This is a genomic window from Paludibaculum fermentans, assembly GCF_051172195.1.
Classification (GTDB): Bacteria; Acidobacteriota; Terriglobia; order Bryobacterales; family Bryobacteraceae; genus Paludibaculum; species Paludibaculum fermentans_A.
Genome location: NZ_JBPJAQ010000003.1, coordinates 402,741 through 518,083, shown reverse-complemented (window position 1 = coordinate 518,083; position 115,343 = coordinate 402,741). Strand labels below are relative to the sequence as shown.

104 protein-coding genes (2 of these 104 cut by a window edge) are annotated in these 115,343 nt (G+C 62.1%); 47 read left to right on the top strand and 57 right to left on the bottom strand.

The genetic code is table 11. The features are described from left to right. The 5 genes from bamA to ACR9Y2_RS36100 all read right to left on the bottom strand — a co-directional run. Positions 1–457, bottom strand: the start of a protein-coding gene (gene bamA, locus ACR9Y2_RS36120) for an outer membrane protein assembly factor BamA (RefSeq protein ID WP_435046765.1). Its footprint begins 2,543 nt before the window's first position; only the first 457 of its 3,000 coding nucleotides appear in the window; it begins with the start codon at positions 455–457; its stop codon lies off the left edge, out of view. Positions 458–584: 127 nt separating this feature from the next. Further along, complete coding sequence (locus tag ACR9Y2_RS36115; RefSeq protein WP_435046764.1) at positions 585–1,430, bottom strand: hypothetical protein; 846 nt, start codon at positions 1,428–1,430, stop codon at positions 585–587. A gap of 21 nt (positions 1,431–1,451) precedes the next feature. Further along, complete coding sequence (locus tag ACR9Y2_RS36110; protein WP_435046763.1) at positions 1,452–2,297, bottom strand: CpsD/CapB family tyrosine-protein kinase; 846 nt, start codon at positions 2,295–2,297, stop codon at positions 1,452–1,454. A gap of 53 nt (positions 2,298–2,350) precedes the next feature. Further along, a complete protein-coding gene (locus ACR9Y2_RS36105; protein WP_435046762.1) occupies positions 2,351–4,051 on the bottom strand; it encodes a GumC family protein in 1,701 nt (566 codons plus the stop codon). A gap of 24 nt (positions 4,052–4,075) precedes the next feature. Beyond that, positions 4,076–4,726, bottom strand: a complete 651-nt coding sequence (locus ACR9Y2_RS36100; RefSeq protein WP_435046761.1) for a polysaccharide biosynthesis/export family protein — start codon at positions 4,724–4,726, stop codon at positions 4,076–4,078. 270 nt (positions 4,727–4,996) lie between these two features. Between ACR9Y2_RS36100 and ACR9Y2_RS36095 the strand changes: the two genes are divergently transcribed. Further along, positions 4,997–5,407: an EVE domain-containing protein gene (locus tag ACR9Y2_RS36095; protein WP_435046760.1), complete on the top strand. Its 411-nt coding sequence runs from the start codon at positions 4,997–4,999 to the stop codon at positions 5,405–5,407. Here the strand turns inward: ACR9Y2_RS36095 and ACR9Y2_RS36090 are convergent. Further along, a complete protein-coding gene (locus ACR9Y2_RS36090) occupies positions 5,386–5,952 on the bottom strand; it encodes a Maf family protein (protein WP_435046759.1) in 567 nt (188 codons plus the stop codon). The two genes, ACR9Y2_RS36095 and ACR9Y2_RS36090, sit on opposite strands and share 22 nt — an antisense overlap. A gap of 72 nt (positions 5,953–6,024) precedes the next feature. Here ACR9Y2_RS36090 and ACR9Y2_RS36085 point away from each other — a divergent pair, with 72 nt between their 5' ends. The 10 genes from ACR9Y2_RS36085 to ACR9Y2_RS36040 all read left to right on the top strand — a co-directional run bounded on the left by ACR9Y2_RS36085 (position 6,025) and on the right by ACR9Y2_RS36040 (position 13,419). After that, a complete protein-coding gene (locus tag ACR9Y2_RS36085; RefSeq protein ID WP_435046758.1) occupies positions 6,025–6,450 on the top strand; it encodes a DciA family protein in 426 nt (141 codons plus the stop codon). Beyond that, on the top strand, positions 6,447–6,746 hold the full coding sequence (gene gatC, locus ACR9Y2_RS36080) for an Asp-tRNA(Asn)/Glu-tRNA(Gln) amidotransferase subunit GatC (protein WP_435046757.1): 300 nt from the start codon (positions 6,447–6,449) through the stop codon (positions 6,744–6,746). The genes ACR9Y2_RS36085 and gatC overlap by 4 nt, the downstream gene beginning before the upstream one ends. 42 nt (positions 6,747–6,788) lie before the next feature. After that, the gene (gene gatA / locus ACR9Y2_RS36075) at positions 6,789–8,231 is read left to right on the top strand and encodes an Asp-tRNA(Asn)/Glu-tRNA(Gln) amidotransferase subunit GatA (RefSeq protein WP_435046756.1); all 1,443 of its coding nucleotides are present in this window, start codon (positions 6,789–6,791) and stop codon (positions 8,229–8,231) included. Between the two features lie 117 nt (positions 8,232–8,348). After that, positions 8,349–8,954 (top strand): superoxide dismutase, encoded by a 606-nt coding sequence (locus tag ACR9Y2_RS36070; RefSeq protein ID WP_435046755.1) that lies wholly within the window; start codon positions 8,349–8,351, stop codon positions 8,952–8,954. Positions 8,955–8,984: 30 nt separating this feature from the next. Continuing rightward, positions 8,985–9,452, top strand: a complete 468-nt coding sequence (locus tag ACR9Y2_RS36065; protein ID WP_435046754.1) for a nucleoside deaminase — start codon at positions 8,985–8,987, stop codon at positions 9,450–9,452. Positions 9,453–9,461: 9 nt separating this feature from the next. After that, positions 9,462–9,788 carry a heavy metal-binding domain-containing protein gene (locus ACR9Y2_RS36060; RefSeq protein WP_435046907.1) on the top strand — a complete coding sequence of 109 codons (327 nt, stop codon included), beginning with the start codon at positions 9,462–9,464 and terminating at the stop codon, positions 9,786–9,788. Positions 9,789–9,840: 52 nt separating this feature from the next. Further along, on the top strand, positions 9,841–10,809 hold the full coding sequence (locus ACR9Y2_RS36055; RefSeq protein ID WP_435046753.1) for an ABC transporter ATP-binding protein: 969 nt from the start codon (positions 9,841–9,843) through the stop codon (positions 10,807–10,809). Further along, complete coding sequence (locus ACR9Y2_RS36050) at positions 10,806–11,636, top strand: ABC transporter permease (RefSeq protein WP_435046752.1); 831 nt, start codon at positions 10,806–10,808, stop codon at positions 11,634–11,636. Before ACR9Y2_RS36055 ends, ACR9Y2_RS36050 begins: the two co-directional genes overlap by 4 nt. Next, positions 11,633–12,391 (top strand): ABC transporter permease, encoded by a 759-nt coding sequence (locus ACR9Y2_RS36045; RefSeq protein ID WP_435046751.1) that lies wholly within the window; start codon positions 11,633–11,635, stop codon positions 12,389–12,391. Before ACR9Y2_RS36050 ends, ACR9Y2_RS36045 begins: the two co-directional genes overlap by 4 nt. After that, complete coding sequence (locus tag ACR9Y2_RS36040; RefSeq protein ID WP_435046750.1) at positions 12,388–13,419, top strand: ABC transporter substrate-binding protein; 1,032 nt, start codon at positions 12,388–12,390, stop codon at positions 13,417–13,419. Before ACR9Y2_RS36045 ends, ACR9Y2_RS36040 begins: the two co-directional genes overlap by 4 nt. 6 nt (positions 13,420–13,425) lie before the next feature. On the opposite strand, the gene ACR9Y2_RS36035 is transcribed toward ACR9Y2_RS36040, so the two are convergent. Further along, positions 13,426–14,238: a hypothetical protein gene (locus ACR9Y2_RS36035; protein ID WP_435046749.1), complete on the bottom strand. Its 813-nt coding sequence runs from the start codon at positions 14,236–14,238 to the stop codon at positions 13,426–13,428. 141 nt (positions 14,239–14,379) lie between these two features. On the opposite strand from ACR9Y2_RS36035, the gene cdaA reads away from it, so the two are divergent. Genes cdaA through ACR9Y2_RS36010 form a run of 5 tightly spaced genes read left to right on the top strand, consistent with a single transcriptional unit; the run spans position 14,380 to position 18,763 of the window. Then, positions 14,380–15,201 carry a diadenylate cyclase CdaA gene (gene cdaA / locus ACR9Y2_RS36030; RefSeq protein ID WP_435046906.1) on the top strand — a complete coding sequence of 274 codons (822 nt, stop codon included), beginning with the start codon at positions 14,380–14,382 and terminating at the stop codon, positions 15,199–15,201. Continuing rightward, positions 15,201–15,842, top strand: coding sequence for a CdaR family protein (locus tag ACR9Y2_RS36025; RefSeq protein WP_435046748.1), 642 nt, complete (start codon positions 15,201–15,203; stop codon positions 15,840–15,842). The genes cdaA and ACR9Y2_RS36025 overlap by 1 nt, the downstream gene beginning before the upstream one ends. A gap of 19 nt (positions 15,843–15,861) precedes the next feature. Beyond that, complete coding sequence (glmM, locus tag ACR9Y2_RS36020) at positions 15,862–17,178, top strand: phosphoglucosamine mutase (protein ID WP_435046747.1); 1,317 nt, start codon at positions 15,862–15,864, stop codon at positions 17,176–17,178. A 42-nt stretch (positions 17,179–17,220) separates the two neighbouring features. Further along, positions 17,221–17,856, top strand: coding sequence for a 3-keto-disaccharide hydrolase (locus ACR9Y2_RS36015; RefSeq protein ID WP_435046746.1), 636 nt, complete (start codon positions 17,221–17,223; stop codon positions 17,854–17,856). Between the two features lie 4 nt (positions 17,857–17,860). Then, positions 17,861–18,763 (top strand): histone deacetylase family protein, encoded by a 903-nt coding sequence (locus ACR9Y2_RS36010; RefSeq protein ID WP_435046745.1) that lies wholly within the window; start codon positions 17,861–17,863, stop codon positions 18,761–18,763. On the opposite strand, the gene ACR9Y2_RS36005 is transcribed toward ACR9Y2_RS36010, so the two are convergent. The 11 genes from ACR9Y2_RS36005 to ACR9Y2_RS35955 are packed head-to-tail and all read right to left on the bottom strand — an operon-like array spanning position 18,744 to position 29,499. After that, positions 18,744–21,131: a M14 family zinc carboxypeptidase gene (locus tag ACR9Y2_RS36005; protein ID WP_435046744.1), complete on the bottom strand. Its 2,388-nt coding sequence runs from the start codon at positions 21,129–21,131 to the stop codon at positions 18,744–18,746. The two genes, ACR9Y2_RS36010 and ACR9Y2_RS36005, sit on opposite strands and share 20 nt — an antisense overlap. Continuing rightward, complete coding sequence (locus ACR9Y2_RS36000) at positions 21,128–21,889, bottom strand: sugar phosphate isomerase/epimerase family protein (RefSeq protein WP_435046743.1); 762 nt, start codon at positions 21,887–21,889, stop codon at positions 21,128–21,130. The genes ACR9Y2_RS36005 and ACR9Y2_RS36000 overlap by 4 nt, the downstream gene beginning before the upstream one ends. Before the next feature lie 21 nt (positions 21,890–21,910). Then, the gene (locus tag ACR9Y2_RS35995; protein WP_435046742.1) at positions 21,911–23,143 is read right to left on the bottom strand and encodes a dicarboxylate/amino acid:cation symporter; all 1,233 of its coding nucleotides are present in this window, start codon (positions 23,141–23,143) and stop codon (positions 21,911–21,913) included. Beyond that, on the bottom strand, positions 23,140–24,006 hold the full coding sequence (locus ACR9Y2_RS35990; RefSeq protein ID WP_435046741.1) for an NAD(+)/NADH kinase: 867 nt from the start codon (positions 24,004–24,006) through the stop codon (positions 23,140–23,142). The genes ACR9Y2_RS35995 and ACR9Y2_RS35990 overlap by 4 nt, the downstream gene beginning before the upstream one ends. After that, positions 23,966–24,724 carry a TlyA family RNA methyltransferase gene (locus ACR9Y2_RS35985; RefSeq protein WP_435046740.1) on the bottom strand — a complete coding sequence of 253 codons (759 nt, stop codon included), beginning with the start codon at positions 24,722–24,724 and terminating at the stop codon, positions 23,966–23,968. The genes ACR9Y2_RS35990 and ACR9Y2_RS35985 overlap by 41 nt, the downstream gene beginning before the upstream one ends. Next, a complete protein-coding gene (locus ACR9Y2_RS35980; protein ID WP_435046739.1) occupies positions 24,721–25,605 on the bottom strand; it encodes a polyprenyl synthetase family protein in 885 nt (294 codons plus the stop codon). Before ACR9Y2_RS35980 ends, ACR9Y2_RS35985 begins: the two co-directional genes overlap by 4 nt. Beyond that, positions 25,602–25,871, bottom strand: coding sequence for an exodeoxyribonuclease VII small subunit (gene xseB, locus ACR9Y2_RS35975; protein ID WP_435046738.1), 270 nt, complete (start codon positions 25,869–25,871; stop codon positions 25,602–25,604). The genes ACR9Y2_RS35980 and xseB overlap by 4 nt, the downstream gene beginning before the upstream one ends. 4 nt (positions 25,872–25,875) lie before the next feature. After that, entirely contained in the window at positions 25,876–27,345 is a 1,470-nt protein-coding gene (locus ACR9Y2_RS35970; RefSeq protein WP_435046737.1) for a peptide MFS transporter, read from the bottom strand. Positions 27,346–27,354: 9 nt separating this feature from the next. Next, positions 27,355–28,308 carry an ABC transporter substrate-binding protein gene (locus ACR9Y2_RS35965; protein ID WP_435046736.1) on the bottom strand — a complete coding sequence of 318 codons (954 nt, stop codon included), beginning with the start codon at positions 28,306–28,308 and terminating at the stop codon, positions 27,355–27,357. After that, positions 28,305–29,051, bottom strand: coding sequence for an SDR family NAD(P)-dependent oxidoreductase (locus ACR9Y2_RS35960; protein WP_435046735.1), 747 nt, complete (start codon positions 29,049–29,051; stop codon positions 28,305–28,307). Before ACR9Y2_RS35960 ends, ACR9Y2_RS35965 begins: the two co-directional genes overlap by 4 nt. Continuing rightward, positions 29,044–29,499: a PH domain-containing protein gene (locus ACR9Y2_RS35955; RefSeq protein ID WP_435046734.1), complete on the bottom strand. Its 456-nt coding sequence runs from the start codon at positions 29,497–29,499 to the stop codon at positions 29,044–29,046. The genes ACR9Y2_RS35960 and ACR9Y2_RS35955 overlap by 8 nt, the downstream gene beginning before the upstream one ends. Positions 29,500–29,610: 111 nt before the next feature. Between ACR9Y2_RS35955 and ACR9Y2_RS35950 the strand changes: the two genes are divergently transcribed. Next, a complete protein-coding gene (locus tag ACR9Y2_RS35950) occupies positions 29,611–30,684 on the top strand; it encodes a hypothetical protein (RefSeq protein WP_435046733.1) in 1,074 nt (357 codons plus the stop codon). 79 nt (positions 30,685–30,763) lie between these two features. Here the strand turns inward: ACR9Y2_RS35950 and rpsU are convergent, their stop codons facing one another. Together rpsU and ispG are read right to left on the bottom strand one after the other, a co-directional pair. Beyond that, entirely contained in the window at positions 30,764–30,961 is a 198-nt protein-coding gene (rpsU, locus tag ACR9Y2_RS35945) for a 30S ribosomal protein S21 (protein ID WP_194449478.1), read from the bottom strand. Between the two features lie 77 nt (positions 30,962–31,038). After that, positions 31,039–32,277, bottom strand: coding sequence for a flavodoxin-dependent (E)-4-hydroxy-3-methylbut-2-enyl-diphosphate synthase (gene ispG, locus ACR9Y2_RS35940; RefSeq protein ID WP_435046732.1), 1,239 nt, complete (start codon positions 32,275–32,277; stop codon positions 31,039–31,041). A 209-nt stretch (positions 32,278–32,486) separates the two neighbouring features. On the opposite strand from ispG, the gene ACR9Y2_RS35935 reads away from it, so the two are divergent. The 5 genes from ACR9Y2_RS35935 to prmC all read left to right on the top strand — a co-directional run bounded on the left by ACR9Y2_RS35935 (position 32,487) and on the right by prmC (position 36,877). Further along, positions 32,487–32,864 carry a hypothetical protein gene (locus tag ACR9Y2_RS35935; protein WP_435046731.1) on the top strand — a complete coding sequence of 126 codons (378 nt, stop codon included), beginning with the start codon at positions 32,487–32,489 and terminating at the stop codon, positions 32,862–32,864. 182 nt (positions 32,865–33,046) lie between these two features. Further along, positions 33,047–33,814 carry a hypothetical protein gene (locus ACR9Y2_RS35930; RefSeq protein WP_435046730.1) on the top strand — a complete coding sequence of 256 codons (768 nt, stop codon included), beginning with the start codon at positions 33,047–33,049 and terminating at the stop codon, positions 33,812–33,814. Between the two features lie 114 nt (positions 33,815–33,928). Next, positions 33,929–34,942: a DUF1385 domain-containing protein gene (locus ACR9Y2_RS35925; RefSeq protein ID WP_435046729.1), complete on the top strand. Its 1,014-nt coding sequence runs from the start codon at positions 33,929–33,931 to the stop codon at positions 34,940–34,942. Next, positions 34,942–36,081, top strand: a complete 1,140-nt coding sequence (gene prfA, locus ACR9Y2_RS35920) for a peptide chain release factor 1 (RefSeq protein ID WP_435046728.1) — start codon at positions 34,942–34,944, stop codon at positions 36,079–36,081. The genes ACR9Y2_RS35925 and prfA overlap by 1 nt, the downstream gene beginning before the upstream one ends. Continuing rightward, positions 36,047–36,877 (top strand): peptide chain release factor N(5)-glutamine methyltransferase, encoded by an 831-nt coding sequence (gene prmC, locus ACR9Y2_RS35915; protein ID WP_435046727.1) that lies wholly within the window; start codon positions 36,047–36,049, stop codon positions 36,875–36,877. The genes prfA and prmC overlap by 35 nt, the downstream gene beginning before the upstream one ends. Positions 36,878–36,884: 7 nt before the next feature. On the opposite strand, the gene ACR9Y2_RS35910 is transcribed toward prmC, so the two are convergent. Continuing rightward, positions 36,885–37,271, bottom strand: coding sequence for a DUF488 domain-containing protein (locus ACR9Y2_RS35910; protein ID WP_435046726.1), 387 nt, complete (start codon positions 37,269–37,271; stop codon positions 36,885–36,887). 85 nt (positions 37,272–37,356) lie between these two features. Between ACR9Y2_RS35910 and dinB the strand changes: the two genes are divergently transcribed. Further along, positions 37,357–38,598 carry a DNA polymerase IV gene (gene dinB / locus ACR9Y2_RS35905; protein ID WP_435046725.1) on the top strand — a complete coding sequence of 414 codons (1,242 nt, stop codon included), beginning with the start codon at positions 37,357–37,359 and terminating at the stop codon, positions 38,596–38,598. Here dinB and ACR9Y2_RS35900 read toward each other — a convergent pair. From ACR9Y2_RS35900 to ruvX, 6 genes are all read right to left on the bottom strand, one after another. Continuing rightward, on the bottom strand, positions 38,590–39,780 hold the full coding sequence (locus ACR9Y2_RS35900) for an MFS transporter (protein WP_435046724.1): 1,191 nt from the start codon (positions 39,778–39,780) through the stop codon (positions 38,590–38,592). The genes dinB and ACR9Y2_RS35900 overlap by 9 nt on opposite strands. Before the next feature lie 113 nt (positions 39,781–39,893). Further along, complete coding sequence (locus tag ACR9Y2_RS35895; RefSeq protein ID WP_435046723.1) at positions 39,894–41,021, bottom strand: acyltransferase family protein; 1,128 nt, start codon at positions 41,019–41,021, stop codon at positions 39,894–39,896. A gap of 28 nt (positions 41,022–41,049) precedes the next feature. Further along, the gene (locus tag ACR9Y2_RS35890; RefSeq protein ID WP_435046722.1) at positions 41,050–42,180 is read right to left on the bottom strand and encodes a lactonase family protein; all 1,131 of its coding nucleotides are present in this window, start codon (positions 42,178–42,180) and stop codon (positions 41,050–41,052) included. Between the two features lie 27 nt (positions 42,181–42,207). Continuing rightward, positions 42,208–42,594: a hypothetical protein gene (locus ACR9Y2_RS35885; RefSeq protein WP_435046721.1), complete on the bottom strand. Its 387-nt coding sequence runs from the start codon at positions 42,592–42,594 to the stop codon at positions 42,208–42,210. A gap of 7 nt (positions 42,595–42,601) precedes the next feature. Further along, positions 42,602–43,624, bottom strand: coding sequence for an endolytic transglycosylase MltG (gene mltG, locus ACR9Y2_RS35880; RefSeq protein WP_435046720.1), 1,023 nt, complete (start codon positions 43,622–43,624; stop codon positions 42,602–42,604). Positions 43,625–43,636: 12 nt separating this feature from the next. Continuing rightward, entirely contained in the window at positions 43,637–44,083 is a 447-nt protein-coding gene (gene ruvX / locus ACR9Y2_RS35875) for a Holliday junction resolvase RuvX (RefSeq protein ID WP_435046719.1), read from the bottom strand. A gap of 14 nt (positions 44,084–44,097) precedes the next feature. Between ruvX and ACR9Y2_RS35870 the strand changes: the two genes are divergently transcribed. Then, positions 44,098–45,474: a trypsin-like peptidase domain-containing protein gene (locus tag ACR9Y2_RS35870; protein ID WP_435046718.1), complete on the top strand. Its 1,377-nt coding sequence runs from the start codon at positions 44,098–44,100 to the stop codon at positions 45,472–45,474. A 6-nt stretch (positions 45,475–45,480) separates the two neighbouring features. Beyond that, the gene (locus ACR9Y2_RS35865) at positions 45,481–47,649 is read left to right on the top strand and encodes a S9 family peptidase (protein WP_435046717.1); all 2,169 of its coding nucleotides are present in this window, start codon (positions 45,481–45,483) and stop codon (positions 47,647–47,649) included. An 89-nt stretch (positions 47,650–47,738) separates the two neighbouring features. Here the strand turns inward: ACR9Y2_RS35865 and ACR9Y2_RS35860 are convergent, their stop codons facing one another. The 6 genes from ACR9Y2_RS35860 to ACR9Y2_RS35835 all read right to left on the bottom strand — a co-directional run bounded on the left by ACR9Y2_RS35860 (position 47,739) and on the right by ACR9Y2_RS35835 (position 58,014). Continuing rightward, on the bottom strand, positions 47,739–48,830 hold the full coding sequence (locus ACR9Y2_RS35860; RefSeq protein WP_435046716.1) for a hypothetical protein: 1,092 nt from the start codon (positions 48,828–48,830) through the stop codon (positions 47,739–47,741). A gap of 81 nt (positions 48,831–48,911) precedes the next feature. Beyond that, a complete protein-coding gene (locus ACR9Y2_RS35855) occupies positions 48,912–51,464 on the bottom strand; it encodes an InlB B-repeat-containing protein (RefSeq protein WP_435046715.1) in 2,553 nt (850 codons plus the stop codon). 73 nt (positions 51,465–51,537) lie between these two features. Beyond that, positions 51,538–51,837 carry a putative quinol monooxygenase gene (locus ACR9Y2_RS35850; RefSeq protein WP_435046714.1) on the bottom strand — a complete coding sequence of 100 codons (300 nt, stop codon included), beginning with the start codon at positions 51,835–51,837 and terminating at the stop codon, positions 51,538–51,540. A gap of 70 nt (positions 51,838–51,907) precedes the next feature. Continuing rightward, entirely contained in the window at positions 51,908–53,374 is a 1,467-nt protein-coding gene (locus ACR9Y2_RS35845; protein ID WP_435046713.1) for a sigma-54-dependent transcriptional regulator, read from the bottom strand. Further along, positions 53,367–56,342: an ATP-binding protein gene (locus ACR9Y2_RS35840; RefSeq protein WP_435046712.1), complete on the bottom strand. Its 2,976-nt coding sequence runs from the start codon at positions 56,340–56,342 to the stop codon at positions 53,367–53,369. Before ACR9Y2_RS35840 ends, ACR9Y2_RS35845 begins: the two co-directional genes overlap by 8 nt. A gap of 319 nt (positions 56,343–56,661) precedes the next feature. Continuing rightward, entirely contained in the window at positions 56,662–58,014 is a 1,353-nt protein-coding gene (locus ACR9Y2_RS35835; RefSeq protein WP_435046711.1) for a hypothetical protein, read from the bottom strand. A 118-nt stretch (positions 58,015–58,132) separates the two neighbouring features. Between ACR9Y2_RS35835 and ACR9Y2_RS35830 the strand changes: the two genes are divergently transcribed. The 8 genes from ACR9Y2_RS35830 to ACR9Y2_RS35795 all read left to right on the top strand — a co-directional run bounded on the left by ACR9Y2_RS35830 (position 58,133) and on the right by ACR9Y2_RS35795 (position 69,354). Next, positions 58,133–60,220 (top strand): S46 family peptidase, encoded by a 2,088-nt coding sequence (locus ACR9Y2_RS35830; protein ID WP_435046710.1) that lies wholly within the window; start codon positions 58,133–58,135, stop codon positions 60,218–60,220. A gap of 208 nt (positions 60,221–60,428) precedes the next feature. Further along, positions 60,429–60,641, top strand: a complete 213-nt coding sequence (locus tag ACR9Y2_RS35825) for a hypothetical protein (RefSeq protein WP_435046709.1) — start codon at positions 60,429–60,431, stop codon at positions 60,639–60,641. After that, positions 60,638–61,024, top strand: a complete 387-nt coding sequence (locus ACR9Y2_RS35820; RefSeq protein ID WP_435046708.1) for an ATP synthase subunit I — start codon at positions 60,638–60,640, stop codon at positions 61,022–61,024. Before ACR9Y2_RS35825 ends, ACR9Y2_RS35820 begins: the two co-directional genes overlap by 4 nt. Continuing rightward, entirely contained in the window at positions 61,011–61,751 is a 741-nt protein-coding gene (gene atpB / locus ACR9Y2_RS35815) for a F0F1 ATP synthase subunit A (RefSeq protein WP_435046707.1), read from the top strand. The genes ACR9Y2_RS35820 and atpB overlap by 14 nt, the downstream gene beginning before the upstream one ends. Before the next feature lie 90 nt (positions 61,752–61,841). Further along, entirely contained in the window at positions 61,842–62,126 is a 285-nt protein-coding gene (locus ACR9Y2_RS35810; RefSeq protein WP_435046706.1) for an ATP synthase F0 subunit C, read from the top strand. A 73-nt stretch (positions 62,127–62,199) separates the two neighbouring features. Further along, positions 62,200–63,084, top strand: a complete 885-nt coding sequence (locus ACR9Y2_RS35805; RefSeq protein ID WP_435046705.1) for a dihydrodipicolinate synthase family protein — start codon at positions 62,200–62,202, stop codon at positions 63,082–63,084. Between the two features lie 271 nt (positions 63,085–63,355). Beyond that, positions 63,356–65,203 (top strand): ABC transporter ATP-binding protein, encoded by a 1,848-nt coding sequence (locus ACR9Y2_RS35800; protein ID WP_435046704.1) that lies wholly within the window; start codon positions 63,356–63,358, stop codon positions 65,201–65,203. Positions 65,204–65,211: 8 nt separating this feature from the next. Continuing rightward, entirely contained in the window at positions 65,212–69,354 is a 4,143-nt protein-coding gene (locus ACR9Y2_RS35795; RefSeq protein WP_435046703.1) for a glucoamylase family protein, read from the top strand. A gap of 11 nt (positions 69,355–69,365) precedes the next feature. On the opposite strand, the gene ACR9Y2_RS35790 is transcribed toward ACR9Y2_RS35795, so the two are convergent. Next, the gene (locus tag ACR9Y2_RS35790) at positions 69,366–69,887 is read right to left on the bottom strand and encodes a GNAT family N-acetyltransferase (protein WP_435046702.1); all 522 of its coding nucleotides are present in this window, start codon (positions 69,885–69,887) and stop codon (positions 69,366–69,368) included. A gap of 137 nt (positions 69,888–70,024) precedes the next feature. Here ACR9Y2_RS35790 and ACR9Y2_RS35785 point away from each other — a divergent pair, with 137 nt between their 5' ends. Further along, positions 70,025–70,543 carry a DinB family protein gene (locus ACR9Y2_RS35785; RefSeq protein WP_435046701.1) on the top strand — a complete coding sequence of 173 codons (519 nt, stop codon included), beginning with the start codon at positions 70,025–70,027 and terminating at the stop codon, positions 70,541–70,543. 63 nt (positions 70,544–70,606) lie between these two features. On the opposite strand, the gene ACR9Y2_RS35780 is transcribed toward ACR9Y2_RS35785, so the two are convergent. Further along, the gene (locus tag ACR9Y2_RS35780; RefSeq protein WP_435046700.1) at positions 70,607–71,671 is read right to left on the bottom strand and encodes an alpha/beta hydrolase; all 1,065 of its coding nucleotides are present in this window, start codon (positions 71,669–71,671) and stop codon (positions 70,607–70,609) included. A gap of 826 nt (positions 71,672–72,497) precedes the next feature. On the opposite strand from ACR9Y2_RS35780, the gene ACR9Y2_RS35775 reads away from it, so the two are divergent. Continuing rightward, positions 72,498–76,583: a DNA topoisomerase 3 gene (locus tag ACR9Y2_RS35775; protein WP_435046699.1), complete on the top strand. Its 4,086-nt coding sequence runs from the start codon at positions 72,498–72,500 to the stop codon at positions 76,581–76,583. Between the two features lie 342 nt (positions 76,584–76,925). Here ACR9Y2_RS35775 and ACR9Y2_RS35770 read toward each other — a convergent pair whose 3' ends face one another. After that, positions 76,926–79,925, bottom strand: a complete 3,000-nt coding sequence (locus ACR9Y2_RS35770; protein WP_435046698.1) for a TrlF family AAA-like ATPase — start codon at positions 79,923–79,925, stop codon at positions 76,926–76,928. Between the two features lie 360 nt (positions 79,926–80,285). Next, complete coding sequence (locus ACR9Y2_RS35765; protein WP_435046697.1) at positions 80,286–81,650, bottom strand: IS1182 family transposase; 1,365 nt, start codon at positions 81,648–81,650, stop codon at positions 80,286–80,288. A 390-nt stretch (positions 81,651–82,040) separates the two neighbouring features. On the opposite strand from ACR9Y2_RS35765, the gene ACR9Y2_RS35760 reads away from it, so the two are divergent. Next, a complete protein-coding gene (locus tag ACR9Y2_RS35760) occupies positions 82,041–82,607 on the top strand; it encodes a DUF7674 family protein (RefSeq protein WP_435046696.1) in 567 nt (188 codons plus the stop codon). Positions 82,608–82,758: 151 nt separating this feature from the next. After that, positions 82,759–83,805 (top strand): Fic family protein, encoded by a 1,047-nt coding sequence (locus tag ACR9Y2_RS35755; protein ID WP_435046695.1) that lies wholly within the window; start codon positions 82,759–82,761, stop codon positions 83,803–83,805. Positions 83,806–83,976: 171 nt separating this feature from the next. On the opposite strand, the gene ACR9Y2_RS35750 is transcribed toward ACR9Y2_RS35755, so the two are convergent. Continuing rightward, a complete protein-coding gene (locus tag ACR9Y2_RS35750; RefSeq protein ID WP_435046694.1) occupies positions 83,977–84,297 on the bottom strand; it encodes a transcriptional regulator in 321 nt (106 codons plus the stop codon). Positions 84,298–84,308: 11 nt separating this feature from the next. Next, positions 84,309–84,629, bottom strand: coding sequence for a type II toxin-antitoxin system RelE/ParE family toxin (locus tag ACR9Y2_RS35745; protein WP_435046693.1), 321 nt, complete (start codon positions 84,627–84,629; stop codon positions 84,309–84,311). 205 nt (positions 84,630–84,834) lie between these two features. On the opposite strand from ACR9Y2_RS35745, the gene ACR9Y2_RS35740 reads away from it, so the two are divergent. Next, complete coding sequence (locus tag ACR9Y2_RS35740) at positions 84,835–85,662, top strand: TIGR03435 family protein (protein ID WP_435046692.1); 828 nt, start codon at positions 84,835–84,837, stop codon at positions 85,660–85,662. A 27-nt stretch (positions 85,663–85,689) separates the two neighbouring features. Here ACR9Y2_RS35740 and ACR9Y2_RS35735 read toward each other — a convergent pair whose 3' ends face one another. Continuing rightward, positions 85,690–85,830: a hypothetical protein gene (locus ACR9Y2_RS35735; protein ID WP_435046691.1), complete on the bottom strand. Its 141-nt coding sequence runs from the start codon at positions 85,828–85,830 to the stop codon at positions 85,690–85,692. A gap of 68 nt (positions 85,831–85,898) precedes the next feature. Here ACR9Y2_RS35735 and ACR9Y2_RS35730 point away from each other — a divergent pair, with 68 nt between their 5' ends. Continuing rightward, the gene (locus tag ACR9Y2_RS35730; RefSeq protein ID WP_435046690.1) at positions 85,899–86,516 is read left to right on the top strand and encodes a DUF6088 family protein; all 618 of its coding nucleotides are present in this window, start codon (positions 85,899–85,901) and stop codon (positions 86,514–86,516) included. Further along, entirely contained in the window at positions 86,509–87,516 is a 1,008-nt protein-coding gene (locus ACR9Y2_RS35725) for a nucleotidyl transferase AbiEii/AbiGii toxin family protein (protein ID WP_435046689.1), read from the top strand. Before ACR9Y2_RS35730 ends, ACR9Y2_RS35725 begins: the two co-directional genes overlap by 8 nt. A 316-nt stretch (positions 87,517–87,832) precedes the next feature. Here the strand turns inward: ACR9Y2_RS35725 and ACR9Y2_RS35720 are convergent, their stop codons facing one another. The 3 genes from ACR9Y2_RS35720 to ACR9Y2_RS35710 form a co-directional block, all read right to left on the bottom strand. Continuing rightward, the gene (locus ACR9Y2_RS35720; RefSeq protein WP_435046688.1) at positions 87,833–89,329 is read right to left on the bottom strand and encodes a pyridoxal phosphate-dependent decarboxylase family protein; all 1,497 of its coding nucleotides are present in this window, start codon (positions 89,327–89,329) and stop codon (positions 87,833–87,835) included. An 8-nt stretch (positions 89,330–89,337) separates the two neighbouring features. Continuing rightward, positions 89,338–90,159, bottom strand: coding sequence for a PIG-L deacetylase family protein (locus ACR9Y2_RS35715; protein ID WP_435046687.1), 822 nt, complete (start codon positions 90,157–90,159; stop codon positions 89,338–89,340). Positions 90,160–90,225: 66 nt separating this feature from the next. Further along, complete coding sequence (locus ACR9Y2_RS35710) at positions 90,226–90,747, bottom strand: maleylpyruvate isomerase N-terminal domain-containing protein (protein WP_435046686.1); 522 nt, start codon at positions 90,745–90,747, stop codon at positions 90,226–90,228. Positions 90,748–91,249: 502 nt separating this feature from the next. On the opposite strand from ACR9Y2_RS35710, the gene ACR9Y2_RS35705 reads away from it, so the two are divergent. Beyond that, positions 91,250–91,957 (top strand): hypothetical protein, encoded by a 708-nt coding sequence (locus ACR9Y2_RS35705; protein WP_435046685.1) that lies wholly within the window; start codon positions 91,250–91,252, stop codon positions 91,955–91,957. Positions 91,958–92,380: 423 nt separating this feature from the next. Here the strand turns inward: ACR9Y2_RS35705 and ACR9Y2_RS35700 are convergent, their stop codons facing one another. From ACR9Y2_RS35700 to ACR9Y2_RS35655, 10 genes are all read right to left on the bottom strand, one after another. Continuing rightward, positions 92,381–92,908 carry a Dps family protein gene (locus ACR9Y2_RS35700; protein ID WP_435046684.1) on the bottom strand — a complete coding sequence of 176 codons (528 nt, stop codon included), beginning with the start codon at positions 92,906–92,908 and terminating at the stop codon, positions 92,381–92,383. A gap of 399 nt (positions 92,909–93,307) precedes the next feature. Then, positions 93,308–95,164, bottom strand: a complete 1,857-nt coding sequence (locus ACR9Y2_RS35695) for a right-handed parallel beta-helix repeat-containing protein (RefSeq protein WP_435046683.1) — start codon at positions 95,162–95,164, stop codon at positions 93,308–93,310. A gap of 190 nt (positions 95,165–95,354) precedes the next feature. Beyond that, entirely contained in the window at positions 95,355–95,639 is a 285-nt protein-coding gene (locus ACR9Y2_RS35690) for a hypothetical protein (protein WP_435046682.1), read from the bottom strand. Positions 95,640–95,656: 17 nt separating this feature from the next. Continuing rightward, complete coding sequence (locus ACR9Y2_RS35685; protein WP_435046681.1) at positions 95,657–96,292, bottom strand: hypothetical protein; 636 nt, start codon at positions 96,290–96,292, stop codon at positions 95,657–95,659. A gap of 11 nt (positions 96,293–96,303) precedes the next feature. Continuing rightward, complete coding sequence (locus ACR9Y2_RS35680; RefSeq protein ID WP_435046680.1) at positions 96,304–97,617, bottom strand: hypothetical protein; 1,314 nt, start codon at positions 97,615–97,617, stop codon at positions 96,304–96,306. A gap of 170 nt (positions 97,618–97,787) precedes the next feature. After that, entirely contained in the window at positions 97,788–98,666 is an 879-nt protein-coding gene (locus ACR9Y2_RS35675) for a transglutaminase family protein (RefSeq protein WP_435046679.1), read from the bottom strand. Between the two features lie 13 nt (positions 98,667–98,679). Further along, positions 98,680–101,208 (bottom strand): circularly permuted type 2 ATP-grasp protein, encoded by a 2,529-nt coding sequence (locus ACR9Y2_RS35670; RefSeq protein WP_435046678.1) that lies wholly within the window; start codon positions 101,206–101,208, stop codon positions 98,680–98,682. Positions 101,209–101,276: 68 nt separating this feature from the next. Beyond that, positions 101,277–104,612, bottom strand: coding sequence for a DUF2126 domain-containing protein (locus ACR9Y2_RS35665; protein ID WP_435046677.1), 3,336 nt, complete (start codon positions 104,610–104,612; stop codon positions 101,277–101,279). A gap of 91 nt (positions 104,613–104,703) precedes the next feature. After that, a complete protein-coding gene (locus ACR9Y2_RS35660; protein ID WP_435046676.1) occupies positions 104,704–106,929 on the bottom strand; it encodes a molybdopterin cofactor-binding domain-containing protein in 2,226 nt (741 codons plus the stop codon). Beyond that, complete coding sequence (locus ACR9Y2_RS35655) at positions 106,919–107,413, bottom strand: (2Fe-2S)-binding protein (protein WP_435046675.1); 495 nt, start codon at positions 107,411–107,413, stop codon at positions 106,919–106,921. Before ACR9Y2_RS35655 ends, ACR9Y2_RS35660 begins: the two co-directional genes overlap by 11 nt. Positions 107,414–107,662: 249 nt before the next feature. Here ACR9Y2_RS35655 and ACR9Y2_RS35650 point away from each other — a divergent pair, with 249 nt between their 5' ends. From ACR9Y2_RS35650 to ACR9Y2_RS35640, 3 genes are all read left to right on the top strand, one after another. Then, a complete protein-coding gene (locus tag ACR9Y2_RS35650; protein ID WP_435046674.1) occupies positions 107,663–108,376 on the top strand; it encodes a hypothetical protein in 714 nt (237 codons plus the stop codon). A gap of 85 nt (positions 108,377–108,461) precedes the next feature. Continuing rightward, positions 108,462–108,896, top strand: coding sequence for a DUF6526 family protein (locus ACR9Y2_RS35645; RefSeq protein WP_435046673.1), 435 nt, complete (start codon positions 108,462–108,464; stop codon positions 108,894–108,896). Continuing rightward, complete coding sequence (locus ACR9Y2_RS35640) at positions 108,893–109,882, top strand: glycoside hydrolase family 5 protein (RefSeq protein WP_435046672.1); 990 nt, start codon at positions 108,893–108,895, stop codon at positions 109,880–109,882. The genes ACR9Y2_RS35645 and ACR9Y2_RS35640 overlap by 4 nt, the downstream gene beginning before the upstream one ends. On the opposite strand, the gene msrA is transcribed toward ACR9Y2_RS35640, so the two are convergent. From msrA to ACR9Y2_RS35620, 4 genes are read right to left on the bottom strand one after another with little or no spacing between them, the layout of a single operon-like run. Further along, positions 109,859–110,410: a peptide-methionine (S)-S-oxide reductase MsrA gene (msrA, locus tag ACR9Y2_RS35635; protein WP_435046671.1), complete on the bottom strand. Its 552-nt coding sequence runs from the start codon at positions 110,408–110,410 to the stop codon at positions 109,859–109,861. The genes ACR9Y2_RS35640 and msrA overlap by 24 nt on opposite strands. A 16-nt stretch (positions 110,411–110,426) precedes the next feature. Further along, on the bottom strand, positions 110,427–111,269 hold the full coding sequence (locus ACR9Y2_RS35630) for a 3-keto-disaccharide hydrolase (protein WP_435046670.1): 843 nt from the start codon (positions 111,267–111,269) through the stop codon (positions 110,427–110,429). 39 nt (positions 111,270–111,308) lie between these two features. Next, positions 111,309–112,328: a TolB family protein gene (locus ACR9Y2_RS35625; protein WP_435046669.1), complete on the bottom strand. Its 1,020-nt coding sequence runs from the start codon at positions 112,326–112,328 to the stop codon at positions 111,309–111,311. 3 nt (positions 112,329–112,331) lie between these two features. Continuing rightward, positions 112,332–113,330, bottom strand: a complete 999-nt coding sequence (locus ACR9Y2_RS35620; RefSeq protein WP_435046668.1) for a cobalamin-independent methionine synthase II family protein — start codon at positions 113,328–113,330, stop codon at positions 112,332–112,334. 54 nt (positions 113,331–113,384) lie between these two features. On the opposite strand from ACR9Y2_RS35620, the gene ACR9Y2_RS35615 reads away from it, so the two are divergent. The 3 genes in view from ACR9Y2_RS35615 to ACR9Y2_RS35605 are tightly spaced (at most 6 nt apart) and all read left to right on the top strand, a layout consistent with a single transcriptional unit that may run on beyond the window. Beyond that, a complete protein-coding gene (locus tag ACR9Y2_RS35615; RefSeq protein ID WP_435046667.1) occupies positions 113,385–114,398 on the top strand; it encodes a glycosyltransferase family 2 protein in 1,014 nt (337 codons plus the stop codon). Then, complete coding sequence (locus tag ACR9Y2_RS35610; RefSeq protein ID WP_435046666.1) at positions 114,395–115,120, top strand: glycosyltransferase family 2 protein; 726 nt, start codon at positions 114,395–114,397, stop codon at positions 115,118–115,120. Before ACR9Y2_RS35615 ends, ACR9Y2_RS35610 begins: the two co-directional genes overlap by 4 nt. A gap of 6 nt (positions 115,121–115,126) precedes the next feature. Continuing rightward, a protein-coding gene (locus tag ACR9Y2_RS35605) for a DUF2304 family protein (RefSeq protein WP_435046665.1) crosses the window boundary here: on the top strand, positions 115,127–115,343 show its 5' portion. 146 nt of this gene lie beyond the right edge of the window; only the first 217 of its 363 coding nucleotides appear in the window; the start codon lies at positions 115,127–115,129; its stop codon lies off the right edge, out of view.

The window sequence follows — 115,343 nt, the reverse complement described above, 5'->3', positions numbered from 1 at the left end:
TCCACAACCGCATGAAGTCGCGGTGCAGACCGTCGGCGTCGTAATAGTCACCCTTCTTCGTCATGATCAAAGCCTTCAGGGTGTCCTGCGGCACGCGGCGCGCTCCGCGAAACTCAATGGCTTCAATGACGTCGGGCAGTGCTTGCGGAGCTTTGGCTGGCTCAGCGGTGGGCGGTGTTCCCGCTGGCGGCTTGGCGGGCTCCTCCTTGGGGGCCGGTACTGTCTCGAAAGGAGGGGCCGGTTTTGGTTCAGCGGGCTTCGGGGGTTGAGCCTCCGGCGCTGGGGATACGTTTTCGAAAGGACTTGCCTTCTTGGGCTCAGCCGGTTTTGGCGCCTGCGCCGGTGGTGGCGCGGCTTGGGGTTCTGCCTGCACAGTTCCCGCCGCGCCCGCGATGATCATCGAAAGGACAACGAGGCAAAGCGGTACGGCTTTCAGGCTTCTACGCCTGCGGGTCATCGTGAACAGTCAAGATCCTTTCTTTCTGCGCCTTCGCCTCAGACGCACCGGAGTCCGGCGCCGTTACATGGAAGAAACATCGCTGCACGCAGGCACAAGCCTCCATTCTAGCGGAATCTTGAATCGATCAACAATCGGACTTCAGCGAAGGCGAAGATTCCTCGCCGGCATCGTGCTTGGGCGGCGTGAATGCAACTTCCCCGGTGGCCGGCTCCGCGGGAGTTGAAATGGGTTGGGCGCTATCTTCCGGAGTCTCTTTCGACGGTTCAGGAGGAAGCGTTTGGCCGGATTCTATGGCAGGGACTGGAGGCACGGACGAGGTGCTGTCAGGATGTTCACAGTCGGGAGGAGGCTCCGGTGTGGATAACGGCCCCTGGGGCTCGCCAGATTCGTCTGGATGCGGCTCCACGGCGACCGTGCCGTCTGCCGGCGGATTGACCCGCTCCATCAGCGCCGTGACCCAGGAGGGGTCTCCGAAGCCCAGGGCGAGGCGTTGGAAGCGATTGGCGAATCTCGACAGGCTCAGGCCATAGATCAGGTGAGCCGGCAATGTTGAGAGGGCGGGAAAGTAGGCCGGCCCGAAAGAGTCCAGCCGGCGCCAGAAATAGCGCTGTGAGATGAGATGCCACGACAACGCGATGAGCATGCCAAGCAGCAGATTGCGGGTAAATCCACTGGGGCGCGCCAGTAAGCCGAACAGGGCGCCAATGGCGGAATAGAGAACCAGCAGGAGGGCGGCTCCGGCCAGGGAGGCACGGCCAAACCCCATTGTGAAGACCGGACTGCCATAGAACAGCGCTCCGGCCACATTGAGCTTGGCCCACCAGAACTCACCGGTCAGCCAGGAGTGGAAAAGAAACCAGCCGACGAGTACGACGGCGCCCGCGAATCCGGTATCCAGTCCGGCGAGTAGCCGGCAAGATCTCTCCGTGAGCCCTTTGGGCGGAAAGGAACCGTCTGGTTCTTGGGTCATCAGACAAAGCCCGGGAGGAGGCTAATCCGGCTTCGAGTAGTAATACGAGTGGTAGTACGTATATTTGCTGTACAGTTCACCGCGGTGCGCGCCGTTCACGATAATGCCGAGAATGTTGTTCTGGCAGAGCGAACCCATTGCGCGGGTGACGGCGTCGATCGTCGTGTTTCCGATGCGCACTACCATGACAAGACCGTGGCAAAGGGTGGCCAACAGATTGGCGTCGGCAGCAAACAACAGCGGAGGCGTGTCGAGGATCACCCAGTTGAAGATGGAAGGCAGGAGGTCAAGCATGTTCTTGACTTCCGGGAGATTCAGCAATTCCAACGGGTTCAGGACCGCTTCCCCGGCCGGCATAATGCAGAGGTTGGTGCCTTCGATCCGCTTGACGACCTCTTCCAGCGTGGCTTTGCCCTGGAGGTAATCCGTGATGCCGGGGCTTCTGGGCACCTGAAAGAACGTATGAATAACGGGACGGCGGAAGTCGAAATCAGCGAGAAGGGTCATGTTGCCTTCAAGCTGAGCCTGCGCCAGAGCCAGGTTGGTCGCAGAGAAGGACTTGCCTTCCGCGGGCGAGGCGGAAGTGAGCACGATGTTGTGGATCGGCTGGAGCGACTGAAGGTGGTTCAGGCGCGTACGGAGACTGCGAAACTCCTCGGCGGGCGACTCGCTGGGCCGGCTGGAGTCGAGCAGCGACGCGTCAGGCGATGGAGTGAAAGGGATCGTCTGAATCCTGTCCAGCAAGCCGCGAAACGCGTTGGCCGGCTCAGGGCTGACAATTCTCCCGCTGCCAGCGGACTCCGGCGGTGCGGGGGTACCCATCACGGTGGATTCGACACGCCTTAGGGCATCGTGCACACGGCTCATAGATCTCTCCGATTTCTATCAGTCATCTTCCCTCAGCGAATGGCATCAAGGTGCTATGCCTTCGAGGTGTAATAGTATGCAACAGCGCCGGCCATCAGGAGAACGCCTACCAGGAATGTGGCGGTCCAGGCTAGCCAGCCGATGCGGCGGCGGCGGCGAACGACAAAATCATTTTCCAGCAGGGGAATACTGCCGAGCACCGTCAGGCGCGTGTAGGCACGCACATCCTTCAGGTTCTTCAGCGACGTGTCCTTCAACTCTCTACCACCGGCCAGCGAGAATCCCAAACCGATCCCCAGCAGCACGCCGACGCCCACGATCAAGGGCCGCTTGGGCGCGTAAGGCTCTTCGGGAATTGCCGGCTGTTCCAGCACTTCGAGCAGTTCGCCCTGCTTTCGGGTTTCGATGTCCGTCGCCATGGCGGATTCCTGCATGCTCTTGCTCAGGTTGTCATAGCGCGCCGCAACGAGACTCCGGTCGCGCATGAGCTGGATGTATTCCTGATTGGAGGAAGGGCTTGATTCGAGCCGGGCCTGCGCGCTGCGCAGCTTGCCTCGCGCATCCGCCAACTGGCGATTCAAATCCTCGATCTCCATATCCTTGGCTTGCAGGGAGGTGGAAACCCGGGAGATCAAATTGTTCACATCGCGCAGCTTGGCGGCATTTGCGGGAGGAATGACCATCCGCGTCCGGCTGGTGGAAGTGTCGATTCGGGCGCCTTCGCTCTCACGCAGAATCTGGTCGCGCATTTTCGTTTTGGTCTGGAGGAAGGCGAGCGCCCTCTGGACGTCCGGATGCGTGTCCTTGTACGATTCGCGCAGGGCGGCGATTGTCGCTTCCGTGCGTTCGATATCGCGATTCACTTCGGTCAGGCGCTCGTTCCTGGCCGTTCCAGGCACCGAAGTTTCCGCCACAGGCTGAGACAGCGACTGCGCCTGATCCCTCAGGTCGCGCAATTGGGCTTCCAACTGGAGTTTGTCCTGGTGGGCGCGGCTGATCTCGCTGTTCGTCGACTGAGTGGATGCTTCGAGGGCGGTAATGCGGCCCAAAGCAGCCTGTTCCTGTTCCGGCAGGGTGCCCATATTGCTGCCGCGGAAGGCCGAGATCTTGCTGTCGATCTCCTCCAATTCGCGCTTCGCGGTGTCAAACTGATCCTTGAAGAATTCGGTCGTCATCAGGTTCTGATTGGACCGGGACTTGATGCTCTCATCAATGAACCGGGACATCAGGTCGATGGTGACTTTCTGCGCCAACCGGCGGTCGGAGTAGGAGAAGCTGACGGTAAACGCGCTGACGTTGTTGGACCGCCCGCTGATACCCCTGGACACCGACTGCATCTGACCCAACTGGATGTCCTTCCTCATGTTCTCGATCACATCCTCAGTCGGCAACCGCTTACGGTCGTCCGGATAGAGGTTGTAGGTCTGGATGAGGTTCAGGAGGTTCGGGCGGCTGACGATGTTCTGGTATGTCGACGCGATTTTCGAGGACATCTCCTCCGTGATGTTGGTGCGAACCAACCGCGAGGAGACCTGCGGGGGGACCACTCGAATCATGCCCGTGGCCATATACGAGTTGGGCCATAGGAACGCAGTTACCACGCCCACGACGAGCCCGATAAATGAGGGGCCGAGGATCCAGGAACGATGCCGGCGCAGGATATCGATGTAGTCTTCGATATCAAGTGCGCGGCGGGGAACAGAGATTGGCTGGTCCTGCAGACCCTGTGTCGGTTGCATGGATGCTGTCGTCATTAATCATTCCTCCGGGCTGACAGCCTACGGCACATAGATGTGATCGCCATCCTGGAGGTAGATGTTCTGCTCCAGGTGTTTGCCCTTGATGACATCATCGTAGTTGAACTTGATGCGCTCAGTGCCGCGCATGATGATGATTTTGCCCTTCTTCGCCCACTGGCCAAGGCCAGCGGAACTCAACGCCTGCAGGATGGTGGTGGGCGTAACCAGCGGGGCGGGACCCGAACGTCCGACATTGCCCGAGAGGTAATACCGCTTGCTCATCACGGAGACGACAGAGATGATTACTTCAGGTTTGGTCAGGAACTTGGAAAGAGCCTCGGCCACCCTCGCGGTCAACTGCTCTGGAGTCAGACCGGCCGCCTCCATTTCGCCAGCGAGAGGCACCGTGATCTTCCCATCGGGCCGGACCACGACATTGCCGCTGAGGTCGCCCTCGCGCCACACGCGAATGTTGAGTACATCCTCGGCGCCGATTTTGTAGGTCTTCGGATCCACCGGTGCGGGAACATTCAATTCTTCGCCACCGGGAGCAGGCTTGGCTTGTTCCGCGGGCTTCTTATTGCCCGTGCCCTGGGTTTTCTCCTGTTGGGCGGGGAGCATCCCCCCAGCCGACAACATCAGGAACAATGACAGGAGCCGTCCCAAGGACAGCTTCCAGTTCGACCGCATTCGTCACCCTCCGCTCGACCACGTAACTCTCACTCACCGGGGCCACCTACAGCACTTCCACAAATCCGGGATCATTGACGCGCCCCAGTTTATTGTTCAATCTATTGTACAACAGCAACGTGGGCACACCGGGCTCCGGACATTGGGGAGGTCCTGGCAACTCACTGATACGATGAAGCATACGGGGCTGTCCGAATTTCCACAGGGAGAAGTCCTGGAACTACTGGCCTGTGGAGCAATCCGTCGTTCTTAGCACAAAGGTGGCAAATAATGGCCTACTTCCTCGCCAAAACCGATCCCGACACCTACTCCATCGAGCAGCTCAAACAGGATGGATCCACTACCTGGGATGGGGTGACTAATGCGCAGGCCGTGACGGTGATCCGCTCGATGAAGCCGGGCGATCGCGTGTTCATCTACCACAGCGGGGGACAATCGAAGATTCTTGGACTGGCCAGGATCACTTCCGCGCCCCGGCCCGACCCGGCAAACTCGAAATCCGCCGTAGTCGACCTGGAGTATAGCGGCGAGATCGATCCGCCTGTCACCTTGCCCGAAATCAAAGCCACCGGCCTGTTCGATGACTGGGCGTTAATTCGCCAGGGACGGCTGTCGACGATGGCGGTTCCGCAGACGTTTGTGGACTGGATGAAGAAGCGCTACCCCAAGGCCAAGCTGTAACCGGAGGCCAGGAGCATCTCGTACACCCTGGCAATCGGCAGCCCTACCACGTTGAAAAAGCAGCCATCGACACGCGTGATGTACTTTGAGGCCAAGCCCTGGATGGCGTACCCGCCCGCCTTGTCGAAGGGTTCACCACTCGCAGCATAGGCCTGGATATCGGCCTCCGTCAGCTGACGGAAGGTGACCAGAGTGGATTCCACCCCTGTCAGCAGGCGGTCGCCCCGCCGAATGCAAACGCCGGTGAGAACGACGTGCTGGCGTCCGCTCAAGCGAACGAGCATCCCGGCCGCCGCCGCCTCGGATTCCGGCTTCTCCAGTACGTCGTTGTCCACGACAACAGTAGTGTCAGCGGCGACCACGAACTCATCGGGGGAAGCCTCAACGGCAAGGGCCTTTTCGCGAGCCAGGCGTTCAACGTAGGCATGGGGGCTTTCCCCGGACCGCCGCACCTCTTCCACCCCGGGGACACGCACGACAAAAGGGATGCCCGCCATCCGCAGAATCTCTTTGCGGCGGGGCGATTGCGAAGCCAGAACCACCATGGGAAGTCCAGACTAGCATGGGGGCCCGAGGTCCATCGCATGTTAAAATGACCGTTCCAGGAAAGCACCGGAATGGAACGCGCCGGGCGGATCATCGCCAGAATCAGAACGGCCCAGAAACACTTCACGCAGGAGGAGTTGACCCTGGCTGCCTGGCCGGCGGCGATCGGCAAACGACTGGCCGGGCGCACCCGTGCCGTCGCGGTGCAGGGCAACAATCTCGTGGTGCTGGTCGAGGATGACCAGTGGAAGCGCAATCTTTACGGACTGCGGCAGCAGATTCTGCGGAATCTGAGTGATCTGCTGGAAGGCGCCGCTCCGCAAGGCCTCGAGTTCCGAATTGGCGCTGCCCGGCGACCTCCTCAGCGGGAGGAGACGCCAGCGGGCTTCGCCCTCACGCCTCCGGCCATCCGGCCCAAGGATGACGCCGACGGGATTGCCGATCCCGTTCTGCGCCGCATCTATATGAACTCCCGCAGAAAGGCCCGTGCGTCTTGAAGATTACGGAACAAGAAGTCAAGTATGTGGCCGACCTGGCGAACCTGCAACTCAGCGCGGAAGAGACAGCGCGCATGGCGCACGACCTGGACGGCATCCTGTCCCACATCGACAAGTTGAACGAACTGGATGTGAGTGGTGTCGAGCCGATGTCGCAGGTACTTTACGACTCCGGCGAAACGGACACCTTGCGCGAGGACTTGATCGAGCCTTCCCTGGATAACCAGACGGCGCTCGCCAATGCCCCCCTGTCCGGTGCAGGGCAGTTCAAGGTGCCGAAGATCATCGAAAGATAGCAGCCACGGAAGACCCACCCAGCAGTTGGAATTGCAATCGAAATGGACATCGCCAAACTCACCATCTCCGGGATACAGGAAGGCCTGCGGAACCGTCAATTCAGCGCCGCCGAACTGACAGAGGAAGCCCTGGCGTTCGCCCGCAGCGAGAACCCAAAGACGAACGCCTACCTCACTTTCAGCGAAGACCGGGCGCGGCAGGCGGCCGCGGAGGTGGACGGGCAGTTGTCGCGTGGGGAGACACCCGGCGCACTGGCAGGCGTGCCGATCGCGGTGAAGGATGTCATCGTCACGAAGGGGCTGCGCACAACCTGCGGCTCCAGGATGCTGGAACACTTTATCCCGCCCTATGATGCAACGGCCGTGCGGCGACTGGAAGCCGCTGGCGGGGTAATGGTCGGCAAGGCGAACTGCGACGAGTTCGCGATGGGCTCTTCGAATGAGAATTCCGCTTTTGGTCCGGTACGCAATCCGGTAGCGCTCGACCGGGTGCCTGGCGGCAGTTCGGGCGGTTCGGCCGCGGTCGTCGCCCAAGGCACGGCGGTGGTCTCCCTGGGCTCCGACACGGGCGGGAGCATCCGGCAGCCGGCGAGCTTTTGCGGCGTGGTGGGCGTGACGCCGACCTACGGGCGGGTTTCGCGCTATGGGCTTGTGGCCTTCGCCAGTTCGCTGGATCACATTGGCCCGTTCGCCCGGAACGTGGAAGATGCGGCCGTGCTGCTGCAGACCATTGCAGGGCGCGACCCGAAAGATGCGACCAGTGCCTTTGCTCCGGTGGCGGATTACCGTGCGAGCCTGGGGCAGGATGTGCGCGGGCTGAGAATCGGCCTGCCGAAAGAGTACTTCGCGCATCTGGATAGCGAGAGTGGCGACCAGATCCACAAGGGCATTGAACTGCTGAAACAACAGGGCTGTGAGATTGTGGACATCAGCCTGCCTCATACCGACTATGCCGTGGCCTGCTACTACATCATCTGTACGGCAGAGGCCAGCGCCAACCTGGCGCGGTATGATGGCGTCCGCTACACCGGGCGCTCCGCCAAAGCCAAGACGCTGCAGGACATGTACCGCATGACCCGCGGCGAGGGATTTGGTGCCGAATGCAAGCGTCGCATCATGCTGGGCACTTACGTCCTGAGTTCCGGCTATTACGACGCGTACTACCTGAAGGCGCAGAAGGTTCGGTCTCTCATCGCCCGTGACTTCCAGCAAGCCTTTACCCAGGTGGATGCGCTCGTCACGCCGGTTTCGCCCTTCCCGGCATTCAAACTGGGCGAGAAACTGGACGACCCCATCCAGATGTACTTGTCAGACATTTACACCATTACAGGTGACCTGGCGGGCATCCCATGCATGAGCGTGCCCTGCGGCAGGACTTCCGAGGGGCTGCCGGTGGGCATGCAGCTACTCACGCGGCATTTCGACGAATCCGGCATGTTTCGCTTGGCGTCCGCCTTCGAGCAGGCCGGCGGATTCAGTATCTAACAGCGCTGTTTCGTTCTAAAATTCAGAAGTCGAGGATGCGGGCCGATTCGAGGGAATCGGCCCGCATCCTTTGAGCCTTTTCAATCATCTGGGATAGTTGAAGGAGATTCAAAAACAATGGCGTTTACTTTGCCGACGCTTCCGTATGCCCACGACGCGCTGGAGCCGTACATCGACAAACTGACGATGGAGATCCACCACGGAAAGCATCATCAGGCTTACGTGACCAACCTGAACAAGGCACTGGAATCCGCCCCGGATCTGGCCGGGAAGAGCTTGGAAGAGCTGTTGGCCAATGGCCTCGCCGGCGTGCCGGAAGCAATCCGCACCGCTGTTCGCAACAACGGCGGGGGCCACTGGAATCACACTTTCTTCTGGGAAGTGATGGGACCGGCCAAGGGCGGCGCCCCGGTGGGCAAGCTCGCCGCCGCAATTGATGCGAAGTTCGGCTCTTTTGATGCGTTCAAGGAGAAGTTCGCGGCCGCGGGCGTAGGACGCTTCGGCTCCGGCTGGGCCTGGCTCATCAAGTCGGGCGAGGGTGTCGATATCGTGTCGACCCCAAACCAGGACAATCCGCTGATGGAAGGTAAGACGGCAGTGCTCGGCCTGGACGTCTGGGAGCATGCCTACTATCTCAAGTATCAGAACCGCCGGCCGGAATACATCACCAACTGGTGGGGTGTGGTGAACTGGGAAAAGGCTGAAGAACACTTCACCAAGTAACCCGCGGGCGCAGCAGCGCACGCAAGACATATGCACGAAGACTTCCTCCGCCGCGCCATTCAACTCGCCGTCGAAAACGTCGAGTCGGGGCGCGGCGGCCCTTTTGGGGCCGTGATCGTCAAAGATGACGTGATTGTCGCCGAGGGTGCCAATCACGTCACGACACAAAATGATCCCACCGCGCATGCGGAAGTAGTAGCCATCCGCGAAGCCTGCCGCAAGCTTAACACCTATGAACTGCGGGGTTGCGAGATCTTCGCGTCCTGCGAGCCGTGCCCCATGTGCCTTTCAGCGATCTATTGGGCCAGGCTCGATTCCCTCTACTACGCAGCTTCTAAGCATGACGCCGCCGAAGCCGGCTTCGATGACTCATTCCTGTATGCCCAGATCCCTCTCGCCGAGCAGGACCGCGCCCTGCCGACGCGAAGGCTGCTGCAGGGCGAGGGTAGCCGCCCGTTTGCCATTTGGCGCGCGAGTGTGAACAAAATACCTTACTGAATGTCCAATATGCTTGTGGTCACCACCTCCACGCTCCAGGGCAAGGAGATTCGCCAGTATCTGGGAATCGTCAGCGGCGAGGCTATCCTGGGCGCCAACATCTTCAAAGACTTCTTCGCCGGCATCCGCGACATTGTAGGCGGCCGGTCGGCCTCCTATGAAGCGGAACTGCGGAAGGCGAAAGACATCGCCATCGAGGAGATGTGCGAGCAGGCACGCCAGATGGGCGGCAACGCCGTCATTGCGGTGGATCTGGACTACGAGACCATCTCGACCAGCCACGGCGGCGGCATGCTGATGGTGACGGCCGCGGGCACCGCCGTCATTCTCGCCTAACGGCCCCGCTGGTCACGGACCCGGGCTTTCGCGCTACCATGCTGTGAAAGCAATGGGCCACGTACTGGAGCTGCACGGGCTTTCCAAGCATTTTCCGAATCACATCGCGCTCGACGACCTGACTTTGCAGATCGCCGAAGGTGAATTTTTTTCATTGCTGGGCCCTTCCGGCTGCGGCAAGACAACGACGCTGCGCCTGATCGCCGGCTTCGAGGCCCCGACACGCGGTGAAATCATGTTGCGCGGCGAGCCCCAGGCAGCCCTCCCCCCGCATCAGCGCAGGGTCTCAACCGTCTTCCAGAATTACGCCCTGTTCCCGCATCTTACGGTGCAGCAGAACATTGAATTCGGCCTTCGATACCACCCGCGTGCGGACGCCAGGGAGAGCGTCCGCGAGTGCATTGAGATGATGCGGTTGGATGGCAAGCAGGACCGCAAACCAGCGCAGTTGAGCGGCGGAGAGAAGCAGCGCGTAGCCCTGGCCCGGTCACTCGTATTGAGGCCTGATGTCCTGCTGCTCGACGAGCCGCTGTCCGCGCTGGACCCCAATCTCCGCAAACAGGTGCGGACCGAACTGAAGGCCCTGCAGAGGCGGGTGGGCATTACCTTCATCTTCATCACGCACGACCAGGAGGAGGCGCTCTCTGTCTCAGACCGGATCGCCCTGCTCTACAAAGGGCGCCTGGAACAACTCGGTACTCCGCGCGAGCTTTATCTCACGCCCCGAACCCGGTTCTCCGCCGGATTCCTGGGTCCGGTCAACTGGGTGAACGGCGCGGGCATCCGGCCGGAGTCGACGAGGCTGTCGCTCGATCCGCCTCGGGACGCAGGACTCTGCAGCATTCCCGGCACTATCCAGGAACTCATGTTCCTCGGCAATTGCCTGCATGTGGAGACCGTCTCAGCAGATGGCCAGACGATCGTCGCTGAAGTCGCCCGGGGCGAGTGCATTTTCGAGCGCGGCCAATCCGTGCACGTTTTCTGGGATAAACAGGACCAGATCCACTGCGAGCCGTCATGAGGCGTTTACGGCTGTTGTTCCTGCTACCCACCGCCAGCATCCTGCTGCTGTTGTTTGCGGTGCCTCTCGGCATCCTGCTGGTGTATTCGTGCATGACGCGGGGCGCCTACGGCGGGACGATGCCACCCTTCACCGGAGAGAACTGGCTGCGGGTGCTCGACCCGCTCTACGTCGGCATCGTCGGCCGGTCATTTCTGGTGGCCGGAGTCTCCACGTTGATCTGTATCGTGCTGGGATTTCCGCTGGCCTTGTTCATCTCCAGATCCGGCGCGCGCAAGAATCTGTATTTATCACTGGTGATGCTGCCGTTCTGGACGAGTTTCCTGGTGCGGACCTACGCCTGGATGTTCCTGCTGCGGGACACGGGCCTGATCAATACCACACTGCAGTCAGTCGGCCTGATCCGCGAGCCGCTGCCCCTGCTGTACAACTGGTGGGCTGTGATCCTGGGGCTGGTATACGGCTACCTGCCCTTTATGGTGCTGCCGTTGTTTTCCACCCTGGAACGGCTGGACCCGTCACTGATGGAGGCCGCCGGCGATCTGGGCGCCCGCCCATTCCAGGGGCTGCTCCGCGTCATGCTGCCGCTCGCCGCGCCCGGTATTCGCGCAGGCGCGATCCTGGTTTTCATTCCCTGCCTGGGGGCCTACCTCACCCCGGACCTGTTGGGCGGCGGAAGGACCATCCTAATCGGCACGCTGATCCAGAACCAGTTCTCGAACTCTCGTGATTGGCCCTTTGGCTCCGCCATCTCACTGGGCATGATGGCGCTGGTGATGGTGTTGTTGTGGATCCAGGTGCGTAGAAAGGGAGAGCCCCTGCTATGAAACGGCTGCTCCCCCTGGCCGCCACGGCCATCTACGCCTTCCTGCACCTGCCGTTGCTGGTGCTGGCGGTGTTCAGCGTGAACAGCTCCCGCTTCACACTCTGGGAGGGATTCTCCCTCCGCTGGTATCGGGCTGCATTTCAGGATCAGCAACTCATGGAGGCGACGGTCAACAGCCTGCTGATTGCGGTGGCAGCCACGGCGGCCGCGGCGGTGATCGGGACTCTTTGCGCGCATGCCTTGTGGAAGAAGGACGCCCCCCTCATCACGATGAGCCTTTCGCTGTCATTGGTAACACCGGAGATCGTGGCCGGCATTTCGCTGTTGGCGCTTTTTCAGTGGATCTTCCGGTTTCTCAATGTGCACCTGGGCCTGCACACCGTGATCCTCGCTCATATCTCGTTCTGCATCTCCTTTGTCGTGATTGTCGTCCTGGCAAGGCTCCGCACCTTCGACAACTCACTGGAGGAGGCCGCCGTGGACCTGGGTGCTACAGAGTGGCAGGCGTTCTGCCACGTCACCCTGCCCAACCTGATGCCGGCGATTGTCTCCGCGGCGCTGCTGGCGTTTACGATCTCGTTCGACGACTACGTCATTACCTCGATGGTGGCCGGGGTGGATTCCGAGACCTTGCCGATGGTCCTCTATGCCATCGCGCGCCGCGGAGCCAATCCGGTAGTGAACGCGATCTCAACCATCATCGTGATGGCGCTGGGCGTGATGATTCTCGCCTCGGAGCGGCTCAAAGAGTCATGATCTCCCGCCGCAAAACATTGTTCTTCCTCGGCCTGGCGGGCGTGGCCGGATGCACTCGCGGCAACCGCCTGCGGCTGAATGTCTTCAACTGGTCAAACTACGTTGGGGAGAACACGCTGCCCGCTTTCGAGGCCGAGACCGGCATACGCGTCCGCTACGCCATCTACGAGAGCAATGAGGAGATGCTGGCGCGGGTGATGACCGGCAACTCCGGCTGGGACCTGGTGTTCCCGTCCAACTATTTCGTCGGTCCCATGCGGGAAATGTCGCTGCTCGCTCCCCTGGACCATTCAAGGCTCGGGCAACTGGGCAACCTGGACCGGATCTTCCAGCGGCCGGAATGGGATCCGGAGCTCCGCTGGAGCTTACCCTATATGTGGGGCTCCAGCGGCATCCTCTTCAACACCCGGTCCGGGGCCGCTCCGCAGTCCTGGGCCGAGCTCTGGACAACACGCTATCGCGGTCGAATGACGATGCTCGATGACCCCGCAGAGGTCTTTGGCGCGGCACTCAAGAAGCTGGGACGATCGTTGAATGCGAGTTCGGAGGTCGACCTCCGTTCCGCCCTGCAGGAGGCTCTACACCAGAAGCCGCTGCTCCGCGCGTACTTGAACGCCGAGGTTCGGGATCAGATCGTAGCTGGCGACATCGCGGCCTGCCAGACCTGGGCGACGACGGCCCAACAAGCCATCGACGCGGCACCTCATCTCCGCTATGTATATCCGCTGGAGGGCTACGCGCTGTATGCCGACTGCGCCGTCCTGCTGCGGGAGTCCAACCGCGCCGATCTGGCACATCAGTTTCTGGACTACCTGCTGCGTGCGGACGTAGCGGCCGGCATTGTGACGTACTCCAGGACTGCAACAGCCAACGCCGCGGCACGGTCACGCATTCCTGCCGAGATCAGCAGCCTGAAGACGCTGTATCCAGATCCGGAGACGATGGCCCGCGGCGAGTGGTTCGCACCCCTGGCCGCGCAGGCGCAACGCTTGCGGGATCGTCTTTGGACAGAGTTGAAATCAGCCTAGGCTGTCTCAGTCGCCACGCCAGACCGGACCGGAGTAGGGCTGGTAGCCCTGGTACTGGGTTTCCACATGGCGCCTGACATGTTTAAAGAGGATCCTGGCCGCGTAGTTGATGGTCTGATTCAGTGGCAGCCATACGCCCGAGTCGAGCCTGACCTGATTGAGCTCAACCCTGGAGCCTCGAGATACGCTGGCCAGGAAGATGCCCATCGTCACCTCCCGGAAGGTTTCTGCATTCAGGCTCACCAGTTGGCCGTCTTCCTGATCCACCCGAACGGTGCCTCGGGTGCCCTCATATACGTGCGCTTCCCTCGACTTTGGGGAGTAGCCGGCCCGCGGTTCAAAATCATAGACGAGCGTGACCCGCCCTCCTCGAATCTCCGGAGGCCGGCTGCGGAATTCCAAGGCTTCGGAGAGTTCGTTCAGGAAATCACGCTCCATGCGAGCCTTCCTGTCCCGCTTCTCTTCGATCTCCTTCCGCTCAGCGGGCAGTTTGCCGCGCCACTCACGGGCCGCGCGACGGGCCTCCGCCTCTTCCTTCTGTATTTCCTCCGCAGTCAGGGGGCGATCGTCGCGGGCGATCAACCAGGTGGCCCGGACACCTGCCTCAAAGTCCACTTTGCTCGTGGAGGCGGTCCAGGACTTCCGGTTGCCGTTTGAGTCGAGTTCGGCGCGAGCCACGCGGCGAACAAAGCGGTAGTCCTGCAGGCCGCCGGTGTTGCGGATATACTTCTCCACCACGGACCGAAGAAACGGACGAGTGGCTGGATCCGGCTGTGCGTTCATGACACCAGCGGCGGCAGCCAACGAAATTGCGATCACCCAGCTCCTGACCATGCCTGAGGATACGACGCCATCCATCCGGGGCAGGTTTGTAAAATCGATCTGGAAAGCGATCAGGTAGACTGAAGGGTAAGCGCTGACTGCGGCGCAATTGCACGGAGGATCACTACTTTGCGGGCCATGCTCGACCAGTTCATGGACACGATGCCACGGCTCACGCCGGCGGCTGCGCTGGACATCCTGCTGGTGGCCTTGCTGCTGTACCAGGCAGTGATGCTGATTCGCGGCCGTCGCGCCGCGCATATCCTGTCCGGAATCGGGGTTGTCCTTCTCATCTACGTCGTTTCAGTTTTTGCAGGTTTGACTGTACTTCGGTCAATTCTTGAAACGCTGGCGCCCTATACCGCCTTCGCCCTGATCGTTATGTTCCAGAGTGAGATTCGCAGGTTGCTGGCCCGCATCGGGGAGCGTCGCTGGGTGGGCTTTGGGTCGCGGTTAGAGACTCGAGAGGTCACGGATGAGATCCTGCTGGCCATTGCGCACCTCGCCGCCCATAAGATCGGCGCCCTCATCGTCGTAGAACGCGACATCGGCCTCCGCACGTTTATCGAGAGTGGGGTACCGGTCGACGCCCGAGTCACCAGAGACCTGCTGCTGGCCATTTTTCAGCCCGGCGGCGCGATGCACGACGGAGCTGTCATCGTCCAGGGTGGACGCCTGGCGGCCGGCGCCTGCTTCCTGCCGCTGACAATGAATCCAGAATTGTCGCGTAAGCTGGGCACCCGCCACCGCGCGGCGATCGGCGTCACGGAAGAAGCCGACTGCCTGGCCATCGTCGTCAGCGAAGAACGCGGTACGGTTTCCATTGCCGCCCTCGGCGACCTGGAGATGGATATCCCGATTGAGCGAGTCGCCCAGCGCCTGGGCCGGGCCTCCGGTTCGTCGCCCCGTTATGTTGCCACCGCGGCCGCCGGATCCTCCCGCGAGGTGACCAGACATTGATGAAACCCATCACCCGAAACCTGGGCTGGAAGCTCGCTTCGCTGGGAGCAGCCTTCGTCATCTGGCTTGTGGTCACCGGCGCGCGAGAGCTGACCACGTCAATCACGGTGCCCGTGCAGTATCGCAACATCCCGAAGAATCTCGAAATCAGCTCCGACATCATGGAGCAGGTGCATCTTGTGCTGCGGGGCCCATCCCCGATGCTCTCGCGGCTGTCACCGGCCGCGATGCCCCTGGTCGTGGACCTCAGCGAAGTGCGGACACCGGGCCAGCGGACATTTACACTCGACCGCCGCAACCTGAACCTGCCGGCGGGCGTGACGCTGGAGCGGGCCGTGCCTGCCCAGTTGCAGATTCGCCTGGAGACCCGCATCCAGCGCGATGTCCCGGTGAAACCTCAATTCGAGAACATCCCTGAAGGGATGCAAGTGAAATCAGCCGACGTGAGTCCGGCTAAACTGACAGTTATCGGCCCCCAAAGCAGGGTCCGGCATATTCAGGAAGTATTGACGGACGCCGTGGATCTGCGGATGTTGGATGCAAAGGGCAACGCCTCCACCACCGCCTACTCGGGCGACGCGCAAGTGAACTTCACAAGTTCGCCAGCTGTCACCATCCACGTGACACTGGCACCAAAATAATCGGAGCAAGGGAAAAGTAATGTCCAGAAAACTATTCGGCACGGACGGCATCCGCGGCGTTGCGGGAAAGGCCCCGCTCGACGAGCCCACCGTGTTCGCGTTCGGAGCCGCCCTGGGGGAATGGGTAGCTCATCATGCGACGCCACGCGTGGTCATCGGCATGGATACACGAGAGTCGGGTCCCTGGCTGGCCGAGACTTTGGCTGGCGGCCTGGCCCACGCTGGAGCCCAAGTCTGTTTCGCCGGCCTGACCACGACCCCCGGGGTCGCCTACCTCACCAAGACCGAGGATTTCGTGGCCGGCATCATGATTTCCGCCTCGCACAACCCGTATGAGGACAATGGGCTCAAGGCCTTCGACCATTCGGGCTTCAAGCTGCCCGATGCGGAGGAACGGAAGATGGAAGCGCGCATCTTCGCGATTCTCGCCCAGAACCCCGAACCTAAGCGCCTGGTCCAGACGGTCGATCCGGCCTACGACCGGCACTATGTCGAATATCTCGCCTCGACCTTCCACGCATCCCTGAAGGGCTACCGGATCGTGCTCGACTGCGCCAATGGAGCGGCCAGCTACATCGGTCCGGAATTGTTCCGGATGTTGGGTGCCGACGTGGTCGCCACCGGCTGCACACCGGACGGAAAGAACATCAACAAGGACTGCGGCGCGCTGCACGTGGATGCGCTGCGCGATCGCGTCCTGGCGGAGGGTGCGCACTTCGGAGCTGCCTTCGACGGCGATGCCGACCGCTGCATGCTGGTCTCCGGCACGGGCCGGATTATTGACGGCGACCATGCCCTGCTCATCGCCGCCCGGCAAATGCGGCCGGCCGCCGTGGTGGCCACGGTGATGTCCAACCTCGGCCTGGAACGCGCCCTGGAAAAAGATGGCCTGAAACTCGTCCGCACCGCCGTGGGCGACCGTTATGTCATCGAAGAGATGCTGCGCAGCGACCTCAACCTGGGTGGTGAACAGAGCGGTCATGTCATTTTCCGAGACTACGCCACGACGGGCGACGGGCTGCTTACGGCTTTGCGCATCTTCGAGATCGCGGTCCAACAGCAGCGCGGGCTCGATGAACTCGCGGAAGGCTTCACCGTATACCCGCAGAAGCTCGTCAACGTGCGTTTCAAACACAAGCGCCCGCTGGAAGAATTGCCCTCGGTCCAAGCCGAGATCCAATCCACCGAGGCTGAGTTTGGCGACGCCGGCCGCGTGCTGGTCCGTTTCTCGGGAACCGAGCCATTGGCCCGCGTCATGGTGGAGGGGCCGACCTTGGAACGTGTCTCACACCGCGCGCACAGCATTGCCAACGCAATCGAGGCGGCTCTTTCATAAACCGATTCCCGGCATGGCAGCATCAACGCTATCCTGTCTTCTATGAAGAGTGCGCTTCTCCTGTTAGCCTTTTCCGCGACCACTGTGTTCGCGCAGCTACCCGCCGGCACCAAGCCCCCCGGCGAGGACTGGATTCAGCTCTATAACGGCAAAGACATCTCCAACTGGAATAGTGTTGGCGGGCAGCAGTGGACCTCAGAGGACGGCATCCTTACCGGTAAGGCCGTGAACAAGAGCTACGGCTACCTCGAGACGCCTCGCGACTATAAGGATTTCCAGCTCTCCCTGCGCTTCAAGTGCGTCGGCTCCGGCAATTCCGGCGTCTATTTCCACACCAAGTTCAAGCCCGGCACCGCCGATGTGAGCCAGGGCGCCCAGTTTGAAATCGACTGCCGCATCGGGCAGCACACGGCCGGCGTCTATGGCTTCGGCCGGGCGTGGATCGTATGGCCCTCGCCCCAGAATGAAACCGTGGTTCGCCAGACCGATTGGAACGAGATGCTGGTCACGGTGGAAGGCAACCACTACACCTCGCGGCTGAATGGCGTCCCGATGGTGGACTTCACTGACCCGCGCGCCCCGTTTATCCAGGGCACCATCGCCCTCCAGTTGCATTCGGGAGGAGATGGCCACATGCAGTTCAAGGACATCTGGGTTCGAGACCTGACGAAGAAATAGCTGCTTGCCTCGGCTCTTCTATTGCGATCATTACGCCATTGAACTGCCGCCGGGACACAAGTTCCCGATGCCCAAGTACCGTATGGTCCGCGACCGGCTCGAGCGTACTGGAGTCTTCACCTTCCAATGCGCCGAGCCGGCCACGGCCGAAGTGGTGGCCCTCGCCCACGACGAGTCTTACGTCCAGCAAATCCTCGACGGTTCCCTGCCCCCTGCCGCCATCCGGCGCATCGGTTTCCCCTGGTCCCCTGCCCTCGTTTTGCGCTCCCTGGCCAGCGTTGGCGGTACGCTCGGCGCATCCGTGGATGCCCTGGAACGCGGCTGGGGCGGCAATCTGGCCGGCGGCACCCACCATGCCTTCCGCGCCGAAGGCTCCGGCTACTGCGTCTTCAACGACATGGCCGTCGCAATTCAGTTCCTGCGCAAGGAAGGCCGTCTTCGTCGCGCCGCCATTGTCGACCTCGACGTCCATCAGGGCGACGGAACCGCCCTCATCTTCGAGGACGATGCGGAGGTCCTCACCCTCTCCATCCATGGCGAGAAGAACTTCCCTTTCCGCAAACAACGCAGCAGAATCGACCTCGCACTGCCAGACGGAACGGGAGATGAGGAGTACCTGCGAACCTTGGAGGCCGTACTGCCCAGGGTGCTGGAATTCCATCCGGAGATCATCTTCTACCAATCCGGGGTCGACGCCCTGGATACCGATACACTGGGGCGCCTGAGCTTATCGCTCGCGGGTCTCTCCGCACGCGACACCATGGTGATGCGAGCTGTACGCACAGCCGGCATCCCTTTCTTGATTACCCTCGGCGGCGGCTACTCTTCCCCGCTGGAGCGCACCGCCGAAGCCCACGCCAATACCTTCCTCAACGCGTTCTCCGTCTTCAGTACACCATCGCATTGAAAAGCAGTTTGAGCGTGAGCCAGCTCTGCGCGCGGTATTGCGGACGCATGCCGAACAGGAAGATATGACCCTTGCCCTGCGCTACGTCTACCAGCGCGGGTTTGCCGGCCAGATATTTCTCCCCCAGCAGCCAACCGGACGCCAGGACAGGGGCAGCCGAATACCTCACCACCGCCTTCGCTGAAGTCTCCTCCGGCTCCCACACCGGGCTCTGCTCGTTCCAGATGGTGAACTCCTGGGGCAGTCCCAGACCCAGTGGTGAACCCGGCTCCAGCTTCACATTCAGCAGCGATCCGGGACAGTAGAAGTCGCGGTTCGAGACGCCCTTGAGGGAGTTCTTTGCCTTGACCCCCAACTGCTCCACCGCATAGTCCGTGGAGTCGTTGAGGAACACCAACCGGCCGCCCGCCTCCACAAATTGCTTCAGCGCATCCGCTCCTTCCGAGCCCAGGCCCCCGGTATACTCTTCCGGCATCGAGCCTTGCCGGTAGCCGCTCTGGATCGACCCGGCCGACTGATCGGCGAACAGAATGACGTCGTACTTGTCGTTCAGCTTGCCGCCGCGGATCTCCGAATTGCTGACACTCGAATACTCCCAACCGAATTGCTCCACCAGCCAGCGCGTCCAGCCTTCGTCCATCGACGGCACGAACGACTTGTAGATCCCGACCTTGGGCCGCTTCAGGGAAGTGAATCCGGCGCGCCGGGCACCCAGGGAGAAGTCCCCGGTCTGCAGGTTGCGCCAAACGGGTGTGCCCGCCTTCCACGCCTGGTTCACCTTCCTCCAGGAATCGCTGTCGCCGGCACTCAGCCCCTGGGCCGGGAATCGGAAATCCTTCACTGGCGCGAGGTTGGCCTGGAACTGATCTTCGACGGTGTCGACCTGAACACCCATCAGCAGCGGCAGCGTCTGCGCTGTGACGTCATAGGGCCGTCGCGGAGGGCCGCCTGGGTATACGCGCAGATCCGGATACTTCTGCCGCTCCAGCAGCGCCTTCGCAAAGCCCGACCACGGCTGCTGCATCTTCACCACAAACGTACCCGCCGGATACGACTTGGAACCCACCTGGAACGCCTCGGCCGCCTTTTCGATCTCCACCGAGCCGAAGTCCAGGGTCTCCAGCAGTTTCCTGGCTGCGCCTGGATCCGCCTGAGTCGGCGGCAGCACAAACGAATAGGGGGCTCTCCGCTGCACCGACCGCTGATTGATGGCGTAGAAGTTCCTCAGGAAATCCTCACGCCGCAGCGCGGCGGTATTCAGCAGGCTCTCCATCGCAATCAACTGGTCGTCTATGATGTCGCGCAACTTCCAGTCCCCACCCAGCCAGGGCTCCAGGTAGTTCCACGATCTCTCCCTCGGATTGAACCCTAGCGCCAGATTCGAGATCTGCTCCGCCTTGATGTTGACGGGGGTCGCGATTCTCACACTGGCCGATTCGCTCAGGATGCGCAGCCCGCCGTGGTAGCTCTGATAGTGGCGTGCCGGTGTCCAGAAATCGTACACCGCATTCACGGCCACCCCCTTGCGGCCCGCCGCCGTCAGGTCGGCCGCCATGATCATGCCCACCATGTTGCACTGCTGCGCGATGAGCGGATCAATATTCGGCTCGATGGGGTCGAGCCACGGAGGGACGAACATCCTGGCGCCCGTCGGCCCCATCTGATGGACGTCGTAGACGATCTGCGGATGCCACACATTGTGGAGCTGGCTCACCACCGCCCGCGTCTCCGATTGAGAAAAGATGTACCAGTCGCGGTTGTTGTCATGACCAACGTACTTCTGGTACAGCTCCGGCGGACTGGTGCCCTCAAACGGAGTGTTCAGCGTCTTCCGGTACCAGTTGGTGACGATATCAACACCATCCGGATTGATGGACGGCGCCAGCAGCAGAATGACGTTGTTGAGGATCCCCTGGATCTTCGCATCGTCGGATGTCGCCATCCGGTGGGCGAATTCCATGGCCGCGTGTGTCGAGGCGATCTCGGTGGCGTGCACGCTGCAGGTGATCAACACCACCACCTTGCCTTCCGCCGTCAGCTTGCGCATCTCCTCGGCGGAGGTCACTCGCGGATCAGACAGTTTGTTCTGGATTTCGCGGTAGCGGTCGAGGCGCTTCAAGGTGTCCGGAGCACTGATCACGGCCATTACCATGGGGCGGCCTTCCGTGCTGCGTCCATACTCCCGGAACCTGACACGGTCGCTGCCCTTTTCCAGTGCCTGGAAGTACTCCACCACCTTCGACCAGTCGAGCACGGTCCGGTCAGCGCCCATCCTGTGGCCGAAGAAGGTCTCCGGCGATGGCGGCTCAGCCAGCAGGGTGGAAGCGAGTAAAACCGTCACCCACCACAAACGCACCCAAATCCTCATCCGCGATTCAGCTCCTTCCACAATGCCCGGTAGTAGCGGAGGAACCGCTCGGGCTCTTTGCTTTCGGCCACTTCCATTAGGGTGTAGCGCTCAAACTTCGCCTGGCGCAGAAGCGTAAAGAGCTCGCGCCAAGGGTACTTCTCGTTCACCAGATCGTTGATATGGCAACTCTTGATCCAGGGCTTCAGCAGCTCAAACGACTGCTTCACGCTCCCATCGACCACATCAGTCGGGTTGGAATTCCAGCACAGGCCCACGCTCTCATGCTTCGTGGCGCGCATGATCGCCGCGCACACAGGTGGGACCTGGGTCTGCGAGCCATGCACTTCCAGCCAGATCTCGACACCCTTCCCTGCTCCATACTCGCCAAGTTCGCGCAGGCAGGTCCCGATATTCTGCACTGTCTGCTCGCGCGTCACTTCCTTGGGGAAGCCGTTGGGCCTCACCTTGACGCCCCACGCCCCTGTGTCGTGAGCCAGGTCGATGAAGGCCTTGCCGTCCGCCACATTCTTGCGGCGCACGGCCTCGTCGATGGAGTGAAACTCACAGGTGGTGCCGAAGCTCAGCAGACGTACCTTACTGCGCTCGAAGCGGGCCCGCACCTTCGCGCGCTCGTCCACTGTCAGCGTCGGCTCCACACCGTGCTTGTGCGTGGTGCGGAGTTCGACAGCTTCAAAGCCGGCTTCCTCCAACCGTGTGATCACGGTCTCGAGATCCCAATCTTTCAGGACGTTGTACGTCACCGCTCCGAGCATCATGGCTCCAGCCTCCCTGCCAGCCTAGTGAACGGCCGGCTCCACTTCCAATTCAGCCGGCGGCTGCGACAGGTCGTAGCCTTCCCAGCGCGCCACCACGGCGCTTGCTAAACAGTTGCCCAGCAGGTTCACCGACGTCCGCGCCATATCCATCAGCGTATCCACGCCAAGAATGATGGCGATGCCTTCCACGGGCAGCTTGAACGTAGCCAGCGTGCCGGCCAGCACAATCAGCGAGGCCCGGGGTACCGCGGCCACACCCTTGGAGGTCAGCATGAGGGTCAGCATCATCATGATCTGCTGCGAGAGCGGCATATCCACCCCGGCCGCCTGGGCCACAAACACCGAGGCCAGCGACAGGTAAAGCGTCGATCCGTCGAGGTTAAAGCTATACCCTGTGGGCAGCACAAAGGCCACGATGTGCTTCGGCACGCCGAAACGCTGCATGTTCTCCAGCGCCATGGGCAGGGCAGCCTCGCTCGAAGCCGTCGAGAAGGCCAGGATATAGGGTTCCTTCACCCAGTGCCAGAACCGCCGCGCCGGGATGCGTGTGACCACGATCACCAGGCCCAGGACAACGATCACGAAGAAGGCCAGCGCCCCGTAAAGCGTCAGCACCAGCTTGCCCAGGTTACCCAGGACATTGATGCCCTTGTTGCCGATCGTAGCCGCCATGGCCGCGCCCACGCCGAAGGGCGCCAGGTACATGACGTACTTGGTGTACTCAAACATGATCTCCGCCAGGGATTGCAGGAACTTCACCACAGGCTCTGCCCGTGCTCCCAAGGCGGTGCAGGCGGTGCCGAACAGGAAGCAGAACACTACCATCTGCAGCACTTCACCCTTAGCCATCGAGTCGAAGATCGAATTCGGGAAAGTATGTTCCAGAATCGAGGCGAACGTGAGATGCGTCGTGGGCAGATTCGGGTCCGGGGCGCCGGACTGCAGGGCGACACCTACGCCTGGCTTCAACAGGTTCACGAACATCAGCCCCACCACCAGTGCCGCGGTGGTCACAATCTCGAAATAGATGATCGCCTTGGCTCCGATGCGGCCCATCGCCTTGGCGGAACCAGACCCGGCTATGCCTACCACCAGCGTGGCGAATAGCAATGGCGCAATGATCGACTTGATCATGCGGATGAAGATGTTGGAGACAGGCGTAAGCTGTTTCCCGACATCCGGCAGAAAGTGACCCACGGCGATGCCCAGCGCCATGGCGATAAAGATCCAGCTGGTCAGAGAGAGCTTTTTCAACGTTCACCCCACTTGAGTTTCTGTCGCAGTACATCAAAAAATAGCATCCGCGGCGGCCTGATCAGCGACAGGGCATGTTGGCTGCTACGGCAGATCACTCGGTCCTGTTCTTTAAGCGGCTCTCCTACTTGGCCGTCGATCGTGAGGTAAGCCACGTCGTCGGAAGCCAGGTTCAATATTTGGATCACGCTCGCGTCCGACACCAGGACGGGCCGGTTCGTCAGCGTGTGCGGGCAGATGGGCGTGATACACAGCGCGCCCACTGAGGGGAAAACGATGGGACCGCCGGCGCTCAGCGAATAGGCGGTGGAACCGGTGGGGGTCGAAAGAATCAGCCCGTCGGCTTTATAACGGCAGACAAAGTGGGCGTCCACATTGCACACCAGGTCGATCATGCGGGCGATGTTCACCTTAGTGATCACTACGTCGTTCAACGCTTCGTAATGGGCGACTATGTCGCCGCCGCGCTGCACTTCACACGACAGCATGCGGCGTTTCGCAATCCGGTGCTCATTGCGGAGCGCGCGCTCCAGCTCCGGAAAAAGCTCTTCAGTCGAAATGGCGGTAAGGAATCCGAGCCCGCCCAGGTTGACGGCAAAGAGAGGGATCTCGCGGCCCGCAATCGCCCGCGCCGCGGAAAGCAGCGTGCCATCGCCGCCCAGCACGATCACCAACTGGCAGCCGTCCGGAACCTCTTCGCGCGAAACCGTCGGCAGGTCTTTCGAGGAATACTGCTGCGTCGCCAGGTCCACCCGGTAGCCAACTCCGTGCGAGTCAAGCCAGGCTAGCAAGGCGGGCACGAGTTGCTCGGCCTGTTTGACCTCAGGCTTCGAGATGATGCCGACCGTGCGAATCGGTTCCATACAGCAGGAACTCCTTATTTCCCTCAGCGCCCAGTACGGGACTTTCTATTACTTCAGTCTCGAAGTCCAGCATCGCGGCAGCGGAACGGACCCGCTCCACTGAAGTCTGATGCAGGGCCGGATCGCGCACGATCCCGCCCCGGCCAACCTGATCGCGGCCAACTTCAAACTGCGGCTTCACCAGAACGACAAACTCACGCGGCGCGGCGAGCATGGGCTTCAGGGCCGGAAGGATGAGTGTAACCGATATGAAGCTGACGTCGCACACCGCCAGTCCCGCGGGCTCCCCGGTGAGTGCGGGCTCCAGGAAGCGCGCGTTCACTCCCTCGTGAACCACCACACGCGGGTCGTTCCGCAACTTCCAATCCAGCTGGCCGGCTCCGACATCGACACAGTGCACCCGCAGGGCTCCACGATGCAGCAATACGTCGGTAAAGCCGCCGGTGGAAGAGCCTACATCCAGGCAGACACGGCCCGTCACATCAATCTTCCAATGATCCAGCGCGCCCAGTAGTTTGTAGGCGCCGCGGCTCACCCAGGGCATCCGCGCTATCAGCTCAATCACCGCCCCCGTGGGTACCAGCGCGCCTGCTTTGTCCACCCGTTGCCCGTTCACCATCACGGCGCCGGCCAGCAACATCGCCCGGGCTTTGTCCTGGGATTCGACCAGGCCGCGATCGCATAACAACTGGTCGATGCGCTGCCTGGCCTGTTTCATGAGTTGCGGTCGACGATGAGATCGGCCAGTTCGTGCAGTCGCCGGGCACTGGCGCCGAATTGCTCCAAGGCTGCGTGCGCCAGGCTCCTCTGTTCCTCCGCCATGCGCTGCGACGCCTCCAGGCCGTAAACGGCCGGGAACGTGATCTTGTGCTGCTCAGCGTCCTTGCCTGCCGTCTTCCCCAGTTCTTCACTGGTCTGGGTCACATCCAGGATGTCGTCGACAATCTGGAACGCGAGACCAATGTGCTCTCCGTAGGCGGAGATGGCAGCCAATTGCCCCTCCGTCGCGCCCGCGTGGATGGCGCCCAGGCGCAGCGAGCAGCGCAGCAGTGCTCCCGTTTTGGCTCTGTGGATCTGGTCCAGCAGTTCGGCCGTGGGCGTCTGGTTCTCACCCTCAATATCGTGCACCTGGCCCGCGATCATGCCGCGCACCGTGCCGGAGGCCGCAGCCAGCTCCGCCACCAGCCGCGCGTTGCCCAATCGACCCAGCACCTCGAAAGCGAAGGTCAACAGCGAGTCCCCGGCCAGAATCGCCATCGCTTCCCCAAATACCTTGTGCGAAGTGGGCCGGCCACGGCGCAGGTCGTCGTTGTCCAGGGCCGGCAGGTCGTCGTGAATCAGGGAGTATGTGTGGATCAGTTCCAGGGGGCAAGCAACGGTAATCGCGCCGGCAACATCCTCTCCGGCTACCGCTCTCGCTGCCTCCAGGCACAGAATCGGCCTGATCCGCTTCCCGCCGGCGAATAGCGAATAGCGCATCGCCTTGTGAATCGTCGACGGCGCCACATCTTCCGCGGGCACCAACCGGTCCAGTTCCTGGTCGATCAGCTTCGTCTGCTCGGCCAGATAGTCCTTCAAACTCAGTTCAGCAAGCGTCATTCTTCTTCCGGATCAAAGGGCACTGCCTCAAAATCCTCACCCTTCTTCATGAGGATCTCCACTCGCGTCTCCGCCGCTGTCAGCTGCCTGCGGCAGGAATCGCTCAGTAGCATCCCTTTCTCAAAAAGTCCCAGCGCCTGCTCCAAAGGCAGTTCCGAGCTTTCTAATTGGCGCACCACCGCTTCGAGCTCGCTAATGGCTTGCTCGAACGGTTGCGCGTCGGCAGGCGGCAACATCTCCGTCGCCTTCGGCTTTTTGTCGGCCATCGTTTTATTTTACGTCGCCGATCAGCTTCGACACAGGGCGGGCGATCAGGGTGAGGATCACCGCCGCCACCACCATGATGATGCCCAAGGTCCGGAACAGTTCGAAGGGAGGCAGGTTGCCGTAGATCGAGGCCGTCTTGCCTGCCAGATAGTTGCCCATCGAGATCGAAAGGAACCAGACCCCCATCATCAGGCCCGCGACTCGTTTTGGAGCCAATCGGGTCATCGCGCCCAGGCCCACCGGACTGAGCAGAAGCTCGCCCAGAGTCTGCAGCAGATAGGTCACCACCAGCCACATGGGGCTGACCCGTCCGTCCGTGCCGGCCCGTTGGGCGGCCAGCATCATCACCACAAAAGTACCAGTGGCGAAGAATAACGAGAGTGCGAACTTCATCACGGAAGAGGGCTGCCGGTCACCCATCTTCAGCCACAACCAGGCGAATGCCGCCGCAAAACAGATGATGAAACCCGCATTCAGGGCCTGGAACCAGCTCGCCGGAAAATCGAAGCCGAAGAGCACCCTTTCCGTATTGAGTTTCGCGAAGACATTGAAGGACGAACCCGCCTGTTCAAAGGCCGCCCAATAGAGAGACGAGCCGCAGAACAGGACGATGATCACCATCAGCCGCTTGCGCTCAGCGGGGGTCCAGTCTCCGCCGAAGAACATCCAACCGAACAACCCAAGCGTGATGATCGCCAGCAAAACCCCGGCCGCATTCACCAGCCGTTCCGCATCCAAAGGCATCGTGCCGCTCAAGTGCAGATATGCGAGCAGGGCGGCCGCGGCTACCAGCCCGATGATCGAGAGGTGAAACTGCCGGCGCCACTGCCTTCCGATCTCCGGCGTCGGCGGAGCCACTGGATGCACGCCGGCTTCACCCAAACGGTGCCGGCCCATCCAGAAAGTCAATACTCCACAGAGCATGCCGACACCCGCCAGGCCGAAGCCGTAATGCCAGTTGATCCGTTCACCCACATACCCGCAGATCAACGGCGACACGGTGGCGCCGATATTGATGCCCATATAGAAGATCGAGAATCCCGCATCCGTGCGCGGGTCACCAGGCCGGTAGATCTGCCCGACTATCGTCGAGATGTTTGGTTTCAACAGGCCGGTACCCAACACGATCATGGGCAGGCCCAGGAAGAAGACGGACTCATTCGGTACTGCCAACATGAAGTAGCCGGCCGAGATAATCAGCCCGCCGTACATCACCGCGCGGCGCTGGCCCAGAATGCGGTCGGCCAGCCAGCCGCCCGGCAGGCTGAAACCATACACGCTCGCAGTGTATAGCCCGTAGATGGCGAATGCTGTTGTCGTGTTCATGCCCATTCCGCCCGCTGAGGCGGATGCGGTCATAAACAGGACCAGCAGCGCACGCATGCCATAGTAGCCAAACCGCTCCCATAGCTCCGTGAAAAACAGCGTCGACAAGCCGGCCGGGTGGCCAAAGAAGCGGGTGTCCTGATTCATGCGCCTTCTCTACAGGTATTTCCGGATGTCCGGTTTCAGCAATTGTTGCACTTCCGGCTTATCCAGGTCCGGCGCTGTAATCACTATCGGCTCCAGGTCGATACGCTTGGGCGGCTGTTTGCCGTCCAGCTTGTCCACCAGGGTCTTCACGGTCTGAAATGCCATCCCGAAGGGATCCTGCGCCACCATGGCGCTCAACACTCCGGCCCGCATCTCATCCACCAGGGTGTCGCTGGCATCCACGGTCACCAGCTTCACTTTTTTCTGCAGGTCGCGGCTCTTCAGGGCCAGGATGGTTCCGGTCGCGCTCGGCTCCGTTGACGTGAAGAACCCATCCAGGTCGGGGTGCGCCGCCAGGATGTTCTCCGCCGCGGCGCGCGACTTGGCGCGGTCGGACATGCCAAACTGCTCGGCCACGATCTTGAGTCCGGGAAATTTCTTATCGATCTCGTCCTTGAATCCGGTCTCGCGGTCCATCGTCGACAGGCTGCCGGGCATGTGCAGCACCTGCGCCACTTTGCCCTTGCCGTTGAGGATCTCGGCCAGCTTTCTCGCCGCCAGCCGTCCCGCGAGCACATTGTCCGTGCCGACGTACGACATGTAGCTCTGCGTGTCGACCCCGGAATCGAAGACAGTCACCGGAATGCCCGCCGCCACCGCCCTGTCGATGGGACCCGCCAAGGCCTGTCTTTCGCTCACCGCTACGGCGATACCGTCCACCCTCTGGGCGATCATCGAGTCGATGATCTGGATCTGGCGGTTGAAATCGGTCTCCGTCGCCGGTCCGTTCCAGAGGATCTCCACGTTCAATTGCTTGCCTGCGGCCAGCGCACCAGCCTGCACCGACACCCAGAAGAGATGAGACGTACCCTTTGGAATCACTGCAATCCGGCGTTTCCCGCTGCGCCCGCACGCGGCGGCCAGTCCAGCCGCCCCGGCCGCCAGGAATACGCGCCGCTTCATTGTGCCAGCCAGCCTCCGTCGATCACGATGTCGGTGCCGGTGATGAACCGGGCTTCTGGAGAGCAAAGATATACAGCCAGGGTTCCGATGTCCGCCGGCTCGCCCCACTGCCCCACCGGGATCTTCGCCAGAAACTGCGCATTTGCTTCGGGATTGCTCATCAGCGGAGTGTTCATCTCCGTGGCGAACGGACCCGGGCTAATGCCATTCACCGTCACGCCTTCACCCGCAAGCTCCATCGCCAACGCCCGTGTCAGGCCCAGCAGCCCGGTCTTCGAGGCCGAGTAAGCGCAGCGGCCCGGCAGCGACACATGGCTCATGATCGAAGTCATGTTGATGATGCGGCCGTAGCCAGTCCCCTTCATGTGGGGCACAAAGGCGCGCGCGCACAGGAAGGCGCTGGTGAGATTCGTATCCATCACCCAGTTCCATTCCTGCAAAGTGAACTCGGTCACCGGTTTGCGCAGGTTCACCCCGGCATTGTTGATGAGGATCTGTACCTTTCCCAGCGAGTCGCTCACGCCCTTTTCGAGCTGGGCGATCTCATCCTCTTTGGTGACGTCGCATGGGAAGATCATGGCGCCCTCACCACATTCCGCCGCCGTTTCTTCCAGCTTGGCCGCATCGCGGCCCACCAGCGCCACGCGGACACCCGCGCCGGCCAGCGCGATAGACATAGCGCGGCCCAGGCCGCGGGAGGCGCCCGTAACCAGGGCCATCTTACCCTTCAGACTTTCAGACATTCTGTGTCGAGTTTCCTTCTGTTCGGGAGGCATTCATGATGCGATCAGCCACGCGCTGTGCGCCGTCAATATCGTTCACGGTGATACGTCCCGACTCGTTCGCCGTTTCCAGCACCAGCGTGCCCACACCCCACAACCGCTGCGTGAACGAACGTTCCACTCGAACGTCCTGCAGCTTCTTTAGATCGAGGGCTCGCGTCGTGTGATTCACCAATCCATGGCGGTAACGCACCACTCCGCCCTCCAAAGTGAGCTCAGTCCGGGTCGAATCCAGCCAGCTCAGGAGGGGCGCGAGAAACGGAATCACGCCCACCGTCACTATCCAGGGTGCGGCGTCGGGCGCAAACTTCCTCCACAACCAGATCACGAGGATGAGGAATAGCACGCAGACCGCCGCGGAGAACTTGGCTCGCTTAAGGGTGGGCCGGACAACTAGTTCGGATGGCACAGTGAAGCTCCAGTGAACGCTATTGTATAGCAGCGGGGTTTCTTCTACGCTGTGCAAAGGAGGAATCGAATGCGATTCGTAGGCGTAAGCCTTGCTTTATCGGGTAGTTTGATGCTGTGTCCACTGTGGGCGGATTTCACTTACCAGCAGAAGACGCAGATCACCGGCGGTAGTATGACCCGGATCATGAGGATGGTTCCGGGTGGCGGCAAGGCCCTGGAACCCACGACCAGCACAATCTACCTGAAGGGCAACCGCATGGCGACGGTGGCCCCGCACAACATCCACATCGTCGATCTCGACAAAGAGACGATGACGGATATCAATCTTGACAAGAAGACATTCTCAGTCATGACGTTCGCCGAGTTCGGCCAAGCCATGGAAGCCATGCAGAAGCGCCTCGCCGGTGGGAGCCAACAGGATTCCGGCGCCGAAATGAACTTCAAGATGGACGTCCAAAAGACAGGTCAGGTGAAGGTCGTCAGCGGCTTGAATGCCCAGGAGACGCTCCTGAAACTGACGATGCAGACCAAAGACAAAAAGTCCGGCCAAACCGTCGATATGAACTTCGACTCCGACATGTGGATGGCCAAGGATATCCCCGGCTACGACGAGGTCAAGAAATTCCATACCCTGATGGCGCAGAAGCTCGCCTACAACCTGGACACCATGAAGTACTCGCAGATGGCGATGCAGCCCGGCATGGGCCAGGGCATGGCCAAACTGGCGAAGGAAGCCTCGAAGCTGGAAGGTATTCCTGTCTATCAGGTCATGAAAATGCAGGGCCTTGGCGGCCCCGGCGGAATGCCGCCGCAGTCTGAAGGCCCGCCCCCGCCTACCGCTGGCGAGGTCGCCCAGTCCGCTCAAACCGATGCAGCCGGGGCAGCCGCCGGGCGTGCGACAGGTGGTCGCTTCGGTGGACTGGCCGGCGCCGCCGCGGGCGGCATGCTGGGTGGTTTCGGCCGCAAGAAGAAGCAGGCGGATCCGCCTCCGGCCGAAGACCAGCCCAAACCGGCAGCTCAGCCCCAGGCCCAGGCAGCCGGTTCACAAGCTCTCATGGAACTCACCACCGAATGGACGTCGTTCTCAGCTGGTGCCGTCGACGCCACCAACTTCAGCGTCCCGGCCGGCTTCAAGGAAGTCGAGAGTGACATGAAGAAGATGATTCGCGAGTCCAACAAGTAGCTCGCTGAGCCACCAATCGAAAAAGGGCGCCCCCCCGAGGGAGCGCCCTTTTTCTGTTGCAGAACCCGCGACTGGACCGTTAGTCCATGTCCTTGTTGCGCTTCTTACGGTTGCGCTTGCGCGCCAATGCCGCCTTCACGCGCTTCTTTTCGCCGGGCTTCATGTAGTAGGAGTGTTTCTTGATCTCCTTGATGATGTCTTCCTGCTGCACCTTGCGCTTGAACCGCCGCAATGCGCTTTCCAGAGTTTCACCATCCTGGATGTAAACTTCCGCCATTTCCTACTCACCTCCCTCCGGCTTGAACTTTGCGTTTTCACGCAACTTTCAGGATACCGCAATCAACGGTTTGCCGCTTAGTTGACGGCCGCCGGCTGGTTGGCCCCATACGTCCGCTCGACGTACTGATTCACCATTCCAGTGAAGTCGTCCACGATCCCTTCGCCCTTCAGCGTGGTCACCAGCTTGCCGTCGACATACACCGGCGCCTTCGGATCTTCCGCCGTGCCGGGTAGCGAAATGCCGATGTTCGCGTGCTTCGATTCCCCCGGGCCGTTCACAATGCAGCCCATCACGGCCACTTTCATCTCCTCGACACCCGAGTACTTCTCTTTCCACAACGGCATCTGTTCGCGCAGGTAGGTCTGGATCTGGTCCGCTAACTCCTGGAAGAAAGTGCTTGTGGTGCGTCCGCAGCCGGGGCAGGCCGTCACCTGCGGAGTAAAGCTGCGGATGCCCAACGACTGTAGAATCTGCTGGGATACCAGGACTTCCTCCGTCCGGTCGCCGTTCGGCTGCGGAGTCAGGGAGGCCCGGATGGTATCGCCGATCCCCTCCTGCAGCAGAATCGACAGGGCCGCCGTCGTGGCCACAATCCCCTTGGCGCCCATGCCCGCTTCGGTCAGGCCCAGATGCAGCGGCAGGTCACACTCCGCCGCCAGCATCCGGTAGACATCGATAAGATCCTGTACCGCCGAAACTTTCGCACTGAGGATGATCTTGTCGTGTGGCAGGCCATAGGACTCGGCCATCGCGGCCGACTCAATCGCGCTCACCACGATCGCCCGTTTCGTAACGTCCGCCGCGTTCAAGGGGTTGGCGCTCTTCGCGTTTTCGTCCATCATTCGCGTGAGCAGCGTGCCGTCCAGCGACCCCCAATTCACACCGATTCGTACTGGTTTCCCGTACTCCATCGCACATTCGATCATCGTGCGGTAATTGTCATCGGTCTTTCTGCCGATGTTAACGTTGCCCGGGTTAATCCTGTATTTGGAGAGAGCTTTCGCACACTCCGGATACTTCTTCAGAAGTATGTGGCCGTTGTAGTGGAAGTCTCCAATGATGGGGACCTTCATGCCGAACAAGTTCAGCGTGTCGACGATCCGAGGGACGGCCTTCGCCGCCTCTTCCGTATTCACCGTCACTCTGACCAGTTCAGATCCTGCATTGGCCAGTGCCATCACCTGGTTGACTGTACCGGTCACGTCTGCCGTGTCCGTGTTGGTCATCGATTGCACGACAACCGGATTGCTGCCGCCAACCTTCACACCACCAATGTTCACGACCACCGATTTACGACGCGCGATGATAGCCATTCTGCCTCCGGGAATTCCCATTTTACCAAGCCAACGCCAGGGAAACTGGACCAGGATCGCAACCATAACTTTTTTCAATTGGACCCGCGCCCCACATTCGGCGTATTCTAGCTTCAGAACGGAGCGTTCACGTTGTTACGCGCTACGTTTCTCCCTGCTGAGGTCGAGTACTTCCCTGTGCGAGGACAATGTCTTGCTGGAGGGATCCAATGCTTGACTCAAATAAAACACACAACAACTACAAAGCCTCTTTTTTTGGACTGGAGAAGGTTCTCTCCACCGCCCTTTCTGACGCCCTCACCCTCTGCAACTGCTTGATTTTTAACCAGAATCAGCAACAGGACCGGGATCGTGCCCGGCCCGACATCGTCTTTTGTTCGCCTGCCCCCGACGTGCTGCAGCCCGTGCTGCAACGTTTCAAGCACACCCCGGTGGTCGTCGTCAGCCGTCTGCCGGAAGTAGACGGATGGCTGGATGCACTCGAAGCTGGTGCCGCCGACTACTGTGCCGCCCCGTTTGAACCCACACAACTCCGCTGGTTGCTCGATACCCATGCCCGCGCCCGGAAAGCGCTCGCCGCGGCCTGATCCCGCTGCCCTGAAATCCCCCAGCCAAGTCGGCTGAACAGACTCCTCCGCTTCATACGCGGAGGTTCTGTGTCCCCATTCGCACACATCTTCTGGAGGATTAGCCCTTAGTGTCTCGACTCTTGCTTAGTCTTATGCTGGCAGTGTCTCTCTTCGCTCAGTCTCGGGAAATGCTATATGAATTGAGCGGTAACTTGTTCTCAGAGAATGGAATCCCCGATCGCCTACAGGTCACGGCGGTCGAGTTGACCACCCCACTCTCACAAACCACGACCTTCGTCAGCAGCGATGGCTCGTTTGAATTCCGGTCCTTGCCGGCCGGCAGCTATGAGGTGCGCCTCACCACCCTGCAAGGCGACATCATCTCAAAGCAAATCGTGAATGTGCCGTCCATCATGGCCGTGCGATTCGATCTCACCTCCGTCACAGGCGTCCGGGCTAGCAAAATCGGCCCGGTCAGCTACTACCGCATGTCCCACCACGTGCCAGGCAAGGCCCGGAAACTGTGGGAGAAAGCGGTGAGGGCCGCCAGGGCGGGCCGTCATGACGAATCCTCGGATCTGCTCGACAAGGCGCTCGCCAACGACGGCCAGTTCGCCGATGCCCTCCACATGCGTGGCGTCTATGCATTGCAGGCAAAGGACTTCACCCTGGCCAGTGACCTTCTCGGCCACGCGGCCACGCTCGACGAATCAAACCCGAACTTCCTGGCCGATGCCGCCTTCGGACACTTCGCAGCCGAGTCACAGGCTAAGGCACAGGGCTTCGCCCGGTCTGCATTGCGCCTGGATCCCGGTAACAAGAAGGCCAACTATGTCTTGGCCCTGACCATGCTCAAGCAAGGCAACCAGGGCGAAGAAACAGTGCATGCGCTCCAGCAGGCATCCCCGCTCTTCCCCAGCGCCGCCCGCATCCTCAACCAACTCCACGCTTCCGGCCCTCACCGTTAACAGTCTGTGGCAGAAGTCCCGCTAGCCGCGCGACTTCTGCCACAGGCTGTTTGGGGACCATGGACTACTTACCAGCTACCGCTATACTGGTATTTAAGAGAGGCGTACATAATCTTGAACTGGAAGACCTACCTTCGCCTGGCCGCACATACCCAGATGCTGCCAATTCTCGAAAGCGGCGAAGAGACCCTGGTTGGCGGTCAGGCTGTGATGGAGGGCGTCATGATGCGCGCTCCGCACAGCTACTGCGTGGCCGTGCGCCGCCCCGATGGCGTCATTGTCACCGAAGAGCAACCGCTCGCAAAGGTCTCCGATAAGTACCCCATCTTCAAGTTGCCGATCCTCCGCGGCGTGGGCACCCTCGGCCAGGCAATGTCGCTCGGCGTCAAAGCCCTGCGCTTCTCGGCCGACGTCGCCATGCAGGCGGAAGCCGAAAAGGAAGGCACAGCTACACCACAGCCCAGCGAGAAGAAACCCACCGAGATCCCCGGCTGGGTAATGACCCTGAATCTCCTCTTCTCGTTCGTGTTCTTCATCGCCCTCTACAAGTTCGTCCCGCTGCTGCTTACCACCCAATTGCAGCGCATGTATCCGGGACTCGGCCTCGGCAACCGCATCCTGTTCAACCTGATGGACGGCGTCATCCGGCTGGTCATCTTCCTCGGTTTCCTGTGGCTCATCTCCCGCTGGCGCGACATCCACCGCGTCTTCGAGTATCACGGCGCCGAACATCGCGTCGTCTTCAACTTCGAGTCCGGCAAACCCGTAACCGTGGAAAACGCCCAGGGCTTTGTCACCTTCCACCCCCGTTGCGGCACCAGCTTCCTGCTGGTCGTCATGATGATGTCCATAGCCGTGTATGCGGTGATCCCGGTGGATACGTTCTGGGCAAAAATGCTGGTTCGCATCGTGGCCCTGCCCCTCATCGCCGGGCTCAGCTACGAACTCATCCGCTTCGCCGCGAAGCATCGCAGCGGACTTCTGGCCCTGATGACCGCCCCCGGCCTGTGGCTGCAACGAATCACTACGCAGCCGCCCGCCGACGACCAGACCGCTGTTGCCATTCGAGCCCTTGATGGTGCAATGGAGATTGAGAAACAGCAGGGCGGCGAGTTGGTAATAGCCTAATGGATCTCACGCAGCAATTAGACGACGTCGAAAAACGCTACAACGCGCTCAGCGCGCAAATGGCCGATCCGGAAGTCATCAACGATTCGGATAAATACCGTAAGACCGCTAAGATGCATCGCGACCTGGAAGAGACGGTCGGCGTCTATCGCGAATACAAAAAGGCGGTAGAAGAACTCACCCAGGCCCGCCAGATGATCGAGGACGAAGATCCGGACCTGCGCGCCATGGCCCAGGAAGAGATCACCCGGCTGGAGCCCGAGACCACCAAACTCGCGGCGGAGCTCGAAATCCTCCTCCTGCCCAAGGATCCCAACGACGAGAAGAACGTCCTGCTGGAAATCCGCGCCGGCGCGGGCGGCGACGAAGCCAGTCTCTTCGCGGCCGAGATCTTCCGCCTCTACTCCCGGTACGCCGATTCCAAACGCTGGAAGGTGGAAGTCATCTCCGCCAGCGAATCCGGAGCCGGCGGCTCCAAGGAAGTCATCGCCATGGTTGGCGGCGACCGCGTCTTCTCCAAGCTGAAGTACGAGAGCGGTGTCCATCGCGTACAGCGCGTGCCCGTCACTGAGCAACAGGGCCGCATTCACACCTCCACCATCACCGTGGCCGTGATGCCCGAAGCGGACGATGTCGAAATCAAGCTGGAAGCCAAGGACGTGCGCGTCGATACGTTCTGCTCCTCGGGACCCGGCGGCCAGTCTGTGAATACGACCTACTCCGCCGTCCGCCTCACCCACCTGCCCACCGGCCTCGTCGTGAGTTGCCAGGACGAAAAGTCGCAGATCAAGAACCGCGCCAAAGCGGAACGCGTACTCCGTTCACGCCTCTACGAGCTCGAGATGGAGAAGCAGCAGCAGGCCATCGGAGCCGATCGCCGCAGCCAGGTAGGCACAGGCGACCGTTCTGAAAAGATCCGCACCTACAACTTCAAGGAAAACCGTGTGACCGATCACCGCATCGGCCTCACGCTCCATCAGCTTGACCGCGTCATGGAAGGCGAAATCGAAGAACTGCTCACCGCCTGCGTGAACCACTTCAACGCCCAGAAGCTCAAAGAACAGGCGGAATCGTCACAGGCCGATGTGAACCCGCCCAAAAAGGATGACGGCAAAGACCGCGGTCCAGCAGGGAAGTGACCTCCTTGCTGGCGCCGGTATCCCCGAGCCCAGGCTGACCGCCGAAGTCCTGCTCCTGCATGCGCTCCACAAAGAGCGCATCTACCTTTTCTCTCATCCCGAGCACGAGCTCTCCACCATCGAGTGGATCCACTATGGCCGCTACCTGCACGAGCGCATGCAGGGCAAACCGACCCAGTACATTACACGCATCCAGGAGTTCTACGGCCGCCCCTTCCACGTCTCACCGTCTGTACTGATTCCCCGCCCCGAAACCGAGCACACGGCGGAGCAGGCTCTCCGGGTCGCCCCTCAAACGCGAACCCTGCTGGATATCGGGACCGGCTCGGGCGTCCTGGCCATCACCTTGGCACTGGAACTCAGGGCCCGGGCTGTGGCCACCGACCTCAGCCTCGATGCCCTCCAGGTCGCGCGCCGCAATGCCGTGGAACTACAGGCCCGCGTCGACTTCGTCCAGTGCGACCTCGCCTCCGGTATCCAGGCACGCTTTGACCTGGTCGTCTCCAACCCGCCCTATATCCCCGTGGCGGAGATCCCCGGCCTGCAAAGGGAGGTGCGCGACTTCGAGCCGCACCTCGCACTGGTCGGCGGTGTCGAAGGAACGGAACTCTACCACCGCATCGTTCCACAGGCCGAACGCCTGCTGAAGCCGGGCGGATGGCTCATCTTTGAGATCGGATACTTGGGAGAAACAGGCGTCCGCCAGGCGTTCGCACAGGGCCCCTGGGAGGACGTCACCCTGGTCCACGATCTCGCCGGGCTGCCGAGAGTCCTGCGCGGGCGCTACCAGCCATAGCGCCGCTTCAGGTAACCGCCGCGCCTCGTTCCACCAACAGCTCGCGCAGAACCGACCGGTGGCAACGGCGTTCCTCCACGCAATAGCAGCCCAATGACAGGTTCGTATGGTGCGACAGCGTCGCCAGTACATCCAGCTCCCGGCTGCGGTCAGGCGCGTTCATCTCCTTCCGGAACTTTCGCACAAACTCCGACCACGCCCGTTCATCCTTCGCATGCAGCGCCAGCTGCACCAGTTCAGCGCTGGGCGACAGGTTTGGAAACCAGACATCGTAATAATCGAGCTTGGCGAAATCCGCTTTCGCCACCCCGCGCGGCGGCCGCCGCACTGTTCCAAGCCGCGGCCCCTCCCCTTCCCTCCGCGCCGTACCCAGTCGCACAATGTAGATCGGCATTGGCCCTCTTTCGCCAGTTTGCCACGACCCGCCCGGCTACCGGAAGGCCCGCCATCCCACGCCTTCGGTCTATCCTGGAACAGAAGTGAAAACCATCTTCCATGTCGACATGGACGCCTTCTTCGTCTCCGTGGAAGAACTCTTCGATCCCTCCCTCAAAGGCAAAGCTGTCGTCGTGGGAGGTCCCAAGGACGCTCGCGGCGTCGTCTCCGCCGCCTCCTACGAAGCCCGCAAGTTCGGCGTCCACTCCGCCATGCCGCTCCGCACCGCGGGCAAGCTCTGTCCTCACGCCATCTTCCTCAATGGCCACCCCGACCGCTATCGCGACTATTCCCATAAGGTCCATGCCGTCCTCAACGAGTTCTCCCCAAAGGTCGAGATGGCCTCAGTCGACGAAGCCTATATGGATCTCAGCGGGACCGAACGCCTGCTCGGCCCGCCTCTCCAGGCCGCTCACCTGCTGCACCACCGCATGAAACAGGTCACCGGACTCAACTGCTCCGTCGGCATTGCCACCTCCCGACTGGTGGCCAAGGTCTCTTCTGACCAGGCGAAGCCCAACGGCATCCTCTGGATCCAGCCGGGACTGGAGGCCAACTTCCTCGCCCCCCTGGATGTCCGCCGCATTCCAGGTGTCGGCAAAGTCACAGAACAGAAGCTCAAGGATTACGGCATCCGTAAGGTCGGAGACCTGGCCCGCCTGGAAGAGTCCTTCCTCCGCCGCCGCTTCGGACAGTGGGGCCTTGCCCTCGCCGGGAAATCCCATGGCATGGACGCCGGCTCCTGGTTCGATGGCGACATCGGAGACAATGACGAACCCAAGTCCATCAGCCACGAACACACCTTCGACGTCGACACAGCCGAGCCGCTCGAATTGGAAGCCACGCTCGCCCGCCTCATGGAGAAAGTCGCCCGGCGCCTGCGCGAGCACGAACTCCACGCCAACATCGTCCACCTCAAGCTGCGTTACAAGGACTTCACCACCCTCACCCGCAGCAAAACCCTGCCCCAGTCCACCCAGCTCGATCACGAACTCATCGCCGAGTCACGCCACCTCTTCCGTCAGGCCTGGGACGGCAAGACTCCCATCCGCCTCATCGGTTCGGGTGTCTCCGGCTTCGAAGCGCACGAGGGCCAGCTCGGCCTCCTCGACTCCGAGAAGAATCAACGCGCCCGCCAAGCCCTGGCCGCGGTCGACCGCATTCGCGACAAATATGGGGAGAAGAGCGTCAAGCTCGCGACAGGACTCACGGCCGATCACGCTGAGCGCGTCCACGAGAACCCCGTGGGCCTGCCCGGGAAACACCCCAAAGACAAATCAAAGTGATTCGCGAGTCGAGTGCAGCGACCACACCATCGTCAACCCCGCACAAATCGCGCCCGTCCAATAGGGGGCGCTCTGCCCGATGTGGTCAAATGAGGCGCCGGCCCAAACAGGCCCGATCACGCGCGTAAAGCTGGCCAGCGACTGCATCGTCCCCAGCAGGACACCCTGCTCACGCGGCGTAGCCCTGCGGGAGACCAGGCCGGACAACGACGGACCAGCCAGACCGAAGCCCAGGGCCGTCAGCACCAGGCACAGATAGAGCATCCAAACCGCGCTCGATATGGCGAGCACCACGAAGCCAAGCCCCAGCAGCAACGATCCGCCCACCGCCAGCCGGCCCTCGCCCAGCGTCGGAGCCAACTTCCTCAGCAACAGCCCTTGCGTCAGCGATGCCATAACGCCTAGAAACGCGAATAGCATCGCGTTGTGGCTCGCATCCAACCCGAATCGCGCGTGCGTAAACACAGCGAAATTCGTCTGCAGCCCGGCCATCCCGAAGTTCATAGCAAAGGTGGCCAACATCAGTTCGCGGAAGCCCACTCGTGCGAACGCCGCCCGGATCTGCGAAAACGGATTCACATCGTGCCAGCGTGTCTTGGTCGAAGTGCGATTGGCAGCCGGCAACGACTCCTTCAGCAGCACCGAACCCACGGCGAAAGTCACCAGCGACAGGACACCTGCCGCATACGCCGGAGCCGACAGGCTGATCTTGCTCAACGCACCGCCCATCGCCGGCCCCAGGATGAAGCCCAGCCCAAACGCCGCCCCAATCAGCCCGAAGTTTTTTGCCCTGTCCTTTGGCTCGGAAATGTCGGCAATATACGCCTGCGCCGCTGAGATATTTCCGCCCGTTAATCCATCAATAATGCGAGCCGCAAACAGCACCGCCAGCGACCCGCCATAGCCGAACAGGAAATAGCCCGCCGCACTGCCCAGCACGCTCAACAACAATACGGGGCGGCGTCCAAAGCGGTCCGACAACAACCCCAGCAGGGGGCTGGCCAGAAACTGCGCCGCGGAAAACGCCATCGCCAGGATACCGACAGTCAGGGCGTCCGCGCGGTAGGGCTCTACAATATACGGGATTACCGGAATCAGGATCCCCGCTCCCATCAGGTCGAGGAAGACAATGAGGAAAATGACGCCAAGTGCGCCCTTGGCTGGAGTGGACGGGGAACTCACCCTCTTATGCTCGCACGGCCGATCCCTATCTCAGCGTCCTGCACCGTCCGGCGCCCGCCTTTTCCGGCCGACCCGTGTAAACAACCACGGCTATGCGCCAGTCCAAGACACCATCAGATCTTCAGAAAAACTCGCCTCTGGTACAGCCAGTAGCAGAGATACCAAAGCCCCGCCAGCACACAGATCTTCTGCGGAATCGCACCCAGATCGCCAAGAAACGCGAAGTTTCCAGTGAAGCTCGCCAAGCCACGATTCAGCCAGCCGGAGATCCCGATCTGCCCCAGGGAATAGACAAAGATCGAGTTCATGCCCAATACCAGGAACGGCATCGTCCACCGCTTCACCTGCTTCACCTCGATCACCCAATAGAAGGCCATCAGCATCAGCACCACCCACCCCGTGCTGAACAGCAGAAACGAGCCCGTCCACAACCGCTTCACCATCGGGATGAACGGCTGCAACGCCAGCCCCAATGCCAGGCAGGCTGCCGCGCAACCGCCCAGGATCTTCAATCGGCTCGCGTGGGACCGGTCACTCTGCAGCAGCAGGCCTGCCCAGCAGCCGAAGAGGATCGTCAGCGCATTCCCAACGAAATTGATCGTCGTATAGTAGCCCGAGTAGTTGTAGCCCAACACCTGCAGGTCCAGCACCGCACCAATGTTGCCGGTCTGCGACCACGGCCCCTGGGGACCGGGAAACGCCACGAACAGCCCCCAGTAGCCTGCGAAGATAGCCACAGCCGCCGCCACCTGGCTACGGAACGGCAGCCTCAGGATCAGCGCACACAATACATACCCGAAGGCGATCTGGCACAGCACGTTGATGAATTGCAGTCGCAGTTGCCCGGGCTTTGCACCCCAACTCGAATAGACATTGCTCAGGATGATGAGGACCAACGCCCGCCACACCACATGCCTCATCACCCGCATCCACGGATCGCCCGCCGCTGCGCGCCGCCCCAGGGAGTAAGGCATGGCCATGCCCACCATGAACGTAAATGCCGGTTGGATCAGATCCCAGAACGTGCAGCCTTCCCACGCCGCATGCTCCACTTGCACCGCCAGCCACGACCAGCCCGGATACGCCTGCAACACCCCGAAACCGAAGCCCCCGGAGACCAGCATCAACATGATGAAGCCCCGATACACATCGAGGCTCACCAGCCGCGCACTCTTCCCCTGCTCCGGTCGCATCGGCCCCGGGTGAGCCGCGTTCGTCGCTGGAATTGTCCCGGCCGCCATCTCATTCCTCCGGCGATCGGCCTCGCCATCAGCCCAGAATGCGCAGGCACACAGGCTGCCCGACAATGATCCCCTTACCCGTATTCTGCAACTTGCCCGTCTTCTGGTCGATCGCGAACACAATGATGTTGTCGGTCTTCTGGTTCGCCGCCAGCAGCCATCGGCCCGTAGACTCAATGTAGAAGTTGCGCGGAGTAGCCCCTTGCGTCAGCGTGCGGTCCACCGCGGCCAACTTGCCGGTCGCCGCGTCGATCGCAAACACCGCAATCGAATCTTCGCCCCGGTTCGATGCGTAAAGGAACTTGCCCGTCGGGTGCACCCGCACCTCGGCCGGCCAGTTCTCGTTCTTATAGCCTTCAGGCAGCGTGCTGACGCTTTGGATCTCCTCGAGTTGCCCGTCCGGCGCATACAGGAACACCGTCACCGTTGAATTCAACTCGTTCACCGCATAGCCGAACATCTTCTTCGGATGCCAGGCGAAGTGACGTGGTCCCGAACCGGGCGCGGCGTTCGCCACCTTATGCTTCTCCATCGAACCCTTGCCCGGATCCAGCTTGTAGATGCGGATCTCATCCGTACCCAGGTCGCAGGCCACGGCATACCGATTGTCCGGCGTCGCATTAATGGAGTGCGCGTGCGGACCAGCCTGCCGCCCCGCCATCGGCCCCTTCCCCTCATGCTGGAAAAACGACACCGCCTCGCTCAATTGTCCGTCAGCGAGAATCTTGTACGAGGCGACGCTGCCGCTGCCGTAGTTGGCGATCATCACCATCCGGCCGCTGCGGTCGACGGAGACATGGCAGGGACCCGCGCCTTTGCTGCTCACCTGGTTCAGCAACGTCAGCTTCCCGCTCGCCCGGTCGATGGAATACGCGTCCACCGAGCCTTCCTTCTTGCCCCCGAAGTTACTCACTTCGTTGACGGCGTACAGCCATTTTCCGTTCGGATGCAGCTCCAGGAAGGTGGGATTTAGCGTCTCGGCAGCCGTGCTCATCTCGGCAATGGCGCCTGTGGACTTATCAAATCGCGCCACCGTGATCCCTTTGTTCTTCGCGCTGGTATAGGCGCCAATGAACAGCAGTGCATCGTTGCGCTCGGCCAGGAGAGCCGGAGCCACCACCAGGGGGCTGACAAGTAGGGAACGGCGGGAAATGGTCATGCCGATATCACATCGCATCCGGCGCGCTCAATCAAGCCCGCCGCCCTCATTCATGACCCGCTTACGCAACAGCAGCCACGCCGGAAACAGCGGAGGATTCTCCAGCCACGTCCGCAGCCACAGCACCATCTCGGCCTTCTCGGCGCGGTGAACCTCGCTGCTGTTCGGATTCCGCATCGCCCAGTCCGCATGCTGGCGGGCCGTAATCACCGTGCCCCGAACCTCTTTGCGCCGCGCAGTGTCCCCAAGTTCATATTCCGTACCCAGGGCCAGCAGGGTTCGCTCCAGATGCTCAAACGAATCCTGGCGAACCCCTTCCACCATCGGCGTCAAATCCAGCCCCGCTTCCAGCAGCGCCTGCCGCGCCAGCTTCCTGGAGACTTCGGGCATCTCTTCCGCCATTGCACGCGACACAGTTTCGTCAACGCTTTGGATGCTTCGGCTTTGCAGCCACGCCAGCACCCTCTCCTTTTTCCTCGCTCTGTGTCCTGCCGGACCTCTGCTCGCCATGCCGGTACGCCGCCACAGCCTTCTGGTGGCCTGTCAGATCTTTATTGAATACGTGACCGCCGCTGCGATCGGCCTTGGCCACGAAATACATATCGTCCGTTGCTTCCGGGTGCAGCGCTGCCTTCAAGGAGGCCAGCCCCGGATTGGCGACCGGGCCCGGCGGCAGTCCTGCATGTTGATAGGTATTGTAACTATTGCGGTTGGCCAGGTCGCTCTTGTAGATCGTCCCCCGCCACTGGCCATCCAACATCGCGGCATACGCCACCGTGGGGTCGCACTCCAACCGGACGCCTTTTTCCAGGCGGTTGCGATACACTCCCGCGATCTTGGCCCGTTCCTCCGGCAGTACGGCTTCGGTTTCCACCAGCGACGCCAGAATCACCGTCTCGCGCTTCGCGTCCGCCGGCGCCTTCAGCTCACTCCAAACCTTGTCGAACTGCACGCGCATCGCCCGGCATACCGCCTCCACGCCCGTCTTGCGCTTGAAGCGATATGTCGAAGGGAAGAGGAATCCTTCCTGCGGCAGCGCCACCTTCAGGAACTCCTCCTCCGTGCCCAGGCCTGCCTGCTGCACGATCCTCGCGACATCGAAGACATTGCTGCCTTCCGGCACCCTCACCTCGATCTGATAGATGTCGCCCCGCGCCATTCGTCCGAACACTTCGTTCGGAGTGGCCGCTGTGGAAAACTCATACTCCCCCGCCTGCGGCTTGCCCTTCGGCCGCAACGCCCTCACCAGCGCGAACAATACCTGGTGCCGCACAACGCCAGCCTCCGCCAGCATCTCGCCAATCCGCATCGTCGACGTGCCGCGCGGAATCTCCACGAAGACCGGCTGCTGAAAGCCCCGGTACGGCTCCACCCACGCGAAGTAGTAACCGGCCCCGGCCGCGGCGAACAGGCCCAACACGATCAGCGACAAAACCAGTCTCATCAACCGTCGCATCTACTCTGCCTCGCCTCCCGCTCGAAGATAATCCTCCAGCAGGATGACCGCCGCCAGCCGGTCCACCGCACCCTTCCGCTTCTCCTTGAGCATCCGCTCCAGGCTGAATCCGCGTTCCTGCAGCCGCGATTCCGCCTCCACCGAGGTCAGCCTCTCGTCCTGAAACTGCACCGGCAGGCCCGTGCCCTCTTCCAGCTTCCGCGCAAACGTCCGGACGAACTCGGCCATCTCGCCCTCGTCGCCCCTCATATTCAACGGCAGCCCAACCAGGAACAAAGACACTTTGCGCTCCATGGCGATCTGCCGGAGCCGCGCCACGTCCTCGCGCATCGTTTTACGTAGGAGAGTATCCAATCCCTGTGCCAGCCCCATTGAATCGCTCACCGCGAGCCCAATCCGCTTCCGCCCTACGTCCAACGCCAGAACTCGCCCGTCAACATTCGCCACATCCTGATTGTGCCATGCTAACTCCAATGAGGCTGCTGTCCGCTCTCCTGCTGTTGCAGGCCCTCGCTTTCGCTCAGAAAACTGCCGGCCCGCTCACCGGCCTGAACGAGCAGTTCATCGCGCTTTCCAGCCAGCTTCACCCGGCAATCGTCCTCATCCGTAGCGAATCCTTCGAGCCGGTCAGCCGCGAGAACGCCCTCGCCGTCCGTCAGACGGGCACCGGCTCAGGCGTCATCCTCTCCGAAGACGGCTACATCGTCACCAATGCCCATGTGGTCGGCAAAAGCATGACTGTAGAGGTTTTACTCGCACCGCCCATCGGCGCGCGATCCTCTCCGGAACGCAGCCGCCTGCTGGAGGGCCGTGTGCTTGGCCGCGATACGGAAGCCGATATCGCCCTGGTCAAAGTCGAGGCCCATGGACTTCATTTCCTCCAGTGGGGCGACTCTGAGGCCCTGCAGCAGGGTCAGCTCGTACTCGCCATGGGCAATCCGCGTGGCCTCGAGAACTCAGTCACCATGGGCGTCGTTAGTTCCACCCAGCGCCAGCTCAAACCAGACGACCGGATGGTCTATATCCAGACCGACGCCGCCATCAACCCCGGCAACAGCGGCGGAGCACTGGTCGACCTCAACGGCAAGCTCATCGGCATCAATACCCTCATCCTCTCGGAGTCCGGCGGCAATGAGGGACTCGGCTTCGCGGTCCCCGCCCGCATCGCCAATCCCGTTGTCGAACAGATCCGGAAAGACGGCAAGGTCACCCGCGGCGACATCGGCGTCACCGCCCAGACCCTCACCTACGGCATCGCCCAGGGCCTTGGACTAAAACGGGATACAGGCGTCGTAATCGCCGACGTCGAACCCAAAAGCACCGGCGACATCGCCGGCTTTCAGACCGGCGACATCATCCTCAGCGTCGACGGCCGCCCCATGGAAACCGCCCGCCAGTTCCACGTCTTCATTTACCGCAAACCGGTGGCAGCCCTCATCAACGTCGAGATCCTGCGCGGCGACCAGAACCTGAAGATTCAGCCCGTGGTCGTCGACCGGACCGAGAAAAGCCCCAATTTCGGCCGCCTGGCCCTTTCCGATGAGAATCTCGTGCGGCGCCTGAGAATCCTCGGTGTCCCTCTCGACGACAACCTGCTCAAGGAGATGCCGCCCGTCCGCAAGAGCTATGGCGTCCTCGTCGCCGGGCTCGTCCCCGGCGCCCTCATCCAGGAGGAAGGTCTCCTCCCAGGCGATATCATCCACGCCCTGAACGGCAAACCCATCGCCACTTTGCAGGACCTCAAGTCCTTCATGGCGCCCGTCAAATCGCGCGAGGAGGTCGTCCTCCAGATCGAGCGTGATGGCAAGACCAGATTCCTCGAATACCGATTGGAGTAGTAAAGAATGACCTGGAAGGCAACCGCGGCTCTCTTCGCGCTCAGCGCTCAGCTTGCGCCGGCACTGCAGAAGAAGCCCGTGACCATCGAGAGCCTCTCGACGGGCATGATGCGCATGATGGCCCAGTTCGGCGGCGCCCCCGTCTGGGCCCCCGACGGCAAACGCTTCGCCGTCCGCCGGGGCGACAAGGTGGCTTTGTTCGACATCCCCACCCATACGGAAAAGGAGCTCTTCTCCACCGCGGAACTCGGCAAGACCGCCCATCAGGCGCCAACTCCGAAAGAGATGGAATGGGAGAATCGCCGCGTCTCCGAGGCCCGGCTCCAGTGGTCGGACGACGGCCGCAAAATGCTCGTCATCGTGAACGGCGACCTCTTCCTCTGGTCCACGGAGACCGGCAAAATCGACCAGCTGACCGCCACCGAAACCCCGGAACGGGATCCTAAACTCTCGCCCGACGGGCTGAAGATCAGCTTTCGCCGCGGTTACGACCTCTACGTAATGGAGCTCGACTCCAGGAAGATCACCCAGTTAACCAGCGATAGCTCCCCCACCCGTTGGAACGCCACACTCGACTGGGTCTACCCCGAAGAGCTGGACCTGGGCACCGCCCACTGGTGGTCGCCCGACTCCAAGTCCATCGCCTATATGCAGTTCGACGTCAGCGGTGAGTCCCTCTACCCCCAGGCTGACCATCTGAAAATCGATGCCGTGGCCGAGCCCCAGCGCTACCCCAAGGCGGGCAGTGCCAATGCCGATGTCCGCATCGGTGTCGTCTCGATTGCTGGCGGCCTCACCCGCTGGATGGACTTCGGAGAGAACCGCGACTACCTCCTCGCCCGCGTCCACTGGACTCCGGACTCTGACAAGGTCGTCGTCCACCGCCTCAATCGAACCCAGAATCATCTCTGGATCCTCGCCGCCGACGCCCGCACCGGGAAATCGCAACTTCTGATCGAGGAGTCCGATCCGGCCTGGATCAACATCAGCGACGACTTCGAATTCCTCAGCGACGGCCGCATCCTGCTTTCCTCCGAACGCGACGGCTTCCGCCATCTCTATCTCTACAGCGCCGAAGGCAAGCACGAGCGGCAGCTCACCAAGGGCGATTGGGAAGTCACCGCGGTCTCGTGCATCGACGAAAAAGCGAGGAAGGTCTGGTACACCAGCGGCGAAAACAGCCCCCTGGAGCGCCAGCTCTATGTCGTCGGCTTCAACGGCCGAGACAAACGGCAACTCACCAAGGGCGCCGGAACCCATTCCATCTCCATGGGCCCGGCCTGCCAGTATTACCTCGACACCTACTCCAGCCTGGAATCACCCTCCCGCGCCACGCTGAACAAAGCCGAAGACGGCTCTGAGGTGAAAGTCTGGCGCGAGGCCGACCTCAAGCTCGAGGAGGAGTTCAACATCCTCAAAAGTGAGATCCACACCTTCAAGGGCGCGGATGGAACCGTCTTCTACGGGCGCATGATCAAACCGGCCGGGTTCGATGCCTCAAAGAAGTATCCCGTGCTGGTCTCCGTCTACGGCGGCCCGCACGCCCAAACCGTTCGTAACTCCTACAGCGGCTTGAGCTGGGAGCAGGTCATGGCCCATAAGGGCTTCCTCATCTGGCAGATGGACAACCGCGGGTCCTACGGCCGGGGCCACAAGTTCGAATCGCCCATCAACCGCCGCCTCGGCAAGCAGGAACTGGACGACCAGAAAGAGGGCGTGGACTACCTCGCCAAGCTGGGCTTCGCCGATACCAGCCGCGTCGGGATCTACGGCTGGAGCTACGGCGGCTATATGACCCTCTACGCGCTACTGAATGCCCCGGAGGTGTTTAAGGCAGGCGCGGCCGGTGCCGCCGTCACCGATTGGCGCAACTACGACACCATCTACACCGAGCGCTACCTCGGCCGGCCCCAGGAGAATGAGGATGGCTACAAATCCAGTTCACCGGTCCACTCGGCCGGCAAACTGAAGGGCAAACTGCTGCTCATGCACAACATCGAGGACGATAACGTGCTGTTCGGCAATGCCTTACAGATGATGAACGCCCTGCAGCTGGCCGGTAAGGACTTCGATACGTCTATCTATTCGGGCAAGAGCCATGGGGTCATGGGCAAGGCCCGCCAGCACATGCTGGAAAAGCAGACCAGTTTCTTTGAGCAGAGCCTCAAGCCGTAACCAGCCAAAACGGAATTGGAAGTAGTTGTAAGCAGAAGAAGGGCGGCCCAAAGGCCGCCCTTCTTCCATCTGTGTCACTCGAATCTCAGTTAGTTGCCTCGGCCGCCCGAAGAACCGCCGCGTCCACCGCCGCCGCCTGCACCGGCAGACGGGCTGGCAACAGCCGCACCACCACCACCACCGCCACCGCCCACGGAACCCATGCCGCCGCTGGCGTGGCTGATTCCGGAACTGGAGGCCACCGCGGCCGGGGAGCTAACCATCGGCGCGGCAGAGTAAGATGAACCCGACGCGGTGCGACCCGGCATGCTGGCCGCGAATCCGTTGCCGGCCTGCCCGCCATACCGCGTGCTGCCGCCATTGGTCGCATACACCGGCGGATAGTAGACCGCCATCACCGTGCTGGGCGTGTAGTAGTAGAACCCGAAGGGGCTGCGCAGCGTGTCCGAGTACGGGATAAACGTCGCGAAACCGAAGTAAGGGTTATACATCCAGGAACCGGAACCCAGGAACCCATTCCGCGGCGTCGACTGGCGGGCCGCCGAAACGTTCGCCATCGCAATGTAGCCCGACCGCCGCTTGGACCAGCGGAACAAAGGATCGGTCTCCTTCGCGTCGAACTTGCCGGGCGTCCAGCCGCCGGCCGCAGCCACCAACTCGCGTCCGCCCTTCAGAATCGTCTTCTGGCCATTCTGGTCCACCGAGAGTTCGCCCATGTAGACCCGGATGCTCGCCGGTTCCGCCTCAAAGCGGTATAGCCCCGCTTTGGTCACCGTCACGATCGCATCCTTCGTGAGAATCGTCAGATGGTTGTCTTCCAGCAGTTCCGCCGCCTCAATCATGACCACGCCGGACTGAACGTCCAGCCGTACGTCGCTGAGCCGGTTGGAGAACAGCTTGAACGAGCTGTTGTCCGCCATCCTCAGGAATGCGCCCGGCGTGAGCAGAATTTCCACCCTGCCCTCCGTCGTCTTCAGCGTCTGCCCTTCCTTGATGTCGATGAATTCCGACGGCTTCGGCTGAACCTGGCTCTCTGCACCTTTCGCGTCCACCAGGAAAATGTCACCCTCGGCAACATTAATCATTCCTGCTTTGGCGGAGATGGCGTTTTGCGCGAACGCGCCGCCAGCCAGCGTGACAGCTGCAACTGAGGCAATTACTAGCGATTTGGCGAGACGCATAATGGGAAAACTCCCTCGACCAAGTTTGGTCTGCCTCTCAGACGTCTGTCAAGACGAATCCGTTACTTGAGATTTGAAAACCTAGTGCAACGGAAGCACTACCGAATTGGATGGCTGACCGTTGACCCGCACCTGCACCGCGACGTTCTGCGCCTGGCCCATCGTCGAGTCAATCTTGAACTGCATCACCCAGTACCCGACGCGTCCAGCCGCGGCGCCGCACCAGACATAAGGCCTCACTTCGCCGCCAATCAGCAGTTCCGCGGCGTCCTTCAGCGGGACGGGCGGATTCGCAGGCACCGCAAAACCATCCAGCGGAGCCGGATTCAGCGGACCAAACCCGGTGCCGAACAGCGACACGGTCTCACCGGCTCTTGCCGGGCTCTCGGGCGTCACTTCGGTGCCATCGGCATGCAAGGCCAGCACCAGCGGCACTTCATCTGTCGCATCGCCGCGCCGGAACAACCCCGGTGCATAGGTCTTTACCTTGAACTTGGTCGACAAGGCGGCTTGCCCGGGCGACCGCACCGTGAGGGTATATTCCCCTTCGGCGTAGTCGGAGGGCAGTTGTCCAATAATCCTGTCAGGAGCCACCGAAACCAGCGGCAGGTACCGGCTGCCCGGCAACTGGACCACCACACCCTGCAGAGTCTGCGCCAGCGGGCTGTCCGCACCCTTCACATAGTCGGCTGTCATGTTGAAACCGGTAATCGAGATCAGGGAACCGGGCGCCACTCCATCGGTCGGGGTGTCGCCGGCGGCATTCTTCACTGCGTTGTCCGCCAGCGCCGGCACTTTGTCCAGCCGTGCCACCACCGTGGCCGGCGTGTTCATGTTCAGCCAGCCATAGTTCAGGGCGCCGCTGAGCGCGCCTTCAAACCGCTTGAACTTATACCCTTGAGCCGCTTCCACCGTAACGGAAACCTTTGTCCCTGCCGGGAAATAGTTACCCGCCGAAGGCATCGGATCATACACCCAGGTGGCTCCGCCATCGGGATCGGAAATCGCCGTAAGCTTCTGGAAATAGGTATACTTGGCGGCCATCACCGCCGCTTCCTGGCCAAAGGTGTAGTTGCGCGGGCCGGCGGCCGCTCCATCGGCCCAACCCAGCAGCGTCGCCTTCGTGTCGGCGGAATAAGGCATCTCGGGCACAGGCGTCACCGTGATGCTGGTGCCCGCCGGGCGGTCCAGGACACACGGCGTCGTACAAGTTGCGCCGCTCACGTCAAACGTAAGTGCGGCTGGATCGCTCTGGATGCTCAACTGGCCCAGCATTTCATACTGCGCGATCATGCGGAACGAGGCGGTGCCTTCTGTGTCCGTAATCGTGATCTCCTGGTCCGGCGTACCGCCGTTCGACCAGCTCACAAAACGATACCGGCGACCCCGCGCGTCCACCTGGTCGGGAGGCGCTGAGACCGTGTGCGTATGGCCCAGCCCCCACTCGAAGTTGTAGGAGGCCCAGTTGTCGCGGCCGTCGATCTTGAGTTTTAGGCCGGTAGGCATGGTAACGAAGCTGGACCGGATCCCCTTCACGAAGTGCGCGGTGTAGGTCTGCGTGCTCCAGTCCTCAGGGATGGTCACAGTGGAATTCAGGCCGCCCGTCTGGCCGTTGCCGAAGTCCCAGTGATCAAAGACCCACAGGTTGCCCATGCGGTCTGTCTGTGAAGCCGGCGCCGCGAAAATGTGCGGCGTACCTGCCTGCAAGTCCAACTCCCCATTGCACAACGGGATCTGCGTGCAATACGAATACGGACCCACCGGGGCATCCGGGAAGGACGATGGCGGAATGTTGATTGGATAAGGATAGTCCGGCGGAACTGGCGAGCCCGTGCCCGACACCGGCGAATAGGTCGCCGTCCAGTCCGGGAAGCACTTATCGCCCCGCGCGTACATCACGGTCCGGTCCACAACTACTTTGAGCCCGATCTGCGGATACGAGTCGATGTACACCCGGCGCGCGTCGATGAACTTCGCCCGAATGCTCTTCGGTCCATCCACACTCAAATTGGAGAGCGTATCGCTCGGCCCGGGCGGCACATCCCAGCCCACAAACACCTTGCCGGGATAGGGAACTGCATTCAGCGTCAGTACTGTACCCGCCGAGACCCATTCCCAGGAACTGGTCTGGATGCAGGCGCGCGTCGAGGTGGAAATGAATCCGTATGGATTGGGAATCCCGATCTCGGGGTAGTTGATCGACGAAGGATCAAACAGGTTCACCGGCTGATCGGAATTCACATAGTAGTTCACCAGGTATTCCAACTGGAACGTCGCGGTGTAGCTCCGGTTCGAGGAATCCACCGTGATGACCTGCGTTGTGCTATCCGTGGCCAGAATCAGGCCCGCTTCGTCGGACCACCGGGTGAAGGTCACCCGGCTCTTCCCATCCGGAAACACCTGGTTCTTGTTTCTGATTTCGAGGGTGTGCTTGCTGCCTAGCGACCATAGAAACTGTCCGGAGGACGTGTACTCCTGCCCATCGGCCCAGAACGTCGCCCCCTTGATGCTGGCGTCCACACGAACCGACACGACACTCGTGCCAGTCTGTGCCGGGCTCGGCGCGGCCATAGCCAGGGCCAAAAGAATGGCCGGGAGCAACCCACTGATGCGTGTACACATGACGGTTCCCATTTCTCTCGTTTCATCGGCAGAGATTGGGAGCCCCGCTATGGGGGAAACGCCTTAGGTGGGGTCCGGCCGGGCGTCAGGCAAGGCGGCGTAGCTTGAACAGCCGCGGAGCGCCGGTCAACATCACCGGCACCAGACTGCCAAGCCGTTGCAAATGAGGAGTTTGCGCATGTTCTGCCAAAGCCTCTTCCGATACCCAGTTCTCATAGAAGAGAAAATGGCCCGGACTCTCTAAGGATTCGTGCAGAAAATAATCAACACAGCCGGCCTCCGCTCGCGTCGGTTCGATCAGGGAAAGCAGTTCCTGGCGGACCATTTCTTCCTTGCCGGGCTGGGCGATCAGTTCGGCAACCAGTGTGAGTTGAGGTTCGGGCATCGCACCCACATTCTAGCGCTTTCGCCGGCTTCGGGGGATCTTCGCCTGCATCCCGTCAGCAGGCGGCCGCTCAATTGCCGGATGGCTTGCGCTTTACCTGGATCCCCAGCCGCTTGATCTTCTGGTTCAGCGTCGAAAGGGGGATCTTCAGGCGTGCCGCCGCATCGGTCTGCGAATGATTGACGGCGTCCAATACTTCCGTGATCTTGCGTGCCTCAAAGTCGGCCATGATCTCGAACAGGGAGGCATCGGCGGGCAGCGCTTCCCCGCCCTCACGCGGGATTCTGACGCCCGTCGAATGCAGGATGTAGTCCGGCAGGACGCTTACCGGGACGGTCTCGCTGACGGCGAGCACCACGGCCCGCTCCACCGCGTTCTCCAATTCCCGCACGTTGCCCGGCCAGGTGTAATCCATGAGGATATGCACCGCTTCCGGCTCGAACTTCAGAGTGGAGCGGCCCTGCGCATCCATGAACTTGTCGTTGTCCTTGCAGTACACCTGGAAGAAGTGTTCGATCAGGATCGGTATGTCTTCCTTGCGGTCGCGCATCGGCGGCAGGGCCAGGTTGATGACGTTCAGGCGGTAATACAGGTCCTGCCGGAAGCGGCCGTCCTCCACCATCTTGGCTAGGTCGGCGTTGGTCGCGGCCAGGATCCGGACATCCACCTTGATCGTCTCGGTGGAGCCCACCGGCATCAACTCCCGCTCCTGCAGCACGCGCAGCAGTTTCACCTGCATGTCCAGCGTGAGCGTACCGATCTCGTCCAGGAAGATCGTGCCCCGGTTCGCCGTCTCAAAGTAACCCTTACGGTTGGCGATCGCCCCGGTGAATGCGCCTTTCACATGACCAAACAGTGTGGATTCAATCAGATCGGGCGGCATCGAGCTCGAATTCACGCCCACGAAAGGCTGGTCGGCCCGAGGCGAGTTGGCATGAATCGCTTTGGCGATCAGCTCCTTGCCGGTCCCGGTTTCCCCCGTGATCAATATGTTCGATTTCGACGGAGCAACCTGCGTCACCAGGTCGAGCACGCGCAGCATGCGCTCACTCTTGCCGACAATGTTCGGGAACGAGTAGCGCTGCTTCAGCGCGCGCCGCAATTCCCGGTTTTCCTGCTCCAGCCGCGTGCGGGCCAACTGCCGCTCGATCTCGATGATCAGCTTCTCGTTGTCCCAAGGTTTGGAGAAATAGTCGTTGGCGCCCGACTTCAGGGCTTCCACCGCCACTTCGATGCTCCCGTAAGCCGTGATCAGGAACACAGGAGTCTCTTTATCCCGGCGCCGGATGTCGTCCAGCACCTCAAGACCCGATCGGTCGGGCATCATCAGGTCCAGCAGGATCAGGTCGTAGACGCCGGATTCGAAGCGCTTCAGCCCTTCCGTCGCATTCTCAGCGGTCTGGACGGTATAGCCTTCCAGCTCCAGCAGGGTCTCAAAGCTCTCGCGAATATCTGCTTCGTCATCAATGACCAGGATGCGCCCCTTGGAAATGGCAGCATCAGTGGCCGTGGCCGTAACGGAATCAAGATCAGGCATTCACCGGTTTCCTGCTGGCGGCCGGAAACTCAAGACGGAACAGAGCACCCTCACCGGGATTCGACTCCACTTCAATCATGCCGCCATGCTCTTCCACAATGCCATAAGTCACACTCAAACCGAGACCCGTCCCCTTTTGCATCCCCTTCGTCGTGAAAAAGGGATCGAAGATCCGCGACTGATGTTCGCGCGGGATACCGGGGCCGCTGTCGCGAACCTCCACCCGGATCCCGGTCGCCTCTCCATGAGTCCTCAACGACAGCCGGCGTGGTTCGCCCAGCGGCAGGTTCGACATCGCGTCGCGGGCATTCAGGAACAGATTCAGGAATACCTGCTGCAGCCGGCCGGCGTTGCCGCGGATCAGCGGAGCGCCCTCTTCCAGGTCCACTTCAATCTGAATGGCGTGCTTGTCGAACTGGTGCTCCAATAACGAGAGCGTCTCGCTGATCACCTTATTCAAGTCCAGCGCCTCATACTCCGACGATGACGTGCGCGAGAAGTTCAGCAGGGAGTTCACAATCTCGCTCGCCCGGAACGTCGATTTCGCGATCTTCTCCAGCAGTTTCGACTTCTGCTCGTCGCCATGCACCTGCTTGGCCAGCATCTGGGCATACGTGGAGATCACGGCCAGCGGCGTGTTGACTTCGTGCGCCACACCCGCCGCCAGCAGCCCGATGGAACTCAGTTTGTCGGCCTGCACCAGGCGGCGTTCCAGATCCTCACGTTCGGTCACATCGTCGAAAATGATCAGCCGGCCGATGCGCGCGCCATCCTTCGTCACCAGCGGCGCGATCGCCAGGTTCACGATCACTTCCGTGCGCTCCGCCTTGGTCTTGCCGTTCGACGCCCCGTTCGCCGCGCCGTTTCCGTTGACGTGGCCGTTTCCGTTCAGCGCCGGAGCCGCCAGGATGTCCCGCCGCAGCGGAATCTTGTACAGCTGATGCACCTGGTTATTCGCACGCAGGGCATCGAAGTGGGCGCCCAGCTCTTCCGGGAAGAGGTCGCTCAATTTCCGGCCCAGGGCCGCCAGGCGCGGGATACCGGTCAACCGTTCAATTTGGGAATTCCAGCTCTCCACTCGGTCATCCAGGTCCGCCGCCAGGATGCCCACGTTGATCGATTCGACGATGTTCTCGCTGAACTCTTTCAACCGCTCATACTGTTCGGCCTTGGCCGCCAGCGACCGGTAGAGCCTCGCATTCTCCACCGCCATCGCGATGTATCCAGCCAGGGACGCCAGCAGGTCGATATCGTCCGAACTGAGAAAATCACCCTTGTTCGACCGGCTTACCCCCAGCCAGGCGAGCGTGCGCCCGCGGAAGTTGCACGGCAGGTAATAGGTCAGGTCCAGCTCGGCAATCGTCGCCCGCACACTCGGCGCCTTGCCGTGCATGACAATGTCCAGGGCGTGGCGGGTGCTCTCGAAAAAGAGATAAGGCTCCTCGGGCGAATCCACCAGGAAGCTCAAATCCAGTCGCTCCGACTTCAACCGCCGGTGGCCGCCATCCCGATCCAAGGCGGTGTGCAGTTGGAACCCGGGCTCGCCCTCCTTCGACAGGAAGAACGCGACATGCCCCACGGATAGTGTGCTCAGCAGCCGCTCGCCGACACTCGTCAACGTCCGATCCAGATCCATCTCCGAGCTCAGCTCGCGCGCGAACGCAATCAAAGTACGACGGTAGTCGTAGCGATCCTTATAGAAAAAGTACCGATCCAGTTGCTGCTGAAACCAGCCTCGCAAGGGCTCAAAGACGAACGCCGCCACCAGCACCAGCAGCACCACTGAGGTGGGGCTGAGTTCATCCCGCTTCGGCAGTGCGAACACCAGCAGGTAGACAATCCCCAGCACCGACAGTGTCGCCAGCACATACACATAGCCCTGCTGGAAAATGATGTCCACGTCCATCAACCGGTAGCGGAGGATGGCGTATGTCCAGGTGAGGGGGATGAAAGCCAGGAATAGTACGGACAGCCGCATCGTGGGCGACGGCACCGCCCCAATCAGGAACGGGGTCGCATACAGGGCGGCGAAGGGGATGATTCCAGCCAGGGCTCCATTGCGCAGCCACTTCAACTGCTGCCGGATGATCGTGTCTTCGGTACGCCGGTAGCTGAAGTGCAGCAGCACCGCTCCGGCAAGGTACGAAGCGCAGAACAAGAGCATCCAGGCGCGGTCCAGCACCCAGCGCATCTCAATCAGCGGCAGGGCGGTGTGCACCACCCCCATCGCCACTCCCAAGTGCAGCAGGATCAGCGAAAGCGCGGGCAGGTACACCGAAACCGCCTGCCATGTGTTCCAGTGCCGCCGCGGCTCAGGGAACGTCAGGCAGAAATGCACAAACAGCGCCGGCGCCAGCAGCCCCGCCACCACATTGGCGATGTATATACCCGTGTCGAAGCTGTTCAGCTTACCCGTGTAGTGGAACGTGTGCAGGATGAAACTGACCAGGCAGAGGAAATAGAAGTGCAGCGCCTTGGGCGCCTGGTTGCGCCGGAAGAAGAGGAAGATGCCGATGGCGAGGTACGAGGCGCCCACAAAGTACTGAAAATAAAGAGCACGATCGCGGTTTGCATCGGCCACGATGACCTTGGCCGTGATCTCAACGCCGTTGCGGTTTAGCGTGTAGGTGGCTTTGCCCCAGACCCCGGCCTGAAACAGCAGTTGAGCCACGTCGCTGGCCTGCCTCACGGCCACGCCCGGCGTGTTCTCCACCGGCGCGATCATCCGGACAACGTCGCCTTTGCGGATGCCGGCCAGGTCCGCCGGTTCATTGCGCTCCACATGCGCGGCAACCACCCGCAGGCTTTGCTCACTATCCGCGGTGTTCGGCACGTCCATCCAGGTCGCGCCGTCGTCGGGCAAATGGAAACGAGCCTGCTGCTGGTAGTTCACACCAGCACAGATAACGGCCGTCACGGTCAGAATGACCAACAGCGCGCCGATAAACTGGCTCTTTAGCTCCTTCACCGCAACCCGACTCCCTGGGCGGATCGTTTAGCGACACTCCACCACGGCGTTTCACTGCACGCGGAGTGCCATGATCCCGAGCCGCACCTGCCTTGCCCGCTCCCCATTGAAATCAATACCTTACCAGGAAGAGACGTCCGCTGCGGGCCAAAGGCTACTGGATTCGGGAGAAAACCTCCACAAAATGGGTGCGGGCGCTGCATCTTTCCGCCACAATCCGGCAATTCTGCCTGGGAAACCCGGGTCCGCAAACGAGGTCCATCCGGCGATAGGGCCCGCGCTGGAAACAGTCCCTCACGCGGCTGCCGGCAGCGAAACGCTACTTGGTTTCGAGGATGAATGTCGGGGCTAAACCGGTGATCGTGGAGAAGTTGCCTTGCGCCGCCGACACCTTGGAGGAACAACCCTGGATCTTGCCCAGGAAGGCGTGCGGGCTCACATCCACATTCAGGTCGCGGTACACCATGTCGCCGTAGTAGTCCACGGGGAAGGAAATCGGCACCGGCGCCACCCGCTCCTGCACCACATAGGGGGTCCGGACGGCTTGGCGCAGCGCCCGTTCCCAGGTCGCGTTATCGGCCTGCCAGCCCTCGGTGGAGTGCAGTTCGCTGGAGTCTTCATTGGGGCGCAGCACCAGGGACTCGCGGTTCTTCTGAATGAAATCAATCAGATCCACGCTCTGCCCCTTCCACATCGTACGGCCGGCCGCCACTACGCGGGTGCAGGGAATCGATTCCTTGATCGCCTTCCGCTCAGCCGGCGGGAAGCTCTCGGTAATCGCATCGTCTGTCAACAGCGCCAGCAGCGCTTTCTTGCGCGTCAGTTCCGTCCGGAAGCTGTTCACCACACACACCTTCCGCTCGCGGTAGGCCCGCACCAGCGGATGCGTGAGGTCGTATTTCATCAGGAACTCGTGCGCTCGAACCCCGCGGTATACCAGGTCGATCGTGAAATCGCCCTTGCGCAGGATGTCGTTGCGGTACTCCAGCTGCTCGGGAAAGACCACTTCCGCCTGCAACCCGTTCTTGCGGAACAACTCCACCAGCAGGGTGTACTCGTGGGAGTCGATCGACGCAAAAGGCTGGCGGAACTCGAGAATTGCGATGTTCGGCAACGTCTTGCCGCCAAAGTCCTTCCAGGCCTTCAAGGTCGCCGCCAGCAGCGGCTTCGCGCCGCCCACCTTGGCAATCTTGTTCTTCTTCCGGAATTCCTTCACCGGTGGCGCATCGTAGAAAAGCTCGGAGAGCGCATCGCCGTAGACCATGCCATGCGGCATGTCCGCCTGCGGCGCGGTGAAATGAACGCTGCCGTTGTTCACCTGCGTGTCCATCAGCGACGCCACCGACCAGTTCGAATAGCCGGGATCCACCGACGCCAGCATCTTCTCCGCCGGCAGCATCTCCATCCGCGACATTAACTGCGGCTGGACGACCGCCATCTTCCTGATCCGGTCAATCGATGCGTTCAGCGATTCGGCCGTCTTCACCAAATTGATATACTGGCGGCGGCTGAGAAAATGAGGACGCAGTACGGGCGAAACCGGGCGGCCACTCACCATCAGATGGCGGGCTTTCCACTGCTCGCGCAGCTGAGCCATCCAGGCCGCGTTGCGCTCCGGGTCCTGCTCCAGGATTTTATGATAGCGGGCTGTTGCCTCGCCCAACTGCGTCATAGCTTTGTCTACAGGGTAACTTTCAGTATCGCATAGACTAGTCGTGTTTGTGAAGACTACTACACGATTAGAAACCGATAAGCTTTGCATTTATAGCTAGTTAGAGGGAATTGTAGAAATGAGATTCAAGATTCAAGTAAGCCTCGCCGCCACCGTCCTGCTTTCCGCCGCCGGCCTCTGCCGCGCCGACGAAGGCATGTGGCTGCTGAACGCTTTTCCGAAACAGGCCGTTGAGAGCAAGTATCACTTCCAGGTCACCGACCAGTTCCTCGACCACATGCGTCTGAGCGCCGTCCGCTTCAATAACGGTGGCACCGGAAGCTTCGTTTCCTCCGATGGCCTGCTGTTCACCAACCACCATGTTGGCGCGGACTGCATTCAGAAGCTCAGCTCCAAGGAGAACGACTACATCAAGAACGGTTTTGTCGCTCGCACGGCGGCCGATGAACGCAGCTGTCCAGACCTGGAAGTCAACGTCCTCCTCAAGATCGAGGACGTGACCGCCAAGGTCACCGCCGGCATTACGCCGCAGACGCCCGCTTCGGAAGCGAATTCAAAAAAGAAGGCTGCGATGTCAGCCATCGAGAAGGCGTGCGGCGCCGCCACCGGCAATCGCTGCGACGTCGTAACCCTCTATGCCGGGGGACTTTACCATCTTTATCAGTACCGCAAGTACACTGACATCCGGCTCGTGATGGCGCCCGAATTCGGTGTCGCATTCTTCGGCGGCGACCAGGAAAACTTCACCTATCCCCGCTATAACCTCGACATCACCTTCTTCCGGGCCTATGAGAACGGCAAGCCGGCACACGTGGACAACTTCTTCAAGTGGTCCAAACAGGGTGTCCGGGAAGGCGACCTCACCTTCGTCCCCGGCAACCCCGGCTCCACCGGGCGGCTGATGACCGTCTCCGAACTCGAGTTCTCCGGCCAGACCGGCTATCCCCTGGTCCAGCGCCGCCTGGCCTCCCTCATTGCCGCCCTGGAAGGTTATATGGCCAAAGGACCTGAGCAGAAGCGCATCGCCGGCGAGAACCTCTTCGGCAATCAGAACAGCTACAAAGCCTATACCGGCTTCCTCAGCGGCCTCAACGACAAGAGCCTGATGGACCTTAAGCGCAAGGAAGAAAAGGCTTTAAAAGCCGCCATCGCCAAGGACCCAACGAAAGCGGAAGAGTTCGCCAAGTTCTGGGATGAACTCGCCACCACCTATCAGAACTACCGGTCCTTCTACGCGCCCTTCTGGCTGCTGGAACGCGGCGCCACACGGGGCTCCGAACTGCTCGCCATCGCCCGCGACGTCGTTCGCTACGCGGAGGAGAAACCTAAACCCGACAGCCAGAGGCTGCGAGAATTCACCGACGCGGCACTGCCCTCGCTGGAGCAGTCGATGTACTCCACCGCGCCCATCTACCCGGCCATGGAAGAGGTCGTCCTGGAGAACTATTTCTCCTTTCTCAACAAGGAATTAGGCGATTCAAACGCCGTGGTAAAAGCAATCCTAGGCGGCCGCACCGCGGCCGAAGCCGCGAAGTACTACGTGCAGAGTAGTAAGCTGCCACTGGTGGCCGAGAGGAAGCGCCTCGCCGGCAGCATCGACGAGGTCAGGAAGTCGCGCGATGGGATGATTCGGCTCGCCTTGATCCTGGATCAACCGGCCCGCGAACTCCGCAAACGCTATGAAGATCAGGTCGAGAGTGTCGTCACCCGCGCCTCCGCCCGCATCGCACAGGCCCGCTTCTCTGCGTTCGGCGGCAGCGAGTACCCGGACGCGACCTTCACAATGAGGCTGGCTTATGGCGATGTGCGCGGTTACCAGAACGACGCCGGCCAAGCCGTTCCCTACGCTACGGATTTCGCCGGATTCTTTGCCAAAGGCACCACCACTGAGCCGTTTATCATACCCCCCGCCTGGGTGAAGGCCAAGAACTCACTCGACCCCAAGACCCATTTCGACTTCGTTACTACAAACGACACACACGGCGGCAACAGCGGCAGTGCCACGCTGAACACACGCGGAGAGATTGTCGGCATCCTCTTCGACGGGAACATCGAGAGCCTGCCTAACCGCTTTGTTTACACAGACAAACGGTCACGCAGCGTACATGTCTGCAGTGAAGCGATTGCCGAGGCGCTGGGAAAAGTTTACAAGGCTGACCGGCTTTTACGCGAGCTGGGCTTCGATTTGCCCAGTACCACCCCGTAACCAATAGGACCCATACTTCATCAAATTGTCAGAAGGTTGAGAACTCCTCCTCCGATTCTCAACTGTGTCCGCAAGGACGCTCACTCCGGGAGAGGGACAACTTCTCTCTCCCGGTTTCCCTTTAGCATCCCTTTCGAAGTCAGCCGGAGCCGCCGCCCGGAATTGCCGCTATACTGGCCCCGTGAGCGAAGAAAAACCCCGGTCCGGCATGAGTTCCTATGCCAAGGCCGGTGCCTACTCCGGGCTGGCGCTGATCACCCCCCTCTCCGGGTGGATCTGCTACAAAATCGGCCAGTACCTGAACCAGGCCTGGAACACCTCAATGCTCGACACCGCGGGCCTGATTCTAGGCTGCGGCGTCGGAATGTACGAAACAGTCCGCCAGGCCACCCGCATCGAGGGGCTCGACAGGAAGAAGTGACCCCGGACCTCGATTACGCCCTCATCACCCGCCGCATCGTCCAACTCATGGCCGTCCTGGCCGCGGCCGGCGCCGTTATCTTTTTCCTGGTCAAAGGGTTGGCCGGGACGCTCAGCTTCCTGGGCGGAGCGGCGATCTCCAGCCTCAGTTTCTGGCTGCTGCACCGCATGGTGACCGACGTCACCCGGGTTGTCGAAGGCGAGACCGTGCGCAAGGCCTCACTGTTCGTTCATGCCTTTAGAATGCTCATCCTGGGCGGAGCAGCCTATGCTATCGTTAAGACTTACGGGTCTTTTGTCCCCGCTGTAGCCTGCGGCCTGACGCTAGCAGTGACGGCGGCGACTCTCGAAGTCCTCATCGAACTTCTGTATGCACGAGCATGAACTCTGGTTTACCGCGCTGCTGAACCAATATCTGGCGGCGCCAGCCAACGCACTTTTCCAGCTGGTTGGCTTTCACACCGAAGATGCCGCCAAGCCGTGGTCCAACTACATGGCCATGGAGCTTCTGGTGATCGGGTTGCTGATGCTGGTGGCCATACTGGTCCGTGCCAGCCTCTCGGTCGACCGTCCCGGCAAACTACAACTGGTGATGGAGAACATCTACACCTTTGTCGGCGATCAGGCGCACGAGATCATCGGCCACGGCTACAAACAACGGGTCGCGTTCTTCACCATGACGTTTCTGTTCGTGGTCACCTCGAACCTGCTCGGCATCGTTCCCACCTTCGAGTCGCCCACGATGTACTACTTCGTGCCGGCCGGGCTCGCCATCGCGACATTCCTCTACTACAACGGACAGGGTATCCAGGAACAGGGCATTCTGGGCCATCTGAAACACTTCTGCGGCCCCATCTGGCTGCTGGCCTGGTTCATGTTCCCGCTGGAAATCATCAGCCATTGCATCCGTCCCGTCTCGCTCACCATTCGTCTTTTCGCCAACATGCTGGCCGGTGAGCAGGTGACCGTAGGCTTCCTCAGCATGGTTCCGTGGGTGATCCCGGTGATCTTCATGGGCCTCCACGTCTTCGTCTCGTTCGTCCAGGCGTTCATCTTCATGATGCTCAGCATGGTGTACGTCGGCGAGTCCGTGGCGCACGAGGACCACTAATCGATTTTTCCGGCCGCCAGCGTGAGGCTCCGGCGTCCCAACGCGCGGTAAGCAACCACCTCCTGGCAGCCAGTTCGTAAGGAGCAAACAATGACCGTTCGCAACATACTCATTCTGATGGTGCTCATGATGATCGCCGTCCCGACCTTCGCCCAGACGGGCTCAACCGCCGGCACCTTCGTGCTGCCCGGCGCCTTCGCCATGGCGATCGCTTCCGGCCTTTGCGCCCTGGCGCAGGGCAAGGCAATCTCCGCCTCCGTCGAAGGCATCGCCCGCAACCCCGGGGCCGCCGGCGCCATCCGCATCCTGCTCATCCTCGGTCTCGCCTTCATCGAATCCCTGGCGCTGTTCACCCTGATCAACGTCGGCAAGTAGTCTCCGCTTCGGCGGTTTGAAAAAAAGGCCCGGCCTCGCGCCGGGCCTTTTTCTATCCTGAAGAGAGAGCGCAATGAAACTTCACGGCATCTTCCCCCCCATCGCCACACCCTTCAACTACGACGGCGACATCTACACGGCCAAGGTCGAACACAACGTCACCAAGTGGAATAAGTCAGGCCTGGCCGGCTATGTGGTCTGCGGCTCCACCGGAGAAAGCGTCCACCTCACCCTGGAAGAGAAGCTCCAGATGTTCGAGCTCGTCGCCAAACACGCCGCTTCGGACAAGATCCTGATGGCCGGCACCGGCGTGGAGAGTGTCCGCGAAACCGTCATGCTCACCAATCGGGCCGCTGACATGGGCTACAAAGCGGCGATGGTGCGCACCCCGCATTACTATAAGAGCCTCATCAACAACGCCGCCGCCCAGACCCTCTACTACCGCAGCGTGGCGGACCAGGCCAAAATCCCATTGATGATCTACAACTGGCCCCAAGCTACCGGCGTCGATATTCCTGCAGACGCCGTGAATGTTTTGAGCCATCATCCGAATATTATCGCGATTAAGGAAAGTTCAGGTAACATCGAGAAGGTGATGCTCATGTTGCGCGAAACGAAGCCGGGGTTCCAGGTCCTTGTAGGCTCCGCGCCCACCCTTGCCCCTTCGTTCGCCGTCGGCGCGGTCGGTGCCGTGCTGGCCTATGCCAACGCAGCCCCCTATTCGACCATCGCCATCTGGGAAGCGCATCGCCAGCGTGAGTTCGACGCAGCGATGGACTGGCAGCGCCGCATTGCCCGGGCCGCGACCCTTGTTACCACGAAATACGGCATCCCGGGCCTCAAGCACGCGATGGATCTCAACGGATATTACGGCGGGCCTGTTCGCCTGCCGCTCACTCCCGTTACGCCGGAAGCACGCCAGGAAATTGAAGCTGCTTTCGCCGATTTGAAAGGTTGATCTCGCGCATTTTTCTTCGCGTTAAGCACCTCTACGCGCGGCGTTTCCGGTTCTGAATAGCCCGGCGCCGCGCAACCCTTCCCGCCTAAGCGCCCACGCACCCCCGGCCGCTTCCACACTCACCCTCCACTTTGGGCTTGTATTTGCCATTCAATTGGCAGGTGCCGCCTCGACGCCTCGTTGCGGAACGTTTCTCTGCAGATTCGGGCCAAAGCCACCTCAAGCGATGGTAAGAATTACCGTCGCTTCGAATTCATTACCGGAGCTCTTCTTGAATCCCCAAGGTCCTTCCCCCGGTCCAGCCGGCGGTACTCAATCCAGTCAATGGGCGCAGAGGGCGCGCGCGCTGCGCAACATCCCGCCCGTGCTGCGGATTGTCTGGCAGTCCGGCCGCGCCGTCGTCAGCGCCAATATTGTGCTGCGGCTGCTCGGCGCGATGGTCCCCATCGCCATGCTGGCCGTCTCCAAGATGATCATCGACGGCGTCGTGCAGGTGTCCAAACATCAGCCCCTGCCCGAATTCTTCTGGGCCTGGGTCGCGGCGGAGTTCGTGCTCGCCCTGTTGGGCGGTGTCATCGGACGCACCGTCGGCTTCCTCGACAGCCTCATGGCTGACCGCTTTAGCCGCCACCTCAGCGTCGAGATCATGGAAAAGGCCGCCCGGCTCGACCTGCTCAGCTACGAAGACCCCGTCTTCTACGACAAACTCGAGCGCGCCCGCGTCCAGGCAACCGACCGCATCGGCATGGTGCAGGCCACCGGCGCCCTGCTCCAGCAGGTGGTCATGGCCGCCGGCTTCTGCGCCACCATCTTCTGGTTCTCGCCCTGGCTGCTCGTCCTGCTGGTCGCCTGCATCGTGCCGGCCTTCCTCGGCGAAAGCCACTTCGCTTTCGTAGGTTATTCGCTCAGCCTCCGACAGACCCCGGTGCGCCGCCAGATCGACTACCTGCGCGTGCTCGGCGCCAGCCGGGAATCGGCCAAGGAACTCAAACTCTTCGGCCTGGCCGATCACTTTACCGCCCAGTTTCAGGATCTCTCCAACCAGATCTACGAGCAGAACACCGCCCTGGGCCGCCGCCGTCTGTTCGCCGGAGCTGTCCTTTCGCTGCTCACCACCTGCGGCTACTACGGGGCATATGTATATGTTGTCTGGCGCGCCGCAACCGGCTCCATCACGCCCGGGTCCATGGCCTTCCTGGCCGGCGCCATCGCGGGCGCCAGTTCCAACATCCAGTCGATCTTCTCCACCTTCGCCAGCATCGCTGACCAGGCGCTGTTCCTTACCGATCTTCTCGCCTTCTTCTCGGTCACTCCGAAGATCATTTCCAAACCGCACGCACTGCCCGCACCGCGAACCATTCGCGATGGCTTCCGGCTGGAGGACGTCTCCTTTAATTACCCCGGCAACCCTCGCCTCGTCATCGACGGCCTCAACCTCCACCTGGCGGCCGGCGAACGGGTGGCACTGGTAGGCGAGAACGGCCAGGGCAAGACAACCCTGGTCAAACTGCTGACACGCCTCTACGACCCCACACAGGGCCGAATCCTCCTCGACGGCGTCGACCTGCGCGACTACGACCTCGAGAGCCTCCACGCCCAGATTGGCGTGATCTTCCAGGACTTCGTGCGCTACGAGATGACGGCCCGCGCCAACATCGCCGTCGGCCAGATCGACATGCAGGGTCCCGATCGCGAACGGCGCATCAAGGAAGCCGCCCGCAAAAGCCTCGCCGCCGATGTCATCGATCGCCTGCCGCAAGGCCTCAGCCAGCAGTTGGGCCGTCGCTTTGAAGGCGGTGTGGACCTCTCCGGCGGCGAATGGCAGAAAGTCGCCCTCGCCCGCGCCTACATGCGCGACGCTCAATTCCTCATCCTCGACGAACCCGCCGCGGCCCTCGACGCCCGCTCGGAATACGACCTGTTCCAACGCTTTGCCTCGTTGACGCAAGGCAAGACCGCCCTGTTGATTTCCCACCGCTTCTCCACCGTGCGCATGGCTGACCGCATTCTGGTCCTCGAAGGCGGCCGCGTGGTGGAAGAAGGGTGCCACGAACGTTTGCTGGCCGAAGGCGGCCGGTACTCCGCCATGTTCGAACTGCAAGCTGCAAGTTACCGCTAGGGGAAGCCATGCTCATTGAGAAACAGACGACAAACGAATGGGAGGAGGTGGTCCGCCGCGAGGTAGCGCTGTGGACGACCAGTCCGCGTGGGCATAGTCACCGCCCGGAGACCATCCTGAAACGGGCCAGAACGGCCCTGACGGTTCTGGCGCGCACCGATGCGAATGCATCCGTGCTGCGCGATGGCGCCAACCTGCTGCGTACCGCCCTCCAGGAAGCCGGCGACGCCGCGCCCGGACTTCGCAAACAGCCGCATGTCAATGGCGAAGTGCGCGTCCTACTGGCCGCTGAGCTGTTCGACAGCGTGCAGCACGGCCAGTTCGACGAGGTGGAACTCATCTCGTTCACCTCTGTCCTGCTGCAGGAATGCGACCTGGAAATGGGCGAGCTGTGGGCCCTGAAACCTGCACTCCAGCTCGTCTACATGCAGCGCATCGCCGGCGCCGCCGAAGTGGCGATCCAAGGCGAGGTGTGCCCCTGGCTCACCCGCACCCTCGACGCCATCCGCCTTCTGGGCGAAACACCCTGGAAGGAGTTCTTCGAGAGCCTCAACCCCGTCGACGCCATCCTCGCCCGCGACCCCGCGCGCGCCTATTGCGCCATGGACTACGAGAGCCGCGATCAGTACCGCAGCAAAATCGCGAGCCTCGCCACCCACTCCGAAGCTCACGAACGCGAAGTCGCCGAGGCGGCCATCACCCTGGCCAGCCTGGGCGAAACCGACCGCACGCGCCACTGCGGCTACTACCTGCTCGCCGAAGGCGTGACCGAACTCAAGAGCCAGATCGGCTATCGCACGCCGTGGATCGAGTGGATCTCGAACATCTTCCGCAATAACCCCACCGCCGTATATCTGTGCGGCGTCGAGATCTCCACCTTCCTTATCGTCGCTTTGCTGCTCAGCGGCCTGAACGCCATGACTCCGCTGTTGGGCGGAATCCTGCTCACCCTGCTGCCCGCCACCCACGCCGCCGTCCATCTCATGAACGCGCTCGTCGGCCACTTCGTGGAAACTCGCGCCTTGCCGAAACTGGACTTCACCGACGGCATCGCCGGCGACTCCGCCACCCTGGTCGTCGTCCCCACGCTGCTCATGAACCGCCACCAGGTCGACACCCTCGTGCGCGACCTTGAAGTGCGCTTCCTCGCCAATCGCGGACCCAACCTCCACTTCGGCCTGTTGACCGATACCCCGGACTCGTCCACCAAGGTCGACGAACGCGATGAACTCGCCGGCATCTGCGCCGGCCTCATTGACGAGCTCAACGTGCGCTATGGCGACGCCGAGCACAAGCCCTTCTTCCTGCTGCACCGCGAACGCGCCTTCAATCCCGCCGAAGGCAAGTGGATGGGCTGGGAGCGCAAACGCGGCAAGCTGCTCGACCTCAATCGCTTCCTGCGCGCCGCCGCCGATCCGTTTCCCGTGAAAGCCGGCGACCTGGAGGCCATCTGCCGCGCCCGATACGTCATCACCCTCGACACCGATACGCAATTGCCGCGCGGCGCCGCGGCCCGACTCGCCGGCACCATGGCCCATCCCCTCAACCGGCCTGTCATCGACGCCGCCACCAACATGGTCGCCGCCGGCTATGGTGTGCTGCAGCCCCGCGTCAGCGTCTGCATCCGCTCAGCCTCCCGCAGCCGCCTCGCCTCCATCTACTCCGGCCATACCGGCTTCGACATCTATACCCGCGCCGTCTCCGATGTCTACCAGGACCTCTTCGGAGAAGGCATCTTCACCGGCAAGGGCATCTATGACATCGACGTCTTCCGCGCCGTGCTGGAGAATCGCTTCCCCTGCAATCAACTGCTCAGCCACGATCTCATCGAGGGCATCTATGCCCGCGCCGGGCTCGTCTCCGACATCGAAGTCGTCGACGACTATCCTTCGCACTTCAGCGCCTACAGCCGCCGCCAGCATCGCTGGGTGCGCGGCGACTGGCAGATTCTGCGCTGGGTCTTCCCCTTCGTGCCCGATTTCTTCGGCAACACGATCCTGAATCCCATCCCCATCATTTCGCGCTGGAAGATCCTCGATAACCTGCGGCGCAGCCTCATCCAGCCCGCCACCCTCATCCTCATGGTCGCCGGCTGGTTCTTCCTGCCCGCCCCTGCTCTCTACTGGACCCTGGCCAGTGTCGCCCTGCTGCTCATTCCGGCGTACACCTCCCTGCTCATGCTGCCGCTGCGGCTGAAGCCCGGCCACATCGCCAATGCCCTGCGCGATGCCGCGTCGGCCTTCGTGCAGGACCACATCGCCGCCTTCCTCGACCTTACGTTCCTCGTCCACCAGTCCTGCGTCGCCCTCGATGCCATCGTGCGTACCCTCATCCGCACCCGCATCACCCGCCGCCGCCTGCTGGAATGGGAAACCGCCGCCCAGGCCGAAACCATGCGCCGCAAACGCGCTCCGGCCGACGTCTACCTCGCCGCCACGCCCGTCATCGTCATGGCCCTCACCTGCCTGCTCGTGCTGTTCGCTGAACACGCCCTGCCGGCCGCTGTGCCCGTACTCGTGCTGTGGCTCGTGTCCCCCTTGGTCTCCCGCTGGCTCAATCGCCAGCCGGCCTCGCACATCCGGTCGCTGAATCCGGAAGAGGCTGCGGTGCTGCGCGGCTTTACCCTCCGCACCTGGCGCTACTTCCAGGAGTTCAGCACGGCAGAGAATCACTACCTCATTCCCGACAACGTGCGGGAGCAGGGCCTCCGCCACGCCGAACGCATCTCGCCCACCAACCTGGGCCTGCTGCTGAACGCGCGCGTGGCCGCCGTCGAACTGGGCTATCTCTCCCTTGAGGAATTCACCAGGACCACCCGCGCCACCCTCGCTTCCATGCTCCGCATGAAGCGCTTCAAAGGCCACTTCTTCAACTGGTACGACACCCGCACCCTCAAGGCGATGGAGCCCGAAGAGGTCTCCACCGTCGATAGCGGCAACCTCGCCGTCTGCCTCTGGACCCTCACCCAGGCCTGCCGCCAGTGGCAGGAGAAAGCGCCCGCGCCCGCCAAGGCTTGGCAGGGCATCCTCGACCATATCGAAGTCCTCGCCGAGGAAGAACCGCAGCTCGCCGCGGAACTGCTGCGCTTCGCCCGCGGCCTCGACCCCGAGGCCCGCACCTGGCCTCTCTCCTCCCTCGAAGCACTGGTCCAGCCCGTCGCGGAACAGTTGACCAAACTCCGCAGCCGCTCCGCCTGGTGGGCTGAGCAACTCCTGCAGCGTCTCCACGAGGCAGCCCAACCCGCACCGCCGGAACCGCGCCGCCTGCGCTCCATTGAGCGGCTCTCCGCTCGCCTCGCCGACGAGATGGACTTCACCTTCCTCTACCGGCCCCGCAAGAAAGTACTCGCCATCGGCTACAGCGTGCAGGGCGAACGCCTGCATCCCTCCTGCTACGACCAGTTGGCCTCCGAAGCCCGCATGGCCGTCTTCGCCGCCATCGCCAAAGGCGACATCCCCACCGAGGCCTGGTTCCACCTGGGCCGCTCTCACACCATGCGGCATGGCTACCGGCTGCTCCTGTCATGGTCCGGCACCATGTTTGAGTACCTCATGCCACGCATCTGGATGCGCCATCATCGCGACACCCTGCTGGAGCTCACCTGCCAGGGCGTGGTCGCCGTGCAGCAGCGCGATGCCCGCCTGCCAGGCTCCCCCTGGGGCCGGTCCGAAACTGCCTACGGCTACTCGACCGATCACGTCGAATACCCGTATGCGGCCATGGGCGTGCCCTCAATCGCGCTGAACCCGCGCTGCCAGGCGTCGCCCGTCGTCTCCCCCTACGCCAGCTTCCTGGCGCTGATGGTTCACCCGCGCGCGGCCTTCGACAACCTGCAGCACATGCGCCGCCTCGGCTGGCTCAGCCAGCGCGGCTTCTACGAGGCTGCCGACTACTCCGTCCAGCGCGAAGACGTCCGCGGCGAGTACAGCCTCGTCCGCTGCTGGATGGCTCACCACCACGGCATGAGCCTGCTCGCGTCCACCAACCTTCTGCTGGATCAGCGCATGCAGGACCTGTTCCACGAGGATGAGAAGGTGCAGGCCACTGAGCGCCTGCTGCACGAGCGCCTGCCCGCTGACCTCATCGTCACCGAGTCGGTCAACAGCACCCTCCGTGCACCGGCCGCCGCCGCTGCGGAGAACGAGGCCTGAGGACCCTCGGGCTACTCGACGCCCAGGTCCCGATAGAAGAACACCGTCGTGTGCAGCTCCCCACTGGCGCTGCGCGCATAGCGAGGCACTTCGCCGAACCGGACATACCCCATCGCGGCGTATAACCGCTCGGCGAAGTCACCCTTGCGGGTGTCCAGCACCAGCAGCTTCCGCCCCAACGCCGCCGCCTGCACCTCCACCGCATTCATCAGCGCCCGGCCCACACCCCGCCTTCGGGCCCGCCGGTGCACCAGCAACTTCGTGATCTCCGCCCGGTGGCGGCCGTTCTGGCTCGGCGGCATCGCCAGTTGGACCGATCCCAATACCCCGTTCTCATCGCGCGCCGCCAGCAATTCGATCGCACGGTTGCGCAGGCGCTGCTCCACGCCGCTCCAATACTCGTCAGCCGCCTCACGAGTCAAAGGGGGCAGGAATCCCACCGAGGCGCCGCTTTCGACGGCATCTTGTAGTAATTCGATTAGATCCTCGCGCAAGGGCGCGAATTCCTCGGGCCGGACACACCAGATCTGCATTGCTCACTCATAGCGTAGCTCCACCACGCCGCCGCCGGGCGGCTACTTGCCCCGCCCGTCCACCGTCACCCGCTGGACAATGAAAACTTCACACCCCGTTGGTTGACTCCCCGCCCCGGGCCTGCCATCCTGCCCCCATGCGATTCCTGATCCCGACCCTGCTTCTGACTCTCTCGGCCTGCGCCTTTGGACAGAGCACCGACAACCCGCTCAGCACCTCCACCAAAGGCCTCTACACCATGGCCAAGGGCAACCTCGTGAAGGCTGCCGAAAAGATGCCTGAGGAACAGTACGCCTACAAGCCGACCCCCGATATCCGCTCCTTCGGCCAACTGGTAGGCCATGTCGCGGACGCCAACTTCATGTTCTGCTCCGCCGCCCTCGGCGAGAAGGCCCCCACCAGCGGGATCGAGAAAAGCCAGACCAAGAAGGCCGACCTGGTGCAGGCCCTGCAGGACTCTTTCAAGTACTGCGACAAAGCCTACGACACCATGACCGATGCCAAAGGCGCCGCCAAGGTGAAGTTCTTCAACTCCGAGCGCCCCGCCCTCGGCATCCTCGACTTCAACGTCGTTCACGACTACGAACACTACGGCAACATGGTCACCTACCTCCGCCTCAAGGGCCTCGTGCCCCCCTCCAGCGAAGGCCGCTAACCGCACTCCTCTCCACCCTCCAGGCCAGGCCCGCGAGACCCTCCTCCCGGGCCTGGCCTGGACCTAGGCGATTCCTTCACCCCGCGCCAATTCCGTCAGCCCATCCCGCCGCGCATTCTCCTGCGCCCAACTCAGCGCATAGCCCGCCACCACCTGCCAACCCGGTTGCACCAGCACCAGGTGCGACCGCCCCGAAAACTCCTGGAACGCCGTCACCGCCGGCGACCGCCCATACCGCTCATAGTTCTGTCTGCTCAGCTCCGCCGGAGCAAACTGGTCCGCCCCACCCGCCACCAGCAGCAGCGGAGCCCGCTCCGCATTGCCGAAATTCACCGTCGCGTCCGAGTGCGAAGTCAAAGCGGAGAACAAGGACTGGTACAACGGCCTGCATGGCCCCGGCACAATGTTCTTCTGGTAAACCTTGATCGCCTCCCCGTCGCTCAGGGTATTCGCGAAGATGCTCCGGAACACGTTGAACGGCAGCATCACCGTGTGGTTCGCATGGAACGAACGCGACAACGCCGGCCACACCGAACTCAGGATCCCCAGCGGCAGCCCCACCACCCCTTTCGGCAGTGCCGAGTGGATCGCCACCCCCGCCGCACCCAACCCTCGATCCAGCAGCATCTGCACCACCAGCCCGCCCAGGCAATGGCCCATCAGGATCGGCGGAGCCGGCAACGCCCGGATCAGCCGGTCGTAGTGATCCGTAATCTCGCGCAGCCCCAGGCCCGCCAGCCGCGCCGGATCCCGCCGGATCTCCTCCAGCCGGCCCTCCATCCGTGGCCACGCCGGAGTCAACACCTGGTACCCCCGCGCCTCGTAATACGATCGCCAGGACGCCCAGCACGGCGGAGCCAACCACAACCCGTGAATCAGCACAATCGTCTTCGCCGGATCCGTGTGCGCCGGGGCCAGGCCTTCCACCTCTTCCGCCGGCTGCACAAACGCCAACTCGCGCCGCGAGCCGCCCCGAGTCCCCCACAAATTTTCAACCAGCCACTGGTCGTCGCGGCCCGGATTGTGCGGCCACGCCGCCGAGCGCCCTCCACCCCAAGTTCTGTCCGTATCGCGAATGGGCACAACCGCCGCGCTCAGGCGCCGCTGCGGCTTCGAATCAGGTAGCATGCGAAATCTCCGGTCAGGCAAGGACTTGAGCGCGACCCAGCTCTACCCCCACTCTGACCCATCCAGCCCGGGAATCCATGCCGTAATCGAGGGGCGTCGAAGCCACACTTGCTCAGAGTCCGCACCTACCACTTTCCAGGGAGATCCAAACAGAGCCGCAAACAAACGGAGCCGCGACTGTCAAGAAGCGGGCAGCATAACGAAAATCCTCAACCAGTCAGAAAAGTGAACCCCACCCGAGCGCAAACCGCAACGAACCACCGCGCCGCCACCACGAAGGAACCCTCCTTCAGAGCCGCAATTGAGCCGCGACCGTAAGGGAGCGGAGGACCTCTCCAAATACCCCAGCCAAACCCCCAGACCCAAAAACACCGCCCCCATTCCCATCACGCCGCCAAATCGCCCCAAACCGCAACGAACCACGACCGTCAGGGAGTGGTCCCCACCGCGCCGCCAAACCAGCCGAACTCGCCGTGAGAGCGCAATTGAGCCGCGACCGTAAGGGAGCGGAGGACCTCTCCAAATACCCCAGCCAAACCCCAAGACCCAAAAACACCGCCCCCATTCCCATCACGCCGCCAAATCGCCCCAAACCGCAACGAACCACCGCGCCGCCACCACGAAGGAACCCTCCTTCAGAGCCGCAATTGAGCCGCGACCGTAAGGGAGCGGAGGACCTCCCCAAATACCCCAGCCAAACCCCCAGACCCAAATCGCCAACCCCAACCCCACAAACTTCAATCCAGGCCGCCGCCCCCCCTACCACACCCCCCACACCGATTCACAAACCCCCAACTACCCCACATTGCTATCCTCGGAATCGGGCATGGCGTCGCAATTCAGCGTCGCAGTGATCGCCGAAAAGCCTTCCGTGGCACGCGACATTGCGAGAGTTCTTAAAGCTTCCTCCACCGGTCAGGGCTACCTGCACGGCAATGGCTACGTCGTCACCTGGGCCATCGGCCACCTCGTCGCCCTCGCCCAACCCCACGAGATCCGCGCCGACTGGAAATGGTGGAAACGCGAAACCCTCCCCATGCTCCCCGAGCAGTGGCCCCTCGTCATCGGCGAGGAGACCAAAGACCAGTTCGAAGTCGTCCGCAAGATCCTCACCTCCCCCAAAATCTCCGACGTCATCTGCGCCACCGACGCCGGCCGCGAAGGCGAGCTCATCTTCCGCTACATCTACGAAGCCGCCGGCTCCGACAAACCCGTCCGCCGCCTCTGGATCTCCTCCCTCACCCCCGACGCCATCCGCGACGGCTTCGAAAAGGTGAAAGCCGGAGCCACCTACGACCACCTCGCCGACGCCGCCCGAGGCCGCAGCCGCGCCGACTGGCTCGTCGGCATGAACCTCTCCCGCGCCTACACCCTCGGCCACGGCGAGGACTTCTCCGTCGGCCGCGTCCAGACCCCCACCCTCGCCATGGTCGTCGAACGCGAACTCGCCATCCGCCACTTCGTACCCGAGGACTACTACACCGTCACCGCCGAATTCTCCCCCGGCGACGACCGCTCCTACTCCGGCACCTGGTTCCGCCCTGGCGGCGAAACCCTCGACGCCTCCTCACGCCTCCCCGCCGACGGCATCGAAGCCAACGCCATCGTCGAACGCGTCAAAACCGGCACCGCCCACATCGAGAAGATCGAGGCCCAGACCAAGCGCATGCCGCCGCCCGGCCTCTACGACCTCACCGAACTCCAGCGCCACGCCAACCGCCTCTACGGCATGAGCGCCCAACGCACCCTCGACACCGCCCAGGCCCTCTACGAACGCCACAAACTCATCAGCTACCCCCGTACCGACAGCCGCCACCTCTCCGCCGACGTCGCCAAAACCCTGCCCAAAATCGTAGCCGGCATCGCCGCTCCCTACCAGGCCCACCTCGCCCCCGGCACCGGCGAACGCCCCCTCAATAAACGTTACGTCGACGACACCAAGGTCACAGACCACCACGCCATCATCCCCACCGGAGTCTCAGCCGAGCGCGCCTCCCTCAACAGCGAGGAACAACGCATCTTCGACCTCATCTGCCGCCGCCTCCTCTCCGCCTGGCACGACGACCACATCTGGTCCGTCACCACAGTCATCACCCTCGTAAAGAGCACCGTCGACGACCGCTTCCACTCCAGCGGCACCGCCATCCAGCAAACCGGCTGGAAAGTCCTCGACATCGTCACCCGCAAAAAGGAAAAGAAACCCCGGGGCGCAGCCTCTGACGACAACGACGACACCGGAGCCGACGACAGCCAGGAACTCCCCCCCGGCCTCACCCCCAACCAGCCCCAAACCGTCCTGGGCGCCGACGCCATCGAAAAGCGCACCCGCCCCCCCAAGCGCCTCACCGAAGGCACCCTGCTCACCGCCATGGAAACGGCCGGCAAAACCCTCGACGACAAGGAACTCTCCGACGCCATGAAGGAGAGCGGCCTCGGCACCCCCGCCACCCGCGCCCAGATCATCGAAGTCCTCCTCAAACGCGGCTTCATCGAGCGCCGTGGCAAAAGCCTGGAAGCCACCGACAAAGGCATCCGCCTCATCGAAGTCGTCCACCCCGAAGTGAAAAGCCCCGCCATGACCGGCCAGTGGGAAGCCCACCTCAAGCGCATCGAACGCGGCCAGGCGGAACTCCAGCCCTTCCTCCACGGCATCGAGGAGTACGTCCGCGAAGCCGTCGGCAAAGCCTTCAGCGGAGCCATTGCCGCCGAGCGCACCCAGCACACCCGCGTCCCCACCCGCGACATCGTCCGCGCCCAACGCCAGGCCGTCACCGGCTCCCTCGACGACATCCTCCACACCCGCTTCCGCTTCCCCGGCTACCGCCCAAATCAGGAAGCCGTCTGCCGCGCCGTCATGGAAGACAAGGACGTCCTCCTCGTCATGCCCACCGGCTCCGGCAAATCCCTCTGCTACCAGCTCCCCGGAGTCGCCCGTGGCGGCACCACCCTCGTCATCAGCCCCCTCATCGCCCTCATGGAGGACCAGGTCGCCAAGCTCAACGCCATGGGCTTCGCCGCCGAACGGATCCACTCCAATCGCGACCGCGCCGCCTCCCGCGAAACCTGCCTCGCCTACCTCGCCGGCGAACTCGACTTCCTCTTCATCGCCCCCGAACGCCTCCGCGTCCAGGGCTTCCCCGAGATGCTCGCCAAGCGCAAGCCTACCCTCGTCGCCATCGACGAAGCCCACTGCATCTCCCAATGGGGCCACGACTTCCGCCCCGACTACCGCAACATCGGCCAGCACCTGCCCGGCCTCCGCCCCGCGCCCGTCATCGCCCTCACCGCCACCGCCACCCCCCTCGTCCAACGCGACATCGCCGTCCAACTCGGCCTCCACTCCGCCGAATCCCTCATCCACGGCTTCCGCCGCGAGAACATCGCCATCGAAGTCGTCAAAGCCCCGCCCGGCAGCCGCGCCAAACTCGCCCTCGAACTCCTCCAGGACGACGAACACCGCCCCGCCATCATCTACGCCCCCAAACGCAAGGACGCCGAATCCCTCGCCGCCCTCCTCGCCGGCTCCTTCCCCTCCGCCGCCTACCACGCCGGCATGGAAGCCGACCGCCGCGAAAAGGTCCAGACCGGCTTCCTCCAGGGCAAACTCGAAGTCATCGTCGCCACCACCGCTTTCGGTATGGGCGTCGACAAGGCCGACGTCCGCACCGTCATCCACACTGCCCTGCCCTCCAGCGTCGAAGGCTACTACCAGGAAATCGGCCGAGCCGGCCGCGACGGGCTCCCCGCCCGCGCCATCCTGATGCACTCCTACGCCGATCGCTACACCCACGACTTCTTCTACGAACGCGACTATCCGGAACCCGACGTCGTCGCCAAAATCTACAAGGCGCTCACCCCCGACGCCCAGCCCAAGGACCTCGTCCGAGCCCGTGTCCGCATGGCCGAGGACGAATTCGACATCGCCATGGAAAAACTCTGGATCCACGGCGGAGCGGTCGTCGACTACGCCGAAAACCTCAGCCTCGGCTCCGTGCAATGGCGCGAATCCTACATCGAGCAGCGCGAGCACAAGATGGCGCAGTTCCAAAAGATGCTCTCGTACTGCGAAGTCTCCTCCTGCCGCATGCTGGCCCTGTTGCGCTACTTCGGAGACAGTGAGGACCTGAACCGCCGCTGCGGCCACTGCGACATCTGCGCCCCCGACGAAACCATAGCCCAGCAGCTCCGCGAAGCCACCCCCAAGGAAACCGCAAGAGCGACCCAAATCCTTGAGGCCCTGAAGAAAATCGAAGCCGTCTCCGCCGGCCGCCTTTACACCCAGGTCTTCCCCGACGCGGTCCTGGACCGCCGGACGTTTGAAGAACTAATCGGAGCCATGGCCCGCAGCGGCCTGATCGTGATCACGGACACCTCGTTCACCAAGGACGGCAAGGAAATCGAATTCCGCCGCGTCCGCATCTCGGACGCCGGCTGGGCCGAAGACGCGGTAGCCGCCCTCCGCCTACCGGTGGAAATCGAAGCGATTCCCAGAGCCAAGCGCAGCCGCAAGAAGACAACCGCAGCCGCCGCAAGAGCCCCGAGGACAGCGGCCAAGGCAGCCGAGTCCAAACCCAAGCGCGAGCGCAAACCCAGGTCAGCGTCCAAGTCGGAATCCAAGCCCCCCAAGCGCCCAGCCGCAGAACTGGAAAACGCCGCCTCCGCCCCGAGGGCCGCAACCCCGCCGCCCGCGAGGAACCTGAAGCTGGAAGACGCCCTCAAGGCCTGGCGGCTGGGAGAGGCGAAAAAGAAAGGCCTCCCGGCCTTTAGGATCCTCACGGACCGCACCCTCCAGACCATAGCGGCAAAGAGGCCACAGACGACCAGGGAGTTACTGGAGGTGCCGGGGATGAGTCTCAGGTTGGTGGAGCAGTACGGGGCGCCAATCTTCCGGATTATTGAGAAGGCCGGGTAGGGCCGATGATGCACCGGATGATGACCGGCTGGACGGTCTAGCGGTCGCTCGAAAGACGAATGATCTCCAACTTCGCGATCAAAATGGAATGATCGGAGAACGGAGCGCCCTGGCGTCTTTGCTCTCGTCAAACCACTCAATCATGCCGTTCATTTGCCCGACTCGAACAGAACAATCTTCGGAAGTGCGACGGAGTCCTGCGCAACCTAGACCCCCGTCACAACAAACGCCGACCTGTACGATATGCCCCCTTCATGAAGAGGGTGGAGGCACTCCTCAGGAGAGTGACATCGGCCCACACAGACACTCACCCCTGCAATCGTCGAGTGCCTCCCATCGATCTTACGCAATTGCGTATTTTTCTTCTCGTTTACGAAATGCATCGCGGCCGCCCTCAAGCACCTTGCACACCTTTTCGCGAATCCCACCCCCATCGATAGTAGAAGTATTCTCAAGTCCCCCGCTCCAGTAAGTGAGATACGGCTTCCGACTTCCGTCGAAGCTAGGAACAATCACTTGTTCGGAGTCAGTATTAACTACGAGGTTTGGGTTGTGGGTGATGATGATAATCTGCCGATGATGCTTCCGCTTTCGAAAATATTCGACTAAGCTGGGATAAATGGATTCATTGTCCAGGTTGTCTTCGGGCTGATCTATTATTAGCGGACGATGATCAGATTGCTCGGCTTCTAAGTAGAGAAGCAAGAGGACAATGCCTCTTTCGCCTGGGGAAAGTAACTGCAGCTGCTTTCCATCAAAATGAAGGGCGTAAGAAACCATGAACCATTGCGGATTGAACAACTCGTTGTCAAATTCTTCGCGCGTATGAGTTCTGCGAAGTTGATCACCGATCTTTTTCGTCTTGTCACCATCGACGTTCTCCACCAGACTGGTCTCAAGCTCCTGAATAGTCCTCCGCACTGCTTGTAAGTCAAAGCGCTCCAGCTCTTCTTTTTTACGAACACACTCGCTAAGCTTCCGAAAGAAGTCGGCCAATAGAGCAGCCAATTCATCTTCGTCCCGAAGGGCGCTCCTCATATCGAAAAGCTCCATGAGCCGACTGGCAGCACGTCGCGAGTCAAAGGTAACCCGCGAGTTAAACCCGAGCTTTTTGGCCGTCGAGTCCGCCTGGGCGAGGGCTTCCTTGAGTGGGCCGTACAACTTTTCAAACACCTGCCGTTCTTCCAGCAAAAGATCGAGCACTTCACAGTACTTCTCTTCTCTGCCCACGATGTCGGCGCCGAGGGCCGGGACCTCCTTCACGTTTACCTCTTGAATCTCACGCTCAAGCGCATCAATGGAATTCTCAAGCTTGGTCTTCTGCTCGATATGGGCCTGATGCTCTTTGCGCTTGGTCTCTACAGCAGCCAATCGCACTCTTAACGCCTGAAGCTCAGCTTGAAGACTGGCTAGATTGGTCAACGGTGTCTTTCCGTCATCGGTGCCCTGTCGCAGAATGCGGATCTGATCCGCGAGTACTCGCCGATGATCATCGATCACTTCCTTGGACTGAGTTGGCGGAGCCACTAAGAACACTTCGACCTTACTTTCGAGTCCAGCGTCCTTTGACAAAATCCGCGCCTTGGCGTTATATTGCATAATTGCCTCGACAAACAAATCGACATGGGTGTCCAATGCGGCAACCTTGCTAATTTTCTCGTTAAGGGCAGCGATTTGCGACTCCAAATTCTGCTTGCTGCGGGTGAGCACTTCAACCCTATCCAGCTCAGCCTTGTGCTCAGCAGGCACGGTCGGCGGCTGTTTCTCCAAGGCTTCAAGCTCAGATCTTCTCTGATCTAGTTCTTTGTTCCGGAAGGCCTGTTGAGCAATCTTGGCGTTGCGTTGGGATATGGACTCGTTAAAACCGCGAATCGCTTGCTCGAAGCTCCTTCGACGCATCGTAATGCTCTGAGTTGCACTGTTCCGAAGTTCGTCGAAACTGCCCGCGCGTGCTCTGTCGGCCTCCGGGAGATTAAGGTAAATGATACGCTCAATCTCTCGCTGCAAACCGTCGGTATTCTCGGCGGCGCAAAGGCTCTCGACAAACTTCTGAGGCAAGTACTTGACTTTCTCTTCCTCTTTGGCGTGGTTTAGCGGCGTGCCGATCTCAGCAACATCAACTTTTCCGTCAAGCCATCGTAGCTCAATTCGCGCGCCATGCAGCGGCGCGGGATTCCCGTCAGATTTTGCAGTGGCTCGTTTTATAAAGGTTTCCTCAAGGAAGCCCTCCGGCTTCTGCGTCGTCTGTGGTTTGGAAAACAGTTTACTGCCACCCGCATACGCAATCATCTCGGCAAGAGCGCTCTTGCCCGACCCCTTACCGCCGACGACCGTGACCAGATCTTTGTTCAGTGGAATCGCCTTTGAGTCAAACCACTGCGCGGCGTTGTCGATGCGCACGGATTCGATGATCTGGTAATCGCCCTTGAGCCGAGGCGGCTCGCTTCCGATAAAGACCCTTTCGGCAGGCTCGTAAAGTGTTTGCTTGAGTCCCTCGAATGTAGGATCAGCCTTAATCCAGCAAAATCTCCCCTTGTCAGGCTTGCCGATCTTTTCAATACTATGAGCATCTGAACCGTGATAGCACGGCTTCAGGCTACTGTACTCTGCACGAAATTCATTGGGTGTTAGGTCACCTTCACCGCGGTACCACTTGATGCTACCTTCATTGGCGGTAAACACAGCGTGGCAACCCTGAATAATGAGCCTGCGAGTATGATGATCCTGCCCGTCCCACTGAAGCTTGGAGAGGTCCTCCTCTGCTAGAATCAGCAGATACCTGCCGCCGAAAACACTTGCCTTGTCGATGAGTACCTTCTGAACTTGTGTCGGGTCAACCGTCGCATTCATACACCCGACAGCATAGGGAGAACCGGGAAAGTTTCCCTGTCCCTTAAGCTCCGTGCCTAAATTTTCCAGATTGTTCCGAGTCAATGGCCAGTCTTTGGGGCCAGTTCCAAGGCTACCATCCCTTTGAAACCGAAGATCGGTGAGAAAATGGTTTTCGATCTGATCCGGAGTTACTTCGTTTGAAAAAATGACATGATAGTTTATCCGCCGTGCTCCCTTTCCAACGAAGGTGTTGAGGCGCAGCTCGATGTTCGGCAGAATGAGGTCGATGTTGGAGAGCTCGGAGCGGTGCTCCAGGACGCGGCGATAGCCCTCGATTGAGAAGTAGTCGGTGATCCCCAGAACGGAGATATCTTTGAGTGCCGCCAGCGCCGCAACATACCTGCCCCAATCGTCTGCGAATTCATTCGCTAGAGCGGAGGCGGGACTGTGAACGTGCAAGTCCCATTTCCTCCATATAGAACCGCGTCCCACTTCTGGCTGTAATGACATAGGCGTCCTCCTCCAACTCCATCCCATTTGTAGCGCAAATGGGATGCCAAAGGGAACAGTGAGGACCGTCAGCCTGACCCGTCCCACAGCGAATCACCAGAATCACACCTCCAATTGGGTGTAATGCCCCAGGAATGCCGCCCGGTTGCCCTGGCCACCGTTCCGTTGATTCCGACCGGTGGACCGGTGGACAGCCTGAGAGCCTGTCGGAATGAAATCCACCGCGAAACCCGACCCAGGCGGCGGCCGGAGCGCCTCCCGGCGATCGTTCCCTCCGACAACCGATCCAATTGCGCCTCTGGATGCGATTGAGCGCTCAATTAGGCCGGTGTTTTCAAGAATTCGGGCCTTATCTCAGCCTCATGCAAGCACCACTTGCGGTTGGTGGCGGTGCAGCTTCCACACGTTCATCGCCATGCAGATCATTTGCCATTCCGCTCTCACCTTTTCCAGCCCTCGAAACAGAAATCGGCGGTAATGTCTTAGCTCCTTGATGAGCCCGAACAGCGGCTCCACAATCCCACTTCGCTTCTTGTACTGCGTCGCGTCAGGTTCGCTCGTCAGCCGATCCCTCATCTTGGTCGCCAGCGGTCCCCTGGCTCCGTTGCGCGGCAACGTCCCGGTCCGCCGCCACGTCGCGAATCCATCCGGCGGCACCATCACGTCCACGCCGCGCTCACCCAATTCTCCAATGACCCTTTCATTCCAGTAGCCGTTGTCGGCCACGATCAACCCGCACTTCGCTTGGACATTGACCTCCATCGCATCCACCATCGGAGCCAGTTGTTGCCGGTCGTTTTGTTGGCTGGTCACTTCCGCTGCCACGATCACTTGCTGCTTCTGATCCACCGCAATTTGCGCGTTGTAGCCCTGGATATAGCGGTTGCTAGCCCCATCAATCATCACGCGCGACTGCGGGTCCGTCAGATTGCCTAGCGCCTTCTGCGACGGCACGCCCTTGGCTGATCGGTACCAGCGCTTACGCTGTGATTGGTCCTTCGCCTTGCCACCCTGCGCTGCCTTCTCCTTCGCGGCCTGTTCGGCACGCCGCCGGGCTTCTTCTTCCAGTTCCTTCTTCGCAGCGCGAATACGGTCTAATTGCTGCTGCGCCGTCGCCAAATCCGCTGGCAATTCATCGCCTCTCCGCCCATGCCCAAACTCGCTGTCTTCCTGTTCGTCCTTCGCCTGGGCATCTTTAAGGATCTGCTCCACGGTCTCCAGCCACTTCTGCTCGCGCTCGCTCAGTTTGGCGTAGCTGTGCGATTTGCGTTGGCTCGCATTGGCCGCGAGCTTGCTGCCATCAATGGCGATCTGGCCCAACTGCACCATGCCGGCCTTCCGGCAGAGAGCGAGAACCTGCAAAAATAATTTCGCGAGTTCCTGTAGGTGGACCTGCCGGAAAGTGGAGATGGTGTCGTGATCGGGATGCTGATCTGCGGCAAGGTAGCGAAAGGGCACTTCGTCGTAAGTGGCGCGCTCCAACTGACGAGAACTCCGCTTGCCCACGGCATAGCCGTAGACCAGAAGACGGACCAAGAGAATCGGATGGTAAGCGGCCTTGCCGCGGCCATCCTTGCGGGCATGGGTGTCGAGGATGGGGCTCAGATCCAGGGCATCGACGACGTTCGCGACGAAGCGAGCCAGGTGGCCCTCGGGGAGCCAGTCCTGCAGGGAAGGGGGAAGGAGAAAGGGCTGATCCAGATCACAAGGCCGAAATCTCTTCATTGGGGGATATAGCTTGGATGTAGCCAAGACCAATGAGGCTTCAGCGAATCGACGGCGGGGCGCAATCTATTTCCGACAGGCTCCCAGCCCGTCCCACCGCAAAACGTCAAAATCCGGCCTCCACCTGAGCGTAATCACCCAAAAACACGGCCAGACCGGCCTGATCACTGATCCTTTCCCTCGCTTCGACACCCACCCCGCGCAGACCAGCAACGCCAGCCCGTCAAAAAGGGCCCAGCACTGCGCCATATCCCACAAAAAGCACAAAACAGTCTGTAATCAGCAGAGGGAAAACCCCGCTGGGACGGGTCCAACTGTCACTCTCCCTCATACCGCCGACTCCAGATCCGGCTGCATGACCTTAGCCACCCGGCAGACCTTCGCGAATCGGTGGATCTCATCCACCGTGGCCTTGCGGGAACGAAGGGCGGCCCGCAGCACCTCGATCTCGACGTCGATTCCGGAAGCGGGCCGTCCCCTACATCGGTGCCCAAAACCAGGCGGGGAGTGACGCGCAGCATTTGGCCGATCTACGATATGAACGACATGGGTGATCTGGTCCCATATCAGGGCAACGATGGCCGCAGTCAGTTTGAGCGGCTGCTGGAACTGCGTTTTCCGGCAATCGCCGCAGAGATTGACGATTGCGAACGCGGCCTACTGCACTCTGAGATGGCGGTTTTCGCTAGAGGTACTTGCGCTGCAATCGAGGGCGGCGACTTCGAGCAGATGCAAGCGCACCTCGATTTCGTAGACGAACTATTCGGCAGTGCGGCGCCAGACCTGGAGAACGCGATCTGCGTGTCGTACCTTGAGAACGTGTTCCTGGGCTCCGAAACTGAGCGCTACACCGCGGCCCGCCGGATGTTATCGGACCGCCTACGTACTGCCCTTGGCGAACTGGAGGACCACTGGCGAAAAATAGTGAACTCGTCCAAGGACCGCAAATCCCAATAAGCCGCGAACCCTCATTCTTTCCACTAGGCCCGTGGGCCGCGTTAGGCCGTCCCCAACACCCAGTCCCAGCACCAGGCGTGAGCGGTCAGCTTTTCTCGATGGATCGGGAATTGGATAGTCCCGCTGGAATTGGATATTATTCGGATAGTCCATGTTATCCCTAGACCCGGAACGCTCGGCGGGATTGTCCGTGCCCATCCGCACAGTCTGGCTCCTCGGCGCGTGTATGGAGGCGCGGGGCAAGCAGGATCTCTGGGTTCAACAGAAACCGGAGGTCCTCGCCGTACTGCGCGAGCAGGCGATCGTCCAGAGCGTGGAGTCGTCCAACCGCATTGAGGGCGTGACCGTGGAGGCAGGCCGGCTGCGGCCGCTGGTGTTAGGCGGTGCTACTCCGAAAGACCGGCCGGAAGAGGAGTTAGCCGGATATCGAGCAGCACTGGACTGGGTCTACGCGCGCGATCCGCGGGTTGCCATCACGCCCGGCGTCGTGCTGAAACTGCACGCGCTGGCGCAGGGCGGCTCGACCAGCGACGCCGGGGTGTGGAAGCGGCGCGATAACGAAATCATTGAAATCCTCCCCAGCGGCGACCGGTCTGTCCGCTTCGTGCCCGTGCCCGCTCGCGAGACCGCCCAGGCGGTGCAGTCCCTGTGCCGGGCCTATCAGGCGGCGCTCGACGACGGGCAGGTGCCGGTCCTGCTGGTGATTGCGACATTCGTCTTCGACCTGCTCTGCATCCACCCGTTCCGCGACGGCAACGGGCGTGTTTCGCGGCTGATGACGTCGCTGCTGCTGCAGTCCAATGGCTTCCAGGTGGCGCGATTTGTGAGCCTGGAGCGCCTGATCGAGGAGTCCCGGGACGAGTATTACCATGTGCTGAAGGCCTGCTCAGTGGACTGGCACGCGGGGCGCAACCAACTCGTGCCGTGGTGGAACTTCTTCCTGGGTCGGCTGCGCGCGGCCTATCAGGAGTTCGAAGAACACGTGGAACAGGCACGCGGTCGCGTGCCCAAGGCAGACCTGGTGCGGCGGGCGGTGCTGGCGCAAATGGAGCCGTTCACACTGGCCGCACTGGCCGCACAGGTGCCCGCGGCAAGCGTCCCGCTGATCAAAATCGTGTTGGGGGCGATGAAGAAAGAGGGGCGCGTGCGGCTAAGCGGGCGGGGGCGTGGAGCAGAGTGGACGGTAGTCCGCGGTTAACGCGCCCGGCCCCCGGCAGTTTACCCGCGCGCACCGCCCAAGGTCCAAATCACCGCACCAATTGACAGAAATCGGCCCTGCTGACTCCCTCGATCAAAGCGCGAGGACCACACCGCGGCGCGTGCTAACCGCCCAGTGGGCCATCCGGCCGAACAAGCCTTCGAGCAAATCTCAACTGCGGCGGGGACGGACCTCAAAGTTCACGCCCTCCTGCGCCTGAAGATGAGCGAGGACCCCAAACAGGTTCTTGGCCGAAGGGTTGCCATTCGGCCCAAACATCCGCATGAGACTGTTAGCGGGGATGGAGGTCGCCTCTTCCAATTGCCGGAAGCCAACGGTGGCGTTGATATAGTTGCGCAGGATCGCTCGGCCCGTCTTCTCATCCCCGGAGAGCATGAGTTCGATGGCTTCACGCAGCAACGCCTTGCGGAACTTCGGTTCCTGTTGGGCGCGTTCGCGGATCGTTTCGCGAAAGTCTTTGGTCAATGGCATTGTGTGCTCCCCTATAACTTTCTGTTCCGATAGTCTTTCCAATTCGCCTTGGCCCGGAGGATGTCTTCCGCTTGACCCTTCTTCGTGCCGCCCACAAGCAGAATAATCAGCCGGTCGCCGTCTCGCCCGAAGTAAACTCGGTAGCCGGGGCCAAAATCAATCTTGTATTCGAGAACGCCGCTACCGACCGCTTTGGCGTTGGACAGGTTACCATCCGCAACTCGCTCAAGCGCCGTCGCCACTTTCGCGGCAGCATGAACGTTGAGTGCGCGTAGCCACTTTGTGAAGGGGCTTCGTCCTGTGGAATCGATGTATTCCCGAACGTCGAGCACGGCTCAATAATAACATATACGTTAGCATCGACTCTCGGAGAGATGAGACGTCCTGAGAGGACCTGTGGACACCCTAATGCCCCCGGCCCCCGCCTCACTCCGCCATGCCGACCACACACCCAACCGAATCCCATCCCGCAGAGAACCGCACTCCGGGAACAAACTCCGCCCTCCAGCCGTCCAATCCCGCCATAGGGGCTGGACCATGTCACCACTCTCCCAAGCGGTCATCTGCTCGCTCATAGCTCTGCCGGCCATCGCTCAGTCGCGAGCATTTGCAACGATCACCATCAAACCGGCTCTCTCCGCCAACCCACCCGGAGCGCGCATCCGAGTCCTGCCTGGCGGTGACCTGATGGGCAGCGCGGTCTCTGTGAATACCCTGCTGAGTTACGCCTACGATGTGCCGTCCAACCCGTCGCCGCGTCTCTCCAACCTGCCCGAATGGGCCCTTCGCGAGAAGTACGACATCGAAGCGAAAGCGCCCGCCAACGCCGTCCCGCCCAATCTGCCCGAAGGAGAAGCGCGAAACCGGGTTCAGCAATTGGTCCGCGAACTCCTCGCCGGCCGTTTCAAACTCGTGATGCGGGTGGAGAACAGAACAATGCCGGTCTATGCGCTCACCGTAGCGAGAGGAGGCCCGAAGCTCCAGAAGTCAGCGATCGCCGGGAAAGACTGCGCCTTCCAAACTGGTCCGGACGCGGGCCATAACTTCGTTGGCGGCTTGGGTCATCCCCTGAATGCAAAAGCCATCGATATGGACGATCTTGCGCACTACATTGCGAACTGGACAGACTTGCCGGTCGTGAACCGCACAGCACTCAGCGGACTGTTCACCGTGAACACCGAAGGCTGGGCCCCCATGCGCCTCCCCCCTCCGCCCCCCAACGCCACGGCCACAGCCGTGAATCCGTTCGCCGGCCTCCCCACCATCTTCGATGTCCTACGCAAACTCGGTCTCGAACTGAAGCGGCAAGAGGACACCTTGCCGGTATACACCGTGGAACACATCGAGCGCCCAGCCGCCAACTGAAGCGCGACGCCCTGCTGGGGAAACTCTTCAGCCCGGGATCTGCCTCTCCGGATACACACCCGCCTGGTACGCCCCATACTCCGCCTCTGTCATCTGGCACCCCACCCCAGTCTCCACCCGCAGATTCCTCAGTGGAACCAGCCGCCACTCCTCGAAATACCGGCTCACTCTCCACACAGCCCTGGCAACTGCAAGAAAAATATGCTATTTTTTCTTGCAGGAACCAAAGCTCACAGATGACCAAAACCACTGAGGACAAAATACTTAGTAGAATCTACGGCAATGGCAGGGGTCATGCCTTCTCCCAAGGTGACTTTGCCGACCTGGGCACTCGTTCCACCATCGATTCCGGCCTGCATCGCTTGGAGAAGCGCGGCATCATACGCCGGGTCATCCGGGGCATCTATGACTACCCCCGGTATAGCGAACTCCTGAAGCAGCCGGTCGCTCCGGACCTGGATCAGGTCGCCCGGGCCCTCGCCCGGAAGTTCGCCTGGCGCATCCAACCCGAAGGAGCAACCGCCCAGAATCTCCTTGGGCTATCAACCCAGGTCCCCGCTCACCTCGTCTACCTCTCTGACGGCCCCAACCGGACCTACCAGATCGGCAGCCAGTCCATCGACTTCGAACACACCGCGCTCAAGGAGGCCGCCTTCCGGCTCCCCGAAAGTGGGCTCATCGTCCAGGCGCTCAGGGCCTTCGGAGAAGACCGGATTACCCCCAAGGTCATCTCTCGGATCCGCGAGAAGTTCCCGACGGCGCTCCGCCAGAAGATCCTCCTCGACACAAAGACCGCCACCGGCTGGGTCTATGCCGCCATTCAGGAGATCGCCAGGGACGGGCTTCGTGAATAGGGCGGCTCACCTCCCCACGAAGGACCTCCATGATCTCTTCTCCAATACCGCTGCATCCCTCGGCATTCGGCCGGCCATCGTAGAGAAGGACTTCTGGGTTTGCTTCGTGCTGAAGAAGCTCTTCGTGGAGTCGGCGTTTCGATCGCACCTTGTCTTCAAGGGCGGAACTTCCCTCTCGAAGGTTTACGGGCTCATCCAGCGCTTCTCTGAGGATATTGATCTCGTACTGGATTGGAGGCTGCTCGGACTCGCACTGGGATTCAACGAGGAGCGCCTTTCGAAGACGCAACAGGACAAACTCAACAAAAACGCAAACCAGCTCGCCGGCGAGTTCATCGCCAGGGAACTCTGTCCCGAGCTAAACCGGATCTTCCAGGACAGCCGAATCGGCATCTCCGCCGCCATGGACGAGAAGGACCCACAGGTCGTCAACATCGCCTATCCAGCCGCATTCACGGAAGCCTACCTTCGGCCGGAGGTCCGGCTCGAAATCGGGCCCTTGGCCTCCTGGGTGCCATCCGCGAACCACCGCATCCAGCCTTATGCGGCTGATGTGTTTCCGAATGTGTTCGACGATCCAGCCTGCCCGGTCCTGGCCATCGCCGCCGAGCGCACCTTCTGGGAGAAGGCCACAATCCTTCACCAGGAAGCACACCGCGAGGGCCTCATCCCAACCCGTCACTCCCGGCACTACTATGACCTCTGCAAGCTGGCGATGAGCCCGGTGCGGGACGCCGCCTTGGCCAACCTGAATCTCCTCCGGGACGTCGTGGAATTCAAGCAGCACTTCTATCCCTCCCGATGGGCCCTGTACCACCTCGCGCTGCCTGGTTCATTCAAACTGCTTCCGGCCGGGACCGGCCAACTGAGGGAGTTAGAACAGGACTACGAACAAATGCAGATGATGCTCTTCGGAGATCCTCCAAGTTTTCCGACGATGCTCGCTACCCTCGCTGAATTGGAGCGCGACATAAACGCACTCGAGTCGGCTCCGCACTGAACAACACCGCGCCCGTGGAAAGCCTGATGAGCCTCTAGGCAATGCTCGCGCCACTCACCCGCGGTGCTCATCGCCCCCTCATTAGGTCAGTCCCACACCTGGCCACCACCCACGGGCCAGCGGACGTCCGGCCAAACAAGCCGTCCACAAATCTCAACCACCGCGGGGACGGACCTCAAAGTGCACGCCCTCTGCCCACCCATCCACGACAAGCAGGGAGCCCAAGAGCCGTAAGTGCGTCGGAAATGGACAGCACACAGGAATCAACCAGCCTGACTCCCTCGATCAGATGCGCGAACGACACCGCAGGACGTCCCTACTGCCCGCCCTGCGTTTGACGCCCGAGGTCTGCGATCCATTGCGGCAGGGCCTCGATATCTTCCGTCGCGGTCCGGAAGTTAACGATGCAGAATCGCAGCGCGTAGCGCCCTTCCACAACCGCGTTGGAACAGAAGGCGTGGCCACTGCTCTCGATGCGCGTCAGCAGCTCCTGGTTCAGCCGGTTCAGTTCCACTTCGGTTTGTTCGGAGCCGGTGCTCTCGCGTAGCTCGCGTGGCACGTAGCGCAGGGTGGTGATGCTCAGGTTGTGGCTCAGCGCTTCCAGCTCCGGGTGCTCACTCGCCAGCTCGAAGAGCCGCCGCGCCAGGGCGATGTCATCGCCGATCATCTCGCGGTATTGCGCCGCGCCCGCCTGTTGCAGGGCGAGCCAAACCTTCAGGGCCCGAAAGCCGCGCGAATTCTGCGGCCCGATATCGAAGTAGTTTGTGGCTTCGCCTCCGAAGCTGTAATAGGAAGGGTGATAGGAAAACGCCTCGCTCAGGGCGGCCGGATTGCGCACCAACGCGCAGCCCGCCTCCAGCGGCGCATACAGCCACTTGTGCGGATCCACGGCGACGGAGTCCGCCAGCGCAAGGCCCGCCAGCTCCGGCGGCGCGTCGGGCGTCGCGGCGGCGAAGGCGCCATAGGCTCCGTCGACATGGAACCAGAGCTCGCGCTCCCGGCAGAAGGCCGCAAGTGCCGGCAAGGGGTCCACCGCTCCGGTGCTCACCGTTCCGGCCGAGCCGACGACGAGGAAGGGCCGGGCGCCCGCCGCCAGATCCCTCGTGTACTGCAACTCCAACGCGGCGACATCCATGCGCTGCTGCCGGTCCGCGTCGATCCAGCGAATCGAGTCCGTGCCAAGGCCGGTGATGTCGACTGCCTTCTGCAGCCAGGTGTGGGTTTCACGGGAAGCATAGACAAGAAGGGAGCGCCCCGCGGCGACGCCTTGCTTGCGAACATCCCAGTCTGTCTTCGCGGCGCGCGCGGCCAGGAAACAGGTGAGATTCGCCATGTTGCCGCCGCTCACCAGCAGGCCGCCGCAATCGGCCGGGTAGCCTATGAACTGGGCCAGCCAGCGGATCGTCTGCGCCTCTATTTCGGTGGCCATCGGAGAGAGTTTCCAGGCCCCAACATTGGCATTCACCGCCGCGGCCAGCAGTTCGGCCAGAATGCCAATCGGCGCGCAGGACGAGGTGATGTAGCCGAAGAAACGCGGATGTCCGTTCAGCAGCGAGTGGTCGAAGAGCAGCCCGGCGGCGCGTTGCAGCAGGTCGCCCGCGGGCGCGCCTAGCTCCGGCAGCGCCTGGGTTGCGCCCAGCACCGCGCGCACTGCGTCGGGCGCCTCGGCCGGCGTCACCGGGCGCTCACGCACCGAGGCGAGGAAGCCGGCGATGCGGTCCACCAGGTCGTGACCCAAGGCGCGGAACTGCTCTTCGGTCATCTCGAGAGGGGCCGAGCGGCCCCTGAGTTGGTCGGCTCGATTCGAAATCATCGTTCCCATTAGCGTAAGCCCTCGAACAGATCCGTCTCCAGCTGGCGCCCCCCATTGACGGCACTGTAGGCGCGGTAGAACTCCTGCGTGCCCCACAGCGCCTTCTGCTGCTCGTCTCCCAGATGTTCCAGTTGCGCATAAATGGACATCTGGGACTGGTGGCAGCACACCGCTCTCCAGACCGCTGGCCAATGGGCGGAGGTGTCGATGACTGTGGTCACCGCCCAATCGGGCCAGGGCGTGGCTTGGCGGGCTACTCCGTCCACCATCGACGTCAGTTTGCGGAACGCGCCCTGGTAGGCGTCCCACTTATCGCTGCGCCAGGCCAGGTAGTGGAGCTTGGCAACGCGGTGGGCCGGCAGCGCACCGCCATTGGCTCCCTCGCCGGCCGCATAGGCTGCGTCACCGGCACACACTACGGCGGCTGTTGTGAATTGGGAGATGGCGATGTGGTCGGGATGGCCGTACGCTCCTTCCGGGCCAAACGTCACAACCACGTGAGGCCGAATGCGGCGGATGTGCGCGGCGATGGCTCTGATGGCGTCGGAGGGATCCGTCTGGTCGAGCACGGCGTCGCCATAGCCCAGGAGGGCGACCTCGCGGAGGCCGAGCACGGCGGCCGCGGCCCGCAGCTCCGCTTCGCGCACCGCACCAACTTCCGCCGGATCGGCGTCCTTGCCGTGTCCGAAGAAGCGGCCGCGCTCTCCACGGGTCGCGGTGACCAGGTGTGTTTCGACGCCCTCCGCCGCGTACTTGGCCAGGGTGCCGCCAAAGCCAAGCGATTCGTCGTCGGGGTGAGCCAGGACGGCCAGCAGTTTGAGTGCTTGCATCAATGCGCCTCCTTCGGTCGTGCCGGCGGTGGTGAGCTGCCGGCGCAAATCTCATGATTGTTTGGACTATGCGCTGAGTGCGCGGGTGAGCCCGCCCAGGTGGTGGTAGCTGTGGCGGACGGCGTGATCCTCGAGCAGGAACTGGCAGGTCAGGGGTACGCCGCCATACAGGGACACTGGGGCGGCGATGGCCAGCGCTTCATCGCTGAGGGCGCGGATGGCGGCCGCGGCCGCTGCGCTGTTGCGGGCCAGCAGGTCCAGCGCCGCTTCCCTGGTGATGCCGCTGTTCTCTTCTGCGTGCCTGGCGTTCATCGCATGCACATCCTCCATCGTCACTCCGTCGATGGACTGGCCGGCGGCGAGTTTCTCCGCCAGTTGGATTTCCAGCGGGTAAACGCTGGCGACATGATGGATGATCACGCCCATCGTGCGGCCATCCTTCGGGACAGGCATGCGCCACTGTGTGTCTGTCAGCGTGCTTGCGAAGGCAGCCAGGGCCTGGGCGCCCAGTTCCAGGCGGCCGGCCAGGGCTTCCGCGCGGGCGCAGGTGGCGGTCGGCGCGGAGAGGGGGGAAGAATCGATTGTCATATGCTCCTCTGAATAATGGATTGTGATGGTTTGCGGGCATGATGCGCCCGCCCGTCTCTACGGCAAGAGAAGAGCGCCGTTCAAAAAATGCGCGATCGTCTCTATTACCTTGCAGCGGGTATTCTCGACTCCCTTAGCAATTTGTTTACTTTTGTTAAACGGACCGCTACCCGGGGGCGAACTCGGGGACGAGATGGCCGGGGGACCCTCCTGGTAGTTGTGTCGGTCAGGTTCTGCAAAGGTCGTGAGCTCCGCAGACCGCCCCCCCAGCATGCCCTGGGCTCCGGATGCTGCCCTCAGCCGCGAAACCCATTCGGCCCGCCCACTTCTACCCCATATCCCTCATTAAGCCGTTTTCATTCACAGGAGTTCAAAATCTTTTTATCCTTTATTTTCATCAGCCGCTTCCCGAAACTACCCCTTTCTCCTTGACCTACCCCTTATCCTGAAATCGCGCCGGCCACCAAGCCGGCCATTTTCATTTACCAAGGAGATTCACATCATGGCGACCGCAGCTCAGATCAACGCCAACCAGGCGAACGCGAAATATTCCACCGGACCCGTGTCCCCCGTCGGCAAGGCCCGCGCCTCCCAGAACGCCCGCAGCCACGGCTTCACTGCCCGCAACCTCGACATCACCCCCGAGGACCGCGCCGAATTCAATGCCCTCCAGGCCACCTTGCGCCTCGACACCCGCCCCTTCGGCTGCCTCGAAGAGGAGATCTTCCACCGCATCCTCTCCCACACCTGGAACCTCCGCCGCATCGAATACTTCGAATCGCTCATCCTCGCCGAAACGGACCCATTGGCCGAAACCGACCCTCACGCCGCCAAACTCGACCGCTACGCCCGCTATCGCCGCGACCTCGAACGTGGCCTCTATCGCGCCATCAAAGAACTCAGTAAACTCCAAACCGAACGCGCCGCCTTAGGCCAACAGCATCCTCACCTCGTCCAGGGCATCCGCGAGAATGTCCCCCTGGCCGAAGTCACTCGGCTGACGAAGAACACCGAAGAACTCTTCTTCTATGAAGGGTATGGCCGCCCCCGCAGAGCCCTCGAATACCTCACCACCGGCACCGACACCAACCACCCCGACAACCAGGATCCGATCGCCGATCTCCAACCGGTGCGCGTCCCGCGAAACGAACCCAACAGCCCCGTCCTGGACGGAGTGCCCCTCATGCTCCACAACGTGTCCAGCATCTAAACACCACACCCAGGCCGGGTCACCGCACCTTCACGAAACGAAGCCGCCGGCCAAGCTCTTTGACAATCAAAACTATATCCCGCCACCACGGGAGCACTGGGCAAACGGAGCCGCGACTGTCAAGAAGTCCCCCATGCCCCTCCGGGCCGCCAAAGCGAAGGAAGCCGCTGCGAACCCCGACCGTCAGGGAGGGGTCCCCACCGCGCTGCGAACCGCGCACGGCAGTAAGCGGGCACCCGGCCCAGTCGCGTCTTCAACAGAGCGGATAGCCACCGAAAGCCTCCACTCCGTTCACCAGCGCGACCCGCTGCCTGAGCGACGGGCACCCAGGCAGCAACCAGGGTCGCCGCCGAAACGGAGCACTGACGAAACGAAGCCGCGGGCGACCTCCACCACAAGGACTACCCCAGCACCAGCTCACCCTCAGCTCTGCTCGACGGTCTCCCGCAGAAACCACGCCCGCCGTTCCGCCTCGTCGATCCAAACCTCGATCATGCTCGTAGTCGCCACATCGTCATGCTTCTCGCAGACCTCGTGGGCATCACGCAGCAGGTTCGCCAGCAACGAGTTGTCGTCCCGCAGTTCCGTCAGCATCTCGCGTGCAGTGAGATCCCCGCGATCGTTGTCATGCAGCCGCTGGTGGCGGGCGATGTCTCCAATCGAGCGCAGCGTGGTTCCGCCCAACTTCCGGGCGCGCTCGGCGATGTCGTCGGTGATGGCGTAGATCTGCGCCGCCTGCTCGTCCAGCAGCAGATGGTAGTCGCGGAAATGGCGCCCATTCATGTGCCAGTGGAAGTTCTTGGTCTTCATGTACAGGCTGAACACATCGGCCAGGAGGTGGCGCAATGTCTCTGAAATCTCAGAAACCGCGTGCTCGCTGAACCCGAGCTTGGTCGGCGACCGCTTCGACTCCGTTTTTGTGGACGTCTGGGTCTGTTCTTTTTGAGGCATGGACACTACTCTGCAAGTGGCGGCCCACTTCGGGTGGAATCTGCCAGCCGCACAGGGTGCCACCGCTGAACCGGACGGCCCCCTCCATGCGCCTCACTGTCCCGTTAACGAGACGAGATCCCGTCATTTGTGTCGAAACCCGACCCCGTTTCGACCCTCATCGTTACCCGCCCGTCTGACATTGCTTCAGCATTCTGCAGTGGCAGCCAGCTAGGCATGCACAACCGAGCCGGCCGGCGAGCAAATCGCCTCAGAGCACTTTCGTACTTTATTCGCAGTGCTCCGATGCCATCAGGGACCCTCCGCATGCCCGGAATTCGCGGTAAAACCGCCCAAGCAGGAAATATGTACCGGGTCCCTGATGCTCCCCTCACCGCCCCCCCCCACCTCAGTGCTTCATCAGTGCTTCAATGGATACGCGCCCGCCGTCCGTCCCTCCTGTTCACTCCACCCGAGCACCCGAAGAACCTCCGCGGGCGCCACACCCGAACCACCCGGCACCGCCTGCCGCAAATCAAACCGCCCCACATCAAGCCCCCGGAACACCGATCGCGGCGTCCGGTCCAACTGCCGCCCGCCTGCCTCGAACCCCTTCGCCAACCCGCGGAACTCCTCCAGCGAGAACGCCGTTGCCACACAGCTCTCCGTAGCGGCCGGCCCCCAGGTCACCAAAGGAATCGGAGTCGTCCCACCCGGCACCGCCGCCCGCGCATACACATTCCCGTCCACCTGCTGCGCCTGCGGCCGCGCCAACTGCTGGCACAGCGCCGCTGGTTGCTCGAACCGCAACAACGGCCGCCGGCTCCCCTCGCTGGCCGCCATCAGGTTGTTCACAAAGACATGCCCTTCCCGCTGATCCACCCCCGGGCCCGTAGCCGGATGCCACCCGAAGTGGTCGCCCGTCGCGCTCCGCTGATTGCGCTCGAACGAGGCCGGCGCGTCCAGAAACGTGTTGTTGTAGATCCGCGCCCCGGCCGAGTTCAGGATATAAACCCCCCGGTCACAGTTCAGGAACACATTCCCCGCCACCGTCGCGCCCCGCGAGATCTCAAAGAAGAAGCCGTTCACGGCCCGGTCCACCCAGTTGTTCACGAACACGCCATCGCGATTGCCCACGTCATACCAGACCCCGCTCGAATTCGGATTATCCAGGATCAGGTTGTCCCGCACCGTCACCCGATGCGACTGGTTGAAGATCTTCACCGCCGCTGGATAGTAGCCCGTAAACGGCTCAATGTTGTTCCGCCGGATGATGTTCCGCTCCAGCAGCACGTCCGACGAGCCAATCACATAGATCCCTTCCGTGCTCGTATCGCTGATCAACGACTGGCGGATCACCAGGCCGTCTCCGCGAAAGTAACCGGCCACGCGCGAGCAATAAGTGATAGACACGTTCTCCAACACCGTCCCCGTCACTTCCTTCCCGTAGGTCGCCGGATCCGAGGGACCCACCGGCTCATCCGTCGGCTCGTCCGCCGCCGTGAAGCGCTTCTTGCCCTCCACCTCCAGCGCCCGGTAAGCGTACTGCGTAAACGAAATCCCACGGATCACCGGACCCTTCCGATCCGAGTTCCGACCATGAACCGCCGCGCTCGTCCGCACCAGGGCACTGTCAAAGGCCGTGATCTCCACCAGCCGGTTGGCCGGATTCACGCCCAGATAAACATAACCGCCCTGGTAGTCGATGTAGTACGACTTGGGCGTGAGCTCGCCCTCCCATCCGGCCGACTGCAACAGTTCGCCATCCAGGAACACCATGTCGTTATTGAACCGGTGCAGCGGCGTCCGCATGCCCTCGCGGCCTCGCTGCCACCAGCCCAGCGGCGCGGCCGGAAACAGGCGCTGCCAGCGGGTCCGCCACACGTTGTCGCGCAGCGCTTCCCACTTCGCCGCCACCTGCGTCCCCTTCAATACCGGCCGTTCCTCGCCATACGGCTGCATCGTGATGCCCTGGTTCAGCACCAGCCCGCCCGTCCGGTACACCCCGCCCCGCAGCACAATCGCATCGCCCGTCACCACTCGCTCCATCGCCGCCTCCAGCGTCGTGGGCCGTCCCACGTCGGTGCCTGGAGCATCCACCAACCCATCGGGCGCAACGTAGTAAACGTGCGCGGCCTTGGGAATCTCGTAGCGCTGGTCAATGGGTCCGTAGGGGCCGCCCGAAGGCTTTGCGTAGCCGAGGGCCGTCAACAACAGAAATGAAGAGAAGAACAAGCCGCAATGAGTGCGTCGTGCCGTCCGGTAATCTGGTCGCATCGCCGCTCCTTTCGAAGACGAACAACAGGTCGTCCGAGATCCATTAGACACCCTGCGGCCCCGCTCGAAGAGCTGCCTCCACCGGCACCCCACATACACAGCGAAGTTCGTGAGTGCGGGACCGCTCGAAAGGGCCCCTACTCACGAACTCCGCAAACGCCATTCACCATCACGGATCCTGGCCAGTCAGTTACCCGCGCGCCGCTCGCCCAATCGGCCTCTTCCGTCCCGCCCGCTTGCTCGCCCGCTTCGCCGGAGCTATCGCCAACACTCCGGCGGCCCCACCGGCATCCTCCGGCAGATTCGCCAATTCCTGGTTCATCTCGCTGATCCGCCGCTCCAGGTTCGCCGCCCGGTTCTCCAACGGCGGGACCCGGGAAGGCGGAGTGGAAGGATCATTGATCCGGCCCCGCACCTCGTCCAGTTGCGCCTGCGCTTCCGCAATTCTCGCCATCAGTCGCTCTCTGCGTGTCATGGCTCACTCCTTCTCCTCTAGTTGTTCTCTGCGCACTTCCGGTCCTTCTTGAGCTGCTCCAGCGCCGGCTTGCGATCCGCGGACGTCTCCTTGTCCTTAATCTTCGCGATGATGTCGGCGCAGATCTTCTTGTCCAACTCCTCCTTGGTGGCCTCCACAAACTTGCCGATCTCCTTACCCTGGTCCACCAGGCTCTGCTTCTTCGTCAGGCTGCCCAGCAGCTTGCCCAGCGCCTCTACCTTCTCCTTGTCCGCCTGCAGCTTCTCCAGCTTCTCCAGGTAGATCCGGCTCTCGTCCAAGTCGCTCAGCCACCGCTTCTGGTTGATCTCAAACTGCACTTTCGCCACTTCCAGAAGCTGCTCGCGCACCCGCCTGGCCTGCTTCACGCGTTCAATGTAGTCCGCGCTCCACTTGTCGGCCATCTCCCGCCGGGCCACCGCGTCGTCCTCAATCCCGCGGCGCCGCGCCGAGTCGGCTTCCACCGCCGCAAACTTCTGGTAGTGCTTCTCCGATTCCCCAATCTCCTGGCTCAGCTTGCTCTCATACTCCTTCAACAACGCCGCCGTCTTCGCTGCGAACTCCTGCGCCTCCCGGTCACATCCGGTCAGCAGCAGCGCACCCAGCACGGCACATCCCGCGGCTGTCATCTTCATGGAAGTGCTCCTCATTTCGTGACGGCCACGTAGGGCAAGGCCACGGCCGTTCCTAACTCGTATACGAACTGTGCCAATTGCGTCGGCTTCAGCCCGGAAGCATAGTAAGCCGCCAGCCGCCCCGCCGCGGCCTGCAGCGCGGTCTCGTAGCTGGCGTTGTACACACTGTTCACCTTCACCCGGTAGCGCCTGAATTCAATCGACTCCCTGACGTCGTTCATCGTCTGATCCGCGGTCTGCCGCGCTGAGATGTGCGCAGCCAGCAGCAGCGTATACAACCTCTGCTCCAGGCCTTCCCGCATAGATTCGTTGCCCATGAATCGCGTGAGATCGTCGGTCACCGGCGTGTTGAGGTCACCCGCGATGAACCGGCAGCGTGCAAACTCCACGTCAAATCGCCGCAGCAGATTCCTCGTCTCCGCCACCTCCATGTATCGCCGCACACGGATCGCGGTCAGCGTCTTGATGTACTCCGCCTCGCGCTCCAGCAACTCCAGCGCGATCTTCTCCGGCGACGGAGCCAGCGAAGCCGGATCCACCTTCACGCCGTTCCAGGTGTCGATAATCGCCCCTATCGTCGCTGCCAGTTCCTGGACTTCCTGGATCCCCTTCTGGATGTCCTTCACCGCGTCCTGCACCGCCTTCGTCTTTGTGGACGCGTCTTCGAGCTTCGCTTGCGTGCTGGTGTCGGATGTAGTCGCCTTCAATTTCGCGGCCAGCTCAGCCGCCAGGCCCAGCAATTCATCGAACTGGCCCACGCGCTCGCCCAGCGCCTTCAAATCCGCGCTGGCCTGCGTCGCCGCGCTTGGTTCCACCTTGCCCGAATCCTTCTTCTTAGCCGCGCTATCTGCCTCTTTCTGCTTGGCCCCGGGCGCGGCCTCAGCTTTGTCCACCGCGGCCCTCGCCGCATCTTTTGCTTTGGCGACAGGCTTCTTCAGTCCTTCGATTTGCTCCTCGATCGCCTTCTGCCGCGCTTCGAGATCAGCCTTCGTCGCCGCCGCGCGCGGCGCCTCCTGAAGGTCCTTTTCCCGGTCATCCAACTCAGTCCGGATCTGATCAATCGCGTCCCGCACATCCCCCCATGTCCGGAACGCCTGGATGTTGGTCCTCATCGTCACGCGATACCACTCGATCGCGCTCTTCAACTGACTCTGTTCGATCACGCCCAGGTTGCGCATTTCCGTCTCAGAGAGCGGCTTGCTCGCAACTTGCTTGGCGGCCTCCAATGTCTCCTTGGCCACTTTGTCCCGTGTCTCGTTGTATAGGATGTGCTGGCCAAAGAGCGTAGATGTGAATAGCAGCAGTAGGCTGAGTCTCTTATTCACCCCTCCACCTCCTTCAACTCCACAAGCGCGATTTTCACGGGCCGAAGGACATGGATTCCAACAAATGTTACGCTGGCCATCCATCGGAACCAGGCACACCTCGGGCCGGCCCGTTTCCACTACCCCTTAGCTCTTTGGGAATTGCAGGGGAAGCCCTGCTGCGATCCGTCCTAGTCCGTCGCCACGGCGGCCTTCTCCGGAGCCACCCGCACCCGCACCGAAATCAACTGCTCGCCTCCACCCAGCGCCACGCCCCGCACCGGCGTCACATCCCCATAATCCCGGCCCCAGGCCAGCGTAATGTGGGCTTCAGAAGGCAGCAGGTCGTTCGTCGGATCGATCTCCAGCCAGCCATGACCCGGACAGTACGCCGACACCCACGCGTGCGACTCTTCCGCCCCCACCAGGTTTGGATTGCTCCGCAGGTACCCGCTCACATAGCGCGCCGGCAGCCCGATCGACCGCAGCGCCCCAATCATCACATGCGCAAAATCCTGGCAAACCCCATGCCGCGCCGCCAGCACCTCGTCCACCGGAGTCGCCACCGTCGTCGCCCGCGGATCATACCGGAACTGTGTGAAGATCCGGTGCGACAGGTCCATCAACCCCTTCAGGATCGGCCGCCCGGCCGGAAATGAAGGCTCCGCGAAGCTGGCGAACTCAGGACCCGCCTTCACATACTGCGACGGGAAGATGTACTGGAACGCCTCCAGCGCCGCCCCTCCGCGGTGCGCCCGCACCTGCGTCCGCACGTCTTCCCAGGCCGGTGTCGCCGCCGGATCCACCACCGTCGTAGGTCGCACTTCCACCAGGCTCTCGGCCGAGATGATCAGCCGCGAATGAGGCTCGTGGATCGAGAAGAACGTTGTCTCGTTTCCGAAGTAGTCGGTCCGCGAATACAAATGCCCCGGATCCGGCAGCACCGTGATGCTGCTGTCGATCAACGTCTGCCGGTACCCGCTCCGCGGCCGCAGATGCACCTCGTTGTGGCAGATCGAGACCGGCTCGCTGTAGGTGTAGGTCGTCGTGTGTGTGGCTCGATACGTCATGGCGGCCCCTCGCTCAGAAATGCCGCAACTGCTGCGACGGGATAGCGTGACTGAAATAGCTGCTCGACAACACGCTCGACAAGGCCCGGATCTCCGCGGCCAGGCGGTCCAGCAGCGCCAGCAGCCCGGTCCACTCGCCGCGCCCGTCGGGCTCCATCAGCTTGCCCGTCTCCGCCAGTTGCACACTCGACAACAGGCTGAGAATCAGCCGCGATTCCACACTCCGCCGCGACAGCGAACCGCTATCCGGCAGGTGCGCTATGTGCTCCGACAGCCGCGCGAACTGGAACGCCACAGACCGCGGGTTCGCCTCGTCGCACAACAGCAGGTCGATCACCAGGTCGGACTGCATCGTCGTCAGATAGCGCGACCGGTAAGTAATCGAACTGTCCGCGATCTCCAGCAGCTTGGCCAGCCGTCCGCTGTCGTCATTCACGAGATCGCCCAGCCCGTGCCGCAACACATCCAGCAACTGAGACGCGCGCTCGATGCGCCGCCCGATATCCAGGAAGCGCCAGCCCTGGCCGCGCGTCATCCCGTCCATCACGAGCCCGCTGAAGGCCGCCAGCGTGATGATCGATTGATCCAGCAGGTCCGTCGCACCCAACAGGTGAAACGGCTCGGCCGGCCGCCGCGTGCAGAAGTCGTTGTCCAGCCGGTTCAGGATGCGCCACGCATCCGCCGAAATGCGGTCCCGCAGCAGCCACGCCAGCCGCCGCGCTTCGTGCACAATGCGCCCGATGCTGTAGCGCCTATCTGAATCGAAGATCATCGACACCAGGTCCGCATTGACCACGGCAGCGCCGTCCGCCTCTACCGGGTCGCGCACAAAGTGCAGCGCCGTCAGGATCCCCACCGCCGTTTGCAACCCCGTCGCCGAGGCCGCATCGGTCTCCTGCGACAGCAGTGGCAGCGCACTGCGGGCCAGGCGCACCGTCGAGTCCACTCGCTCCATATAGCGCCCCAGCCAGAAGAGGTTGTCCGCCACCCGGCTCGGCAGGTCAAAGGTCGCCCGGCTCACTTCCAGCGTCTGGCTGGAGGGCTTCAGCAGGCTGAACTCCTTCTCCTGCCCGCGCCCGAGAACCCAGGTGTCCTTGCTGCCGCCGCCGCGCTGCACCGATACCACCATCGTGTCCAGCGACGACGACACGCGCGTCAGCCCGCCCGGCATCACCTTGTAGCCGCCGCCCGAAGGCACCGCATACACGCGCATCACCAGGTGCCGCGAGTGCAGCCCTTCCTCGGTCCACACCGGCACCGTCGACAGCGCCACCTGCTCCTGCGCGACATACTGATAGGGCGTCGCCCGGATCCGCGCCGCCAGTTTCTCGCGCTCCGCCGCGCTGATCTTGCCGCCGAAGATGGGCTCCTGCGGCGACCCCGGAAACGCCTGCTTCACCACCAGCCGCGCCAGGTTCTCCGTCACATAGGCCAGCGGCTTCTCCTGCCCGCACCACCAGTTCGCCACCGACGGCATCTTGAGCTCTTCGCCAAGGATCTGGCGGCTCAGTCCTGGCAGGAACGGCGACAGCGCGGCCGTCTCAATCGCCCCGCTGCCCAGCGCGTTGGCAATCGCCACCGTGCCGGCCCGCACCGCTTCCACCAGGCCCGGCACGCCCAGCATCGAGTCGCCGCGCAGCTCCAGCGGATCGCAGAACCCGTCATCCTGCCGCCGCAAGATCATGTCCACCGGCAGCAGGCCGCCCAGTGTCTTCAGGTATACCCGCCGGTCGCGGACCGTCAGGTCGCCGCCTTCCACCAGCGTGTACCCCAGATACCGCGCCAGGAACGCGTGCTCGAAGTAGGTCTCGTTATAGGGCCCGGGCGTCAGCAGCACGATGCGCGGATTCTCGCGATGCCCCGGAGCCAGGCTCATCAGCGTCTCGCGATAGGACAGGAAGAAGTTCGCCAGCCGCCGCACATACGTCTTGCGGAACAGGTCCGGCAGCGTGCGCGTGGAAACCAGCCGGTTCTCCAGCGCGTAGCCCGCGCCTGAGGGCGACTGCGTCCTATCGGACAGCACCCACCATTGCCCATCGGGCGACCGCGCCAGATCGGCCGCATACAGATGCAGGCGGATGTCGCCCGGCACCTTGATGCCGTGGCAGCTTCGGAGGAAACCGGGATTGGCGTAGACCAGCTCCGGCGGCAGCAGTCCTTCGTTCAATAACCGCTGCGGCCCGTAGAGGTCTTCCAGGATGGAATTCAGCAGGCTCGCCCGTTGCGCCACCGCCGTCTCGATGCCCGCCCATTCCTGGGGGTCGATGACCATCGGCACCGGATCCAGGGGCCACGGCCGGTCCGTGCCGTGCGGATCCCCATAGACGTTGTAGGTGACGCCGTTGTCGCGGATGAGCCGTTGCGCTTCCTTCCAACGGCTGGCCAGATCTTCAGGTCCGGAGGCTTTCAGCGCTTCCATCAGGGCGCGCCAATGCAGGCGCGTCGCACCCTGCGGCGTCGCTAGTTCGTCGTAATATCCTTCGTTCGGCGAGTAGTCCCAGCCTTGGGCGACACAACTCCCCTTCTCTTTCGGACCCTGCAACCTGACCTCCGCCCAACAGCCTGCGGTGTAGTATTAGTGAAATTCTGTCACACTTCGGCCCCCCGCGATCACCGCGCGTACGGGCTGCGCCTCATATCCAACGTGTATGGGAACTGCGCATTGGTCTCCTGCACCGGCGCCTGCATCGGCCCGGGCGTGTGTCCAAACCGGAAGAACCGGGCCGCCCGCCGGGACTCCGCCTCGGCCGCGTTCACCGGAAACGTCACATAGTTGCGGCCGCCCGGATGCGCCACATGGTAAGTACACCCGCCAATCGACCGGCTCGACCACAGGTCCAGCAGGTCAAAGATGAGCGGCGTATGCACCGGAATCGTGGGGTGCAGGCACGACGGCGGCTGCCACGCCCTGTACCTGACCCCAGCTACGAATTCGCCCTCTGTTCCGCTCGGCGCCAGCGGTACCCGCCGCCCGTTGCACGTGATGACATGGCGGTCGCCGAACAAGCCGCGCACCCGCACCTGCAGCCGCTCCAGCGACGAGTCGACATAGCGCGCCGTCCCGCCGCCGCCCGGCTCCTCGCCCAGTACATACCAGGGCTCGCCGGCCTGCCTCAGTTCCACCTCGACGCCCGAATGCACCACCGTCCCGATCGCCGGGAACCGGAATTCGAAGTGCGGCGCGAACCAGGCGGAGTCCACCGGATATCCGCTCGCCCGCAGCTCTTCCAGCACGTCCTCGAAGTCCAGCGCCAGGAAGTGCGGCAGCATGAACTTGTCGTGCAGTTGCGTGCCCCAGCGCGCGGGCTTCGCCAGGTAAGGCTGCTTCCAGAAGCGTGCCACCAGCGCCCGGATCAGCAACTGCTGCATCAGGCTCATGCGCGAATGCGGCGGCATCTCGAAGCCGCGCATCTCCAGCAGGCCCAACCGCCCCGTGGCCGTTTCAGGAGCGTATAGTTTGTCGATGCAGAACTCGGCGCGGTGTGTATTGCCCGTGACATCCACCAGCAGGTGACGGAAGATGCGGTCGACCAGCCACGGCGGACAGTCGCCTTCGCCCGGCAGCGGGATCTGCGAGTAGGCGATGTCGAGCTCGTACAGGCTGTCCTGCCGCGTCTCGTCGATGCGCGGCGCCTGGCTCGTCGGCCCGATGAACAACGACGAGAACAGATAGGACAGCGACGGGTGGTTCAGCCAATACCCAATCAGGCTGCGCAACAGGTCCGGCCGCCGCAGCATGGGGCTGTCGGCCGGCGTTGGCCCGCCCAGCACGACATGGTTGCCGCCGCCCGTGCCCGTATGCCGGCCGTCCAACATGAACTTCTCCGTACCCAGCCGCGACTGCCGGGCATCCTCGTAGATCCCGATGGTGTTCTGCACCAGTTCGTCCCAGTTGCGGGCCGGGGGCGTATTCACTTCGATGACGCCCGGATCCGGCGTCACGCGGATCTGGCCGATGCGCGGATCCTTAGGCGGCTCAGTGCCTTCCACAATCACCGGGGTGCTGCGCTGCGCGGCCGTGTCCTCGATGGCCGCCAGCAGTTCGCCATAATCTTCCAGCGTCGTCACCGGCGGCATGAAGACGTGCAACTGCCCGTCGCGCGGCTCCACGCAGATGGCCGTCCGCACCACCCATCCGGCCGACTCTCCTGGTTTCACCAGCTTCTCCGCCTCTTTGGGCCGGGAGAAGTTGCTGCGCCAGTCGCCCTTCTGCTGCTGCGGGACGTGCGTGCCCTGATTCTGCCTCTCCGGCACGGGCAGTGGATTCCTGGGAGCCATCGGATCCTGCGGCACCATCAAAGGCATATCCGACGGAGCCGCCCACGGCAGGCTCGGCAGTGGCAACCGCAGCCCCACCGGCGAGTCGCCCGGCGTCAGCAGCAGCTTCTGCCCGCGCAGCAGCCACAAGCCCGTCTGCCACTCCGGACCGCTCTTGCCTGCCCCGCGCTGCACCGGCAGCACGAAGCCTACGGGATGATTCAGCCCCCGCTCGAAGACGCGCCGGATGCGGTCGCGCTCCTCCGCGCTCTCCAAACGGCTGTCGAGCGGATCCACGTTCACGGGCAACTGCCGTTCGCGCTGCAGGTAGTGCAGCGGGTCTTCGAACGCCGCGTTGACATAGTCTGGATCCAGCCCCAACCGCCGGGCCAACCGTTCGATGAAGTCGAAGGCGTCGGCTTCGTCGTAGCCGTGACTTTCGTCCTCGGCCGCAATCAGGCTGGGGTCCAGCCACATGGGGACACCATCATTCCGCCAGTAGCAGGTGAGCGCCCAGCGCGGCAGGCTTTCGCCCGGATACCACTTGCCCTGGCCGAAATGCAGGAAGCCGCCCGGCGCGAAGCGATCGCGGAACCTCTTGATGAGTTCGCCGCTCATCTGCCGCTTGTTCTTGCCGAGAGCCTCGGTGTTCCACTCGGCGCCGTCCATGTCGTCGATCGAGACGAAGGTGGGCTCGCCGCCCATCGTCAGCCGCACGTCGCCGGCCTTCAGCTCCGCGTCGATGGCGTGCCCCAGTGCTTCGATCTTCGACCACTGCTCTTCCGTATACGGCAGAGTGACGCGCGGGTCTTCATGGATGCGACGCACCGACATCTCGTGCGTGAATTCCACCTCGCACTCGTCCACGCCGCCGGTTACCGGAGCCGCCGAGAACGGGTCGGGTGATGCCGCCACCGGCAGGTGCCCTTCGCCCGCGAACAGGCCCGACGTCGGATCCAGGCCGATCCAGCCCGCACCGGGCAGATAGACTTCGGTCCACGCGTGCAGGTCTGTGAAGTCCTGCTGCGGACCTTCCGGGCCTTCCAAGGGTTTCAGGTCCGGCTTGAGCTGGATGAGGTAGCCCGAGACGAAGCGCGCGGCCAGGCCGAGGCGGCGCAGCACCTGCACCAGCAGCCAGGCGGAGTCGCGGCACGAACCGCTGCGCAGGTCGAGCGTCTCCTCGGGAGTTTGCACGCCCGGCTCCATGCGGATCGTGTAGCGGATCTCGTGCTGCAGCCGCTGGTTCAACGCGACCAGGAAGTCGATGATGTGGCACGGCGCGCGGTCGATTGCCGCCACGTAGGCAGCCAGGTGCGGCTCGTCCGGCAGGGTCTCCAGGAAGGGGGTCAGTTCCTTGGCCAGCGAGGGTTCATAGGCGAATGGGAACCGTTCGGCCGCGGGCTCCAGGAAGAAGTCGAACGGGTTGATGACGGTCATGTCCGCCACGACATCGACCTCGATGGAGAAGTGGCGCACCGGCTCCGGGAAGACCACGCGGGCGAGGTAGTTGCTCTGCGGGTCCTGCTGCCAGTTGATGAAGTGCTCGCGCGGGCTGATTTTGAGCGAGTAGCTCTCGACGGTGGTCCGGCAATGGGGCGCCGGGCGCAGACGGACGATCTGTGGTGACAACTGCACCAGCCGGTCGTAGTGGTAGACAGTCTTGTGATGGAGAGCGACTCGAATCGCCATGCGTACCCCTTCCCCTATACATCACACGGCCCTGCCACGTGGAGGGAGTAGCCAATTCGGCCAGATCCAAATTATAGAGGAAGACGGGGGCTCAGCGGATGGCCGCGGAACCGCTGTCGGGCTTGCCCGCTTTCGCCCGCAAAGGGAGCGCCCGCAAGGGCTCGCCAGTGATGGCGAAAATCGCGTTGGCCATGGCCGGAGCCACCGCCATGATGGGCGTTTCGCCGGCGCCGGCGGGCTCCAGGTCGTTGCGCTCCACCAGCACCGTTTCGATCTTCGGTGTGTCCTTGAAGCGCGGCACACGGTAGCGCGCGAAACTGCCGTTCTTCAGCCGGCCGTTCTCGAACAGGATCTCTTCCCGCAGGGCCGCGCCCAAGCCCATCAGGATGGAGCCCTCCACCTGCAGGCGCAGGTTTTTCGGGTTGAGCACAGGCCCGCACTCGAAGGCTTCGCAGATCTCGACCAGACGGGGGATGCCGCTCGCCCGGTCGAGTTCCACCTCGACGCAGGCGGCGACATAGGAACCCTTCTCCGTGCCGCAGGCCAGCCCGACCCCGGTGTTCGGCTTCTTCTCCTGGCGGCGCTTCTGCCAGCCGAAGCGCTCGGCCGCGGCCACAAGCACGTCCCGTAGACGGCCGTTCTCGAGATGGGCCAGGCGGAACGCCAACGGGTCCTGGCCGGCCACGGCGGCGAGTTCGTCCATGAAGCTCTCACGAGCGAAGTTGTTGGCTGTGGCCGCCAGCCCGCGGTACGAGCCGGAGCGCAGAGGCGAATCGGCGTAGACGAAACGGGTGCGAGTGTTCGCCAGCTTGTAGGGAGACCCGATGGCCGACGGGCCCGAGTTGTAGTTCGTGAAATCCCAACTGGTGAGCTGGCCCTTGTCGTCGAGGCCGGCCTCGATCTCGATCACGCCGGCCGGGCGGAAGTAGCCCCACATGAACTCCTCGGCACGGGTCCAGCGGAGGGAGACCGGCTTGCCTGCTTCCTTCGCCAGGCGTGCTGCTTCGAGCGCCGCTTCGCCGGTATGTTTGCCGCCGAAGCCCCCGCCGAAGTCGGGCACGATGACGCGTACGTTGGACGGGTCAATGTGGAACGCCTGCGCGAGTTCGTCCCGCACCTCGAAGGGATTCGAAGTGCCGGTCCAGACCGTCAGGCTGCCATTGGTCCACTCCGCCACGGCCGTGCGCGGTTCCATCGGGGAATGGGCCACGTAGGGAATCTGATACGACGCGGCGAGCTTCTTCTTTGCCTGTTGCAGGCCGGCCTGCACAGAGCCGCGTTCCTGCACCTGCGGCTGGCGGTCGCCGGCCGGCTTCTTCAGATGCGCGTACAACTCGTCGCTGGAGATCTGCGGCTTGGTCTGCCATTTGGCATTCGCGGCCAGGGCGGCAAGCGCTTTGCGGGCCGCATAGGACGTGGGTGCGGCGCAAGCTGCAAATTCACCGTCGCGCACGGCCACGACTCCGGGCAGCTGCTTCGCGGCACTCAGGTCGAGGGAATCCAAAGTCGCACCGTAGGCTGGCGGACGCAGGACGCAGCCGTAGAGCATGCCGGGCCGCTGGATGCCGGAAGGATAGGCATGGGCTCCAGTGATGATGTCGCGTGCATTCACGCGCACCAGCGGCTGGCCCAGGGTCTTCCAGTTGGCGGGCGGGGTGAGGTCGGCGGTCTTACCGCTGGCATCGCCGCCGGATTTGGCCATCTGGAGCTTGGACTCGTCGGCCGGCCAGCGATCGATGGGCGGGATCAGTTCCGCAGTCCTCCTGGTCGTGTGGCCGCCGGCTTTCGCCAGGTCGGCGTAGCCCATGGTCTGCTTGCCGTCCGGGCTCTTCACGACACCGGCATCGATCTGGAGCTTGGAACCGTCGGCCTTCCAGCGCTCGGCGGCCGTGGACAGCAGCAGGGATCGAGCTTCGGCGGCGGCGCGGCGGACCAAAGGCAGGGTGGTAGGCGTGGAGCGGCTGCCGGCGGTGATGCCGTCATTGGGCACGCTTTGCGTATCGGCGAGCACCACGCGGACCTTGCCAACAGGCAGGCGCAGCTCTTCCGCGGCGGCGGCGGCAAACTCGGTGCGGGGTCCTTGTCCCTCTTCCACCTTGCCCGAGAGCACGGTCACGAAGCCGTCTTCCCCGAGGTGCAGGTGGCCCGCCGTGGTCGTTGGACCACGCTGCGCGCGTGCAAGGACAGTGATCAGCAGGCCGGCGCCCGCAACCTGCAGGAACACGCGGCGATCGCAGCGAAACTCGTAGTGAACTGGTTCCCGCAGTTCATAGCGCTCCGGTTCAGCGGAGGCGATCCAGTCGGTGCTATCCGGCATGGCCTGCTCCTTGGGTATTCATGGCGCTGAGTTTGGCTGCCAGGCGGACCGCGGTGACGATGCTGGGGTAGCAGCAGCAGCGGCAGAGGTTGTTGTTCATGCCCTCCGCCACCTGCTGTTCCGTGGGATGGGGGGTAGTCTTCAGCAGGGCCACGGCGGTGAGCATCATGCCGGAGGTGCAGTAGCCGCACTGCAGCGCACCTTCTTCGAGGAACGCTTCCTGCACGGGGTGGAGTTTGCCGTTGACGGCGAGCCCTTCCACAGTCAGGACTGATTTGCCTTCGGCCAGCCGCACGGGGGTGACGCAGGACGGGACAGGCTTACCGTCCAGCAGTACGGTGCAGGCGCGGCACTGGCCTTCGCCGCAGCCGTAACGGACTCCGATGAGTCCCAGATCTTCGCGCAGCACTTCGAGCAGCGGCCTGTCGGCCTCCGTCTCGATCCGTTGCGCCTTGCCGTTCAGGGTGAATTTGAACGCCGGCATCGACTGGCACCTCCTCGTCTGGTTGTACTCATAGTGGCACGCCCGGATGCCAATGCAAACCCCAAAAGACGGGCTATCCAAAGGAAGAAGCCGGCAGATAACCTCCTGTTTACAGGTGAAAATCGGAAGGTACCGTCGAGACGGTATGTAACCCGCTGAACGTTAGGGCGCGCCCACACCAACAAGCCTGCATATATCTGGAGCGGGAGTTGCGCGCGTCGATGTCAGACGGGCATTCAAGGAACAGGAATGGCCTTTATTCGCAAATCAGCAGTATTGTGTATCTTCGCCGCGGTGCTGTGTGTGACCGCGCAGGCTCAGGAAAACAACGCACCCGCCGAGGCCCCGGCCGCTCCGGCTGCTGAGATTGACAAGCGCGTCTTCGGCGTCCTGCCCAACTACCGTGTGGCGGATGGCAATGCGCCATTTTCGCCGATCACGACCAAACAGAAGTTCGCCATCGGGGCGAAAGACTCGTTCGACAAGCCGGTGTTCCTGCTGGCCGGCTTCTACGCGGGGCTGGCGCACCTGGAGAACTCCAATCCCTCGTTCGGGCAAGGCGCGAAGGGCTTCGGCAACCGCTATGTGCGGTCGCTGGGCGACACCATCATCGGCAACTTCATGACGGAAGCGATGTTTCCCAGCCTGTTGAAGGAAGATCCCCGCTACTTCATGCAGGGGCAGAACGGGAAGACCGGCAAGCAGCGTTTCTTTTACGCGCTGACGCGGGTGGTGGTGACGAAGACCGATTCCGGCAAGACGCGCTTCAACTTCTCAGAGGTTCTGGGCAACGGCGCTTCGGTGGGCATTTCGAACCTCTACTACCCCGAGAGCCGGACCTATTCCGACAACTTCTCGAAGCTGGCGCTGCAGATTGGGACCGACGCGATTTCGAATGTGCTGAAGGAGTTCTGGCCGGACATCAAGCAGCGCATGGAGAAGAAGAAAGCCTCGAAGCACTGATTCCTGCCAGACAGGCGCGCGTCGTGCGATGCTGGATTGCTATGCGCGGGCCATTGCCGCGGGTAGCGATCCAGGAGGTTTCGACTTGCAGGAACAGAGTTACGCCAAACACGCCCAGCTAGTCCCGATGTTCCATTTCGTGCTCTTCGGGCTACTGCTGCTGACGCTCATCGGGTCGGGCGTGAACCTTTGGAAATCCATGGGCGATCACCAGCGCCTGTATAGCGCCGCGCTGATCCTGGTGATGAACATCTGCATGGTATTCATCGCCTTGTTTGCGCGTATCTTCGCCCTGAAGGCGCAGGACCGGGCGATCCGGGCGGAAGAGAATCTGCGCCACTACGTCCTGACCGGCAAGCTGCTTGATCCGAGGCTGGAAGCGCTGCAGATTGTCGGCCTACGGTTTGCTCCCGATGCCGAGTTCGTGGCCCTGGCCAAGCTCGCCGCCGAGAAGAGCATGAGCCAGGACGAAATCAAGAAGTCGATCAAGAACTGGAAAGCGGACAACTACCGGGTGTGAAGATCGGGGTCAACCTTTCGGGCGCCGAATGGGGCGAGGGTAACCTGCCCGGGGAACTGGGGCGGGACTACGTCTTCCCCAGCGAGCGGAGCCTGCAGTATTGGGCGGAGCAGGGCCTGACGCGGTTGCGGGTGCCGTTCCGGTGGGAGCGGCTGCAGCCTACGCCGAGCGGTCCCCTGGACGAGGCCTATCTGGAACAGCTTGTGCTGGCGGCCGACCGGGCGGGTGGCCTGGGGCTGCAGATCGCGTACGAGCCACATAACTTCGGGCGGTACCGGATCGAGGGTACCGACTGGATCATCGACCAAGCCGACGGGCGCGGCCGTACTCCGGTGACCCGCTATGACTTAGCCGACCTCTGGGTTCGTTTCGTACTTTCGCTGGGCCAGCATCCGGCGGTGTGGGCGTATGACCTGATGAACGAGCCGCACGACATGGGCGACTCCGATTGGCAGCGGATCTCGCAGTGCGTGGTAGGCGCCATACGGGAAACGGGCGACACGAAGCTGATCCTGGTGCCGGGTGACGGGTGGTCTGGCAGTGAGTGGTGGAAGCAGCGGAACGGGCGTCGGGCCTGGATCGACGATCCGGCGGGCAATTTCCTGTATGAAGCCCACTGCTATTTTGACGGCAACCGGGGCGGCGGCTACGCGCTTTCGTACGACGAGGAACTGGCACGCGACCCCGATCTGGCCACGCTGGGCCGGCGGCGGGTTGCGCCATTCATCGACTGGTGCCGGGACAACGGGGTGGGCGGGCTGCTGGGCGAGTTTGGCATTCCGTATGCGGATCCGCGCTGGCTGCCGGTGATGGACGGGTTCCTGGACGCGGTTTCCGAGGCTGGGATGGACGCGTTCTACTGGGCCGCCGGCGAGTGGTGGCAGGACTATGCGATCGGGCTGCAGCCGTCCGCCGACTATGCGGTGCACCGGCCGCAACTGCTTCATTTGAAAGACCGGATGTCAGGCGGGCTTGAGGAGAGCTGAGAACTTCCGGCGGAACTTGGCCACCTTCGGCGAGACCACGAACGTACAGTAGGGCTGCCAAGGGTGGGTGGCGAAGTAGTTGCTGTGATAGTCCTCGGCGGGCCAGAACTTCACGGCAGGGGTCACTTCGGTGACGATGGGGTCTTCGAACACCTGATCGGCGGTCAGTTCGGTGAGGAAGGCGCGGGCCTCGGCTTCCTGTTCCGGGGTGTGGTAGAAGATGGCCGACCGGTACTGAGTGCCGACGTCGTTACCCTGCCGGTTGAGGGTAGTGGGGTCGTGGATCGCGAAGAAGACTTCGAGGATATCGCGATATGACGATATGTTCGTGTCATAGACAAGCTGTACGACCTCGGCGTGGCCCGTGCCGCCGGTGCATACCTCTTCATAAGTGGGCTCGAGTTCCAGCCCGCCCATGTAGCCGGAGGTGACGGAAATCACGCCGCGCATCTGGAGATAGACCGCCTCCAGACACCAGAAACAGCCACCGGCCAGGGTGGCGGTTGCGGTGCTTGCGTCCAGGCTCATGGCGCCTCCGTGGGAGCTACTTGGAATCGTACGGCTTTAGCTTGCGGACCCAGATATTGCGGAAGCGCGGTTTGGTGTCGTGGTCCTGGATGGACAACGGCTCTTCCGCCGCATGGGGTTCATAGGGCCGGATGGTGCGATGGGCCATCTGCCCGATGACTTCCTTGTGATGGTGGACCAGGACGCCGTTGAACATGAGGGTGACATAGGCCGGTTTGACCATGCGGCTGCCCTCGAACTTGGGCGCTTCCCAGAACAGGTCGTAGGTGTTCCACTCGCCGGGTTTACGGATGGGGTTTACGAGCGGCGGCCACTGGCCGTAGATGGCGCCCGCTTGTCCATCGGCATAGGTGGGATTGTCCCAGGAGTCGAGCACCTGCATCTCGTAGCGGCTCATGATGAGGATGCCGGAGTTGCCGCGCCATTGGGAGTCGCCGTCGATTTCGGTGGGGGCGCTCCACTCGATGTGGTACTGGGCGTCGCCGAATTTCTCTTTGGAGATGAGGTCGCCGGTGCCGCCGACGCATTCGACGAAACCGTTCTCCACCTTCCACTTAGCGGGCACCTGTTTGCCTTTGTTGGGGCCGGTGCCGTTCTGAACCCACTGGGACAGGTCCTTGCCGCTGAACAGCACGACGGCATCGGACGGTGGATCGCCGGGCCTGGGGCCGGGCGTGACCACGGAAGGACGTGGACGGGCGATGTCGTGGACTTTCCAGGGTTGGCCGGGCAGCACCGGCGTATCGGTATAGCCGAGAGGAGAGGTGCGCCAGTTTTTGGGCTTGGGGGTGGGCTGCTGGGCAGCCGACCACGCAGCCGGCGCCACCCCGGCGAGCGACAGAATTGTTCTTCGTTTCATGAGTGTGGCTGGCTGAAAGTTTATCAAAGCGGGCGAGCCCTAGTCTTTCCAGGCGGCGGTCCAGATGTTGAACTCGTAGCGCTGGGTGGTCTGGTAGTCGGTGGCAAAGACTAGGGTTTTGCCGTCGGGGGCGAACTCGGGGAAGGAGGTAAAACCACCAAAATTGGTGATCTGCTCCAGGCCGGAACCGTCGGTATTGATGCGGTAGAGCTCGAACTTGCGTCCGTCGCAGTTGTGCTTATTGGACGAGAAGATGATCTGCTTGCCGTCCGGAGTGAAGGTGGGTGCGAACGAGGCGCAGCCGAACTTGGTGAGCTGCTGGACCTTCTTGCCGGCGGCGTCGGAGACGAAGAGTTCCATCTTCATCGGTTCGGTCAGGTTCTCCTTGAGGAGCTCCTTATAGCGGGCCATTGCCTTGGGGTTGCCGGGATCGGTGGCGCGCCAGACAATCTGTTTGCCGTCGTGGGAAAAGACCGCTCCGCCATCGTAGCCTTCGCGTTTGGTGAGCTGCTTCTTGCCGGAGCCATCCGGTTTCATCTGCCAGAGTTCGAGATCGCCCGAGGCGAGCGAGGTGTAGACGATCTTGTTCTGGGCGAAATTCACGGTCGCTTCGGCGTCGTAACCGGGGGTGGAGGTGAGTTTCTTCGGGTTTTTGCCTGTGTCGTCAGCGACATAGATGTCGTAGCCGGCAAAGACGCCCCAGACGTAGCCTTTGCTGCGGTCGGGCGGGGTGGGGCAGGCTTCGGCCGCCTCGTGGGTGGAGGCGTAGACGATGTGGCGGTTGTCCTTGAGGAAGTAGGCGCAGGTGGTGCGCCCCTTGCCGGTGGAGACCAGGTGCTGATCGGACCCGTCGGCATTCATGACGAATATCTGATCGCAGCCGTAGGGTTCGCGGGTGGTCTGGAAGATGATGCGTTTGCCGTCGGGGGCCCAGTAGGCTTCGGCGTTCTGGCCCCCGTTGGTGAGTTTCTTCAGGTTGGTGAGGTGCGTGCCTTCAGGCGCGCCCTGCCCCATCAGGAGTGCCGCGGTGAGCGGCAGGCTCAAGTACAACTTGTTCACTACTTAACTTCTCCCCTCGTACAGATTTCTACCTGCCACCAGCGCCGCCATTTTGCGGTCGGCGACGTTGCGCTGGAGCATCCAGAATCCACAGTCGGGGTGGATGTAATGGAGGCGTTCGGGACCGAGAACGCCCGCGGCCAATTCGATGCGTTCAGCGATGAGGTCGGCCGATTCGACGCCATTGTCCTTGACGTCGACAACACCGAGGCCCATGCCGATGCGCGGATTCAGGTCCTTGAAGTGCTCGAGCTCGGAGTAGCCGCGGCGGGCGAACTCGAGCACGAGGTGGTCGACCTGCAAGCCATTCAGGAACGGTAAGAGATTCTGCCAGAAACCTTTTTGTACAGTTTGGCCGCCGTAATTGCCGAAGCAGATATGGAGAGCGCGGACGCCGGCGATGCCTTCGAGGACATGGTTGAGGGCGGGCAGGGCCCATTCGGCGTCCTCGGGGTGGCCGCTGATATTGGCTTCATCCAGTTGGACGATATCGGCGTCGATGTTGGTCAACTGTTTGCGCAGGACATCGGCGATGGCCATGCAGAGGTCGGGGCGCGATTTGTAGTGCCGGTCCGTGAGCACCTTGGTGAGCATATGCGGCCCGGTGCAGGTGAACTTGAGGGGCTGGCTGGTGAGTTTGCGGGTGAACTCGAAGTCACGGGGCAGGTTGAGGGTGCCGCCGCTGATGGAACCGGTGACGATGCCGGCGGGATCGGAGCGATAGGTGAGGCCCTGATCGGCCCGGAAGGCCTCGATGTCCTCGAGGGAGAACCGGGTGCGAATGCCGTCCATTTTGGAGACGAAGTAGTCGATCATGCCGTTCGTCTCGGGGTGACCGGGGTCGAAGCGGTTCAACTCTCCATCGGCGACGACGTCGATGCCGGCGAGTTCCTGGGTTTTCAGCACGACGAGGATGGCGTCACGGAGCGTGGTGCGCGAGGTGTCGCCGGGCAGCCAGTGCGGAATGGGGTAGCTGCCCACGACGGTAGTCTTGATAGCCATTTGAGGTATTGTATCCCGAGGAATCGCCTCGGCTCTTTCGCGTAGAATTAATATTTGAAGCCCGGCCGCGTCACGGTTGTCGTTCCCACACTGGCAGGAGACCGCCGGCTGACGGAGTGTCTGGCATCGCTGGAAGGCCAAACGCTGCCGGAGGTTACGGTGGTGGTGGTGGATAACAGCGGGTGCGGGCGGATTCATGCGACCGGGGCGGCCCGCTACCGGTTTCGGTTGATCGAAAATAAGACGAATGTAGGATTTGGCGCGGCGGTGAACCAGGGCTTCCGGCTGGCTCCGGCGGAGTACATGGCCGTGCTGAATGACGACGCGGTGGCCGATGCGCGCTGGCTGGAAGAGATGGTGAAGGCGCTGGACGGGAGTCCGCGGGCAGGAATGGCGGCGGGCCGGATCCGGCTGAGCGGAACGGGCCGGCTGGATTCGGCGGGCATGCTGATAGCGGGCGACGGGAGTTCGAAGCAGCGGGGCCACGGCACCGCGGGCGACGGGTTTTCGGAAGCGGGCGAAGCGCTGCTGCCCAGCGGCTGCGCGGCGGTGTACCGGCGTGAGATGCTCGACGAGGCCGGGCTGTTTGAAGAGGATTTCTTTCTGTACTGCGAAGACACAGATTTGGGTTTACGAGGCCGGTGGGCGGGCTGGAACTGCCTGTATGTTCCGACGGCGATTGTGGAGCATGCGTATTCGCAGAGCAGTGGAGCAGCCTCGGCGCGCAAGGCGTGGTTTGTGGAGCGGAACCGGCTGCGGCTGGCTGTGCGATGCCTGCCGTTGAGTAGCTTGCTGGCGGCTCCGTTTTACGCCACGGTGCGGTATTTCTGGCATGCGGCGGGTCTGTTCACGGGCCAGGGGAAGGCGGCCGAGTTCCGGACGGCGGGCGGCAGCGGACTGCAACTGCCGTGGCTGGTGGTGAAGGCGCACCTGGACCTGCTGCGGAGCCTGCCGACGCTGCTGCGGCAGCGGGCGCGGATTGCGGCGACACGGAAGATCAGCGCGGCGGAGTTCAAGGAAGTACTGAAGCGGCACGCCATCACGGTGAGAGAGGTCGCCGCGCTGTGATTGACGAACGCACGCTGCTGATCATCCCGGCTTTCAACGAAGAGGGCGCGATTGCACGCGTCGTCACCGAGGTCCGGCAGACGTACCCGGAGCTGCAGATCCTGGTGACGGACGATTGTTCTGAGGACGCGACCGTGGACCAGGCTCTCATTGCGGGTGCGCGGGTGCTGCAACTGCCTTGTCATTTGGGACTGGGCGGCTGTGTGCAGGCGGGCTACATGCTGGCTTTCGAGGAAGGCTACGACACGGTGATCCGGATTGACGGAGACGGGCAGCACGATCCGAAGGACATCTGGCGGTTATTGGAGAAGCTGCGGTCGACGGGCTGCGAGATGGTGATTGGCGTCCGGGCGAAGGAGTCCGGCGGGCTGCAGACGCATCCGATCCGCAAGATTGGCATCCACTTTTTCCGGATGCTGCTGCGGCCGATCCTGGGGCGGCCGGTGACGGATCCGACCTCGGGTTTCGTGGCGGTGAACGTGAAGGCTTTGTCGGTCTTCAGTTCGAGTTTCCCGCTGGAGTATCCCGAGATCGAGACGCTGGTGGTGCTGCAGCGGCGCAAGTTCCGGTTTGAGGAAGTGCCGTGCCGGATGCGGAAGCGCATGGCGGGTAGAAGCTCGATCACGGCGATGAAGTCGGTCTACTATGTGATCCATGTGCTGCTGGGTGTGTTCATCAACATCCTGCGGTTTGACGGGCGGGCCAGGAAGGGCCAGGGGTAGTTCGACATGGAGTTGCTGCTGGACATCCTGACGGGCCTGGGCGTGCTGCTGCTGGTGATTGTGCTGCGCTCGCTGCGGCGCGACCACATCCGGGTGGAGCATTCCGTGAGCTGGCTGGCGGCGGCGGTGGCGCTGATTGCGTTGTCGCGGAGCGGTCCGCTGCTGGTGCGGCTCTCCGGCTATATTGAGCTGAAGGAACCGGCGATTACGCTGCTGTTCCTGA

Excerpts from the sequence above, each read along its gene's own strand:
- ACR9Y2_RS36115 (WP_435046764.1), bottom strand. The coding sequence starts at position 1,430 with ATGACCCAAGAACCAGACGGTTCCTTTCCGCCCAAAGGGCTCACGGAG.
- ACR9Y2_RS36110 (WP_435046763.1), bottom strand. The coding sequence starts at position 2,297 with ATGAGCCGTGTGCACGATGCCCTAAGGCGTGTCGAATCCACCGTGATG.
- ACR9Y2_RS36105 (WP_435046762.1), bottom strand. The coding sequence starts at position 4,051 with ATGACGACAGCATCCATGCAACCGACACAGGGTCTGCAGGACCAGCCA.
- ACR9Y2_RS36100 (WP_435046761.1), bottom strand. The coding sequence starts at position 4,726 with ATGCGGTCGAACTGGAAGCTGTCCTTGGGACGGCTCCTGTCATTGTTC.
- ACR9Y2_RS36095 (WP_435046760.1), top strand. The coding sequence starts at position 4,997 with ATGGCCTACTTCCTCGCCAAAACCGATCCCGACACCTACTCCATCGAG.
- ACR9Y2_RS36090 (WP_435046759.1), bottom strand. The coding sequence starts at position 5,952 with ATGGTGGTTCTGGCTTCGCAATCGCCCCGCCGCAAAGAGATTCTGCGG.
- ACR9Y2_RS36085 (WP_435046758.1), top strand. The coding sequence starts at position 6,025 with ATGGAACGCGCCGGGCGGATCATCGCCAGAATCAGAACGGCCCAGAAA.
- gatA (WP_435046756.1), top strand. The coding sequence starts at position 6,789 with ATGGACATCGCCAAACTCACCATCTCCGGGATACAGGAAGGCCTGCGG.
- ACR9Y2_RS36070 (WP_435046755.1), top strand. The coding sequence starts at position 8,349 with ATGGCGTTTACTTTGCCGACGCTTCCGTATGCCCACGACGCGCTGGAG.
- ACR9Y2_RS36065 (WP_435046754.1), top strand. The coding sequence starts at position 8,985 with ATGCACGAAGACTTCCTCCGCCGCGCCATTCAACTCGCCGTCGAAAAC.
- ACR9Y2_RS36060 (WP_435046907.1), top strand. The coding sequence starts at position 9,462 with ATGCTTGTGGTCACCACCTCCACGCTCCAGGGCAAGGAGATTCGCCAG.
- ACR9Y2_RS36055 (WP_435046753.1), top strand. The coding sequence starts at position 9,841 with ATGGGCCACGTACTGGAGCTGCACGGGCTTTCCAAGCATTTTCCGAAT.
- ACR9Y2_RS36050 (WP_435046752.1), top strand. The coding sequence starts at position 10,806 with ATGAGGCGTTTACGGCTGTTGTTCCTGCTACCCACCGCCAGCATCCTG.
- ACR9Y2_RS36045 (WP_435046751.1), top strand. The coding sequence starts at position 11,633 with ATGAAACGGCTGCTCCCCCTGGCCGCCACGGCCATCTACGCCTTCCTG.
- ACR9Y2_RS36040 (WP_435046750.1), top strand. The coding sequence starts at position 12,388 with ATGATCTCCCGCCGCAAAACATTGTTCTTCCTCGGCCTGGCGGGCGTG.
- cdaA (WP_435046906.1), top strand. The coding sequence starts at position 14,380 with ATGCTCGACCAGTTCATGGACACGATGCCACGGCTCACGCCGGCGGCT.
- ACR9Y2_RS36025 (WP_435046748.1), top strand. The coding sequence starts at position 15,201 with ATGAAACCCATCACCCGAAACCTGGGCTGGAAGCTCGCTTCGCTGGGA.
- glmM (WP_435046747.1), top strand. The coding sequence starts at position 15,862 with ATGTCCAGAAAACTATTCGGCACGGACGGCATCCGCGGCGTTGCGGGA.
- ACR9Y2_RS36015 (WP_435046746.1), top strand. The coding sequence starts at position 17,221 with ATGAAGAGTGCGCTTCTCCTGTTAGCCTTTTCCGCGACCACTGTGTTC.
- ACR9Y2_RS36005 (WP_435046744.1), bottom strand. The coding sequence starts at position 21,131 with ATGAGGATTTGGGTGCGTTTGTGGTGGGTGACGGTTTTACTCGCTTCC.
- ACR9Y2_RS36000 (WP_435046743.1), bottom strand. The coding sequence starts at position 21,889 with ATGATGCTCGGAGCGGTGACGTACAACGTCCTGAAAGATTGGGATCTC.
- ACR9Y2_RS35990 (WP_435046741.1), bottom strand. The coding sequence starts at position 24,006 with ATGGAACCGATTCGCACGGTCGGCATCATCTCGAAGCCTGAGGTCAAA.
- ACR9Y2_RS35985 (WP_435046740.1), bottom strand. The coding sequence starts at position 24,724 with ATGAAACAGGCCAGGCAGCGCATCGACCAGTTGTTATGCGATCGCGGC.
- ACR9Y2_RS35980 (WP_435046739.1), bottom strand. The coding sequence starts at position 25,605 with ATGACGCTTGCTGAACTGAGTTTGAAGGACTATCTGGCCGAGCAGACG.
- xseB (WP_435046738.1), bottom strand. The coding sequence starts at position 25,871 with ATGGCCGACAAAAAGCCGAAGGCGACGGAGATGTTGCCGCCTGCCGAC.
- ACR9Y2_RS35970 (WP_435046737.1), bottom strand. The coding sequence starts at position 27,345 with ATGAATCAGGACACCCGCTTCTTTGGCCACCCGGCCGGCTTGTCGACG.
- ACR9Y2_RS35965 (WP_435046736.1), bottom strand. The coding sequence starts at position 28,308 with ATGAAGCGGCGCGTATTCCTGGCGGCCGGGGCGGCTGGACTGGCCGCC.
- ACR9Y2_RS35960 (WP_435046735.1), bottom strand. The coding sequence starts at position 29,051 with ATGTCTGAAAGTCTGAAGGGTAAGATGGCCCTGGTTACGGGCGCCTCC.
- ACR9Y2_RS35950 (WP_435046733.1), top strand. The coding sequence starts at position 29,611 with ATGCTGTGTCCACTGTGGGCGGATTTCACTTACCAGCAGAAGACGCAG.
- rpsU (WP_194449478.1), bottom strand. The coding sequence starts at position 30,961 with ATGGCGGAAGTTTACATCCAGGATGGTGAAACTCTGGAAAGCGCATTG.
- ispG (WP_435046732.1), bottom strand. The coding sequence starts at position 32,277 with ATGGCTATCATCGCGCGTCGTAAATCGGTGGTCGTGAACATTGGTGGT.
- ACR9Y2_RS35935 (WP_435046731.1), top strand. The coding sequence starts at position 32,487 with ATGCTTGACTCAAATAAAACACACAACAACTACAAAGCCTCTTTTTTT.
- prfA (WP_435046728.1), top strand. The coding sequence starts at position 34,942 with ATGGATCTCACGCAGCAATTAGACGACGTCGAAAAACGCTACAACGCG.
- prmC (WP_435046727.1), top strand. The coding sequence starts at position 36,047 with ATGACGGCAAAGACCGCGGTCCAGCAGGGAAGTGACCTCCTTGCTGGC.
- ACR9Y2_RS35910 (WP_435046726.1), bottom strand. The coding sequence starts at position 37,271 with ATGCCGATCTACATTGTGCGACTGGGTACGGCGCGGAGGGAAGGGGAG.
- ACR9Y2_RS35895 (WP_435046723.1), bottom strand. The coding sequence starts at position 41,021 with ATGGCGGCCGGGACAATTCCAGCGACGAACGCGGCTCACCCGGGGCCG.
- ACR9Y2_RS35890 (WP_435046722.1), bottom strand. The coding sequence starts at position 42,180 with ATGACCATTTCCCGCCGTTCCCTACTTGTCAGCCCCCTGGTGGTGGCT.
- mltG (WP_435046720.1), bottom strand. The coding sequence starts at position 43,624 with ATGAGACTGGTTTTGTCGCTGATCGTGTTGGGCCTGTTCGCCGCGGCC.
- ACR9Y2_RS35870 (WP_435046718.1), top strand. The coding sequence starts at position 44,098 with ATGCTAACTCCAATGAGGCTGCTGTCCGCTCTCCTGCTGTTGCAGGCC.
- ACR9Y2_RS35865 (WP_435046717.1), top strand. The coding sequence starts at position 45,481 with ATGACCTGGAAGGCAACCGCGGCTCTCTTCGCGCTCAGCGCTCAGCTT.
- ACR9Y2_RS35860 (WP_435046716.1), bottom strand. The coding sequence starts at position 48,830 with ATGCGTCTCGCCAAATCGCTAGTAATTGCCTCAGTTGCAGCTGTCACG.
- ACR9Y2_RS35855 (WP_435046715.1), bottom strand. The coding sequence starts at position 51,464 with ATGGGAACCGTCATGTGTACACGCATCAGTGGGTTGCTCCCGGCCATT.
- ACR9Y2_RS35850 (WP_435046714.1), bottom strand. The coding sequence starts at position 51,837 with ATGCCCGAACCTCAACTCACACTGGTTGCCGAACTGATCGCCCAGCCC.
- ACR9Y2_RS35845 (WP_435046713.1), bottom strand. The coding sequence starts at position 53,374 with ATGCCTGATCTTGATTCCGTTACGGCCACGGCCACTGATGCTGCCATT.
- ACR9Y2_RS35835 (WP_435046711.1), bottom strand. The coding sequence starts at position 58,014 with ATGACGCAGTTGGGCGAGGCAACAGCCCGCTATCATAAAATCCTGGAG.
- ACR9Y2_RS35830 (WP_435046710.1), top strand. The coding sequence starts at position 58,133 with ATGAGATTCAAGATTCAAGTAAGCCTCGCCGCCACCGTCCTGCTTTCC.
- ACR9Y2_RS35825 (WP_435046709.1), top strand. The coding sequence starts at position 60,429 with ATGAGTTCCTATGCCAAGGCCGGTGCCTACTCCGGGCTGGCGCTGATC.
- atpB (WP_435046707.1), top strand. The coding sequence starts at position 61,011 with ATGCACGAGCATGAACTCTGGTTTACCGCGCTGCTGAACCAATATCTG.
- ACR9Y2_RS35810 (WP_435046706.1), top strand. The coding sequence starts at position 61,842 with ATGACCGTTCGCAACATACTCATTCTGATGGTGCTCATGATGATCGCC.
- ACR9Y2_RS35805 (WP_435046705.1), top strand. The coding sequence starts at position 62,200 with ATGAAACTTCACGGCATCTTCCCCCCCATCGCCACACCCTTCAACTAC.
- ACR9Y2_RS35795 (WP_435046703.1), top strand. The coding sequence starts at position 65,212 with ATGCTCATTGAGAAACAGACGACAAACGAATGGGAGGAGGTGGTCCGC.
- ACR9Y2_RS35790 (WP_435046702.1), bottom strand. The coding sequence starts at position 69,887 with ATGCAGATCTGGTGTGTCCGGCCCGAGGAATTCGCGCCCTTGCGCGAG.
- ACR9Y2_RS35785 (WP_435046701.1), top strand. The coding sequence starts at position 70,025 with ATGCGATTCCTGATCCCGACCCTGCTTCTGACTCTCTCGGCCTGCGCC.
- ACR9Y2_RS35780 (WP_435046700.1), bottom strand. The coding sequence starts at position 71,671 with ATGCTACCTGATTCGAAGCCGCAGCGGCGCCTGAGCGCGGCGGTTGTG.
- ACR9Y2_RS35775 (WP_435046699.1), top strand. The coding sequence starts at position 72,498 with ATGGCGTCGCAATTCAGCGTCGCAGTGATCGCCGAAAAGCCTTCCGTG.
- ACR9Y2_RS35770 (WP_435046698.1), bottom strand. The coding sequence starts at position 79,925 with ATGTCATTACAGCCAGAAGTGGGACGCGGTTCTATATGGAGGAAATGG.
- ACR9Y2_RS35765 (WP_435046697.1), bottom strand. The coding sequence starts at position 81,650 with ATGAAGAGATTTCGGCCTTGTGATCTGGATCAGCCCTTTCTCCTTCCC.
- ACR9Y2_RS35755 (WP_435046695.1), top strand. The coding sequence starts at position 82,759 with ATGTTATCCCTAGACCCGGAACGCTCGGCGGGATTGTCCGTGCCCATC.
- ACR9Y2_RS35750 (WP_435046694.1), bottom strand. The coding sequence starts at position 84,297 with ATGCCATTGACCAAAGACTTTCGCGAAACGATCCGCGAACGCGCCCAA.
- ACR9Y2_RS35740 (WP_435046692.1), top strand. The coding sequence starts at position 84,835 with ATGTCACCACTCTCCCAAGCGGTCATCTGCTCGCTCATAGCTCTGCCG.
- ACR9Y2_RS35730 (WP_435046690.1), top strand. The coding sequence starts at position 85,899 with ATGACCAAAACCACTGAGGACAAAATACTTAGTAGAATCTACGGCAAT.
- ACR9Y2_RS35720 (WP_435046688.1), bottom strand. The coding sequence starts at position 89,329 with ATGATTTCGAATCGAGCCGACCAACTCAGGGGCCGCTCGGCCCCTCTC.
- ACR9Y2_RS35715 (WP_435046687.1), bottom strand. The coding sequence starts at position 90,159 with ATGCAAGCACTCAAACTGCTGGCCGTCCTGGCTCACCCCGACGACGAA.
- ACR9Y2_RS35710 (WP_435046686.1), bottom strand. The coding sequence starts at position 90,747 with ATGACAATCGATTCTTCCCCCCTCTCCGCGCCGACCGCCACCTGCGCC.
- ACR9Y2_RS35705 (WP_435046685.1), top strand. The coding sequence starts at position 91,250 with ATGGCGACCGCAGCTCAGATCAACGCCAACCAGGCGAACGCGAAATAT.
- ACR9Y2_RS35700 (WP_435046684.1), bottom strand. The coding sequence starts at position 92,908 with ATGCCTCAAAAAGAACAGACCCAGACGTCCACAAAAACGGAGTCGAAG.
- ACR9Y2_RS35695 (WP_435046683.1), bottom strand. The coding sequence starts at position 95,164 with ATGCGACCAGATTACCGGACGGCACGACGCACTCATTGCGGCTTGTTC.
- ACR9Y2_RS35690 (WP_435046682.1), bottom strand. The coding sequence starts at position 95,639 with ATGACACGCAGAGAGCGACTGATGGCGAGAATTGCGGAAGCGCAGGCG.
- ACR9Y2_RS35685 (WP_435046681.1), bottom strand. The coding sequence starts at position 96,292 with ATGAAGATGACAGCCGCGGGATGTGCCGTGCTGGGTGCGCTGCTGCTG.
- ACR9Y2_RS35675 (WP_435046679.1), bottom strand. The coding sequence starts at position 98,666 with ATGACGTATCGAGCCACACACACGACGACCTACACCTACAGCGAGCCG.
- ACR9Y2_RS35665 (WP_435046677.1), bottom strand. The coding sequence starts at position 104,612 with ATGGCGATTCGAGTCGCTCTCCATCACAAGACTGTCTACCACTACGAC.
- ACR9Y2_RS35660 (WP_435046676.1), bottom strand. The coding sequence starts at position 106,929 with ATGCCGGATAGCACCGACTGGATCGCCTCCGCTGAACCGGAGCGCTAT.
- ACR9Y2_RS35655 (WP_435046675.1), bottom strand. The coding sequence starts at position 107,413 with ATGCCGGCGTTCAAATTCACCCTGAACGGCAAGGCGCAACGGATCGAG.
- ACR9Y2_RS35650 (WP_435046674.1), top strand. The coding sequence starts at position 107,663 with ATGGCCTTTATTCGCAAATCAGCAGTATTGTGTATCTTCGCCGCGGTG.
- msrA (WP_435046671.1), bottom strand. The coding sequence starts at position 110,410 with ATGAGCCTGGACGCAAGCACCGCAACCGCCACCCTGGCCGGTGGCTGT.
- ACR9Y2_RS35630 (WP_435046670.1), bottom strand. The coding sequence starts at position 111,269 with ATGAAACGAAGAACAATTCTGTCGCTCGCCGGGGTGGCGCCGGCTGCG.
- ACR9Y2_RS35620 (WP_435046668.1), bottom strand. The coding sequence starts at position 113,330 with ATGGCTATCAAGACTACCGTCGTGGGCAGCTACCCCATTCCGCACTGG.